Below are 113,168 nucleotides of genomic sequence, written 5' to 3'. Positions count from 1 at the left end.
CAGGATTTCCTCGCGCTTGTCGAATCCTACGGCATCTCGTGGCACGAGAAGACGCTCGGCCAACTCTTCTGCGACGGCTCCGCAAAGCAGATCGTCGAAATGCTGCTCGACGAATGCGACAAGGGCCGCGTCGACCTGTCGCCCGGCCGCGCGGTCACCGGAGTCGACCATGCGGACGGTCGCTACCGCGTGTCGCTGGACGGCCGCACCGTCACCGCCCCTGCGCTCGTCATCGCGACCGGCGGCCCATCGATCCCGAAAATGGGCGCGACCGGGTTCGCCTATGATCTCGCGCGGCAGTTCGGCCTGAAGGTCGTCGAGCCACGCCCCGCACTCGTCCCGCTGACGCTCGGCGGCGACGAGACGCTGTTCCGCGAACTCTCCGGTGTCGCTGCCGAAGTCGTCGCCACCGCCGGCAAGACCGCGTTTCGCGAAGCCGCACTGTTCACGCACCGTGGCCTGTCCGGCCCCGCGATCCTCCAGGCATCGTCCTATTGGCGCAACGGTCAGCCCGTCGGGATCGATTTCCTCCCCGATCGCGAGTCCGGCTGGCTTCCCGCCGCCAAGCGTACCACGCCGCGTGCGACTCTGCGGAAACTGCTCGGCAGCACGCTTCCGGACCGACTCGCGGAGACTTTGAGCGAGCGATTGGGGATGACGAGCGAGATTTCCACGCTCACCGACCGCAAGCTCCAGGACGCCGAGCGGGCGCTAAGCCATTGGCAATTCACGCCAAACGGCTCCGAAGGCTATGCGAAGGCCGAGGTCACCGCGGGCGGAATCAGCACCGCGGAACTGTCATCGCAAACAATGCAAGCCAAACGCGTACCAATGCTGTATGCAGTCGGCGAAGCGGTCGATGTCACAGGGTGGCTCGGCGGCTACAACTTCCAATGGGCATGGGCGAGCGGGTGGGCCGCGGGTCAAGTCCTGTAGGGACCACCACGCCAGTGCCTTGCCGTTGCGTAAGCCGGCCACCAATTAGGACGTACATGCCTTTTACAAATATTCCGTCGCTTCTTTCCGAGGCGCTCGAAGCGCGCGGCTATACCGCGCTTACCCCCGTCCAGGCTCATGTGATCGAGGACAATGCGATCGGTCGCGATCTCGTCGTGTCGGCGCAGACCGGCTCGGGCAAGACCGTGGCGTTCGGCCTGGCGATGGCCGGCGAGCTGCTCGGTGAAGCCGGCGAGGACGGCGTCCAGCGCCTGCCCGCGCCGCACAAGCCGCTCGTCCTCTGCATCGCGCCGACTCGCGAGCTCGCACTCCAGGTCAGCCGCGAGCTGATGTGGCTCTATGCCAAGGCCGGTGCGCGCATTTCGACCTGCGTCGGCGGCATGGACGCCTCGAAGGAGCGTCGTTCGCTCGCACACGGCGCGCATATCGTCGTCGGTACGCCGGGCCGTCTGCGCGATCACCTCGAGCGTGGCGCGCTCGACCTGTCGGCCCTGAAGGTCGCGGTGCTCGACGAGGCCGACGAGATGCTCGACATGGGTTTCCGCGAAGATCTCGAGCAGATCCTCGATGCGTCGCCCGAGCAGCGCCGCACTTTGCTGTTCTCGGCGACGATGCCGCGGCCGATCGTCGCGCTCGCCAAGCGTTACCAGAAGGATGCGCTGCGGATCTCGACCGTCGGCGAGGATCGCGGCCATGGCGACATCTCGTACCAGGCCGTCACGGTCTCGCCGTCCGAGATCGAGCATGCGGTGATCAACCTGCTGCGCTTCCACGAGGCGGAGACGGCGATGCTGTTCTGCGCGACGCGTGACAATGTGCGCCATCTGCATGCGAGCCTGGTCGAGCGTGGCTTTGCCGCCGTCGCGCTGTCCGGCGAGCATTCGCAGAACGAGCGTAACGCGGCGCTTCAGGCTCTGCGTGACCGTCGCGCACGCGTCTGCGTTGCGACCGACGTTGCAGCTCGCGGCATCGATCTGCCGACGCTGAGCCTTGTCGTGCACGTCGAGCTGCCGCGTGACGCCGAGACGCTCCAGCATCGCTCGGGTCGCACCGGTCGTGCGGGTAAGAAGGGCACTGCCGTCCTGATCGTGCCGTTCCCGCGTCGTCGTCGCGTCGAGATGATGCTCCGTGGTGCGAAGATCAACGCGGAGTGGGTCAACGCCCCGACCGCGGAGGACATCCGCAAGAACGATCATGAGCGCTTGATCGGCATGCTGTTGCAGCCGGTCGAGGTCGAGGAGGAGGATCGCGCACTCGCCGTCCGCCTGATGGCCGAGAAGACCCCGGAGGATATCGCCGCGGCGCTGGTGCACATGCACCGTGCGACGATGCCGCAGGCCGAGGATCTGATCGACCAGAGCAAGCAGCCGACGCAGGACGAGCGTTCGCAGGGGCCGCGCGCGGGGTTCGAGGACACGGTCTGGTTCCGCATGGACATCGGTCGTCGCCAGAACGCCGATCCGCGCTGGATCCTGCCGCTGATCTGCCGTCGCGGGCACATCACTAAGTCCGAGATCGGTGCGATCCGCATCGGCCCGAACGAAACGGCGTTCGAGATCCCCCGCGCGGTTGCGTCGCGGTTCTCGGCGGCGATCCAGCGTACGGCGCAGGCTGGCGAGGAAGAGAGCGGCGTCGCGATCGAGGCGATGCAAGGCGCGCCCGAGAGCGGCGCGCGGCATGATGGCGGCGGCGGTGGTCGCAGCAATGCGAGCGGTCCGCGCTCGACGCTGCACCGCGCGGCCCCGCGTGGCGGACCGGCTCCCGCGCGGAAGCCGCCGTACCGCGGCAACCGCGAGCGCAGCTGAGCTAACGCGATCCTCCCCCGCAAGGGGGAGGTGTCGCCGAAGGTGACGGAGGGGGGAGGATACGCGACAGATGTGGTGGATGCCTCCCCCTCCGTCAGGCTACGCCTGCCACCTCCCCCTGGCGGGGGAGGATTTGAATGACTGACGCCCCAATCCGAATTCTCGTCGACGCCGATGCGTGTCCGGTAAAGGACGAGATCTACAAGGTCGCGTGGCGCCACGAAGTCCCCGTGACGATCGTCGCCAACAGCCATTTCCGCATCCCCGTCCACCCGCTGATCTCGCGCATCGTGGTCAGCGACGGCTTCGACGCGGCCGACGACTGGATCGCCGAACAGGCCGATGCGAAGTCGGTCGTGATCACCGCCGACATCCTCCTCGCCGATCGCTGCGTGAAGGCCGGCGCGACCGTGCTCGCCAACACCGGCAAGCCCTTCACCACCAGCTCGATCGGCGGCGCCATCGCCACGCGTGCGATCATGGCCGACCTGCGGGCGGGCGGCGATATCATCGGCGGCCCCGCACCGTTCTCCAAGACCGACCGGTCGAGCTTCCTCTCCGCGCTCGATGCCGCGCTGGTCCGGCTCAAGCGCCGCTAGCCGGAGCGTAGACAGAGCGGCTGGCCCGTCGCTACACTCCCGGCACCGATCATGCGGCAGGGGAGCGAGCGATGCAGTGGAAGATGTTGGCGGCGGCGGCGGCGGTTGTGGTTTCGGCCGGGGCGCCTGTCCTCGCACAGGTGGCACCCGCCGGGATATCCGACCGGTACATAGCGTGCCAGGCGCGGGCTCGCGGCAACACGGTGCAGGGCGGTATCTGCGCGCAGACCGAAATGGCGTCGCAGGACGCGCGGCTGAACAAGGCCTATCAGCAGGTCATGCGGCAACTCGCGAGCCGACCGGCGCAACGTATCGCCCTGCGCGACGAACAGCGATCCTGGCTCAAGGCGCGCGACTATGAGTGCAAGATCGATGGAGAAACGATCGACACCGCCTGCCTCGTTACGAAAACCGCAACCCGCACCAACGAACTGGAACGCAAGATCCGCTTCTAACGGCATTCCGCGGGGGCAGGACGGCGAGCGGGCGTGGGTGGATCGAGCCCGGTCCGCTATCCTATCAGCCGTCGTTGCCAACAAGCGACCCGACCAAAAGGCTGGCCCACCGGAGCGGTAACATCAGGCCGAATGAAGATGATGGCCGGCCACACAAACCTGTGGGCTTCCGACAAACTGGCTAACCGGTCGCGTCAGTAGTGACGACCGGTAAGCGCGTAAGATGCTCAAACGCAAAGGATGCCAGCGGTAAGCTGAACTGATTGACCCGTTTTGGGGCCATTGTAAGATACCGAGTTTGCTAGAAAAAGTTTCGCCGCGTACAAGTGTCTTGGAAGCGGGGGAGCAATGACAGCAGCTGGCATGGGGCGCATCCCCTTCGACGGCTCGCGCCTTCATCGCTCAGGCCGGATCGAAACGCTTGATATGTTGCGCGGATTTGCCGCGTTGCTCGTTCTGTTTCAGCACCTTGCCGAGACCATCATAGCGACGCACGCGCTTCCCCTTCCGATCGAACAGGCCGGCGTGCTGCTGTTCGACGGTATCTTCCACTTCGGGCGGTTCGGCGTCGCGCTGTTCTTTCTGATCAGCGGGTTCGTCATCCCGTTCAGTTTTCGCACCGATCGTCCGGTCCGCGGATTCGCGATCAGCCGCGCATTTCGCCTGTATCCCGCCTATTGGCTGTCGCTGGGCCTTGCGCTGCTGGTGCTGCATATGACAGGCGCGCCCGCTCCTGCGCCGGTGACGATCGTAGCCAATGTGGCCATGGTCCAGCATTATGTCGGTCAGCCCGATATCGTTGTCGCCTATTGGACGCTCGCAACGGAGATGGCGTTTTACGTGCTGGCCGCCTGCCTCGTTGCCTGGGGGGGGCTGCGTGCGCCGTTCGTCTTGGCCGGAGGAATCGTCGCGCTGTTCGGTGCAGCGCTGTTGCTCGCACTGGCGTCGCATCTGGTCGACAAGCGGCTGCCCGCCGACCTGCCGCTGAATTTGGGACTGATGTTGCTGGGAACGATGCTGCGACTGGCGATGCTCGAGCGTAATGCGATCGCGGTGCGTCTGGCGGGGATTCTCTGCGGGCTTTTCCTGGCGATCGTGCCCGTCGTCCAGTTCATGACGGTCCCGCCGGTCGGCGCCCCAGGTTTCAACCTCGCGCCGACTTTAGGGTATATTGGTGCGCTGCTGCTGTTCGTGGGAGTCGTCGGCGCTGGCTCGGATACCGGCCGCGCGGTTGGCCGCCGTTCGGTATATCGGCGTGTAGCAAAGTGGTTCGGGACCATCTCGTATTCCGTCTACCTGTTCCACGGACCGGTGATCCTGGCGTGCGGCACGATCCTGATCGCGGGCGATCCGGGGTCGGCATTACGCTACGTCGCGGTCGTGCTGAGCGCGACGATACTCATCGCGGCAGTCGTCTATCATGCCGTCGAAGAGCCGATGGTGCGACTAGGCCACCGCATGATCCGACGGCCTGTGCCAGCGCAAGCGCCGGGCCTGGCGGAGCCGATCCTCGCGACCCCCACGGTCGGTCCGATCTTCGTCGAGACGGAGTTCCGCTAGCAGGTCTCGAAAAGCCGCTGCACGACGATTCATAGAAACCGGTTGTTTGAACCGAGAGATCATACGACCTAAAGCGAGGTTGCGCGGTACACCGCGCGGCAGTCGACCAGCGCACGCCTGCCGACATCGCAGCAACAGGGCTTTTGACAAATCTCGAAATAAACTTTGGTGCACCCGACTGGATTCGAACCAGTGGCCTCTGCCTTCGGAGGGCAGCGCTCTATCCAGCTGAGCTACGGGTGCCGGACGGTCCGCCTAGCAAAGCAAACCGGGGTGCGCCAGACGTTTTCGCGATCAGGCCTCGCCGGTTGCCGGATCGATGTCCGGCTCCGGTGCCGGACTCGCGAGCGATCTACCCTTAGGCGGCGGGGTCTTGGGTTTGTACGCGCACAGATCGCTGACGATGCAGCGCCAGCATTCGGGCGTCCGCGCCTTGCAGACGTAGCGGCCGTGCAGGATCAGCCAGTGATGCGCATGCAGGCGGAACGGTTGCGGGGTGGCCTTGTCGAGTTTCAGTTCGACCGCGAGCGGGGTCTTGCCGCGGGCCAGGCCGGTACGGTTGCCGACGCGGAAGATATGCGTGTCGACGGCGAACGTCTCCGCACCGAACGCGACGTTGAGGACGACATTGGCGGTCTTGCGGCCTACGCCCGGCAGGCGCTCGAGTGCGGCGCGGTCATTGGGCACCTCGCCGCCATAATCGTCGATCAGCATCTGCGAGAGCGCGATGACGTTCTTCGCCTTGGTGTTGTAGAGCCCGATCGTCTTGATGTGGCGCTTCAGGTCGTCGAGCCCGAGCGCGACCATCTTCTCGGGCGTGTCGACCTCGCGGAACAGCGCGCGCGTCGCCTTGTTCACGCCGACGTCGGTCGCCTGCGCCGACAAGGCGACCGCGACGACCAGCGTGTACGGATTGACGAATTCCAGCTCGGTCTCGGGGTGCGGATCGGCTTCGGCCAGACGCGCGTAGAACTCGATGACGTCGGCTTTCTTCACGCCCTTACAGCCCGAGCACGTCGCCCATCCGGTAGCGTCCGGCGGGCTGCCCGGCGAGCCAGATCGCCGCACGCACCGCACCGCGTGCGAAGATCGAGCGGTCGTCGCCGCGGTGGTTGAGTTCGATCCGCTCGCCTTCGCCGGCGAAGATCACGCTGTGGTCGCCGATCACCGATCCGCCGCGCAGTGACGCAAAGCCGATAGTGCCTTCGGTGCGCGCGCCGACGAGCCCCGCACGGCTGTCGACGCGGAGTTCGGCGAGCGTCGTGCCGCGGCCCTTCGCGGCGGCGTCGCCGAGCAGCAGCGCGGTCCCCGACGGCGCGTCGACCTTGTGCTTGTGGTGCATCTCGACGATCTCGACGTCCCAGTCGGGCCCGAGACGCGCGGCGGCCTCGCGGACGAGAATGCCGAGCAACGTGACGCCGAGCGAGGTGTTGCCGGTCTGCAGGATCGCGATGTCCTTCGCCGCGTCGTCGATCATCGACTGGTGCTGCGGCGACAGGCCGGTCGTACCGATGACGATAGCGGTACCAGCGGCACGCGCGGCGGCGAGGTGCGCTTCGACCGCGGAGGGCGTCGAGAAATCGACCAGCACGTCGGCGATTCGGGCGAGCGGGTTCGGGTCCTCGCGCGCATCGACGCCGCCGGCGAGCGATGCGCCGGCCGCCTCGATCGCCTCGACGATCGCGCGGCCCATGCGTCCTGCGCTACCATAGATGCCGATCGAGGTCGTCGTGATGGCGGATGAGGCGGGTTGGGGCGCGAGCGTTTGCATGCGCGGCGCTTTGCACCAACCCGGCCTTTGGGGACAGGGGCGAACGGCAGGCCGAGCTATTTCTTCGCGGAATTGGCGCAGGCGGTCGACGGCTCAAGCCTGTTCGACGAGCGTCCGGACCAAGTCGAGATCGGCGGGCTTGTCGACGTCGACCGCGGCCAGGCCGAACGGGCTGGCGATGGCGGCCGCGTCGAGGCCGGCGAGGCGACCGAGATGCGCGATCGCCGCGACCAGCGTCAGGCGGCCAGACAGATACCGAATCAACGTGCCGATCCCGAGCCGCCGAACGATCCGCCATGGTCGCTTGCGGTCCGCCTCGACCTGCGCCCAGAGATCGAGTGCGGCGACCGAGCGCGGCGTTGCGAAGTAGAACAGGTTGCACCCCGACCACGCCCCGTCGGCAAAGCGCAGATAAGTGCGGCGCGTGCCCGGCGCAGCGGCCTCGATGACGTCCTGGCGTGCTAGGAGCGCGCCGACATCGGCTTGTGCGGGGACGTCGGCGAGGAAGCGCGTCACCCATTCGGGCTGCAACAGCGCGTGGTCGGCGGTCGTGACCAGCAGGGGCGCGCCGAGCGCTTCGATTCCGTCGCGGACGCTGCGGCTGGGACCGGATGCCGCGTCGAGCACGATGAGGCCGAGCGCGGTTGCTGCTGATCGGACTGCGTCGTCGGAAACCGATACGGCGATCGATCGCGCGCCTGCTTCCCGCAACGCCTGCGCGACGCGGGCCAGCAACGTCTCGCCGTCGAGCACGATCAGCGCCTTGTGCGACACGCCCGCATAGGCCGCGACCGGATCGACGCCGCCGCGCGAGCCGGCGAGGATCAGCGCGTTGAAGCCTCGAACATCCGCGCTCATACCGTTTTCGGCCCGGTTTGCGCACGCGCCCGCCAGACCCGCCAGAACACGCCTGGTGCGGCAAGGATCGGATGCTTTTCGCGCCACGGCGTCAGCGGCACCGCGACGCCGGTATGCCGCTCGACCTTCCACACCCCATAGCGCGCGGCACCTTCGAAGGTGAACGCCGCCCGCACCAGCCGTGCGACGTTGAGGGGCTTGCCCGCCCGACGGCGACGGCCCCACGCACGCAGCAACGCGTTTCGACGCGCTGGCGACAGGTCGGGCTTCAACATGCCGGCTTCGTCGCGATAGGCGATCCCGTCGGCGGTCCAGGCAAGCGGCAGGAGTTCGGCGTAGCGACCCGGATCGAAACCGAGGATCTGGCCCTCGCGGCCCTTGCGCTCGACACGGAGTTCGGCGGCATAGGTCTGGCGGAACAGTGCCCGCCAATAATCGTCGGCGGTGCCCGTTTCCGGACCGAGCGCGGCGGCAAAGCGCGCGGCGGACTTCGCCGCATCGCCGATCGCCACGGCGACCTTCGTAGCGGTGGCGGGATCGCGGACCCAAACGAGCGCGGAAGGCTGGACGAAACGCGTCCAGATCGTCGTATCGAGTGTCTGCGCGGCGGCCGCCTTCGCGAACGTCGCCATCCGCATCGTCGCGATCTTCGCGCGCAACGTCTCGCCGTGGAGGTCGAACTCGCGGTAGCTCACGGTCGGCCACAGGCCACGCTCGGGCGGGCCGGCGGTCAGCACGTAGAAATCGAGCACGCCCTCGGTCTCGCCGGTGCGCAGGTTGGAACCGTAGAACAGTACCGCCGCGGTCTCGGGCGCATCCCCCGCAAGTATCGTCGCGACGTCCCGGACCGCGGCGATGGTGGGGACGTGCAACTGGCGGCGGACGACGTCGCCCAACGTGATCACGGGACGACGAAACGCAGCGCGCGTGCCTCGCGGATGGTCAGGTCGCCGCCCGGATAGACCTCGCCGTCGAGGATGAAGCCCGAGTCCATCGACAGGTCGAAGCTTGGCGAATCGATCCGGTGATACCCTGCGCGATCGAGCCACGCGGCCGGCGAACCGGCAACGATCAGCGGCGTCGCGGCGGCCAACCAGCGCGGCGGCGCATCGACCAGCAAGGTCTTCAGTCCAGCGCGGGGCACGCCGAACGGTCGTATCCCGATCGGCATCCGCTTCAGCGTCGAGGCGAGAAGGATGTAGCGGGCGCGATCGCTGTCCGTGTTCCTGCCCGCGGCATGAACGCCTTCGTCGCCGCGCGATTCGAATCGGATCCGCATCCGGTTGCCCGCGCGCCACGAACTGTTCGCGCCCCCGAACAGCGTCTGGAGGATCGCCCAGCACAGCGCGAGACCGACCGCGACGCCGTTGAAGGCGCCGGCGCGGTGGGTGCGCTGCGCCAGCGCGGTCGCGTCGACGAACGCGCCCGCACCCAGCAGGAAGCCGTGCAGACGCGCACCGGTATCCTTGCGGACGACCTCGATCGGGCTGCGGATCTTGACGTTGCCGGCGCGCGCGGCGGTCAGCGCCTGGTCGAGCGTCCAGCTATCGGGGATGCCGAGATCGAGCGCGAGCGCGTTGGTCTTGCCCGACGGCACGATCGCCACGCGCGGCGCGGCACCGGTCCAAACGCGCGCAGCAGCGGTCATCACGTCGCGGATCGTGCCGTCGCCGCCGTCGATCACCAGCAACTCGATGCCGTGGCGCGCGAAATCGGTCAGCACCTCAGCGAGTTCGGCCTGCGTGCGCGGGGTCACGGCCAGCACGGTGCCCGACAGGAACGGCTTGGTCGCCTCGACGCTGCTGCGGTTGCGGTGGCTTTTCGGGTTGCAGATGATGCCGGTACGGATCTTCGCCGCCGCGTCGCGCGGGCTCACGCCGTACCGCTCGGATGCCGACGGATCGAACATGCCTTCGGGCAGCCACGCCGGCGGCGCCGGTGGCGAAAGAGGGTGCCCGCCAAAGGCATGGAAGTTCGAAACAGCATCGGCCACGATATAAGATACCCGTCGCGGTACATAACCGCTACAAATTTGTGTCAGGAAGATTTCCGTTCCGCTGCAACCAGCGGATTTGGGATCACCGGCGATACCGCATTTTCATACGCACGACGGTCCCGGATGGGGCCAAGGCCGTGCGTGCCGCATCGAACGACGGCAGCCCGATCGAGGTCGGCGCATCGTTGGAAAAGCCGAATCCCTCTTTCGGCGCGAACAGCGTCCGGTTGAAATCATGGTCGCTATTCTCGTCGTGATATTGTGCGACTGCATAGTGGCCGGGCTTCAGCCAGAAGCACGCGCGCGGGCTGCTTGCCGCCACGCGCGCCCGCACCAGCTTGCCGCCCTTCGCCAAAAACCGTTTCTTGTCATCGGGATAGACGGTGAATGCGACCTCGCCGACGGCGTTGTGCATCGCCGTCGCCTCGACGATCAGCTTGGCGTTGCCGCCGCCGGGCGTGCCCTCACACGCCTCGGCAGCCTGCGCCGAGACGGGCATCAGCAGCGCCGCCGCGCCCAGGCTAAGGGAAACCACAGTCTTCATGACAGGACTTAAGCGCGGAAAAGATGGCCGGAGCGCGGCGCACAGATGACATTTGCGACGCGAACGGGGCGTTCGTCGTTCGCGCGCTACGCTCCGTCGATCGCCTGCGGCTCGGAGGGCGTACGCGTCATCCGCGCGGCGGCGAACCCGAGCAGGATCGCCACCGCGACCGAACCGACCGCGACCGCGGCTGCGACTCCGGTCGAATCATAGGTCGGCATCAGCGCGAAGGCGGTGACGAACAGCAACAGCACCCCGACCGCGCGAATCGCGAACACCGTGCCGGCGCGGTGCAGTGCGGTCATCACCGTGTCGAGGCTGACGGTGGCGAGGTCGAAGCACCCTGCGGCGGCGAGCCACAACAGCACCGGATACGCGCCGACGAACGACTTGCCGCCGACGACCTTCAGGATCGGTTCGCCGACCAGCGCGACGATGGCGAGGATGACGAGCGCGGCGGCGGTGCTCGCCAGCATCGTCCGGATCAGGATGCGGCGCAGGCGCGACGGCTCGGCGGTGCGCACCGCGCGGACGATCTCGGGGAAGGCAGCGCGCGACAGCATCTGCGACAGTTTCGCCAGCGCCTGCGCCAACTGAGTCGCCAGCCGGAACGCCCCCGCCGCCGCCGGGCCGATCGACGCACCGACCAGCAGCAGCGGGATCTGCTTGCTCGACAGGCCCAATGTCGCACTCGCGTTGGTGCTCAGCGAGAAGCGGACGATGCCGGGATTTTCATCGCGTACCTGCTGCCAGCTGCCCCGGCCGCTCGCGAGCAGGCGCAGGTCGCCACTTTTCGCGACCATGATCCAATAGGTCGCGGCGGTAACGATCTCGGCGACCGCCCAGGCGAGCATGAAGCCACGGATCGTCGGTTCGAAGATCATCGCCGCGCCCGCGCCGACGAAGCGCATGATCGGCGTCATGCTGTCCGCCACCGCCGACAACGAGAATTTGTCGCGTAGTCGCAGGATGCCCAGCGGGGTGGAGCGGATCGTGATCAGCTGCACTACCGCGAACATCAGCGTGTCGCGCATCAGGTCGGGCGGAATGCCGAACCCGTCGCTCCACGCGAACAGGATCGCCACGGTCAGCGCGGCGCCGACCAGCGCGCTGCACATGTCGAGGATCGCCGACAGCCGGAGCAGCCGCGCGAGCCTGGGCGTGTCGCCGTGCTGGATCAGCTCGACACCGTACTGGACGATGATCTGCCACGTCTGGAAGCCGACGAAGGTGGCCAGCGCCTGCGCGGCCCCCGAGATCAGCGCGAACCGGCCGAAATCGACCACGCCCAGCGTGCGCGTCGCGAACCCGAGATAGAACAGCGACAGGATCGCCAGCACGCTGCGACTGGCGAGCAGCCAGCCGAGGTTGCGCGCCGCCGCCCGGAAAATCCCGGTCGAGCCGGTGGTAACCGGAATGGGCGCGGGGTCCTGAACCATCTGCGACCGGCCCCTAGAGCGCGATGGCGAGGGCGGCAAGATGCCCGGCGGTACTAGGGTGGCCCGGAGGTGACAAAGCGGCGGTCGGCTCCTAGACCGCGCGATCGGGCGGCGGTGCTGCCGTCATGCGAGGGATCGTTCGTCATCTGCGGAATTGCCGGCCTTTACGCACGAGGTGGCGGTGTCGTCTCGCCCCGCCTCGTTACGGCGCAGTGCGACACGATCCTGCACCGCGGACCCGACGACCAGGGCGTGATGACCGATGGCGATTTCGGCTTCGGGATGCGCCGGCTCAGCATCATCGACATCGAGGGCGGCCACCAGCCGTTCCATTCGCCCGACCACCGCTATGCGCTCGTCTTTAACGGCGAGATCTACAATTTCCGCGAATTGCGGCGCGAGCTGCAGGCGCTCGGCCGCGTGTTCGAGAGCGCGGGCGATACCGAGGTGATCCTAGCCGGCTACGAACGCTGGGGCGACGACGTCTGGGCAAGGCTCGACGGCATGTTCGCGGTCGCGGTGTGGGATACGCACGCCCGCCGCCTCACGCTGGCGCGCGACCCGATCGGGATCAAGCCGCTTTACTACACCGACCAGGCCGCAGGGTTCGCGTTCGGCTCCGAGCTGAAGACGCTGACGTTGCTGCCGGGCATGGCGTTCGACGTCGATCGTCGCGCGCTCCACGATTATTTCAGCTTCGGCCATGTCCGCACCCCGCGCTCGATCTACGCGCAGGTCCGCACGCTGCCGCCGGGCCACGTGATGACCGTCGAGGCGAGCGGCACGCCGACGATGCGTGCCTATTGGACTCCCGCCTATCATCCCTCTGAACCCCGGCCCGAGGCTGCGTGGATCGAGCGCTTCCGCGACGAATGGCTCGACACGATCGGCAAGCAGATGGTCGCGGATGTCGATGTCGGCGCGTTCCTCTCAGGCGGTGTCGATTCGTCCGCGGTGGTTGCGGCGATGGCGCAGGTGTCGGATCGACCCGTGCGCACCTTCACGATCGGCTTCCCCGACCCGCGCTTCGACGAATCGCCGCATGCCGAGGCGATCGCGCGGCATCTCGGCTGCCACCACGTCACGCGCACGCTGGAGTTGGCGGATGCGCAGGCGATGCTGCCCGAGGTCCAGCCTTGCTACGACGAACCGTTCGCCGATCCGTCCGCGGTGCCGACCTGGTACGTCAGCCAGATCGCCGCGCAGGAGGTGAAGGTCGCGCTGTCGGGCGATGGCGGCGACGAGCTGTTCTTCGGCTACAAGCGCCACGCGACCGAACGCCGGATCGGGTTGTTGCCGGCGCCGCTGCGTCGCCTGGCGCGGGCGCTCGACGCGGTGCCGACCTTGCCCTCGCGGCATGCAAACGCCGTGTTGCAGCGCTGGCGGAAAACCACCGGCAGCGCTGCACTCCCGAACGGCATCGCACGGTTCTTCGCCAAGACGCAGATCACCAACGAAGCCTTCCGCCGCGAGATATTCTCCGCCGAGTTCATCGCCGAGGAAGAAGGCGGGATCGCCGCACTGGTCGCGGAATATTTCCCCGATCCCGACGCGATCTCGACCGACACGCTCGAGCAGTTCGGTCTCGCCGACCTCGCGCTCAACCTTCCCGGCGCGATGCTCACCAAGGTCGACCGCGCGAGCATGGCGCATTCCTTGGAGGTGCGCGTCCCGATGCTCGGGCAGGGGATGGTCGACCTCGCGCTGTCGATGCCCGCCGACGTGAAGCTGCACGGCAAAATCGGCAAATACGTCATCCGCCAGGCGATCGCGCCGTGGTTGCCGGAAGGGATCCTCGATCGACGTAAACAAGGCTTCCAGATGCCGCTTGCCGCGTGGTTCGCCGGCGATTTCGGTGCGTATGCGGAGCAGCTCTGGCGCGACAGCGGCGTCCGCGAGCAAGGCATCTGGCGCGCTGGCGCGGTCGACAAGGTGTTCGCCGATCACCGCGCGGGCAAGCGCGACCACAGCCGCTTCCTGTACGCGCTGGCGATCTTCTGCCTGTGGTGGATCGGGCGGCCTAAGCCTTTGCGCGCAGAATAACTTAATTCTCGCGCTGCCAAGCTGCCGTCCCCCCCCTTTTCCGTTCGTGCTGAGTAGCGACCGAGTAGCTTCGTAGAAGCGTATCGAGGGCGCGTATCGAAGCATGGGTTCCGCGCGCCAACCTGTCCTTCGATACGCCCTCTCGATACGCTGCAAGAGCAGCTACTCGATGGCTACTCAGGACGAACGGAAGGAAGGGAAGTTGGCGTTAGTAGGTATGCGACCCCGCGAAGCCCTCAAGCCAGCCAACTCACCAACACCTCACCCTTGGCCTTGCGCACCATCGCCTGCACCAGCCTTACCAGATGCACCACCAGCGAGATGGCGGTCCACGCGGCGACCCCAATGATCCCCCAGTCCGGCCGCGTCACCAGCAACCCCGCAAACAAAATCACCATGTTCGGATTGCGCCGCGCGGTAATCAGCCGGAACCAGCTGTCGAACCGCTCCCAAACATGGATGTGCATCCCGAACCGGACGATGAACGCGCCCTCGATCAGCCGCTGCGCGACATAGCCGAACAGCATCGTCCCGATCACCGCCCAGAACACGCCGTCCTCCAGCGGTCGCCCGTACGGCGCGCACCCCGCCGCCCAGGCCCACCACCAGAACGGCGGATGCACCAGGTCGACCCCGTGATCCCACGCATTGCCGAGCTTCGACGAGGTGATCGTGCATCGCGCCAGCTTCCCGTCGACGGTATCGAGCACCATGAACACGAGCCCGGTCGCGAGCCCGGTCCAGAACCAGCCATACCAGAACGCCACCGTCGCAACGATACACAGCACCGAGCCGAGCGCGGTCACCTGGTTGGGCGTAATCCCGGCGCGCGCGCAAACCCGCGTGATCGCCAGCGCCCATTCCGGCCACAGATACTTGGTCAGCAGATCGGTGACGCCCTTATACGCGCCGACATAGCTCGCGCGCTCGATCGCCGGCACCGCGGCGGGGGTCAGCAGTTCGGCGAACGGGCGTTCGCGCTTGCGCAACGCCTCGTTGAAGATGCCTTCCTCGGCCTCGGCGGCGATCACCGTCAGCCCGGTCACCAGCGGCGCCTCGCCGAGCATCGCCGCGATCATCCGCGCACGCTCGTCGGCATCCCGGACATGCGCGAGCACGGGCACGCCGGTACGCGTCACGACGGTGCCGGGCCGGGTCTTCAGATACGCGATCCACATCGGGTCGAACGCGTAGGCGAGGTTGGCGAGGATCACCGGGCCGGTGTCGCCATCGCCGTCGGTGGCCAGACCCTGCGCGACGCCGATCCGCCGGATCCGCTCGGCATTGGTCATGCCCCAGAGCAGCGTGTCGTTCGCCCGGACGGTCCGGAGCGCTGGCGTAGGGGCTGTCGAATCTACCATGCCGCACCCGTTACCCGATCTGGTCGTGAAAGCGAGGGGGGCTCACGGTTGTCGATCGTATCTAGTTCCCCCGCGAAGGCGGGGGCCCAGGATCAAGCAGCGCTGCGGTTGGTACCCTGGACCCCCGCCTCCGCGGGGGAACAGCTGCATACTAGAACGACGGGGCTTCCAGTAGCCGAAGGACTTCTTCCGCAGATCTCACCGCGCCACCCTCGACCGCCCCCAGCGACCTTGCGGCAAACTCCGCCTGAACCGTCACAAACCCCGCATGCCTCAACGCCGACCGATCCACCGCCGCCACCACATCCGCAACGTCGCCAACAACCTCCCCACAAGCCCACATCGCGTAATTCGGATCACCCTCCCACGCGACGCCCCCGGCATTGAGAAACACGCAAGGCCGCGGCCGCATGAGAAACTCGATCACCTGGCTCGACGTATCGCCCAGATACACGTCCGCCACGCCGGTATAGCTGCCATCGACCATCGCGAACCCGTCGATGTCGCAGTGCACATGCGCTAGGTCACCAATCTCGCGCATCAGATCGGCGACCTCGGGCGCGCGCTCGACCAGTCGCTGGTGCGGCGCGAAAATCAGATTGTAGCGCCCGTCCGCGACGATCCGCCGCACCACCTCCGCCCCCCAGCGCCACCACGACGAGCGATGCTGCTGCCAATGCGGCGTATACAGGACGACCGGCCGCGTATCCGCGAACGGCGGCGCGGCGTGCGTCCGGTGCGTGAAGTCGGCCTTCACATAGCCCGTCGCGACGAACTTCTCGGGCGCAAACCCGCGGTCGAGATAGGTCCGCCGCTCCAACTCGCTCGGCACCAGAGTCAACGCCGCCGCCCGCCGCCGCGGATCGTCGCGCGCGCTCATCGAACCGACGCCGTGCGAGGTCTTCACGAACTTGGCGCGCATCGGGAACAGCCGCGGCAGCCACAGGCTCGTCTGCTCGGCACACACGACGACCGCCGCGCCGCGCAGATACGGCAGCAGCCGCAGCAGCATCGGCATCTTCGCTGGCAGCACCGGATTACGGCCGGTCTCATCGTCGGCAACCGCGCGAAACCCAGGTGCTCGCCGGATCCGGACACTAGGAAAGGGTGCCGTCCACCGCGTCAGCAACGTCTCGTGCACCGACGTGCTCACCCAAAGCTCGATCGGCACGTCCGACTTCGCAGCGAGCGCCTCGACGATCGGATACAGATGCGGGATCAGCAGCGTCTCGCCGAGAAACAGGAACGCGACCTTCCGCGTCATGACCCCGAAGCGCCGTCCGTAGGCGCGTCATGGTCGTGCTGCCACAGCGCGATGTCCTCCGGGCGGTCGATCTCCTGCCAGCGGACATTCCCTGCGATCCGCACCGCGCGGACGCCGACGGTCTCCGCGACGCGGCGGACGACCGCGTGATGATAGGCGTGGATGCCGTCCTCCTCGCCGATCACCGCGCGCAACGCCTCGGCATAGGCATCGCCGCCGGTCGAGACGATCAGGCCGAGCGATCGATCGGTGGCCTGATGCCCGACCAGGTGCTTGCCGACCGCGACGACAGCGTCGCCGTCCGCCTCGACCAGCATGTCGTCGAGCCCCGGCGTCACCAGCGCCTCGATGACCAGCTTCACGCCGGATTCGTCATCGGCAAGCGCCGCGCGCAAGATAGCCGCATCGAACAGCGTGTCGCCGTTCATCAATGCAAACGGCTCGTCGAGAAATCCGCGCGATGCCCACACGCTACCGATGCTGTTGGCGATCGCCCAGAACGGGTTGAACACGAGTTCGGTGGGTACGCCGCCTTCGCGCGCCGCCAGATGCGCCGCGACCTGCTCGATCCGGTACCCGCCGACGATCACCGCGCCCTCGAACCCGGCCTCCGCCACCGCGTCGAGCTGATGATCCAGGATCGCGCGGCCACCGACCTGCACGAGGCATTTCGGCGTCGTCAGCGTCAACGGCAGCAGCCGTGACCCGTGGCCGGCAGCAAGGATGATGGCCTTCATGGGCGCGGACTTACGCACGAAGTGTGGCAGGAAAAAAGCTGCCATGTATCGCGCGATTATGCTGCACTGCAGCGGAACATCTGTCGCCGCGCACCGTTGCGCTTGGATGCGCATGTTCAGATCGCTCCACATACCCTCTGAATGGGTCTGGCTGGAGAGTGTCGCGGTCGTCTCGGCCGCCGTCCTCGTCGCGCTTATCGCGCATTGGCTGACGATGCGGATCGGCGGCCACGCCCAGCGCCGCTCGACTGCCAAGACCGACGGCCTCGTCCTAGCCCGCGTGCGCCGCCCGTTGCGCGCGGTGTTCGTCTCGGTCGCCGTCGCGTTCGTCTCGCGAATCCTGCCGATGGACAACGACATCGAGGATCTGTGGAAACAATTGCTCGGCTTCCTCGTCCCTGGGTTGCTCGGCTGGCTCGCGGTCGCCGCGCTCCGCGCATTCCAGGACGTCATCGAGATCCGCGCCGACATCTCGGTCGAGGACAATCTCCGCGCCCGCCGTAAGCGCACGCGCGCGGCGATCCTCGGGCGGATAGGCACGTTCTTCATCATCTTCGTCAGCGTCTGCCTGATGCTGCTGAGCGTCCCCGGCATTCGCTCGATCGGCGTCACGCTGATGGCGTCGGCAGGTATCGCCGGCCTCGTCGTCGGTGCGGCTGCTCAGCCTGCGCTGAAGAACCTGATCGCCGGCGTGCAGATGGCGTTCACCGAGCCGATCCGGATCGACGACGTGCTGATCGTCGACGGCGAATGGGGGCGGGTCGAGCAGATCAACCTGACGTTCGTGGTCATCAAGATCTGGGACGAGCGCCGCCTCGTCGTGCCGGTTTCGAAGTTCCTCGAACAGAGCTTCCAGAACTGGACGCGCGAGACGAGCCAGCTGATGGGGTCGGTGTTCTGGTATCTCGATCCGTCCGCAGACGTGCCGCGGCTGCGTGAGAAACTGGGCGAGATCGTCACGTCCAATCCGCGGTGGGACAAGCGGTTCTACAACCTTCAGGTGACCGACGTGAAGACCGACTGCATCGAACTGCGCGGCCTGATGACCGCCAAGGACGCCGCGATCGCGTTCGATCTGCGTTGTGACGTGCGGGAAGCGTTGCTGAAATACATCCGCGAGGAAATGCCATCTCGCCGATCCGCACGACATGGTCGAGCACGAAACGCTGTTCGGTGGTTGCTGGAGGGGGTGGGTCGGCTTCCGCATAGTCCAGGGCGCATTGACACAAACTGGCCAACCCACCCCCAACCCCTCCCTTCCAGGGAGGGGGGCAAGAAGGTCAGACCTCGACGTGCTCCGGCACCGCCTCGAGCGCCGTGATGAACAGCTCGCACCACCACATAACGTCCTCCTTGCGGACGTTGTCGATCAGCTTCTCCCACCGAGCCTTCCGCTCGGCCAGCGGCATCTTCAACGCCCGGTCGATCGCGTCCGACATCTCCTCGGGGCTGTACGGATTGACCAGCACCGCGTCCTTCAACTGCGTCGCCGCGCCCGCGAAGTGCGACAGCACCAGCACGCCCGGATCCTCAGGATCCTGCGCCGCGACATATTCCTTCGCGACCAGGTTCATCCCGTCCCGCAACGGCGTCACCAGCCCGACACGCGCCGCACGGTAGATCCCCGCCAGCACGTCACGCGGGAAGCCCTGGTTGACGTAGCGGATCGGCGTCCAGTCGATGTCCGAATATTCGCCGTTGATCCGCCCCGACATCGAATCGAGGTTCGCGCGGATCTCCTGATACGTATCGACCTTCTCGCGCGAAGGCGGCGCGATCTGGAGCATGTAGACCAGCCCGCGCCGATCCGGATGCGACCCGAGGAACCGCTCATACCCAGCGAACCGCTCGGCGAGCCCCTTCGAGTAATCGAGCCGGTCGACCCCGACGATCAGGCTCCGCCCGGTCGCGGACATGTACATCCGCTCCTTGGCATGGCGCGCCGCGTCGCTGTTCGCCGACTTCTCGAAGTCCGCGGTCTCGATCCCGATCGGCGTCGTGATCGCCTTGATCGTGCGGTCGCCGACCGTCACCCAGCCATCCTCGCCGACCACGCCGTCGAGCTGGCTCGTCACGTAATGCAGGAAGCTGTCGAGCCAGTCCTGCGTCTGGAAGCCGATTACATCATACGCGAACATCGATTCGACCAGCGCACGGTGGCTTGGCAGCGACAGCAGCATCGCCATCGGCGGCCACGGGATATGGAGGAAGAACCCGATCTTGTTCTCGACCCCGAGCTTGCGCAGTTCCTGGCCGAGCGGGACGTGGTGATAGTCGTGGACCCACACCAGATCCTCGGGCTCGATCAACGGCAGCACCGTCTCCGCGAACCGCTTGTTCACGCGAGCATAGCCGCTCGAGAAATCCCGCTCGAACTCGGTCAGGTCGATCCGGTAATGGAACAGCGGCCACAAGGTCCGGTTCGCATAGCCATTATAATATTCGTCGAAATCCTGCTCTTCGAGGTCGATGGTCGCGGTGGTGACGCCCTTGCCCTGCTGGAAATTGATGTGCCCGGTGAAGGTCTCGGTGGTCGAACCCGACCAGCCGAACCACACGCCGCCCTTTTCGCGGAGTGCTGCGAGAAGCGCGACCGCGAGGCCACCCTGGTTGCCCGAGGGCGCATCGACCGACTGGACGCGGTTCGAGATGACGACGAGGCGGCTCATCGGACGGCACTCCACGGCTTGCTGAGCAGGACCGCGCAGTTGATCAGCCCCACCAGCGAATAGGTTTGCGGATAATTGCCCCACAGCTCGCCAGTATTCGGGTCGATATCCTCCGACAGCAGCCCGGCAGGTGTCCGCCGCGCGACCATCTCGCAGAACAGCGCGCGGGCATCGGCGGTCCGGCCGGTCGCATGCAGCGCCTCGATCAGCCAGAAGGTGCAGACGTTGAACGCGGTGTGCGGCAGGCCGAAATCATCCTCGGTCGCGTAACGCAGCATGTGGCTGCCGCGCCGCAGACCCTCCTCGACCGCCTTGAGCGTCGACTGGAAGCGCGGATCGTCGGGCGCGAAGAAGCGCAGGTCGAGCAGCTGGATCAGGCTCGCATCGAGATCGTCGCCACCGAACGTCGCCGAGATACGCTGCGTATCCTCGCGCCACGCCGATTGCTCGATCGTCGTGCGGATCGTGTTCGCGCGTTCCTCCCAGAACGTCCGGCGATCCTCGAGCCCGAGAACCTCCGCAGCGTTCGCCAGCCGGTCGCACGCCGCCCAGCACATCGCAGCGGAATAGGTGTGGACGTGCGCCTTGGTCCGCAACTCCCACAGCCCTGCGTCGGGCTTGTCGTAGGTCTCCCACGCGCGGTCGCCGACCAGTTCGAGGCTCTTGAAGTCCTCCTCGCTCGACATCCGGAACAGCCGCTTGTCGAAGAACGCCTGGACGTCCGACAGGATGATCTGGCCGTACGCGTCGTGCTGGATCTGCTCGTACGCCTGGTTGCCGACGCGCACCGGACCCATCCCGCGATAGCCGGGCAGGTCACTCTCGATCCGCTCGATCAGCGTCGCCTCGCCGCCGACCCCGTAGAGCGGCTGGACATGGCCGCCCTTCGACGCATCGACGATGTTGCGCAGATATTCGAGATACCCTTCAAGCACGTCGAGCGCACCCAGGCGGTTCAGCGCCTGCACGGTATAATAGGCGTCGCGGATCCAGCAGTAGCGATAGTCCCAGTTGCGCTCCGACCCCTCATGCTCGGGGATCGAGGTGGTGAGCGCGGCGACGATCGCGCCGGTCTCCTCGTGCTGGCACAGCTTCAGCGTGATCGCGGCGCGAATGACGACGTCCTGCCACTCGACCGGCGTCGCCAGCCCGCGGACCCAGTGCCGCCACTCGTCCTTGGTCCGCGACAGCATCGCCTCGGCCGCCTCGTGCAGCACGCCCGCGAAACTCTCGTCGGGCCCGAGGAACAGGTGCATCTGGCGTTCGAGCCGGAACCAGTTCTCGCCGACGATATGCCCGACCGGCGCATCGGTGGTCAGCCGCAACGTCTGGTCGTCCATCAGGAAGCGGATGTGATTCGAACCCTGCGTGTGTTCGGTCGGCTTCCCCCAGTTCGTCGCGACCCGCATCCTAACGCGAATGCGCGGCGAGCCCGCGACCGGCTTGACGATCCGGACGAAGCTGGTCGGGCGATAGGTCCGGCCCTCGCGCACGAAGCGCGGGCAGAAATCGATCACCTCGACCGCGTTGCCGGCCTCGTCCTCATGCCGCGTCACCAGGATCGGCGTGTTGCGAATATAGGCCTGCGTGGTTTTCGCACCGCCCTCCAGTTCGATCGCCCAGAACCCGGTCTTGGGCGCATCGCCGCCAAGCAGCGCGCAGAACGCCGGGTCGCCGTCGACGCGGGGCACGCAGCCCCAGACGAACGTGCCGGTCTTGTCGATCAATGCGGAGACCTGGCAATTGCCGATCGGCCACAGGTTCATGTCGGCTTTTTGGGTAGGTGCGGTCATCGTGTTTCCAACTTGGGTGTTTCCAATATGGCAGCAATCCAGACGCGAAGTGCGGCAACGTCGTTCAGGCGGTAGGTGGCGGCGGTAGGCCGTTGCTCGCCGATCAGCACGCCCGCCCCGCCAAGCTCGCGCGCGGCCTCGAACCCGTCCTCGTCGGTGACGTCGTCGCCGAAGAAATACGGCACGCTCCCCGCCATCGCCGGCGCGACGATCAGTTTGCGAAGCGCCGCACCCTTGTCGCCGGGCGTGCGCAGTTCGACCATCATCTTGCCGCGCTGGAGCGTGAGGCCGTGCGTGACGGCGAGGTCTTCGGCGAGGCGGACCGCGGCGGGTTCGAAGTCGGGGGCCATCCGATAGTGCAGCCCGGCGCCAAGGCTCTTGGCTTCGTAGACGAGGCCGTTGGCGTCGGCGAAGTCGCGGAACGAGTCGGCGGCGGCTTCCAGCGAGGCAGGGCGTTCTGCGGCGACATGACCGTCGTCGGGCGTGCGCGTTTCGGCCCCGTGGCTGCCGGCGACCGCGAACAAATGCGCGTGCCGCCCGAGCATCGCGTCGAGCTGCGCGATCGACCGCCCGCTGATGATCGCGACCCGACCGGGGAAGCGCTCGGCGAGCGTATCGAGCGTATCGAGCAGCATCTGGCTCACCACGACCGCATCCGGCGTGGCGGCAAGGTCGACGAGCGTCCCGTCGAAATCGAAGAAAAGGCTCACGGCGTCGGGCACGGCAAGAGGCGGCGCGAGGACATCAGTCGCGGGCTGGCGTTCGGCTAGCATCATCCCTGAACCCCTAGCGCTACCGCTCCGTTCCGCTGCACTGCAAAATTGGAACGGGTGCGGTTCGATTTTTGGGGGTTGGGCAGGGGGCTGCGGCTGCGGAACGGCGCCTTCAAGTTCTCCCGCGAACGCGGGAGCCCAGGATCAAGCAGCGCAGCGCCCGTAACCCTGGCCCCCGCCTCCGCGGGGGAACAAGAAGGAGGCGGACCCTGATTTTCCCATCGCATCCTACCACCCCGGCGAAGGCCGGGGCCCAGTTGGGGGCCGATAATGACGCACGTTGCGCGCAATTATCTCAGACGTTCCAACTGGGCCCGGCCTCCGCCGGGGAGGTGCTAGAGCGGGGAGGTGCTAAAGGATGCACATCTCACTCCATTTCAGGCCTGCAAACCTTGTTTCCCCGCGAAGGCGGGGACCCAGACTGGGCTTCCGCCTTCGCGGGAGAACAAGCAGCGGGGGTGGCGCGCATTAAACGGCGCATACACGTCCCATCGGGATGGCTGCCAAGCAAGTTCGCGTAGACGGCGCTAGTTGAACCCCACACCCCTCCAATCCACCCCACCTGCGACACCTCGCGACACAAAACCGCTGGACTAGCCCCAGCCGCTTGGTCATGCCTGCCGCCCATGTCCCGCGTCCGCGCCCTCCTCATCGCACCCGTATCCGCGGCCGTCCTGCTAGCCGGCTGCACCGTCGGCCCGGACTACCACCCCAAGGCCGCGGCAGAGCTGGGCGTCCCCGACGCGTACTCGGTCACTCCCGAGACCAAGCCCGAAGACCTCACCCGCTGGTGGCAGAAGTTCGACGACCCCGTCCTCGGCCAGCTCGTCGAGCAGGCCGCCGCCGCCAACCTCGACATCGCACAGTCGGTAGCCCGCCTCCGCCAGGCCCGCGAAAGCCTGCTCCAGAACCGCGCGTCGCTGCTCCCGACGGTCAACGGCTCGGCCGGCTATCAACGCAACGAGAATGTCCGCGGCGGCGGGCGCTCGTTCACGCTGCCCGACGGCACCGTCATCGATACCGGCGGCGGCGGTGCCAACAGCTTCACGGTCGGCGCCAGCGCCAGCTACCAGGTCGGCGTCTTCGGCGAGATCCGCCGCACCGTCGAGGCGAGCCGCGCCGACTACGCTGCGTCCGGCTACGACTACGCCACCGTGCTCATTTCCGTCGAAAGCGAGGTCGCGCGCAACTATGTGCTGGCGCGCTCGTACCAGCAGCAGCTCGCCAACGCCCGCGCCTCGCTCGCGATCCAGGACGACAATCTCGAGATCGCCGGCTTCCGCGTCCAGGCCGGGCTCGTCTCCAGCGTCGACGCCGAACAGGCCCGCGCCCAGCGTGCGCAGACCGCCGCGACGATCCCGAGCCTCGACCAGCAATATGCCGCCGCCGTCGCGCGGATCGGCGTGCTGACCGGACAGGCCCCCGGCGCGCTCCGCCCACTAATGGCGCCCGCGGAGGCGATCCCGACCGGCCCCGCCGCGGTCGGCGTCGGCATTCCCGCCGATACGCTCCGCCAGCGCCCCGACATCCGCTCCGCCGAACGCGCGCTCGCCGCCGCCACCGCGCGGATCGGCGTCGCCAAGGCGCAGCTCTATCCCGCGCTCGCGATCACCGGCAATCTGAACACCAACGCGACCTCGATCGGCAACATCGGCGACGCGATCACCGGCAGCCTCTTCGCCGGGCTGACCCAGGCGATCTTCAACGGCGGCCGTCTGCGCAGCCAGGTCCGCACCAGCGAAGCCGCCGCCGACGGTGCGCTCGCGCTCTACAAATCGACCGTCCTCACCGCGCTGGAGGATGTCGAGAACGCCGTCGTCGCGCTCCAGACCGCGCAGGAACGCGAGCGACAGTTCGCGATCGCGCTCGACGCATCGAACAATTCCGCGATCCTCAGCCGCAGCCAGTACCGCACCGGCCTCACCGATTTCACCACGCTCAACCAGCAGGAAACCGCGCTCCTGTCCGCCCGCAACGGTGCCACGCAGGCGCGCGCCGATGCCGCGACCGCGTTGATCGCCCTCTACGCGGCGCTCGGCGGCGGCTGGGACTCCACCGTGATCCCGCAAGCGCCCATATCCAATCCAGAGGCACGCTGATGGCCGACGCATCGATCGACGACTTCCTCGGCGTAAAGCCGCAGGCCCCCTGGAAACGCTACGTAAAGTGGGTCTTGATCGCGGTCGGCGTGGTCCTGCTGTGCCTGCTGCTCGCCAAGTGCTTCGGCGCGAAGGAGCAGACGCAATATTCGACGCAGGCCGCCCAGCGCGGCAACCTGACCGTCAGCGTCTCGGCAACCGGCAAGCTTGCCCCGACCACGCAGGTCACGGTCGGCTCGCAGCTGTCGGGCCTCGTCACCAAGGTCGTCGTCGACGTCAACGACCGCGTCACCGCAGGCCAGCCGCTCGCGCTGATCGATCCCGAACAGCTCGACGACCAGATCCGCCAGACCAGCGCCCAGCTTGCGGCGAACCAGGCGCAAGTCGCGCAGGCACAGGCCACCGTCGCCGAATCGCGCGCACAGCTGAACCGTCTCGAAGAGGTCTCGCGCCTCTCGGGTGGTCGCGTGCCGTCGAAGACAGAGCTCCAGACCGGCCGCGCCGACTACGCGCGTGCCGTCGCGGCACAGAAGGTCGCGGAGGCCAACGTCGTCGCCAGCCGCGCGCTGCTCGCGCAGAACCAGACGCAGCGCGCGCGCGCGATCATCCGCTCGCCTGTGACGGGGGTAGTGCTCGCGCGCCAGATCGATCCCGGCCAGACTGTCGCGTCGTCGTTCAACACGCCGACGCTGTTCGTGATCGCCGAAGACCTCACCAAGATGAAGCTCGAGGTCGCGATCGACGAAGCCGACGTCGGCGAGGTCAAGATCGGCCAGAAGGCGAGCTTCACCGTCGACGCGTTCCCCGGCCAGACCTTCCCCGCGACGATCAGCCGGGTCGATCTCGGTTCGAACCTGACGGTCAGCTCGGCCACCTCGTCGACCTCGACCACCGCGACCTCGACCACCGGGCAGGTCGTCTCGTACGCGGCCGACCTGACGGTGGGTAATCAGTCGCTGACGCTGCGCCCCGGCATGACCGCGACCGCGGACATCGTCACGTCGGACAAGCGCAACGTCCTGCTCGTCCCCAACGCCGCGTTGCGTTTCAAGCCGACCGCGGCGTCCGGCGATGCAGGCGGCGGTATCGCCGGCTCGTTGACCTTCCGTCCGCGCCGTGGCGGCGGGGCGGAGCGCACCGCGACGGTCGCTCGCGGGGCGCAGCAGACGATCTACGTCAAGGGCGCGGACGGCACGCCGCAGCCCGTGCAGATCACCACCGGTGACACCAACGGCACGATGACCGAAGTCCTGTCGGGCAATCTCCAGCCCGGCGCGCAGGTCATCACCGGGCAGTTGGCGAGCGGCGGCGACGATGCCAAGCGCAGTGGCGGCCCCCGCCGCTCGGGTGGAGCCAGCAAGGGTGGGGGCGGTGGCCAGTAACGCGCCGCTCACCGCCGAACCGCTCATCTCCCTGCGCGGCGTCACCAAGACGTACGGGCAGGGCGCGACGATGTTTCAGGCGCTCAAGGGCGTCGACCTCGACATCGCGGCGGGCGATTTCGTCGCGGTGATGGGGCCGTCGGGGTCGGGCAAGTCGACGACGATGAACATCCTAGGCTGCCTCGACGTGCCGAGCGACGGCACCTTCCTGTTCCGCGGCCACCACGTCGAGACGCTCGACCGCGACCAGCGCGCGCTGCTCCGGCGGAAATATCTCGGCTTCGTGTTCCAGGGGTTCAACCTGCTCTCGCGCACGTCCGCGCTGGAGAATGTCGAACTGCCGCTGCTCTACCGCGGCGACGAAAAGCGCGCGCGTCGGGATGCGGCGATGGCGAGCCTCGACACCGTCGGCCTCGCGGACTGGTGGGACCACACCCCGGCCGAACTCTCCGGTGGCCAGCAACAGCGCGTCGCGATCGCCCGCGCGTTGGTCACGAGTCCCGACGTGCTGCTCGCCGACGAACCGACCGGCAATCTCGACAGCGAACGCTCGGTGGAGATCATGCAACTCCTGACGCGGCTGAATTCGGAGAAGAACATCACGGTCCTGATGGTCACGCACGAACCCGACATGGCCGCCTTCGCCAGGACGGTGGTCCATTTCAAGGACGGCCTGGTAGAACGCATCGAAAGCCAGCACCGCCAAGGCGAAAGCGTGGAATCGTGAGCGCCTCCCAAAAGACATTCCCCTCCCGCTTGCGGGAGGGGTCAGGGGAGGGCGCGACGTACGTACTGGCGTCCGCTCTGTTTGATCAGCCCCTCCCCCAGCCCCTCCCGCAAGCGGAAGGGGAGCAGCAAGACTGCGCTCTCGATACCGGAGCGACGCGATAATGTTCGGCACAACCCTCGTCCTCGCGCTCCGCTCGATCCGCCGCCACCTCCTGCGATCGTTCCTCACCATCCTCGGCATCGTCATCGGCGTCGGCGCGGTCGTGACGATGGTCACGCTAGGCAAGGCGACCACCGCCGCGGTCCAACAGTCGATCTCCGCGCTCGGCACCAACATCCTCCAGGTCCGCCCCGGCCAGGGCTTCGGTCGCGGCGGTGGCGGCCCGCGTCCGCCCGACTTCAAGCCCGAGGACGTCGCCGCGATCGCCAACCAGATCGCCGGCGTCACCGCGGTCGCGCCGCAGGCCAGCGCCACCGCCACCGCGATCTACGAAGGCGCCAACTGGTCGACCACGATCAACGGCACCACCGACGCCATCTTCCAGGTCCAGCCGTGGCCGCTCGCCTCGGGCCGCCGCTGGACGCCGGTCGAGGAAAGCGCCGGTGCCGCGGTCTGCATCATCGGCAATACCGTCTCGAAAAACCTGTTCCCCGGCGGCGATCCGGTCGGCCACCGCTTCCGTATCGGACCGATCAGCTGCGACGTGATCGGCGTGCTGACCACGCGCGGCCAGGCCGGGTTCGGCGGCGATCAGGACGACACCGTGGTCATGCCGATCAAGGCGGTCCAGCGGCGGTTCACCGGCAACCGCGATATCCGCCTGATGCTGGTCGGCGTCGACGAGCGCTTCTCGACCAGCACCGTGCAGGCCGGGATCACCGACCTGCTCCGCGAACGCCGCACCATCACCGGCGACAAGCCCGACGACTTCAACATCTTCGATACCAAGCAGATTTCGGACACGCTGACCGGCACCACGACGTTGCTCACCGGTATCGTCGCCGCGGTCGCCGGGATCAGCCTGGTGGTCGGCGGGATCGGCATCATGAACATCATGCTGGTGTCCGTCACCGAGCGCACCCGCGAGATCGGCATACGGTTGGCGATCGGCGCAGTCGCGCGCGAGGTGCTGTTGCAGTTCCTCGTCGAGGCGATCGCTTTGTCATGCCTCGGCGGCGTCATCGGGCTGATCGTCGCGCAGGCGGCGATCGCGATCATCGCGCCGCTGATCAAGGTTCAGTGGCTGTTCGTGCCCGAGATCAACATTTTCGCGTTCGCGATCTCCGCGGTGATCGGCGTCGTCTTCGGCTATTTCCCGGCCCGCCGCGCCGCCGCGATGAATCCTATCGACGCGTTAAGGCACGAGTGATCGCCGCCTTGGGATCGTGGACCAGCGCCTGAAGCCGGTCCAGATCCTCGGGCGTGTCGATATCGATCAGCTCGGCCGGCGCGGTCACGACGTGCCGCCCCGCCTTCACCAGGTCGCGCGCACCCGCATCGCCGTCTAGCGTCAGCAGGAAATCGAACCGATCGCGGCCGAACAGGGCAGGGGGGCTCGGCTTCTCGCCGTCGCTCGACGCGACCACCGCGTCCGCGCTGTCGGCGGCGTCGAGCATCCGGTAGATATGCGCCGCGGTCACGCGCGGCATGTCCGCCAGCGCGATCAGCACTGCCTCCGCGCCCTCGTCCTTCGCGCACTGCACGCCGAGCTTCACCGACTGCGACATGCCCGACGACGGATCGTCGTTATGCACCACCTCGAAATGATGGCTGACGAAGTCGAGCTTGCAGCCGTCGGTGACGACCAGCCGGCGCTTGAACGGAATGTTCTCGAACGCGGTGACGACGTGCATCCCCAGCGGCTTGTTGAGGAACGGCACCTCGAGCTTGTTCGGAATGCCGAACCGCTCCGAGCGCCCGGCCGCGAGCAGGATGAGGAAGACGTTTTCAGCGGCGATCATTGAACGCTCCTATCATCGCCGCCGCGACCGACAGCGCGATTTCCGACGGTCCGATCGCGCCAATGTCGAGCCCGACCGGTGCATCGATCCGATCGATGTTCTCCGCCGTAACGCCTTCCGAGGCAAGCCGCTCGCGCCGCGCCGCGTGGCTCTTGCGGCTGCCAAGCGCACCGACATACGCGGCATCGGACGCGAGCGCCGCGATCAGCGCAGGGTCGTCGATCTTGATGTCGTGGCTCAGCGTCACGATCGCGGTTGACGGCCCCGGGCGGAGCGCGGCGATCGCCTCGTCGGGCCAGCGATCGTCGAGCGTCACGCCCGGAAACCGCTCTTCGGTCAGGAAGCGCGCGCGGGGATCGATCACCACCGTCTCGATCCCGAGTTCGCGTGCCAGCCCCGTCAGAGCCTGCGCGATCTGCACCGCGCCGACGATCAGCAGCCGGCGCGGCGGATCGTAGCGATTGACGAACACCTCGCCCGTCTCCAGCGGCCGCGCGTCGCTGTGCCCGGTCGCGAGGTCGGTCGTCACCGTCAGCGCATCGCCCTGGTCGCGCGCATCGGCGATCCGGTCGAACAGCTCGGGATCGAACCCCTCAGCGGACACCGGCTGCACCATTACCGCGATCTCGCCGCCGCACGGCAGCCCGACTTCCCACGCCGCCGCATCCGCGACGCCGTAGTTGCGCACCTGGAACGGCGCCCCTGCGATCACCTCGGCTGCGGTGGCGAGGATGTCGCTCTCGACGCACCCGCCCGAGACGGATCCCTCGAACCGCCCATCGGCATGGACGAGCATATGGCTCCCCTTGGGCCGCGGCGCGGATCCCCAGGTCGAGACGACCGTGGCGATCGCCATCTTCTCGCCTTTCCAGGTCTTCGCAGCAGCGAGCACGCTATCGTTTTCGGCCATGTCTCGTTCTCTTTTCTAATTTTCCCCGCACGCGGGGAGGGGGACCAGCGCAGCTGGTGGAGGGGGCCAGCCGCAGACGTTACGCTTGGGGTCGCCCCCTCCACCACGCCAAGGGGCGTGATCCCCCTCCCCGTGGCGGGGAGGATCAGACGGCCGGCAACCCTTCGAGCAACTTGTCGAGCGTCACCGGAAAGTCCCGAACCCGAACCCCCGTCGCATTGTAGATCGCGTTCGCCACCGCAGCCCCCGCGCCAGAGATGCCAAGCTCACCAACGCCCTTCGCCCCCACCGGGTTCGCGGAGTGGTCGATCTCCTCGATGAAATGCACTTCGAGCTGAGGAATGTCGGCATTCACCGCGACATGATATTCGCCGAAATCGGGGTTCACGAACGCCCCGGTCCGCGTGTCCACCACTCCCTCTTCGCTCAGCGCATAGGCGATCCCCCACGCCATCCCGCCCGTAATCTGGCTCGTCGCGGTCTTGCGATTGAGCACCCGCCCGACATCGAACACGCCCAGCATCCGGCGCACGCGCGTCTCGCCCGTCACTGCGTTCACCGCGACCTCGACGAAGTGCGCGCCGTGGCTCGCCTGGCTGGTGCGCTTGCTCTCGGCACCCGGCCCGGTCTTGCCCATCGCCACGATCGGTTCACCTCGGACCAGATCGGCGAGCTTCACCGATCGCCCACCAGCACTCACGCAGCCGTCGTGCAAGCTCAGATCCTCGGGCGCGGCGTTCATCCTTAGACCCAGTTCGCCAAGGATATCCTCGCACGCCAGCACCACCGCCGAACACGCGCTGCCCGCGCCGAACGACCCGCCCGACCCCGCGCTCGGCGGGAAATCGGTATCGCCCAACCGCACGTTCACCTCGGCGACCGGCAGCCCGAGCATCTCGCCCGCGGTCTGCGCGAGGATGGTGTACGTCCCCGTGCCGATATCCGTCATGTCGCACTCGACCGTCGCGCGGCCATCCGCCTCCAGCCGCACGCGCGCCTGCGCCTCGACCGTGAAGTTGCCGCGCAGGCTCGCCGCCATGCCGATCCCGACCAGCCACTCGCCATCGCGTACCGACCCCGGCACGGGCACGCTCGCAGGCCAGCCAAATCGCTCGGCGCCCTGCGTATAGCAATCGAGCATCCGCCGCGTGGAGAACGGCTTGCCGCTCACCGGATCGGTCTCGGGCTCGTTGCGCCGCCGCAGCTCGATCGGATCGATCCCGAGCTGCTCGGCCAGTTCGTCCATCGCGCACTCGACGCCGAACGTCCCGACTGCCTCGCCCGGCGCGCGCACCGCGCCGCTCGCGGGGAGGTCGACGCGCACGAGGTCGGTCTTGAACCGCCGCGTGTCGCCCCGGTACAGCGGCAGAGTCCCGAACGGCACCGGCTCGAGAAATTCGCCATCGTCGTTCTGCGCGACGACGCTCTCATGCCCCATGCCGAGGATCACGCCGTTTGCGTCAGCGGCGATCCGGATCCGCTGCGTCGTGTGCGAGCGGTGATGCACCATATATGCGGTCTGGCGGCGGGGGAGAGCGACCTTCACCGGCCGCCCGACGACCTCCGCCGCGATCGCCGCAAGGATCGCCTCGGGCCCGACACCGGTCTTGCCCCCGAACCCACCGCCGACATACGGCGCCAGCACGCGTACCTTGTCCGCATCGATCTTCAGCGCCTTCGCGATCGTCCTCCGCGCGCCGCCGATCACCTGGTTGCTCGACCGCACGGTGAGCTTGCCGCCCTCCCACCACGCGGTGGTGGCATGCGGCTCCAGCGCGGCGGGGAAATGCACGGGCGTCGTGTAGGTCCGGTCGAACGTCACCGCCGCGTCCGCCATCACCGCGTCGAGATCGCCATTGTCGATCGGCGGCAAGAAGCCGATCTTGGGCGCGGTATCGACCGGTTGCGCCTCGACGTCGAACCGATCCTCGCCCGCTTCGGTGCGAACCACGACCAGCGCCGCGGCGTCGCGTGCGATCGCCTGATCCTCGGCAACGACGATCGCGACCGGCTGGCCGAGGTGGAGAATGACATCGGTATCGAACAGCGGCATCGCGCGGGAATTGGACTCGCCAGCCGGCATGCGCGCGTCGCCATGAATGACGGCGATGACACCGGGCAAAGCTTCGGCGGCGCTTACATCGATGCCGAGAATGCGCCCGCTGCCAACAGGCGTACCGACGATCGCGGCGTAGGCGATGCGATCGGGCGTGCCCTCATACGCATAGTCCGCCACGCCGGTGACCTTAGCCGGCCCCTCGATCCGATCGAGCCCGAGCCCGAGAACGCCTTGCTTCGCGCGGTCGAGACCACCCGGCCGAAACGCCGCATCCATCACGTGTTCGTTCATTCTGCGGTCCTCGGGTGGAGCGAAGGATATGGGTAGGGCGGGGGCGTTTGACGAGGGTTAGAGCTTGGCTCACCTCAACCCTTGCCGCCACCCCGGCGAAGGCCGGGGCCCAGTTGGAATGGTCTTGATAACGGAGGACGATCCTTCGTTATCTTCGTCCCCCAACTGGGCCCCGGCCTTTGCCGGGGTGGTACCTGTCTATGGTATCGTCAGCCCTCAAACAGCCGGCAACTGATCCAGCAGCTTGTCCAAGGTAATCGGGAACTCCCGCACCCGAATCCCCGTCGCATTATACACCGCGTTCGCCACCGCGGCCCCTGCACCCGAAATCCCCAGCTCGCCGATCCCCTTGGCATGGATCGGGTTCGCATGGATGTCGCGCTCGTCGACGAAGTGGACGTCCATCTGCGGAATGTCGGCGTTCACCGGCACGTGATATTCCGCGAGATCGTGGTTCACCAGCTTGCCGGTACGCAGATCGTGGATCAGGTCCTCGGTCAGCGCCGCGCCGATCCCAAAGGTCATCCCGCCAAGGCACTGCGACCGCGCAGTCTTCGCGTTGAGCACGCGCCCAGCCGCGAACGACCCGAGCATCCGCCGCACCCGTACTTCACCCGTTACGGCGTTCACTGCGACCTCGGCGAAATGCGCGCCGAACGACGCCTGGGTCGTCTCCTTCTCCTGCTTGCCCGGCTTGATATGTCCGGTCGCCTCGAGACCCTTGCCGACCAGCTCGCCGATCGGTGTTGAGCGATTGTCACCGATCGCCTTGCCGTCCTTAAGCGTCAGGTCGCCCTCGTCGACGTCCATCGCCTTGGCCAGCTTCCCGCGCAGCATCTCGCATGCGAGATACACCGCCGTCCCCGACGACGTCGCGCCCCACGAACCGCCCGAACCGGCGGCAGGAGGATCGTTGGTATCGCCCAGGGACATGGTGATGTTCTCGACCGGAATGCCCAGGATCTCCGACGCGATCTGCGCCAGGATCGTGTAGCTGCCCGTACCGATGTCGGTCATCGCCGACGACACCGTCGCCGAGCCATCGGGATGAATCTCCACCTTGGCGGACGATTCCTGCATCATGTTGCCGCGCACCGCCGCTGCGACGCCCGTCCCGATCAGCCATTCTCCCTCGCGCCGCGTCCCGGCCTTCTGGCGCTTGTCCCAGCCGAACTTGGCCGCGCCCTCGTCGAGCGCACGCGTCAGATTGCGCGACGAATACGGTACGTCCTTCTCGGGATCGACCGCCGGGTCGTTGATCCGGCGCAGTTCGATCGGATCCATGTCGAGCTTCTCGGCCAGCTCGTCCATCGCGCCTTCCAGCGCCATCATGCCGACCGCCTCACCCGGCGCGCGCATCGAGCCCGACACGACGAAATTCACATCGACGATGTCGTGCGTGATGATCCGGTTCTCGCCACCGTACAGCATGTGCGTGCCGATACCCGCTGGCTCGAAATAATCCTCGGTCGACTGGTTGGAGGTGAGCGTCTCGTGACCGATCGCGCTCAGCTTGCCGGTGGCATCGGCCGCAAGCCGGATGCGCTGCTCGGTATTCGAGCGGCGGACGGTTGCCTCGAACACCTGCTGGCGTGCCATCACCGCCTTGACCGGACGGCCAAGCTGTTTCGCCGCGATCGCTGCTGCAACGCTCTCAGGCGCGATGCCGAGTTTCGATCCGAACCCGCCGCCGATATAGCGCGCGATGATCCGCACCTTCTTCTCGGACACGCCGAGCGACTTCGCCAGTTGCTGGGCATCCGACGTCGGCATCTGATACGCGCCGTACAGCGCCAGCGAGCCATCCTCTTCCCACACCGCGATCGAGGCATGCGGCTCCATCGCCGCGGAATTCTGACTCGGCGTGACGTAGGTAACGTCGATCGTCACCGGCGCGTCGTCCATCGCCTTGTCGACATCGCCCTGCGCAAAATGCGCCTGCGTGGCATCGTCCGCCGGCTTGCGAGTCTCGTCACGATGCGCGGCGAAGTCGTACTGCCCCTCGCTCGCCTGATACTCGATCGGCAACCGAGCCGCCGCATCGCGCGCGACCTCGAAACTCTCCGCGAGTACGATCGCGACGATCTGGCCGAAGAACGCGATGTCCTTCACGCCCTGCGTCGGTGCGTCGGTCGCTCCGCCCTGCGCCGAGACGCGGATGAACTGGTCGAAATCGGTGACGACGTCGATCACGCCGGGGATCGCCTTGACCGCGTCGACGTCGATCGAGACGACCTTGCCCGCCGAGATCTTCGTGCCGACCAGCACGCCATACGCCATGTTCGCGAACTGGTATTCCGCGGCATAGGTCGCCGTGCCGGTGACCTTCAGCGGGCCGTCGATCCGGTCGAGCGGCTTGCCGATGACGCCCTGGACGCCCGTATCCAGAAGACTGTCCGGATGCGGCTTGTCCATCGTCAGGCTATTCGTAGTGCCAAGACCAAACATGCTTATGCTCCCGTGACGTTGCGCAGCGTCGCGATCAGCGTGCGACGGGCGAGGGGGATCTTGAAGTCGTTCGAGCCATAGCCCTTGGCGTCGGCCAGCAGCGCGGTCGCCGCAGCCTCGAACACGGCATCGGACGGCGCCTTGCCGACCAGCGCCGCCTCGACCGCGGGGTTGCGCCAAGGCATCGGCCCAAGCCCGCCGAACGCGAGCGAGGCCGACGCGATCACGCCGTCCTGCACATCGACGATCGCCGCCACTGAGACGAGTGCGAATGCGTACGACGCACGGTCACGCACCTTGCGGTATTCCTGCTTGCCCTTGACCGGTGCGGGCAGCTCGATGTGCGTGATCAGTTCACCCGCTTCGAGTGCGTTCTCGATCTGCGGCGTATTACCCGGCAGGCGGTAGAAGTCGTGGATCGAGATCCGCCGACGATCGCCGTCCGCCTTCAGCGTCACGATCGTCGCGTCGAGCGCACGCATCGCCACCGCCATGTCGCTCGGGTGCGTCGCGATGCAATGCTCGCTCGTCCCCAGCACGGCGAGGATGCGGTTGAAGCCACCGATCGCCGAACAGCCGCTGCCCGGCTCACGCTTGTTGCACGCCGCGGCCGTGTCATAGAAATAATAGCACCGCGTCCGCTGAAGCAGATTGCCCCCGGTCGACGCCTTGTTGCGCAACTGCCCCGACGCACCGGCGAGTAAGGCGCGGCTCAGCACCTCGTACTTGGCGACGACGCGGCGGTCGGCGGCGAGATCGCTGTTCGGCACCAGCGCACCGATCGTGAGCCCGCCATCCTCACGCTCCTCGATCTTCGCGAGATCGAGCCGCGAGATGTCGACCAGCTTGTCCGGCGTCTCGACCTGCAACTTCATCAGGTCGAGCAGATTGGTGCCGCCCGCGATGAACTTCGCACCAACGGTATCGATATCCTTGACCGCAGCCTCGGGCGTCGCGGGCTTCTCGTACGTGAAGGTCTTCATGCCACCAGCTCCCCACGCGCGTTGGCTTCCATCGCGGCATCCTTCTCGTCTGCGGTCCGGCCTGCGGGCTCGGCACCACCGACTTCGCGGATCGCATCGACGATGTTCGGATACGCGGCGCACCGGCACAGATTGCCGCTCATCCGCTCGGAAATCTCGGCATCGTCGAACTTCGGATCGGTCAGGTCGCCGGACGCATGGCTGGCCCAGCCCTTCTTGACCTCGTCGAGCATGCCGACCGCCGAACAGATCTGCCCCGGCGTGCAATAGCCGCACTGATACCCGTCATGCCGCACGAACGCGTCCTGCAACGCGTGGAGATTGCCCGGCTGGCCGATACCTTCGATCGTCGTGATCTCATCGTCCTGGTGCATCACCGCGAGCGTCAGGCAGGAATTGACGCGACGCCCGTTGATCAGCACCGTGCACGCGCCGCACTGGCCATGATCGCAACCCTTCTTCGAGCCAGTCAGCCCGAGATGCTCGCGGCACAAGTCGAGCACCGACGTGCGAATATCGGGCTCGGCGTCATATGATTGACCATTGATCGTGAAATGCATGGGGATGCCCCTGGTTGAATGTGCCGGGAATGTGCGGATTTCGAGGACTCAACGCCGATGCGACCGATCGTTTCCTATTGCGACAAGCTCTCACACATCGGTGCGCTGGCGCTCGTCGCGGCGAGCGGGCAAGCTGCTGCGATGACGCCAGCTTCTCCCCGATTATCGCCCCTTATCGTGATCGCCCACCGTGGCGCGAGCGGGCTCCGGCCCGAGCATACGCTAGCGGCCTATTCGCTCGCGATCGACCAGGGCGCGGACTTCATCGAGCCCGATCTGGTGCCGACCAAGGACGACGTCCTCGTCGCGCGCCACGAGAACAATATCGCCGAGACGACCAACGTCGCCGACCATCCCGAGTTCGCCAGCCGGAAAACCACCAAGACGATCGACGGCCAGGCGATGACCGGCTGGTTCGTCGAGGACTTCACGCTCGCCGAACTGAAGACGCTGCGCGCGAAGGAGCGCCTGCCCAAGCTCCGCCCCGCGAACACCGCCTATGACGGCCAGTTCCAGATCCCGACGCTCGCCGAGATCATCGCGCTCGCCAAACGCCGCACGACCGAGACGGGCCGGACGATCGGCATCTATCCCGAGACCAAGCATCCGACCTATTTCGCGAAGATCGGCCATCCGACCGACGCGAAACTGGTCGCCGAACTGCGCGAGGCCGGCTGGGATTCGGCCAGAGCGCCGGTCTTCATCCAGTCCTTCGAGGTCGCCAACCTTCAGCGCCTTCACACAATGACCAAGGTCCGCCTGATCCAGCTCATGGACGGGGAGGGCGGTCCCGCCGATGGCGCGCAGCCGAGCTACAAGGCGATGATCACGCCCGAAGGCCTGAAAGCCGTCGCGACCTACGCCTACGGCATCGGCCCGAACAAGAGCATGCTCTGGACCGACGCTATACCCACCACGCTGGTCGCCGACGCACACGCGGCTGGCCTGCGAGTCCACCCCTGGACCTACCGCGCGGAGAACTATTTCGAACCGACCCGCTTCCGCCGCGGCACCGACCCCGCCGCCCATGGCGACATCGCCGCGGAGATCGACGCGTGCCTTGCACAAGGTATCGACGGTTTCTTCACCGACTTTCCGCTATACGGAGCCCAAGCGCGCGACCGAGCCCAGGGAACCGCGCGTGCAGGAGTAAAGTAAATGCGTAAGGTTCTTCCCGTACTCGCGGTGCTGCCGTTCCTCGTCAGTGGCTGCATCAGCACCGCAACCTCGATCGTGAAAGCGCCGTTCCAGGTCGCCGGCAAGGCGGTCGACTGGACCACCACCAGCCAGGAAGAATCGGACCGCAACTACGGCAAGAAGATGCGCAAGCAGGAGGCCGAAGAAGGCAAGCAGCGCAAGGAACTCACCAAGCGCTGCAAGCGCGACCCGCAGCGCTCGGAATGCGGCCAGTACCAGGACTACCGCACCGGGAACTGAGCGGCTCCCCCATACCACCAACCTACTTCCACCCCGGCGAAGGCCGGGGCCCAGTTGGGCGAACCGAAGTAACGTCGCGCTGTCCTCAGTCATCAACGTCCCCCAACTGGACCCCGGCCTCCGCCGGGGTGGTGCCCCACGCCAATGTTCCCTGACTCCCTTGTTCTCCCGCGAAGGCGGGAGCCCAGTCTGGACTCCCGCCTTCGCGGGAGAACAAGGAAGCGCGAGAACAAGCTGTCAGGTTCGCGACAGCCCCTAAAACCACCCCATCACCGTAACCGGAAACGGCGTCCACCACCCAACCCGAACCCCCGCAAACCGCAGCGCATCCCCCGTCCACGCATTACACGTCCGCACCGCGCTATACCGCCCGTTAGCCTCATAAAACGCATCATACCCGGCATACCCCCGATACCGCGCACCCCCATCGCGAAAGCTCGCCCGGATATATGCCGCCAACCGCCGATACTGCGCCGGCGTCACCACGACCTCCCGAGGCCCATCCCCGGCACGCGGCCTCGGCAGATGATCGACATGCATCAACGTCCGATCACTCCCGACCGCCGAAGCAACCACGGTTCGCAGCTTCACGTCAGCCCAGGTCGGCGTCTCCAGATAAAACGTCTTCTCCCCCCACCCGAACGACACATGATCGAATGCGCCAAACCGCGGATCACGCAGATCCTCCGCCCGAGCCACCCCGCGCCAGTCCACCCCGGCCGCGACCTTCGGCACGATGATCCCGGTATGCACGCCGTTGCTCTCGACGAAGATATGCACGCCCTCGGCCGGCGCCCGCCAGTCGCGATTGCTGGGGATCGACCCGCCGACCAGCCCCGCCACCGCATAGCTCGCGACCACCCCGAACACCGCCGCGACCACCCATAAAATCGACTTAACCCAACGCGTTTCCGTCTTCATTCCGTCATGCTAGACCAGCCGCATGGCCAATGACACACATGTGCTGAGCACCCCGCCCGAAGGCGCGCCCGACTGGACGATCCCGCAGAACTGGGCGGATTACACCGCGGAGGATCACGCGACCTGGGACACGCTGTTCGCGCGCCAGTCGAAGCTGCTCCCTGGCCGCGCCTCGAACGCCTGGCTGCGCGGACTCGATGTATTGAAGCTATCGAAGCCCGGCATCCCCGATTTCGAAGAGCTGTCCGAGCGCCTGACCAAGCTCACCGGCTGGTCGGTGGTCGCGGTGCCCGGCCTCGTTCCCGACGACGTGTTCTTCGACCACATGGCCAACCGCCGGTTCGTCGCGGGCAACTTCATCCGCCGTCCCGACCAACTCGACTATCTCCAGGAACCCGACGTCTTCCACGACGTGTTCGGCCACGTCCCGATGCTCGCCGACCCGGTCTTCGCCGACTACCTCGCCGCCTACGGCCGCGGCGGCCAGCGCGCGCTCGGCCTCGACGCGCTGAAATATCTCGGCCGGCTTTACTGGTACACGGTCGAGTTCGGCCTGATCGCCGAACCCGAAGGCCTGCGCATCTACGGCTCCGGCATCGTCTCCAGCTACGCGGAAACGCGGTTTGCCTTGGACGACCCAAGCCCCAATCGCATCGCGCTCGATCTTGCCCGCGTAATGCGCACCGAATACCGGATCGACGATTTCCAACAGAACTACTTCGTCATTCCGAGCTTCGAGGAGTTGTTGCGGCTGACGGTAGAGACGGATTTCGCGCCGCTGTACGAAGAGCTGAAGGCGCTCCCGGATATCCCGGTGGCACGGATCGAGCCGGGGGATGTGGTGATCACCGAGGGCACGCAGGATTACGCGACGTCGAAGGCGTCAACCAAGACCGCATAAGCTTCGCTCACAAAGGCCACCACCCAGGGGAGGCCACCACCCCGGCGAAGGCCGGGGCCCAGTTGGGATAGCGGTGCGGTTCTATCGCAAGGGTTCACCCAACTGGGCCCCGGCCTCCGCCGGGGTGGTGCCGGAAGTGAGGTGAGGGTCGCCCTCCCCAAAGGTTGTTCCCCCGCGAAGGCGGGGGCCCAGACTGGACCCCCGCCTTCGCAGGGGAACAACCTTCTACCGCGGGCTCAGATATCCAACGCCCACCCATCACGACCCTTCGGATCGAACGGCCCCTCCGCCACGAACCTAACCGCCCCGGCGCGCAACCGAAGCACGGACCAATCCCCCCGCCGGTCGACCGCCTCGAGCGAACACCCACAAGCCTCATACGCAGCCACGACCCCGGCCCGCTGCGTCTCCAGCAACCCGGCCAGCACGATCGTCGCCCCCACATCCGAAATCGAAGCGATCTCCGGCGCCATCGACACCAGCGGCCCCGCCAGAATATTCGCGATCACCAGATCATACGGCGCGCGAGCCACGATCGCATCGTCCAGCGTACCATCCGCCACAACGAGATCGATCCCCTCGACCCCGTTGAGCGCCGCGTTCTCAGCGGTCACATCGATCGAAACCGGATCGATATCCGTCCCCATCACCCTGGCTTCAGGCCAAAGATGCGCCGCCGCGAACGCCAGCAACCCCGTGCCCGTCCCGATATCGATCACGTTCGCAAACTTCGCATCCGCCAACCCGTCGAGCATCGCCAGACACCCGCTGGTCGTCTCATGATGCCCCGTCCCGAACGCCCGACTAGCCTCGATCAGGAACGCCCGCTTGTCCGCCGGCACCGCGCCCGCATGCGCACCCGTGTGCACGAAGAACCGCCCGACCGACAAAGGCTCGAGCCCAGCCTGACTCATCGTCACCCAGTCCGCATCACCCAACCGCTCGACTGCGATCGCGGCCCCCGCCGCACTCGGCACCAGCGCGCGCACCGCCGCGACGGTTTCGGCCGCCGGCTCATGCTCGAAATACGCATCGAGCCGCCACGACTCGACGTCGTCCTCGATCTCCTCGGTCGTCATCAACACGCCGTCGATCGTCAGATCGTCGCTCGCATCGATCGCCTCCGCCTCCGCCCGCGTGCAGGGCAGGGTGAGCTTCCAGCTATCGGACATAGCTCGCCCCATTCACGTCGATCACCGACCCCGTCATCGAAGCCGGCGCCTCCAACGCCAAAAACTTCGCCGCCGCCGCGATCTCGTCAGGCGCCGCAACCCGCCCGAGCGGGATGTCCGCCAGCAACGCATCGCCGCCACGGCTCGACAGATAGTCCTCCGCCATCCCGGTCATCGTGAACCCCGGGCACACCGCAAACGCCAGAATGCCCTCCCGAGCATAGCCCCGAGCAATCGTCTTGGTCATCGCCACCATCCCCGCCTTCGATGCGGCATAATGCCAGTGCGCCGGCGAATCCCCGCGATACGCCGCCCGGCTGGCTATATTGACGATCCGCCCACCGAACCCGCGCGCCTGCCAATGCAGCACAGCCAACCGGCAAAGCTCGGCCGACGCGGTCAGGTTGATCCGCATCGTCCGCTCCCACTGCGCGGTCCAGTCGTCGTCGGCGAGCGATGCCGCCTCGAACACCCCCGCATTGTTGATCAATACGTCGATCGCGCCGCCCGCCTGCTCCAGCGCGGCGTTCCACAATGCAGTCGGCCCCGCAGGATCGCTGAAGTCGGCCGGGATACCGCTAGCGGTCCCATGCCCGATGACGGTCGCGCCGGCCTCGGTCAGCGCCGCATGAATAGCCGCGCCGATACCGCGGCTGGAGCCTGTAAGGAGAATGGTCATGCCGCACCTCTAGCGCGCGCCACGCCGCTCCGTCACGCCAATCCCGCACCCACGGACGATACCCCGCGGCTAGGCCGCAACCTTCGCGACGAAATCGCCCGCGCTGTTCTTCAGGTTGCTGAGCCGCCCGTCGAGCACGTCGAACCCGCGACCCACCCCGTCGATCTCGGTGGCGACCGTCTCGGTATCCTCGCGGATCGCGGCGATCGTGTTGGACATCGAATCCGCCGCCAGCGCGGTCTCGTCCACTGCCGCGGTGATCGCAGTCACCGTCTGCGCCTGCGCCTCCATCGCGTAACGAATGCGGTCGGCGCTTTCCTGCACCTCGGCCACCGTCGACTTGATCGACGCATTCGTCTCCACGGTCGAGCGCGTCGCCGACTGGATCGCGGCGATCTTCGCGGCGATGTCGTCGGTTGCCCGCGCGGTCTGGTTTGCGAGGCTCTTCACCTCCTGCGCCACCACGGCGAAGCCGCGCCCGGCATCGCCCGCGCGCGCCGCCTCGATCGTCGCGTTCAGCGCGAGCAGGTTGGTCTGCCCGGCAATGTCGCGGATCAGCCCCAGGATCGACTCGATCGACTTCGCATGATCGCTCAGCGTTTCCGACATGCCGACCGCCTGGCCAGCCTGCGCCGATGCCCGATTGGCGATCTCTGCGGCCGCCTCCACCTCGGTCCGCGCATCCTCGATCGCGCGGATCAGGCCGGCGGCGGTCTGCGCCGCCTCGCGCATCGCCACTGCGGACTGCTCTGCCGCGGCGGCGACTTCGCTCGCCTTGCCAAGCACCGCACGGGTCGACGCCGAGCTGCGCAACGCCTGCTCGCGCAGCATATGCCCCTCGTCGGTCGCGGTCTCGACCATCGCCGCGATGCCGTCGCGGAATTCCGCCGCCAGCGTATCGCGCGCGACCTGCGCGGTATGCATCTGGTAGCGGTTATAGATCGCGACGGTGATCTCGCCCTCCAGCGCCGACAGCCGCATCAGCGTGTCAATGAACACCGGCAGCTTCGGGTCCGACCGATCGACCCGCCGCATCAACACGTCGAGCGCGGCACGATCGCTCGCGCTGATCATCGACAGCAGCGCCATTGGCGATACGTCGGCGACATAGGCCGTTGCGACCGACCGCTCGATCGATTCGATCCAGGCGCGTCCACTCGTGTCCAGGAAGCGATTGCGGAGGAACGTGCAACCGATCTCGATCATCTGGTCGGTTTCGTGCGGCGCCCATATCCGTTCGTCGGAAAAACACTGCAGCCATTGTTCCCAGAACGCCCTGGACACATGCGTGATCTCGGGCGCCAGCGCGGCCCAAACTTCGCGGCTCGCGCCGGTCAGCGATCCGTCGAAATCGAACACCCGCAGCCGCGCCATCAGGTTGACGGAGGCCGCGATCGAGCCGGGGGCCGGCAGGTCGTTGGTGGTCAAGACGGTGAACTCCGGATCGAATGTACGACGCCATCGCTACACGCCATGTCTTAAGGGCTGGTTAGGGATCGACGTCACGTCACGTGCATGGCCATCGTGTCCCGCACGGCATCACGCGCGCGGTGTCATGGGTTATCGGACCGGCCCCAATGGGTTGCATCGCAGCACGCGGTGGCTAATAGGTCGCCCAATCTATATATTCTGGACCAAGCTGTTCTTGGTTCGTCATCTTCTGGTTCGAGGACTCCGCCCTTGGCATCGCGCAACCCGGCACGCCCGCTTTCTCCCCATCTGCAGGTCTATAAATGGGGCCCGCACATGCTGGTCTCGATCCTGCACCGCGTGACCGGCAGCGGGATGGCGACCGTCGGCAGCATTCTGCTCGTTTGGTGGCTCGCCGCGATCGCGTCGGGCGATCAAGCCTATGCGACCTTTGTCGACGTGTTCACCACCGACACCGGCCGGCTCAACATCCTCGGCTATATCATCGCGGTCGGGCTGACGCTTTCGCTGTTCCAGCACATGATGACCGGGATCCGCCACATGGTGCTCGATATCGGCGCCGGCTACGAACTGAAGCGCAACAAGATGGGCGCGATCGCGACGATGGTCGCGAGCGTAGCGCTGACGATCGTGTTCTGGCTCTACATGGGGATCAAGTAATGGGTTCGGGTACGGCAATCGGTCGCGTCCGCGGCCTGGGCAGCGCCAAGCATGGCGCGCATCACTGGTGGCAGCAGCGCCTGACGGCGGGCTCGAACCTGTTCCTCATGGCGTGGCTGATGATCTCGGTCGCGCGGATGCCCGGCTATGATTACGCCGCGGTCCATCTGTGGCTGCAATCGGCCTGGGTCGCGGTGCCGATGGCGCTGTTGATCCTGTCGGTCTTCTATCACTTCCGTCTCGGTCTTCAGGTCGTGATCGAGGATTACCAACATGGCGAGAGCCGTGTCGTGACGATGATCCTCCTCAACCTGTTCACCTTCACGCTGGGCGGCATCGCCCTGTTCGCTATCCTGAAGGTCGCCTTCTCCGGAGCCCCCGCGTAATGTCTGCAGCCTACAAGATCATCGATCATACCTATGATGCGGTCGTCGTCGGTGCCGGCGGGTCCGGCCTGCGTGCTACGATGGGCATCGCCGAGAGCGGCCTGAAAACTGCGTGCATCACCAAGGTCTTCCCGACCCGCTCGCATACCGTCGCAGCCCAAGGCGGCATCGCCGCCAGCCTTGGCAACAACTCGCCGGATCACTGGACCTGGCACATGTTCGACACCGTCAAGGGTTCCGACTGGCTCGGCGACCAGGACGCGATCGAGTATCTGTGCCGCGAGGCCCCGCAGGCGGTCTACGAGCTGGAACATGCCGGGATGCCGTTCAGCCGTAACGAGAACGGCACGATCTATCAGCGTCCGTTCGGCGGCCACATGCAGAACATGGGTGAGGGGCCTCCGGTCCAGCGCACCGCCGCCGCCGCCGATCGCACCGGCCACGCGATGCTCCACGCGCTGTACCAGCAGAGCCTGAAGTACAACACGGACTTCTTCGTCGAGTATTTCGCGCTCGACCTGATCATGGAGAACGGCGTCTGCCGCGGCGTCATCGCGCTGTGCATGGAAGACGGCTCGATCCACCGCTTCCGCAGCCACCAGACCGTGCTCGCCACCGGCGGTTACGGCCGCGTCTATTTCTCGGCGACCTCGGCGCATACCTGCACCGGCGACGGCAACGCGATGGTGCTCCGCGCCGGCCTGCCGCTGCAGGACATGGAGTTCGTCCAGTTCCACCCGACCGGCATCTACGGCGCGGGCGTGCTCATCACCGAGGGCGCACGCGGTGAGGGCGGTTACCTGACCAACTCCGAGGGCGAGCGCTTCATGGAGCGCTACGCCCCGTCGGCGAAGGACCTCGCCTCGCGCGACGTCGTCAGCCGCTCGATGGCGCTCGAAATGCGCGAAGGGCGCGGCGTCGGCAAGAACGGCGACCACATCTTCCTGCATCTCGATCATATCGATCCCAAGGTGCTCGCCGAGCGCCTGCCGGGCATCACCGAGACCGGCAAGGTCTTCGCCGGCGTCGACCTCACGCGCCAGCCGCTGCCCGTCACGCCGACCGTGCACTACAACATGGGCGGCATCCCGACCAACTTCCACGGCGAGGTCGTCAACCTCGTCGACGGCAACCCCGACGCGGTTGTCCCCGGCCTGTTCGCGGTTGGGGAGGCCGCGTGCGTCTCGGTCCACGGCGCCAACCGTCTCGGTTCGAACAGCCTGATCGATCTCGTGGTGTTCGGCCGCGCGACCGGCCTGCGGATCAAGGACACGCTGAAGCCCGGTACGGCGCACGCGCCGTTGCCCAAGGGGTCGGAAGACCTCGCGCTGACGCGTCTCGACCATTTCCGCAATGCAAGCGGCGGCTCGCCGACCGCGCAGATCCGTCTCGACATGCAGCAGACCATGCAGAAGCATTGCGCCGTGTTCCGCGACACCGAACTGCTGAACCAGGGCGTCGAGAAGATGGCCGGGATCTACAGCCGGATGACCGACGTCGCGGTGAAGGATCGCAGCATGATCTGGAACACCGATCTGGTTGAGACGATGGAGCTCGACAATCTGGTCGGCCAGGCGGTCGTGACGATGAATTCGGCGGCCAACCGCACCGAGTCGCGCGGCGCGCACATGCACGAGGATTTCCCCGAGCGCGACGACGCGAACTGGATGAAGCACACCATCACCACCTTCAATGGCTGGGGCGGCAAGGGCGGCGAGACCAAGATCGATTTCCGCCCGGTCCACGACTACACGCTCACCGACGACATCGACTACATCAAGCCCAAGAAGCGGGTATACTAATGACCTGGGCCATCATCGCGATCGGGTTCCTCGTGCCCGTCGCGGTGGGGCTCCTCACGCGCTTCCAACCGATGATCGCGGGCTTCCTATGGCCGGTGGTCGTCGCGCTACTGACCGCGATCTACGTCTTCGCCATCGAACCCCGCGGTCTCGGCGAAGAACCCCAAAAGATAGCGATCACCTTCTACGCACTCTTCTCGCTAGTAGGCGGCGTCCCCGGTGGCCTCGTAGGCTGGATCCTCCAGTACAAGCGCGCGGCCGGAAAGGCCTGACCCTCTTCCTTGTTCTCCCGCGAAGGCGGGAGCCCAGTCTGGATCCCCGCCTTCGCGGGGAAACAAGCTTCAGGCGTGACGCCGACGACTAATCGAGCCGCCCCGCCGCGATCTTGTACACCAGATTACGATCCCGCCGCCCGACTGCCACGACGATCACCGTCACCAAGCCGTCATCGACCCGGTACACAAGCCGATACCCCGCAGCCCGAAGCTTGATCTTGTAGCACCCGGTCATCCCGCTCAGCCGCGCACTCGCAATATGCGGCTCGCCCAACCGCTCGGTCAGCTTCGCCTTGAACTGCTCGCGAACATTGGCGCCAAGCTTCTCCCATTCCCGCAGCGCACTCGGCAGGAACGCTAGACTATAGGTCGCCAAGCGACACCGCGACCGGCACCTCGTCGGCACGTGCGCGCACCAGTTCCGCCAGTTCGACGTCTTCCAGCCGATCCATCAACTCTTCCCAAGCCGCAGCCGGCACCAGATACGCAGCTGGCGTATTCCGATTGAGCACGGCGACTGGAAATCCACCCGCAGCCTCGATCACTCCAGACGGGTTCTTCTTCAGGTCGCTGATGCTCACCGTCGCGCCGGCATGGATGGTCTCGATCATGACCGCTTCATAGCACGTCGAACAGGTCTTACCAAATCACCGTGCTGATATGCGGCAACCCATCCGGAACCCGCCGCCCCCGTAAAAGTTTGCCGCGGCATGACCGACACATCCCCCGCTTCGAACGCCCGCAACTATCCTCTGCTGGCCGCCCCCCACATCCACCTCCACGGACCCGTCGACGATGCGATGTACGACAATTTCAAGTCGCAACTCGTCGCCGCCCCCACCGAGGGCCCGCTGGTCGTCTCGATCACCACGCTCGGTGGCGACCCCGAAGTCGCCCGCGCGATGGGCGACAACATCCGCCTGCTCCGCGAATACACCGGCCGCGAGACGCTCTTCCTCGGCAAGGTCGCGGTCTATTCCGCCGGCGCGACGTTCATGTCCGCCTTCCCGGTCGACAGCCGTTTCCTCACCCGCAACAGCCGCATCATGATCCACGAGCGCCAGATGCAGAGCACGATCGAACTCAACGGCCCGCTCAACACGCTGTCCTACACGCTCAAGGCGAAGCTCCACGAGATCGAGGACTCGATCAACATCCAGGAGGAAGGCTTCCGCGCGATCGTCGAAGGCTCGAAGGTATCGCTCGAGGAGTTGAAGAAGAAGGCCCCCTCCAACTGGTACATCGAAGCCGAGGAAGCCCGCGACCTGGGGCTCGTCCTCGACATCATCTGACCCGGCGCGAGCAGGCGACGCGACAGCGGGTGTGACGCATGTTGCACCCGCGAAGCTAAGGATTTGCGGGGAGGGCCCCTGTCATGTATCGGCTCTGACAACCTATAATCACACCACGGACGGACCGCTCGCAATGGCCGAATTCTCGCTCCCGAAAAACAGCGTCGTCAAGAAGGGCGTCAAGCACGCCTCGACCAGCCAGGGTTCGGGGGACAGCAAGCGTCTGAAATCGTTCAAGGTCTACCGCTACGATCCGGACAGCGGCGAGAACCCGCGCTACGACACGTTCGCGCTCGATCTCGACGATACCGGCCCGATGGTGCTCGACGCGCTGATCAAGATGAAGAGCGAGCAGGATTCCTCGCTCACCTTCCGCCGGTCGTGCCGCGAGGGTATCTGCGGCTCGTGCTCGATGAACATCAACGGCAAGAACGGCCTTGCCTGCACCACCGCGATCGAGGATTGCAAGGGCGAGGTCCAGATCACCCCGCTGCCGCACATGGACGTGATCAAGGACCTGGTCCCCGACTTCACGCATTTCTATGCGCAGTACTCGTCGATCAAGCCGTGGCTGCAGACCGTCACCCCGCCGCCCTCGGGCAAGGAGCGTCTCCAGTCGCCGGAAGATCGCTCGAAGCTCGACGGCCTGTACGAGTGCATCCTGTGCGCGTGCTGCTCGACCTCGTGCCCGAGCTATTGGTGGAACGCCGACAAGTTCCTCGGCCCCGCGATCCTGTTGCAGGCCTATCGCTGGCTCGCCGACAGCCGCGACGAGATGACCGGCGAGCGTCTCGACGAGCTGGAAGATCCGTTCCGCCTGTACCGCTGCCACACCATCATGAACTGCGCGAACGCCTGCCCCAAGGGTCTCAACCCCGCCAAGGCGATCGCCGAGATCAAGAAGATGGAAGCCGAACGGATCGTCTGATCCGGTTGGTCGGGAGGAGCCTATCTTCCCCGATTTTTTTTGGGGTGGGGGTAAGACCTGCCTTCCCCCCACCCCGTTCGTGCCGAGTAGAGATCGAGCGTAGTCGAGAGCTCGTATCGAGGTACATGTCCTTCGATACGCCATCTCAACAAGCTCGATGCCTACTGGGGACGAACGGAATATATGACTGACAAACCCCATTTCGTCGAAGCCGAAGACCCCGCCAACCCAGGCTGGCGGAGTTGGTCGCTCTCCGACCCAACCCGCTTCAACACCCTGCTCGGCCCCATGCTCTACCGCGTCGACGGCCACACCGTCCGCGTCCGCATCACCCCCGAGCACCGCCACTCGAACCTCCAGAACAACGTCCACGGCGGCGCGCTCCTCGCGTTCATCGACGTCGCCTTGTTCGCAGCCGCAAGAGGCTTCGGCCTCATCACCGCCGGCACCGCAGTCACGCTCGATCTCAACACCCAATTCATCGGCGGCGGCCGCATCGGCGAGCCGATCGAGGCGCAGGTCGAAGTGCTCAAGGAAACCGGCCGCCTCTTGTTCCTCCGGGGCCTCGTGGTGCAAGGGGACGACGAAACCAAGATCGCCGCCTTCTCGGCCACGATCCGCAAGCCGTCCGGCAAGCCTCCAAGGGCTGACACCGCCGCGTAACACCACCCCGGCGAAGGCCGGGGCCCAGTTGGGACACGATCATTGATCAAGCGCAGCGCTCCATTACGGCGACCTTTCCAATTGGGCCCCGGCCTCCGCCGGGGTGGTGTGAGGGCGGAGGCGTGACCGTCCTCAAGGCCTATGAGGCGCTGGTCGCATCCGGCGAACTCCGACCCGACCCCGAACAGGCCGCCGCCGCCGCGCGCCTCAACACCCTCGCGACCGAACTCGCCACCCCCAAGTCCACCGGCTTCTTCGCCCGCTTCTCCAAGAAAGCCGCCCCCCGCGGCGTCTACCTCTGGGGCGGCGTCGGCCGGGGCAAATCCATGCTGATGGACCTGTTCTTTGCCAACGCCCCCGTCGAGAAGAAGCGCCGCGTGCATTTCGGCGAGTTCATGCTCGAGGTCCACGCGCGCATCGCCGCCGAACGGCGCAAGGAAGTCGGCGACCCGATCGTCCCCGTCGCCACCGCGATCGCCGACGAGACGCGGCTGCTCGCGTTCGACGAGATGATGGTCACCAACAGTCCCGACGCGATGATCCTGTCGCGGCTGGTGACGTCGCTGCTCGATTCCGGAGTGACGATCGTGACCACCTCGAACCGCCCGCCCGCCGATCTCTACAAGAACGGCCTCAACCGCGAGCATTTCCTGCCCTTCATCGCGACCATCGAGCACCGCCTCGACGTGCTCCCGCTCAACGGCCCGGTCGATTATCGCCGCGACCGGCTCGGCAGCCAGGACACATGGCTCGTCCCCAACGGCCCCGAGGCGACCGCGCAACTCTCCGCCGCATTCTTCCGCCTCACCGACTTCTCGACCGACGACAGCGAGCACGTCCCCGCCGAAGACCTCGTGGTGCAGGGCCGCACGCTCCGAGTGCCCAAGTCGCTCAAGGGCGTCGCGGTGTTCAGCTTCAAGAAGCTGTGCGGAGAAGCCCGCGGCGTGGCCGACTACCTCGCCATCGCGCGCAAATTCCACACCATCATCCTCGTCGGCATCCCCAAGCTCGGCCCCGAGAACCGCAACGAGGCCGCGCGCTTCGTGGCGCTGATCGACGCGCTGTACGAGCACAAGGTCAAGCTGCTCGCCGCCGCCGATGCGCAACCCGGTGACCTCTACGAAAGCGGCGATGGCAGGTTCGAGTTCGACCGCACGATCAGCCGCCTCGAAGAGATGCGCTCCGAGGACTATCTCGCCGAAGGCCACCTCTAAGCTTATTGCACATGCGAACCACTCGCAATAACAACCCCCTTTTGTCCTTTTAGCGGTTGCCGTAGCGGGATAATGCGCGTAACCGGCGTCACCAATCACCCCGCACATCAGACGGAGACGGATTGGAATGGCTCGCAAGAAGATCGCGCTGATCGGCGCCGGTAACATCGGCGGTACGCTCGCGCACCTCGCAGCACTCAAGGGCCTTGGCGATATCGTCCTGTTCGACGTCGCCGAGGGCATCCCCCAGGGCAAGGCGCTCGACCTGTCGCAGTGCGGCCCGGTCGAAGGCTTCGACTCGCAGATTACCGGCTCGAACGACTATGCCGACATCGCCGGCGCGGACGTCATCATCGTCACCGCCGGTGTCGCACGCAAGCCCGGCATGAGCCGCGACGACCTGCTCGGCATCAACCTGAAGGTCATGAAGGCGGTCGGCGAGGGCATCAAGGCCAACGCCCCGAACGCGTTCGTGATCTGCATCACCAACCCGCTCGACGCGATGGTGTGGGCACTCCGCGAGTTCTCGGGTCTGCCGCACCACATGGTCGTCGGCATGGCCGGCGTGCTCGACTCGGCACGCTTCAGCCACTTCCTCGCCGACGAGTTCAAGGTCTCGGTCAAGGACGTCACCAGCTTCGTGCTCGGCGGCCACGGCGACACGATGGTCCCGGTCATCAGCTACTCGACCGTGTCGGGCATCCCGGTCCCCGATCTCATCGCGATGGGCATGTCGAGCCAGGAAAAGATCGACGCGATCGTCAAGCGCACGCGCGGCGGCGGCGGCGAGATCGTCGCACTGTTGAAGACGGGCTCGGCATACTACGCGCCGGCGACCAGCGGCATCGCGATGGCCGAGGCGTATCTGTACGACCAGAAGCGCGTTCTTCCGGCCGCGGCGTATGTTTCGGGCGAGTATGGCCTTACCGATCTGTACGTCGGCGTGCCGGTGGTGATCGGTGCTGGCGGCGTCGAGAAGATCGTCGAGATCAAGCTTGATGATGAAGCGAAGCAGAATCTCACCGTGTCGGTCGATGCGGTCAAGGAGCTGATCGTGGCCTGCAAGGGTATCGATGGTTCGCTGAACTGATTTGAGGTGAGGTGACGAACCAAAAGGAGTAACCACCACCCCGGCGAAGGCCGGGGTCCAGTTGGGAAAGCCGAAATGATGGAAGAACAAGCGTTCGTCTACATCATGACCAACTTCCCCAACGGTGCGATCTACCTCGGTTCGACCGTAAACCTGCCAAAGCGTGTGTGGGAGCACCGCAACGGTTTCGGCGGTTTCACCAAGCGTTACGGCTGCAAGATCCTCGTCTGGTACGAGGCCTGCGGTGAATGGGAAGCGGCACGGCAGCGCGAGCTGCAAATGAAGGAGTGGAAGCGGGCCTGGAAAGTGCGTGAGATCGAAGGGTTCAATCCTGCTTGGGATGACCTGTACGATCGTATCGCGTTACCATGACCGCCTTCCCAACTGGACCCCGGCCTTCGCCGGGGCGGACCGGACTGGAGATAGAATGAGCATCCTCGTCGACAAGAACACCAAGGTCATCACCCAGGGCATGACCGGCGAAACCGGCAGCTTCCACACCAAGATGGCGCTGGAGTACGGCACGCAGATGGTCGGCGGCGTCACGCCCGGCAAGGGCGGCACGACCCACCTCGACCTCCCGGTCTACAACACCGTCGCTGAAGCCAAGGCGATGACCGGCGCGACCGCGTCGGTCATCTACGTGCCGCCCCCCTTCGCCGCCGATTCGATCCTCGAGGCGATCGACGCCGAGATCGAGCTGATCGTCGCGATCACCGAGGGCATTCCCGTGCTCGACATGGTCAAGGTCAAGCGCGCGCTGTCGGGCTCCAAGTCGCGCCTGATCGGCCCGAACTGCCCCGGCGTGCTGACCCCCGGCGAGTGCAAGATCGGCATCATGCCGGGCTCGATCTTCAAGAAGGGTTCGGTCGGCGTTGTCAGCCGTTCAGGCACGCTCACCTATGAGGCGGTGTTCCAGACGTCGAACGCAGGCCTTGGTCAGACGACAGCGGTCGGCATCGGTGGCGATCCCGTCAACGGCACGAACTTCATCGACGTGCTCGAGCTGTTCCTCGCCGACGACGAGACCCAGTCGATCATCATGATCGGCGAAATCGGCGGCGACGCAGAAGAGCAGGCGGCACAGTTCCTTCGCGACGAAGCCAAGCGCGGTCGGTCGAAGCCGATGGCAGGCTTCATCGCCGGTCGTACGGCGCCTCCGGGCCGTCGCATGGGCCATGCCGGCGCGATCGTGTCGGGCGGCAAGGGCGACGCGGAGAGCAAGATCGCGGCGATGGAAGCTGCCGGGATCAAGGTCTCGGAAAGCCCCAGCCTGCTCGGCGAGACGCTGCTGAGCGTGTTGAAGGGTTGAGCTGACTACCCCTCTCCCCCCGGGGAGAGGGAAGGAGCTGCCACTTGGCAGCGGAAGGGTGAGGGCACGTGACCGCCCGTGCCCTCACCCTCCCACCCGCAAGTGCGGGCGGGCCCCTCCCTCTCCCCCGCGGGGAGAGGGACACTGAGGACGAGAACGATGGGCTACGAAGGCCAGGATTTCAGCGATATCGCAGCCGGCGTCAGCCCGGCGTTCGTGGAGACACTCTACGCCAAGTTCAACGCGGACCCGGCCTCGGTCGAATCCGGTTGGCGCGCGTTCTTCGAGGGTCTCGAAGGCTCCGCGCAGGGCCCGAGCTGGGAGAGCGCCCGCTGGCCGCTCACCACCACGGACGACCTGACCGCAGCGCTCGATCCCACCCAGATGGAGCCCGCGCCCAAGCCCGCAAAGGGGAAACCAGCCCCCGCCGCAGCGGCACCCGCGCCCGTCTCTAAGGAAGAGATCGCCAAGGCCGCGGCCGACGCGATCCGCGCGCAGTTGCTCGTCCGCACCTATCGCGTCCGTGGTCACCTCGCCGCCAACCTCGATCCGCTCGGCCTCTCGAAGCGCGAGATGCCCGAGGATCTGAAGACCGAATATCACGGCTTCTCGGACGGCGACATCGATCGGAAGGTCTATCTCGGGGGCACGATGGGCTTCGAATGGGTCTCGATCCGCGAGCTCGTTGACACGCTGCGCAAGAACTATTGCGGCAATGTCGGCCTCGAATACATGCACATCTCCGACGTCGAGGAGCGCCGCTTCCTCCAGGAGCGCATGGAGGGCCAGGACAAGGCGATCGAATTCTCCACCGACGGCAAGAAGGCGATCCTTACCAAGGTGATCCAGGCCGAGCAGTGGGAGAAATTCCTCGGCAAGAAGTATGTCGGCACGAAGCGCTTCGGGCTCGACGGCGGCGAATCGATGATTCCCGCGCTTGAGAGCGTGATCAAGTATGGCGGCCAGATGGGCGTGCGCGAGCTCGTCATCGGCATGGCGCATCGCGGTCGCCTCAACGTGCTGGCGAACGTGATGGCCAAGCCGTTGCGCGTGATCTTCCACGAATTCGCCGGTGGTTCGGCCAATCCCGACGACATCGGCGGCTCGGGCGACGTGAAGTATCATCTCGGTACCAGCACCGATCGCGAGTTCGACGGCCACAAGGTTCACATGAGCCTGGTCGCCAACCCGTCGCATCTCGAAGCCGCCGACCCCGTCGTGCTCGGCAAGACGCGCGCGATCCAGACGCTCAACAACGATCTCAAGGATCATGTGGCGAGCCTGCCCGTGCTGATCCACGGCGATGCGGCGTTCGCAGGGCAGGGGATCGTCTGGGAGTGCCTCGGCTTCTCGGGCATCCGCGGCTACAATACCGGCGGCTGCGTCCACTTCATCATCAACAACCAGGTCGGCTTCACGACCTCGCCGCAGTTCGCGCGCTCGTCGCCTTACCCGTCGGACGTCGCCAAGGGCGTCCAGGCGCCGGTCTTCCACGTCAACGGCGACGATCCCGAAGCGGTCACCTTCGCGACCAAGATGGCGATGGAATTCCGCCAGAAGTTCCACCGCGACATCGTCATCGACATGTGGTGCTATCGCCGCTTCGGCCACAACGAGGGCGACGAGCCGTCCTTCACGCAGCCGCTGATGTACGACATCATCCGCAAGCACCCCGGCGTCAGCTCGGTGTACGGCGATCGCCTGATCAAGGAAGGCGTGATCGACCAGCCTTGGATCGACGAGAACGTGAAGCAGTTCACGCTCCGTCTCGAGGGTGAGTTCGAAGCCGGGTCGTCGTACAAGCCCAACAAGGCCGACTGGTTCGGCGGTCGCTGGACCGGCCTCAGCGCGCCGACCGATGGCGCGTCGGCACGCCGCAACGTCGAGACCGGCCTCAGCACGAAGCTGTTCGATTCGCTTGGCCGCACGCTGACGACGATCCCGGACAGCGTGAAGATCCACAAGACGCTCAACCGCGTGATCGATGCCAAGCGCGAGATGTTCAAGTCGGGCAAGGGCTTCGACTGGGCGACCGGCGAAGCGCTAGCGTTCGGCGGCCTGCTCTCGGAAGGCTACGGCGTCCGTCTGTCCGGCCAGGATTCGGGCCGCGGCACTTTCTCGCAGCGCCACGCCGTCTGGGTCGACCAGACGGACGAGCACAAATACGTGCCGTTGCAGGAGATCGAACACGGTCGCTTCGAAGTGCTCGACAGCCCGCTTTCCGAATACGGCGTGCTCGGGTTCGAATATGGCTATGCGCTCGCCGACCCGAAGACTTTGGTCCTCTGGGAGGCGCAGTTCGGCGATTTTGTCAACGGCGCGCAGATCATGATCGATCAGTTCATCACGTCCGGCGAGTCGAAGTGGCTCCGCGCCAACGGCCTCGTGATGCTGCTCCCGCACGGCTATGAGGGGCAGGGGCCGGAGCACAGCTCGGCACGTCCCGAGCGCTTCCTGCAATCGTGCGCGGACGACAATATCCAGGTCGCGAACTGCACCAGCCCGGCGAACTATTTCCACCTGCTCCGCCGGCAGATGCATCGCAACTTCCGCAAGCCGCTGATCGTGATGACGCCGAAGTCGTTGCTGCGGCACAAGCTGGCGGTGTCGAACGCGGAGGATTTCCAGGGTGACAGCCACTTCCGCCGTCTGTTGTCGGATACCAATCCGGCCGCCGACGTCGACACGAAGCGTCTGGTCCTGTGCACCGGCAAGGTCGCGTACGACCTGATCGAGGCACGCGACGCGGCGGGCGACACCGACACGCAGATCGTCCGCGTCGAACAGCTCTATCCCTTCCCCGGCAACCCGATCGCCGAGCGCGTCGCACGGATGCCGAACCTGGAAGAGATCGTCTGGGCGCAGGAAGAGCCGAAGAACAACGGCTACTGGTTCTTCGTCGAGCCGCTGATCGAGGAGGCGCTGGCAACGGTCGACTCACCGGTGAAGCGCGCGCGTTACGCCGGGCGCAACGCCTCGGCATCGCCCGCGACCGGCCTGATGAAGCGTCACCAGGCCGAACAGGGCGCGCTCGTCGCCGACGCGCTCGGCCACTCCGTCCGCGACGAAATCCGCCGCACCCGCGCAAACTGATTGAACCCGCTCCCTGTTTTCCTGCGAAAGCAGGAAGCCAGGGTCCGGCAGAGTAACCCTAGGCCCCTGCGTCCGCGGGAGCACAAAAGGTAGAAGCAAACATGGCAACCGAAGTCACCGTCCCCGTCCTGGGTGAATCGATCACCGAAGCCACCCTCGGCGAGTGGCTGAAGCAGCCCGGCGATCCCGTCGCGGTCGACGAGCCGATCGCCAGCCTCGAGACCGACAAGGTCTCGGTCGAGGTCCCGTCACCGGTCGCCGGCGTCATGGGCCAGCACGCGGTCGCCGTCGGCGACACCGTGCAGGTCGGCGCGATGCTCGCCACGATCGACTCCGGTGACGGCGCCGCTGCGTCGGCTCCTGCGCCTGCACCCGCCGCAGCCCTTTCCGCACCCGCCAAGGACGAGTCCGGCGCAGGGTACGGCGACCAGCCCGGCGCCGGCACCAGCGACTCCCCCGCCGCGCTCTCCCCGTCGGTCCGCCGCGCGGTGCTCGAGCACGGCGTCGACCCCGGCACCGTCAAGGGCACCGGCCGCGACGGTCGCATCACCAAGGAAGACGTGACTGCCGCCGCATCGAGCAAGCCAGCGCCTGCGCCCGCCGCAGCACCCGCACCGGCAGCAGCTCCTGCTGCCGCATCGGGTCGCGGCGAAGAGCGCGTGCGCATGACGCGCCTCCGCCAGACGATCGCCAAGCGCCTCAAGGAAGCGCAGAACACCGCCGCGATGCTGACGACGTTCAACGACGTCGACATGACCGCGGTGATCGAGGCGCGCGCCAAGTACAAGGACCTGTTCGAGAAGAAGCACGGCGTCCGGTTGGGCTTCATGGGCTTCTTCGTGAAGGCCGCGACGATGGCGCTGCGCGACATCCCGTCGGTCAACGCGTCGATCGACGGCGACGACATCGTCTATCACGATTACGCCGATATCTCGGTCGCGGTCTCGTCGCCGGGCGGCCTCGTCGTCCCCGTGATCCGCGATGCCGACCAGATGTCGGTCGCGACGATCGAGAAGACGATCGGCGACTTCGGCAAGCGCGCCAAGGAAGGCGCGCTCAAGATGGACGAGATGAAGGGCGGCACCTTCACGATCTCGAACGGCGGCGTGTTCGGCTCGCTGATGTCGACCCCGATCATCAACCCGCCGCAGTCGGCGGTGCTCGGCCTCCACCGCATCGAGGAGCGTCCGGTCGTCGTCAACGGCCAGATCGTCATCCGCCCGATGATGTACTTGGCGCTCAGCTACGACCACCGCCTGATCGACGGCCGCGAAGCCGTGACGTTCCTGGTGGCACTGAAAAATGCTATCGAGGATCCGACCCGTATCCTGATCGACCTGTGAGGTAGCGATGAACTGGCGCGACCATATCCATTCGGACCCGGAAATCCTGGGCGGCAAGCCCGTGGTGAAGGGTACGCGGATATCGGTCGAGCTGATCCTCGAATATTTCGCGGAAGGGGCATCCTTCGAGCAGATCCTCGAAGCCTACGACCACATCACGGAAGCCGATATTCGAGCCGCGGTCGCTTTTACACACGACTTGCTTGTAAAGGAATCTTCCGCGGCTCGTCGGGAAGCAGCCTGATCGGTGCGGTTTCTCGCCGACGAGAATATGCATAAGGGCGTCGTCATGCGCCTTCGGGCTGCTGGTCTGGACGTAGAATGGATCAGTCACTCGACTCCCGGAGTGAGCGACCGGCACATTCTTCTGAGACCGGACATCGGACGACACGTGTTGATCACGGGCGACAGCGATTTTGGCGACCTGATCTTCAATGGCGGGATGCCGTCACCGAACGCCATTCTCTACGTCAGGCTGGCTCATCTGCTGGTCGAACTCACCGCCGATCGTCTCCTCGCGTTGGTTGAACGCGGCGGCTTCGAAGGGCACATCACAACGATAACCAAGGACGGCGAACGCTCAAAGCCGTTCCCCGCTGGAGCATACCATGTCTGACTACGACTATGACGTCCTCGTGATCGGTGCGGGCCCCGGCGGTTACGTCGCGGCGATCCGTGCCGCGCAGCTCGGCCTGCGCACCGCCTGTGCCGAATCGCGCGAGACGCTCGGCGGCACTTGCCTCAACGTCGGCTGCATCCCGTCGAAGGCGCTGCTCCACGCGTCCGAGATCTACGAGGAGGCCAAGGGCGGCCACCTCACCAAGTTCGGCATCGACTTCCAGGGCGTCACGCTCAACCTCGACCAGATGCACGCCGAGAAGGCCAAGGCCGTCAAGGAACTGACCGGCGGCGTCGAGTTCCTGTTCAAGAAGAACAAGGTGACCTGGCTCAAGGGCAAGGCCGCGTTCCAGGACGCGCACACCGTCGACGTAAACGGGCAGAAGGTCACCGCGAAGAACATCGTCATCGCCACTGGCTCGAGCGTGATGCCGCTCCCCGGTGTCGAGGTCGACCAGACGACGGTCGTTGATAGCACCGGCGCGCTCGCCCTTCCGAAGGTCCCCGAGCACATGGTCGTCATCGGCGGCGGCGTGATCGGTCTCGAACTCGGGTCGGTCTGGCGTCGTCTCGGCGCGAAGGTCACGGTCGTGGAGTTCGTCGACCAAATCCTCCCCGGCTTCGACGGCGAAGTCCGCCGCGAGACCGCCAAGCTCTTCAAGAAGCAGGGCATGGAGCTGAAGCTTTCGACCAAGGTCACCGGCGTGACGGTCGCCGACGGCGTCGCGACCGTCACCGTCGAGCCAGCCGCGGGTGGCGCATCCGAGACGCTGACTGCCGACGCAGTGCTTGTCTCGATCGGGCGCAAGGCCAACGTCGACGGCCTCAACCTCGAGGCGATCGGCCTCGAACTCAACAAGCGCGGCCAGATCGAAACGGACCACTCGTTCCGCACCAAGGTCGAGGGCGTCTGGGCGATCGGCGACTGCATCCCCGGCCTGATGCTCGCGCACAAGGCCGAGGACGAGGGCGTCGCGGTCGCGGAAAACATCGCCGGCCAGACCGGCATCGTCAACGAGGACGTCATCCCGAGCGTCGTCTACACGATGCCCGAGATCGCCGGTGTCGGCCTCACCGAAGAGGCGGCGCGCGACAAGACCGCCGAATCTGGTGGCATCAAGGTCGGCAAGTTCCCGTTCGCCGCGAACAGCCGCGCCAAGACCAACCGCGACACCGACGGCTTCGTGAAGATCATCGCCGACGCCAAGACCGATCGCGTCCTCGGCGTCTGGATCGTGTCGTCGCTGGCGGGCACGCTGATCGCCGAAGCCGCCATCGCGATGGAATTCGGCGCGACGAGCGAGGACATCGCCTACACGTGTCATGCGCATCCGACGCATGCCGAGGCGATCAAGGAAGCGGCGATGGCGGTTCAGGGCAAGCCCATTCACATCTGACCGCGCAAGGCCGTAGCGCAAGCTACGGCCGAGCCCTAAGCGGTCGGATCGGCCGGCGCGGCCAAAAGCTGCGTCCGACGACAGGGGCTTTGCCCCTGTCCGGCCAAGCAAGGTTTCGCATCTGAAGTAAGTTTGAGAGGGCGTCGGTGGCAATCCACCGGCGCCCCCTCTGTGTTGCAGCGCGAGAGTTGAAGATGCAGGCGAGGCGGAGAAGGTGGAGGAGGGGGCGACGGTTGATTTCGATCGGGGGATGGATGTTGCCGCAGTTCGCCAGTTCGCCCCACACCCCATCCATCCGCAAAGCCCAACCCACCCCATCCGTCATCCCGGCGAACGCCGGGACCCACGGTTACGGTGGACCTAATGATATCCCCCCATCACTATCCAGTCCGCGACCATGGGTCCCGGCGTCCGCCGGGATGACGGGGGGTAGGAGGGGTAGGGGAGGGGGTTAGGGGGCAGGGGCGCAATCAACCGGCAGCGCGAACCGTCGCAAGCTCACGATCTGCAAGGTCTTTGACGGCGTCACCCATTCCAAAGCCCCAAGCTCCGCACCCCTCTCAAACTCACCAACCCACACCTCTCCCGTCATCCCGGCGGACGCCGGGACCCACGGTTGCGGCGGCTCCAGTGATATCCCCGATCATTACCCGGTCCGCGACCATGGGTCCCGGCGTCCGCCGGGATGACAGGTGAGATTGATATTGGGAGAATGCGATAACGGGGCGGCGTTAACTGCAGAAGGGCATGATCTAGCCGCTAGCCGCTAGCCGCTAGCCGCCACCCCTAGCCGCTAGCCGCTAGCCCCTAGCCCCTAGCCCCTAGCCCCTAGCCCCTAGCCCCTAGCCCCTAGCCTCTAGCCGCCCCATGCTGCCGGAGTGCACGGGCCCACGGGCAACGCGGGCATTGAGTACTCACCGCCGCATTCCCGCCCAACCCACCCCCCTTCCGTCATCCCGGCGAACGCCGGGACCCACGGTTACGGCGGACCCGGCGATATCGCGCCATCATCGCCCGGTCCGCGACCATAGGTCCCGGCGTTCGCGGGAATGACGGGGAAGGGGGAACGCAATAATAGAGCGCGATCAGAGTGGCGCGCACACCGCGTGGCGAGGCGCTTCAAGGCAAACCCAAACCAAAACCCGCAAACTTCCACCCCTGCCCCCAACCGGAACCAATCCTTAGCAAAGCCAACCTATTAGTCCGCGCACGAACGAACAAGCAGGTCTCCGTGGCGCTCGATCTCTCAACTCTTTACGTCGTCGCAGGCCTCGGCATGCTGGTCGCCGGGTTCATCCACCTCATCCCGCTGGCAACCGGTCGGTTCGGATCGTGGGCAGGTTTATGGGGCGCCGGCCACTTGATCGCCGGGTGCGGTGCACTGATGGCGGTGCTCAACGATCGGATCGGTCTCCCCTGGGCGCCCAGCATCGGCAACCCCGCGGTGGTGATGGGCTATGCGCTGATCGCCGGCGCGGTCGTGAAGTTCAGCCGTCCCGACGCGCGCCTGACGTCGATGCTGGCGACCGCCGCGGTCCTTGGCCTACCCCTCTGGTTCACGCACGACCCGGCGCATTTCCACCTCCGCGTCGCCTATCTCAGCGTCATCCGCGCCGGGTTCGACCTCGTCGTGGTGATCGTCGCCATCCGTCTCGCGCGCCGTGACTCGCTACAGACCGGGTGGATCGTCGCTGCGCTGTTCGCCGTCACCATACCGATGTTCCTCGGCCGCGCCTGGCTGGCGTACGGCGACCGCATCGGCACGCAGTTGACCGGCCGTCACGACGATCTCGGCGCCTGGCTCGCGGCGGGGCAGATCGCCTTCATCATCTTCCGCGCCTTCTCGCTGCTGATCCTCCAGGCCGAGCGCGGCCAGAACCTGCTGCTCGATCAGATGGAGCGCGACTGGCTCACCGGTGCGTTCAACCGCGCCGGCCTGGACCGCATCGCGCAGACCTTCGCCGGTCGCCATGCGCCGCGCACGTTGACGGTGATGATGCTCGATCTCGATCGCTTCAAGACGCTCAACGACACGCTCGGCCACGCCGCCGGCGACGCCGCACTCCGCAGCTTTGCAGAGATCGCCCACGACGCCGTCGGCCGACAAGGCCATCTGATCCGTTGGGGCGGTGACGAGTTCGTCTGCGTGCTGCCCGACACCCCGACGGCGCAGGCGACCATGATCGGCAACCGTATCGCCACCCGGTTCGCGCAGGCCATGGCACCGCGCATGGCCACGCATGGCACGCTAGGGGTCAGCATCGGCGTCGTCGAAGGCGACCCCGACACGCCGATCGTCGACCTCATCGCCGGCGCCGACCGCGCGATATACCTCGCAAAGGGCGACCGCCGCCAACCGGCCATCTACATAAAGGCAGCCTGAGCCGCGCGTATTGGATCGTCCCGAAAGGGCCGCAACGCCACGCGCGGCGTCGCGGCCCTGCACACTCAGGCGGAAGGCGGGTCCTTCTTCGCGGTCGGCTTGCCGAACCCGACGAACAGCCGCTCGAGCCCCACCGTCACCGAGTCGAGCACCTTGGCGAACTCCGGCGGCAGCGCGTTCGTCTCGCTCCGTGGCGGCTCCCGCGTCTCCCCGGCAAACGGACCATTGCCCTGCGGCTTGGTCGACTCCGTCGCCACGTCCGGCTCGACCTTCGACGCTGCAGGCTCAGCCTGTGCCGAGGACGAGGCAGGGGAAGGCGGGGCAGGGGGCGTCGGCGGCGTCGGCGGACTCGGCCGAGCACTCGACTTCGCGTCATGCTTCGAGATCGCCGTCGCCGCGGCCATCAGCCCCGCCGCGATCATCTGGCGTCCGACCGGCGTCCCCATCTGCCGCGCGATGGTAGCAGCGATCCCCGCCAATGGCGCGCCGCCTTCATGCTTGCGACCCTCATGCTTCCGGCCCTCATGCCTGTGCGCGTCATGCTTGTGCGCGTCATGCGCATGGCCCTCATGCCGATCACCCGACTGACCCTGCGCTGCCATCTCGGCCTCGCGCTCGCGCCGCTTTCGCTCGTCCTTCTTCTTGCCCATGTCGTCCTCTGTGCCATTCCGCGTCTGTGTGTACGAACAAGATAATACACCGATACTGGAGTGCAACCCCGGCGCCTTCGGGCCGTCCAGCCGCGACGGTCGCTCAGTTGCCGGACCAGGCGCCCGGCAATCGCCATGTCACCTTTTGCGTTGCATGGCTGACCATCGCCTTGCCGTCGAAGCCAAGCGCGGGCGTATAGCGCGCATGCCGCATGATCGCGCTGCAGGCCGCCTTGTCGAGTTCGACCTCGCCGCTCGTCACCACGGGCCGGCAATCGGCAACCCGCCCGTCGAGGCCGATCGTCCACAGGACCGTCGACGTCCCTTGCGCACCCTTGCCGACGATCGTCCTCGGGTAATCGTCGGGCCCGATCCAGTATTCGGGCCGCGTCGTCGCCTTGGCAGGCTGGGCGATCCGCGCGCGCTCGGTCGAGTCGATGCCCCACTGCTTGGCCGTCGAATCATTGCATTTGGCCAGGGCCTCGAACGCCGCCTTCGCATTCGGCATCGCGAACGCCCAGCCCGACATCTTGTCCGGGGCGATGCGCAGGACGGCATCGGCGGGCAGCGTTTCGAACAGCGTGGCATCGACCTGCATGCGCGTCATCCGCTTGCCCGAAGCCTGGGTCGGATAACTCTCGTACCGGCTGTCATCCGATCCCCCACCGACTATGCCGATCTTCGTCTGGCCCAGCCGCATCGTTAGGCTACGATCGTTCGTGTAGACCATCAGCTCGAGCGTGGACGCCAGCGGCAGCCGACGCAGTGCGAGAATCGTCTCCGCCTTGCCGGTGCCATAGGTGCGGCCGAGCATGCAGGCGGTCGCGCCATAATCGACGTTCCACTTGCTCACCGGCGTCAACGGCGCGGCCGCGGTGGGCTCGGCCAGCGCCGCGGCGGCGGCGGCCAGCACCAGCATCAGCGGCATCCGGAAATATTCGTCATTGCATCATCCCCTTGCACCCCGTCCCGTTCGCCGGTTCTCTGAAATCCGCCGCCCGGTTGCAAGCCGTGTCGGCGCCTCGATCGCCCGTCGCGCAATCGACCATCACCGATGAACTGGCGCCCGGCCTCATGCATTCCTATCTCTCCCACTAGTCTCCCGATCAGAACAGAAGTAGAACCAGCCTCATGCTGACAAAGATTTCCGTACGCGGCGCGCGCGAGCACAACCTCAAGGACGTCGACATCGACATCCCCCGCGACACGCTCACGGTGATCACCGGCCTCTCCGGCTCGGGCAAGTCGAGCCTCGCGTTCGACACGATCTACGCCGAAGGCCAGCGCCGCTACGTCGAGAGCCTCTCCGCCTATGCCCGCCAGTTCCTCGAACTGATGCAGAAGCCCGACGTCGACCACATCGAGGGCCTTTCGCCCGCGATCTCGATCGAGCAGAAGACGACGTCGCGCAACCCGCGCTCGACCGTCGCCACCGTCACCGAAATCTACGACTATATGCGCCTGCTCTGGGCGCGCGTCGGCATCCCGTACTCGCCCGCCACCGGCGAACCCATTGCGGCGCAGACGGTGTCGCAGATGGTCGACCGCGTCATGGCCCTCCCCGAAGGCACGCGCCTGTACCTGCTCGCCCCCGTCGTCCGCGGCCGCAAGGGTGAGTACCGCAAGGAACTCGCGGAGTGGCAGAAGGCCGGCTTCGCGCGCGTCCGCATCGACGGCACGATCCACGACATCGACGAAGCCCCCGCGCTCGACAAGAAGTACAAGCACGACATCGAGGTCGTCGTCGACCGCCTCGTCGTCGGCGGCGAGATCGCCACGCGCTTGGCCGAAAGCTTCGAAACCGCGCTGAAACTTGCCGACGGCCTCGCCTATGTCGACCCCGCCGACCCGGTAGAGCCACACACGCCCAAGTCCGAGATCCTCGGCAACAACGCGCCCGACGGCCGTATCGTCTTCTCCGAGAAATTCGCCTGCCCGGTCAGCGGCTTCACCATCTCCGAGATCGAGCCGCGCCTGTTCTCGTTCAACGCCCCCCAGGGCGCGTGCCCGGCCTGCGACGGCCTCGGCGAGAAGCTGCTGTTCGACGAAGACCTCGTCGTCCCCAACCACATGCTCAGCATCAAGAAGGGCGCGGTCGTCCCCTGGGCGAAATCCAACCCGCCGAGCCCGTATTACATGCAGGTCCTCGGCAGCCTCGCGCGCGAGTTCAAGTTCGACATCGAGACGCCCTGGTCCGACCTCCCGCCGGAGGTCCAGAGCACCATCCTGCACGGCTCGAAGGGCAAGCCCGTCACGCTCACCTTCATCGACGGCAAGAAGAAATACGACGTCTCCAAGCCGTTCGAGGGCGTTATCGGCAACCTCAACCGCCGCATGCTCCAGACCGACTCCGCCTGGATGCGCGAGGAACTCAGCAAGTACCAGTCCGCCGCCCCCTGCGAAGTCTGCGGCGGCGCGCGCCTGAAACCCGAAGCGCTCGCGGTCAAGATCGCGATGAAGGACATCTCCTACGCCACGCATCTCTCGGTGGTCGACGCGCTCGCATTCTTCACCGACATGCCGCAGCATCTCGGCGATCAGCAGAACGCGATCGCCGAACGCATCCTCAAGGAGATCGTCGAGCGCCTGGGCTTCCTCAACAACGTCGGCCTCGACTACCTCAACCTCGACCGCACCAGCGGCACGCTTAGCGGCGGCGAAAGCCAGCGCATCCGCCTCGCGTCGCAGATCGGCAGCGGCCTGTCCGGCGTGCTCTACGTCCTCGACGAGCCCTCGATCGGCCTGCACCAGCGCGACAACGACATGCTCCTCAAGACGCTCCGCCGTCTGCGCGATCTCGGCAACACCGTCCTCGTCGTCGAGCATGACGAGGACGCGATCCGCACCGCCGACTACATCATCGACATGGGCCCCGGCGCCGGCGTCCGCGGCGGCCAGGTCGTCGCGCAGGGCACGCTGAAGCAGATCCTCAAGTCGAAGGGCAGCATCACCGCCGACTATCTCAACGGCACGCGCGAAGTCCCCGTGCCGGCCACGCGGCGCAAGGGCAACGGCAAGAAGCTCACCGTCCACAACGCGGTCGCCAACAACCTGCGCGGCGTCACCGCCAGCCTGCCGCTCGGCACCTTCACCTGCATCACCGGCGTCTCCGGCTCGGGCAAGTCGAGCTTCACGATCGACACGCTCTACGCCGCCGCCGCACGCGAGCTGAACGGCGCGCGCATCGTCCAGGGCAAGCACGACAAGATCACCGGCCTCCAGTATCTCGACAAGGTCATCGACATCGACCAGTCGCCGATCGGCCGCACCCCGCGCAGCAACCCCGCCACCTACACCGGCAGCTTCACGCAGATCCGCGACTGGTTCGCCGGCCTGCCGGAATCGCAGGCGCGCGGCTACAAGCCCGGCCGCTTCAGCTTCAACGTCAAGGGCGGCCGCTGCGAGGCGTGCCAGGGCGACGGCGTGCTCAAGATCGAGATGCACTTCCTCCCCGACGTCTACGTCACCTGCGACGTCTGCCACGGCGCGCGCTACAATCGCGAGACGCTCGAGGTGAAGTTCAAGGGCCATTCGATCGCCGACGTGCTCGACATGACGGTCGAGGACGCCGCCGAGTTCTTCAAGGCGGTCCCCCCGATCCGCGACAAGATGGCGATGCTGGTCGAGGTCGGCCTCGGCTACGTCAAGGTCGGCCAGCAGGCGACGACGCTCTCGGGCGGCGAAGCGCAACGCGTCAAGCTCGCCAAGGAACTCTCGCGCAGGGCCACCGGCAACACGCTCTACATCCTCGACGAACCCACCACCGGGCTCCACTTCGAGGACGTGCGGAAGCTGTTGGAAGTCCTCCACGCGCTGGTCGAGCAAGGCAACACGGTCGTCGTGATCGAACACAATCTAGACGTCATCAAGACCGCCGACTGGGTCCTCGACCTGGGCCCCGAAGGCGGCGTCAAGGGCGGCGAGATCGTCGCCGAAGGCACGCCGGAGAAGGTCGCCAAGGCCAAGGGTAGCTTTACCGGGAAATATCTTGCACCATTGCTGGAGAAGCGGGTTCTAAATACGGAGGACTAATCGTGCCCAGGCAAACGACAACAATAGGTTTGTTTCTTGCTAGTCCTTCCGACGTAGAGCGCGAGCGCGAAATTGTTACCCGCGCAATAGATGCATGGAATCAGATATCCGGCCGGCGCTCTGGCGTTTATGTCGAGCTGCTAAAATGGGAAACCAGTGTTGCTGCGGGATTTTCTGACGATGGGCAGTCGGTAGTTAATGAAGAAATAGGCGAAGCCTATGACGCGTTATTGTGTGTTTTTTGGGGTAGGTTGGGCACGAAAACAGCCAGATCTGATTCAGGTACTGTCGAAGAGTACGAAAGAGCTTCGAGGCGACGAACTTCTGAAAATAAAGTTGAGCTAGCATTTCTGTTCAAAGATTCGCCTATCGCGATGAGAAATATAGATCCTGAACAGATGGGGGGCGCTAAATGGATTTAAGGCTCGTCTGGAATCTGATGGGGCATTTTATAAATCGTTCTCAAGCGATGAAGCTCTTATATTTGAAGTGAATCTGATTTTAGATAAGTTGTCCAGAGTGTTTGTTCCTGTGGAAACTACGGAAATAACCGAAAATAGAGTCATAGCTATCGCTACTCTGCCGGTTGTCGAAGCGATATCCGACAAAGACGACGACGGAATAATCGATGTTTTGGAACGGATAGAGCAAAACAGTAAACTTGCTGGCGAATTTTTAGATAATATGTCGGGGGTTCTAAACGAAGTTAGCAGGGAGACCAATGTCAGCGCTGAGAAACTTAAAGAGTTAAAGTCGCTGGGGCTGGTTCAGATTATAGAAACGAAGCCAATAATACATCATGTTTCTGATATGATGGATAATCTATCTATCTTTCTAGAAAACAGATCAGCGGCTTATGCAAGCAATATATTTGATATGGCAAATGATGCTCGAAAACTTATAAATCTTGCAGCAGATTTCAATGATAATGAGGAAGACATAGCCTCTCTTAAAGAGACATTGTCCGGCGTTGTTCTGCGAATGGAAGAAAATATTCTCAGTATTGATGGTATGAAGAATGAGGCGCTTGGTCTTCAAAGAATGACAAAGCAATTTAATGGCGCTAAGCGCAGGCTTGGTCTCAATGTAGATGCGTATATCGCGGACACAAAGTCTGCAATTTCTATGTTTAAAAATATAATCGAAGAGTGAAGTTAAATTAATCGGTGGCTGGTACGTTCAATATTATTATTTAAGTAAACCAGTATAGATTAACTCAAAACGATCGTACTCAGATTTGGCTTCATACCTGCTGCTCGAAGATGTCGGCAGATTTTTGTGACGTTTGTGTTGGCATCTGCTATTATTTGTTCATGTCCAAACTAACGCCCATCGAGTCGGAGTTCGCTACCAGCGAAGAAGCCGCCGCGTATGACGCATGGTTCCGCGCCAAGGTCGAGCGTGCAATGACATCGAACACACCCAGCATTCCACACGCTGAAGTGATGGCAATGGCGCAGGCTATCCTCGACAAACACAAGCCGCGTTGACGCTTCCGCTCGTCTGGACGGACGATGCGACGGGCGACCTACTGAACATTCTCGATTCTATCGGCGCGCGGAATTTTGCGGCCGCAGAGCGGTTGAACGCCGCGATTGTTCATGCGGCGGAGAACCTGCCCGATCATCCTTACCTCTATCGCTCCGGAAGGCTGGCCGGAACCCGCGAGGCGGTGGTCCATCCAAACTACCTCCTGGTCTACCGCGTCACCGAGGCGATCGAGATCCTCGCCGTCCTCCACGCTCGCCAGCAATATCCTTGAAGCCCGCCCGCCGGCATTGTCTCCCGGACGCATGCCGGTCGCGAGCGCAAAGCGGAACCCCTGCCACGGACCATCCGTTTCCGAGGCTGCATCAAAGGACATTCCCATGACCAAGCCTCACCCGCACAAGCCCACCCCCAGCAACAAGCCAAACACCAAGAGGTTCGGCATCAACGCGCTGTCGATCGGGGCCGCGGCGATCGGTCTCGGGGGTGCGTTGCTGGCGGTGTTCCTGCGCTCGAAGGCCAACCCCGCCGAGCATGCCGCGCCCGATCTCGCGCTCGACAAGCCCCGCCCGGGTGCGACCGATCGTGCGCCGGACGCCTTCCGCCCCGATCCCACCGCCGTCCCCACCAAGGCCGAGCGCGAGTCGCTCCGCCCCGCCACCGGCCCGGCCCCGTCGTTCGCCGCGGATCGCGGTTCGACGCTCGGCTGAGCCGCCTTCCTGATCCTCCCCCGCAAGGGGGAGGTGGCTGGCGCTTGCCAGACGGAGGGGGAGGGGGCGACTACGCAGGTTCCGTGTCCTCCCCCTCCGTCACCTGCGGTGCCACCTCCCCCTTGCGGGGGAGGATGAGAACCGCCTGACGGTCGAAGCCTATCCTGACGCTACCGCCCGTGCTTCGTCACCGCTGGCCGGATCGTCGGGTACTTCGAGCAGGTAAGCCTGTTTCCCCGCGAAGGCGGGGATCCAGACTGGGCTCCCGCCTTCGCGGGAGAACAAGGAGGGCGTCGTATCGCGCGCTAACGCGTGTTCAAGATCGATGAGCACTGGTTTCATCACCCACGCCACGCCCTCATCCCCCACTCCGTCATCCTGACGAAAGTCAGGACCCAGAGCCAAAAGCGCCATGCCCCGTAACCCTGGGTCCTGACTTTCGTTAGGATGACGAGGGGGTGTTATGACGAGCCCCCCCCCCCGAAACCGCTGTCCTACACACCCCGATCCGGCATACCTGATCGGTCCTCTCTCAGGCGAGGATCGACCATGGCAAACGCACCCACCCCGGAAGATCCGCGACCCTGCCACTTGGCCAGGCGCGCCGTGCCCGCCCCCAGGCCGCGCTGCGAGCCCCCGATCCCCGACCACCTCCCAGACGCGGTCCGCCACGTCATCGCCTGGCAAGCGCATGTCGACGCCGGCCGGATCGGCACCCGCATCCCCGTATCGCCGGAGATCGCCGCCAACCGCGACCGCTGGACCGCGCTCGCCCGGACCATGCGCAAGTGACCGCCGCTCTCCAGGACCAGGGTGTCGACGCACCGCCCATCGACTCCTTCGCGCGGCAAAATCGCCAGCGCATCGACGGCTGGTCCCCCGACCGCCAGCGCGGCTTTCTCGAACGCATCGCCGAGGGCGCCACCGTCGACGAGGCGACCGCCAGCGTCGGCCTGTCGCCACGCGCCGCGTACAGCCTGCGCCGCCGTGCAGCGGGCGCGGCGTTCGCGCTCGGCTGGGACGCCGCCAAGCTCGTCGCGCGGCCGATCGTCGCCGAGGCGCTGTTCTGTCGCGCGATGGTCGGCCAGATCGAGCGCCTCACGAAGCCCGACGGCGACGTGATCGAACGCCACCGCTTCGACAACCGCCTCGCCATGTCGCTGCTCGCCCGGCTCGATCGCCATGCCGAGGAGAGCGAGACCACCAATGCCGCCGCACGCCTGATCGCGACCGAGTTCGACGCGTTCCTCGACCTCGTCGAGCGCGACGCCGGCCCGGCCCGCGCCGGCCTGTTCCTCGGCGAGCGTGTCCGGTCGTCCGACGCAGGGGAGGGGATGGCGCCGATCGTGGCGCTGGCCCGCGCGGACCGCTGGCTTCGCAGCAACGCCGGCCTCGCGTCGGAGATCGACGTCGCCGATCTCGATCCCGCCGCCCGCGCCGGCTGGACCGCCGAGCAATGGGCGCGCGCCGAGGCCGCCGGGCTGCTCAGTCTCGCACCCGAACCTGTCGTCAAACCTGTGCCCCCGAAACCTGCGCCCCCGACACCTGCGCCAGCGTCTGCACTTTCTGCACTTCCGGACGTCGAACCGGGCGGACCCGACGGCGAATGTCCGGTCTGGTGGGACGAGTTCACCAGTGCCTGGCGCACCCGCTTCCCGCCGCTGAGCGACTTCGACGAAGGCAATGGCGGCACTTTCGGCGACGACGGGTACAGCCGCGAATGTTCCCGGGAGGAGGCGATCATCCTCGATGCGCCGTACGACCGAGAGACCGCCGAGCGCGTCGTCGTCGAGGGCGCCGACCGCGACAGCTGGTTCATCGGCTATGCGGTGGGCTGCGGGCTGATCGAGGATGACGAGGTCGATGCGGTCGCCGCGACCGATATCGCGCGCGTCGCTGCGCTGGCCCGTGATTTCGATCCGGATCGCCCGAGAAAGCCTGACCCCGAACCCGGTAACGCCGCTTCGTCCGGCGCCGGTCCCGGCCAGTCGCCTGGCCAGTCGTCCGGCCAGTCGCACACCGCACCCAATCTGGCGCCGACGCCTGCGGACGCTGCACCCAAATCCGCCACCGGGCGTTCTCCCGCCATACGCATAGTCAACGGAGTACCCCCATGAGCATCTTCAGCAAGATCAAGTCCGCCATCTTCGGTGAGCACGGCCCGCTCGGCAGCGGCCACTTCGGCACGCCCAAGGCCGCGCCCGCATCGGCACCCGCACCCGCGCCGCAGACCACGGCCGCCCAGCCTGCACCGACGCCCGCCGCCCCGACTCCGCAGGCTGCGCCTGCCGCGCCAGCCCAGGCGGTCGACGTCGAGGCCGTCCTCTCGGGCATCGCCTCGAAGAGGGGTTCGGATCTCAACTGGCGCACGTCGATCGTCGACCTGATGAAGCTGCTCGACCTCGATTCGAGCCTCGACAATCGCAAGGAGCTCGCCACCGAGCTCGGCTATACCGGTGCGAAGGACGGCAGCGCGGAGATGAACATGTGGCTGATCAAGGCCGTGATGCGCGAGCTGGAGAAGAACGGCGGCACCGTGCCCGCCAACCTCAAGGATTGATCCAGGATAGGCGCCGGCAACCAAATGCCAGCGCCGATCATTACGCCTTCAGTATCAACCCACTGAAAGGACACGAAATGCGCGTTGCGATGCTGGGCCTGTTGGCCGCCTCCACCATGGTCGCCGGTTGCGTTGGCGACGGGGGCAGCCGCTACGGCGTCGACCCGCGCTATCGCTCCTACGACTATAACCGGGTCGATCCCGCATACGGTGGCTACGATGCCGGTCGCTATTACCGCGACGATGCACGCTATCGCGAGCGCCGCCTGTCGCGCAACGACCGCGTCTATCGTGGCAATGACGGCCGGTATTATTGCCGCCGCAACGACGGCACCACTGGCCTGATCGTCGGCGGAGTCGCGGGCGGCGTGCTCGGCAACGTCATCGCCCCCGGCGGCTCGGGCCTGCTCGGCACCGTCCTCGGTGCGGCCGGCGGCGCCCTCGCCGGGCGCGCGGTGGATCGCTCCAGCAACGACACCCGCTGCCGTTAAATCCCTCGGCCGGCGTCGAAATATCGGCGCCGGTCGTTTTAAATTATCGTGGTCGATGGCGGCGCACGCGAAAATATTATCTGCGTAAATCGACGCAGTTCTTGACCCATTTTACCGGCAAGATTTGCAATTCCGGCGGTCTTGGCCCATATAGCGCTCAGCTACAGTCGCATATCGACGGTTCTTGGCGCTTTGCGGCACCTTTCTCCTTCTTTCCCTGCTCCGCGGCACGGGTCGCCCGAACGTCGGGTTACTCTCTACTAAGAAGGAGCCACTTCATGGCTATCACCGGAACCGTCAAGTTTTTCAACGCCGACAAGGGCTATGGCTTCATCGCGCCGGATGGCGGCGGCAACGATGCATTCGTGCACATCACCGCGGTTGAGCGCGCCGGCATGCCGACGCTGAACCAGAACCAGCGCGTCACCTACGAGCTCGAGCCCGACAAGCGCGGCAAGCAGTCGGCCGTGAACCTCCAGCCAGCCGATTGATCTCGCTGGCGGATTACGGTCCGCCAACCTGATCTCGGTTGCGATGCGGCGGCCATCATGGTCGCCGCATCACCCCTTTGAAATTTCCCGCAGGAGCGCACCAGCATGGCCGATAATCCAGAATTTTACCGGGCCCGCGCTGATGAAGAGCGTCGCAACGGCGATGCCGCCCTCCTCGACAACGTCCGCGATCGCTGCCGCCGAGCCGAAAAGGCCTGGGACGACATGGCCTCACGCGCCGAACGTACCCAGATCCTCCGCGCCGCGCGTGAAGCCGCCCCCCCCGGTGGCGAACGCATGATGATCGGCATCCCGTCGATGGTCCCCGCCGAATAGGCCGGATCTCCGAGGTTCGATTTATTTGAGGAAAAACCCGGGTGCAGCGATGCAGCCGGGTTTTTCTTTATGCCTCTGCGCAAACAACTTCTGAGGAACGTCAACTCCGAGGCCGCTTACGCAGCACCGTGGAAGGTTGCCGCAACTTACTTCAGCGGCTTACCCGAATCCTTCCACCGGTCGAGGATCTGCGACTCTGGCGGTAGCATGTCGGAAGCAGCCGGTATTGCCGGTGCCTGAGTAGCGGGCTTGGCCTGCGCAACGGTCGCCACCACCGTAGCCGGCACCGGGACGGAGACAGCTCCGGCTGTCGCAGCTGCGATCATCTGAGGCGTCGGCGGCGCAATCGGTTGCAGGGAAATATGCGGCCCCGGCACAGGTTCGCCGCCAGCGTAGCGCTGACTAAACGCAGCCGAAGTACCCCAATACCCCTTCCACCGGTGGAAGAAATGCGCGCCGACGACATCGGTCATCACCATGCTCCGGTTCCACGTAGGCGTCACGGCATAGGTATGATAGTGCGTCGCCAACCCGACCGGTGCGTAGACATAGCCGGCCAGGGCCATGCCCGCCGCGCGCGCGGCGCGAACCCATGCGGCGCGCGCGGGCACCCGCGTCATCGCGCCGTCGCATGCGAAGCTGAACTGGCAGCCGGCATGTTCCGAGCCCTGGTACACCACGCCGCATACCGTTCCCGGGAAGGCAGGATGCCGTGCGCGGTTGAGGATGACCTGCGCGACCGCCTGCTGGCCGGCATCGGGCTCGGATGCGGCTTCGTAATAGATCGCCGCGGTGAGGCATTGCAGCGCGCGGTCGCGGTTCAGCGCCGATGCGCTCGCCATCGAGAATGGCCGTGCGGGAACAATGCCCGCGTCGAGCGTCGCACCGGCTGGGATTGGCAAATTCGGGAGATCGATGGTCCCCGTAACACCCGCCGCAGGAGCTGCGATCTCCTGCTCAGCCAGCGTAGGGGCAGGGGCTGAAACCTTTACCGAAGACGCGGCACGCGCGCGGTCGTTCGCCGCTTCACGCGCCGACATCGCCCGGAGTGCGGCGTGGGCAGAGATTCCGGCACCTATGATCAACAACGTGACGACCATCGCCGCCCAGATGCGTTTCATCAACCGAACCGTCTGCAACCTAACGCGCAATCGCTTTCCTCGTACCTGCCTGTCGAGCCGGGCATAGCCGATTTGGCCGGACCGATCGCGCACGGATTCAGTCCGTCCCACCGCGGGACGGACTGAATCCGTAGCAGCAATCGCTTACCGTAAGGTTGCGGTGTCGAGCTTCAGCGAGGCTTCGGGGATGACCTCGACGTTCGGATAGGCTTTGCGCAGCGGCTCGATGAACTGCTTGGCGTCACCGACCACGACGATGCTGGCTGCCTTGGGGTCGAGCAGCGCGACGGCCGCCGCCTGCACGGCCGCCGGATCGACGGCACCCACCGCGTCGGTATAGCGCTGGAGTTCACCGAGCGGCACGCCATTCTGAACATAGGCGCCCAGGATTCCTGCAACGCCCGACGTCGTCTCGATCCCGCGCCCGAAATTGCCGACCAGCACGGCCTTGCGCGTGTCGAGTTCTGCGGCGGACACGGGTGACGCCCCCATCCGCGTCATCTCGGCAGCGATCAGCGTCACCACCGCGGCAGCGGTCGGGTTCTTGGTTTGCGTCCGCGCCGCGACCGTGCCCTGCGTCTTCCCCGCGTCGAGCCCGCTGCTCGCGCCATAGGCCAGCCCGCGCTTGATCCGGATTTCCTGGTTCAACCGTGATGAGAAGCCGCCGCCAAGGACCGTATTGCCGACCGCGAGCGGATAATAGCGTGCATCCGAACGCGCGATCGCAGGACGCGCAACCACGACGCCCGCCTGACCCGCTTCCGGCATGTCGACGACGATGACACGAGGTTTTGGGTACGTGACCTGCGGCGCGCTCGCGGTTGCCGTGCTGGTCGATTTCCAAGAACCGAACTGCGCCTCCGCCAAAGCCTTGGCGCGCGCGGCAGTGACGTCGCCGACCATGATCAGCGTCGCCTGGCCCGGCTGGAAACTCCGCGCATACGCCGCCGTGATGTCGGCCCGCGTGATCGCCTTCAGCGACAGCGGCGTGCCCCCGTTAGGCGCGCCATAGGGCGATGCCCCAAGCACCGCGCGATCCGCAACCAGACCTGCGACTTGGGCCGGATCCTTCAACGCGAGCGTCACCGCATCGACCTGCTGCGTCCGCGCGCGCTCGATCTCCTCGGGCGCAAAGGCCGGGTTGATCGAGACGTCGGCGAGGATCGCCATCGCCGGCGCAAGCTGGTCCGACTTCACCGTCACGTCGACCGCGGCGCCATCGCTGCCAGCCGAACTGCCGATCGCGCCGCCAAGCCCTTCGACCGCACGCGCGATCTGCGTGGCCGAGCGCGTCTTGGTGCCCTTGGTGAGCAGTTCCGCCGACAAGCTGCTGACGCCGGCGCGGTTCGCCGGATCGGTCGCCGCACCGCCCGCGGTCACCAGATACGCGGTAACGATCGGCAGGTCGTGCCGCTCCACCGTGACCAGCCGCATACCGTTCGCGAGCCGCGTCTCCACAGGCTGCGGGATCGTCGGCGATACCGGTGTGCTTGGCGCAGGCGGCTGGACCCGCTGCCCTTCCGGCGCAGGCGTCACGATCTCGATATTCGCCGGCGCCTTCAGGTCGGCAACCTGCACCGTCGGTGCAACCGTGATCGCATCCGCGACACCGCCCGCAGGCTTGGCCGCGAGTGGCATGTACCGGATCGTCGCCGACTGGTTGTCACCAAGATATTTCCGCGCAACCCGCTGGATATCCACCGCCGTCACCCGCGCAATGGCCGCCAATTGCTTGTCAGCTGCCTGCGGGTCGCCGTCGACCAGCACGTCAGACGCCAGCGTGCTCGCCTTGCCCTCGGCGGTCTCGCGAGACTGGATCGACTGGGTGAGGATTTCGTTCTTCGCCTCCGCCAGTTCGGCAGCGGTCACCGGCGCATCGCGGAACCGCGCGATCTCGCGCTTCAACGCTGCTTCACCCGCCTCGACCGTCTTGCCGCCCGCCAGGATCGCGTAAACGACCATGTTGCCGGTCGCCTGCTTGGTATCGAGGAACGCCTCGGCCGACTGCGCAAGCTGGTCGCGGTACACGACGCTCTCGTACAGCCGCGAACTCTCGCCGGTCGCCAGCACCGCCTTCAGCACCGTTAACGCCGCGATATCCGCATCGCGATCCGCCGGTACATGATAGCTTACCAGCACCGCAGGCAGTGGCGTGTTGGGCTCGTACACGGTCCGCGTCACCGCCTTGGTCCGCGCGGGCTCGGCCACTGTCACCCGCGGGATAGCCGCGCTCGGCTTCTTTATCCCCGCGAAATACTGGTCGACCCAGCCGTTCAACTGCGCCGGATCGAAATTGCCCGACACCACAAGGATTGCGTTATCCGGCCGATAATAGGTCGCATGGAACGCCCGGACGTCGTCGATCCCGGCGGCTTCCAGATTCTCCAGGCTGCCGATTGTCCCGCGTGCATAAGGGTGCGCGGTATACGCAAGCGCCGGATAATAGAGAGAGAACAGCTTTCCGTACGGCCGCGAGAGCGTACTCTGGCGAAGCTCCTCCTTCACCACATCGCGCTCCGAGCCGAAGCTCTTTGGCTCGACGACGAGGCTCGCCATCCGATCGGCTTCCGCAAACAGCAGACGCTGGAGGTGGTTGGCCGGGATCACCTCGTAATAATTGGTATAGTCGTCGTTGGTCGACGCATTGTTGTAGCCGCCGACATCCTCGGTCAGCCGGTCCATCTGCTCCGACACCAGGTTACGCGTCGACTTGAACATGAGGTGCTCGAACATGTGCGCGAACCCGGACTTGCCCTTGGGGTCGTCCTTCGAGCCGACGTCGTACCAGACCTGCACCGACACGTTCGGCGTGCCGGTGTCGCGGATCGCATACACGCGCAGGCCATTCGGCAAGGTGCGTTCGGTATAGGCGATCGGCTTCACCGAAACCTGCGTCGGGGTAGGTGCGGTCTGCGCCCCCACCGCTACCGGGAAAGACGCTGCGGTCAGCAGCAAAGCGGAGCGGAGGAGGCGCATGGAAGTCCTTACTTGTTGCGGTTCGCGAACAGCACCGCGCCTGCGATCGCCGCCGAGCCGATGCCGACGCCCAGCCCGATCTTCGCGAGCGGCCAGCTCTTGGCCTTCTCCGCGGCGTTGTGCGCGGCGGCCTCGGCCTGCAGCTTCGCCTCCTTGGCGGCGGCAAGGATTTCGTTCGGGGTATCGCTGTCGATCTTGATGGTCACTTGGGCTCTCCTTCACTCTTCCGGGCATACACGCCACGGAAATCATTCGCGAACTGCGTCAGCGTGCCCGAGGCGATAGCCGCCCGCAGATCCGCCATCAGCGTTTCGTAGAACCAGATGTTATGCTCCGTCATGAGCATTGCGCCAAGCATTTCGCCCGACCGGACGAGGTGATGCAGATACGCCCGGCCCCAGGTCGCGCAGACCGGGCAGGGGCAGGTGGGATCGAGCGGCCCCATATCCTCGGCGAACTTCGCGTTGCGGATGTTGATTGGCCCGGTGCGCGTAAAGGCCTGGCCGGTGCGACCCGACCTGGTCGGCATCACGCAATCGAACATGTCGATCCCGCGCTCGACCGCACCGACGATGTCGTCGGGCTTGCCGACCCCCATCAGATAGCGCGGCTTGTCGACCGGCAACTGGTCCGGCGCGAAGTCAAGACACCCGAACATCGCCTCCTGGCCCTCGCCGACCGCGAGTCCGCCAACCGCATAGCCATCGAAGCCGATATCGATCAGCGCATCCGCAGACGACTTGCGGAAGCCCTCGTTCAGCGCACCCTGCTGGATGCCGAAGATCGCGTTGTTCTCGGCATGATCTTCACCCGCATCGAACGCCGCGCGCGACCGCTTGGCCCAGCGCATCGATCGCTCCATCGCCGCCGCCTGCACTTCACGCGTCGACGTCGTCGGCACGAGTTCGTCGAACGCCATGACGATGTTCGAGCCGAGCAGCCGCTGGATCTCTATCGACCGCTCCGGGCTCAGCAGATGCCGTGTGCCGTCGAGGTGCGACTTGAACGAGACGCCTTCCTCTGACCGCTTGGTCAGGTCGGCAAGGCTCATCACCTGATAGCCGCCGGAATCGGTGAGGATCGGCTTCGACCAGCCCGAGAACGCGTGCAGACCACCCAGCCGCGCGACCCGCTCGGCGCCCGGCCGCAACATCAAATGATAGGTGTTGCCGAGGATGATGTCCGCGCCTGCACCGACGACGTCGGCGGGCTTCATCCCCTTGACGGTGGCGGCGGTGCCGACCGGCATGAACGCTGGCGTGCGGATGTCGCCGCGCTGCATCGCGATGACGCCGGTGCGCGCCTTGCCGTCGGTGGCAGAGATGGTGAAGTCGAAGCGGGGACGAGTCATATCAACGTTTCTTGCGGATGCCGTAGCGATCGCCGGCCGGCGCGCCGCGGATGGTGATGAGTTCGGCGCGGGTCAGCACGCCATCCTTGTCGCGGTCGAACCGCGTGAAGAACTGCGCGAACCGCGCTTGGAGTTCGGCCAGCGTGATCCGGTTGTCGCCGTCACGATCGACCTCGAACGGGCTCGGCAACGCATTGCGATCGCCGAGCCACGCCTGCGCCCAGTCGGCAAAGGCGATGTACCCGATCGATCCGGTCGCTGCACCCTCGGCGGTGGCATAGCTCCGCGCGACGCCCGCGGTCAGCTCGGCTTGCGTCACGCGGCCATCACCGTTCGTATCGCACGCGGCGATGAACAGCGCGGCGGGCTCGGCGAAGATCGTCGCGGGTGGTTGCGGCGTACCCGCGGGCGGCGGCGCAGCGACAATGGCTTGAAGCAGAGCGAGAGCGAGCAGCATGCCGCCCGTCATGGCAGCAGAAGCGAGGCGTCGCCATAGCTGTAAAAGCGATACTTCCCGGCGATCGCATGCGCATACGCCGCCTGCATCCGCTCGCGCCCCATCAGCGCCGACACGAGCATGAACAAGGTCGAGCGCGGCAGGTGGAAATTGGTCATCAACCCGTCGATGCCGCGGAACCGGTATCCCGGCGTGATGAAGATCGCGGTGTCGCCGTCGAATGGGCGGATCACGTCGTCCTCGCCGGTCGCGCTCTCGATCAGCCGCAGCGACGTTGTCCCGACCGCGATGACGCGACCACCGTTCGCGCGGACCGCGTTGAGTCGATCTGCGGTGGCGGCGTCGATCCGGCCCCACTCGGCGTGCATCTTGTGCTCGGTCGTGTCGGTCGCCTTCACGGGCAGGAACGTCCCCGCGCCGACATGCAGCGTCAGCGTCGCATGCTCGATCCCCGCCGCCTCGAGCGCCGCCATCAGCTTCGGCGTGAAGTGCAACGCCGCCGTCGGCGCTGCGACCGCTCCCGGCTCGGACGCGAACATCGTCTGGTAATCGTCCGCATCGCGTTCATCGGTCGGGCGCTTGCCGGCGATATACGGGGGCAGGGGCATGTGGCCCGCGCGTTCGAGCAGCAGTTCGACCGGCTCGTCGCCCGCGAACACCAGCGCGTAGCTCCCATCGTCCTCGCGATCGACCGCCGCTGCGCTGACGCCGTTGCCGAACTCGATCACGTCACCATCGCGCAACCGCCGCGCGTTGCGAATGAACGCGCGCCACCGTCGCGGCCCCTCGCGCTTGTGCAGCGTCGCGCCGATCTTGGCATCGCCGCGCCGCCCGTCGAGCTGCGCCGGGATCACGCGCGTATCGTTGAACACGAGCATGTCGCCACGCCGCAGCAGCGACGGCAGGTCGGATACGCCTGCATCCGTGGTGCGATCACCTTCGAGCACCAGCATCCGCGCAGCATCGCGCGGCGCCGCGGGGCGAAGCGCGATATTGTCGGTCGGCAGGTCGAAGTCGAAAAGGTCGACGTTCAACGTGAAGTCACTTCTTTGCAGGAGCCTTCTTTACCGGCGCCTTGCGAGCGGCCGGCGCGAGCTTCGGCTTGGCAGCGTCAGGCCCCGAAGCCGTGCCCGGCAACGTCACCGGTGCACCGAGCGCCGGGGCGGGCGGCCCAGCCATGTACGCCGGAGGGTTGTCCGCTGCGATATAGGCGTGGACGATCCGCGACGGGTTCGCCGGCGGCTCGCCACGCTCGATCGCGTCGACATACTGCATTCCGTCGAGCACGCGACCGAACACGGTGTATTTCTTGTCGAGGCTCAGGCGCGGCTGGAAGACGATGAAGAACTGGCTGTTCGCGCTGTCCTCCTTGTCGGACCGCGCCGCCGAGACGGCGCCGCGGACGTGCGGCAGGTAGTTGAACTCCGCCTTCACGTCGGGGAGCGTCGAGCCACCGGTGCCGTCGCCCTTGGGATCGCCACCCTGCGCCATGAAGCCATCGATCACGCGGTGGAACGCGAGCCCGTCATAGAAATGCTGGCGGGTCAGCGTCTTGATCCGCTCGACCATCAGCGGTGCGACGTCGGGCCGAAGCCAGATCGTGACGCGCCCACCGGTCGACAGATCGAGCAGCAGCAGGTTCTGCGTATCCGTGGTCAGGGGCGGGGTCGCGCGAACGGCAGGCGCCACGACTTCCTTCTTCTGCGCTGCACCAGCCGGCACCGTGACCAGGCACCCGAGCAACGCGAACATTCCGACGAAAAAGCGCATCAAATTCCCACTCGAAAGAGGCCCGGCGCAACCAGGCTGCCGCCACTTAGAGCAAATCCCCGCTTGCGCCAATCTGAACGTGATGGGGATCGCTGCTCCCCTCCCTGAAAGGGAGGGGCCAGGGGTGGTAGGCTCGCTTGAGCCTCAAACGTTCGACCAAGCGGAACCCGACCCACCCCCAACCCCTCCCTTCCAGGGAGGGGCGAAGAAGGTCAGCTCCCCTTGCGGCCGATCTTCTCGACCCGAGCGACCACTTCTTCGCGCACCGATTCCGGCACGAACTTGGCAATATTCCCGCCGTACAGTGCGATCTCCTTCACCAGCCGGCTCGCGATGGGCTGCAACGCTACGTCGGCCATCAGGAACACCGTCTCGACGCGCGGATTAATCTGCTGGTTCATCCCCGCCATCTGATATTCATATTCGAAATCGGCGACCGCGCGCAGGCCGCGGACGATCACTTTCGCGCCCTGCCGCTCGGCGAAATCCATCAGCAGCGAATCGAACGCCACCACCTCGATATCGCCGTCGACGTCCGCGACCTCGCGGCGCACCGTCGCCATCCGCTCCTCGATCGTGAACATCGGCGACTTTGACGGGTTGGTCGTCACCCCGATCACCAGCCGGTCGACCAGCTTCGCGCCGCGCCGGATGATGTCCATATGACCGAGTGTCACGGGATCGAAGGTCCCGGGGTAAACGCCAATCCGTGCGGTCATGTTGAACTCCCCGGTGATAGACTTAGCGGTCGCGTTCGAGCACGAAACGGGCGATGTCCCGCAACAGATCGGCTTCCTTGCCATAGCTGTGCAGATGCGCGACCGCCTGGTCGACGAGCATCCGCGCCTGTTCGCGCGCACGCTCGGGCCCGAGCAGCGACAGGAACGTCTCCTTGCCAGCGACCTCGTCCTTGCGCAGCGACTTGCCCACGACCGCCTCGTCACCCTCGGCATCGAGCAGGTCGTCGGCGATCTGGAACGCGAGCCCCAGGTCATGCGCATACCCGCGAAGCCCCACGCGACCTTCCGGTGGCAGCCGCCCGAGAATCGCGCCAGCCTCGACCGAAGCCGAGATCAGCGCGCCCGTCTTCATCTGCTGCAACCGCGTGACAGTGTTGAGGTCGAAGCGAGTATTCTCGGCCTCAATGTCCATCTTCTGGCCACCAGCCATGCCGTTCGGCCCGGACGCCCGCGCGAGGTCCATGACCAGTTCGATCCGAACGAACGGATCGGGATGCGTCGCCGGATCGGCGAGGATCTCGAACGCCATCGCGTGCAGGCAATCGCCCGCCAGGATCGCAGTCGCCTCGTCGAACACCTTGTGCACGGTCGGCTTGCCGCGGCGCATGTCGTCGTCGTCCATCGACGGCAGGTCGTCGTGGATCAAAGAATAGACGTGGATCGCCTCGATCGCGGTCGCGGCCCGCGCCGAACAGTCCCGCGCCACGTCGAACAGATTGGCGGTCGCGAACACGAGCAAGGGACGCAGCCGCTTGCCGCCGCCGATCGCCGCATGCCGCATCGCGCGGTACAGGTCGCCGCGCGGATCGTCCGGAATGGTCAGCAGCTGGTCGAATTGCCGGTCGATCTCCGCGGAGACCTCGGCAAGCGCGGCATCAAGCGTGACGGGCATCCCGCTCACCGCGTCAGCCCGCCGCGAACGGGCGGACGCCCGCGGGCTTGCCGTCGCCGTCGAGCCGGATCGCCTCGATCCGCGCCTGCGCCGCATCGAGCCGATCGGCGCAACGCTGGCGCAGCTTGTTGCCGCGCTCGTACAGCTCGATCGCCTGCTGGAGCGGCGTGTCGCCACTTTCTAGTTTCCCGACGATAAGCTCGAGTTCCTTCAGTGCATCCTCGAACGCGAGGTCTTCGATCGGCGTGTCCATGCCGGCCGCTATGGCGCAGGCACGCGACGAGGGTCAAGGACGCGCGAGAGGGCGCCGGATATGCGGCACGCACTTACCGCAAGCGGTAGACGGTCCAGGTGTACAACACCGAGACACCGACCAGTCCGAAATCGACGACGGCCTGCATCCGGTGCGGCGAAGGGTCGCTCTTGTCGTGCGTGATCAACCGGAAGTCTGCGGTCGGATGGCGCACGGCGAGCGTCACAAGGGCAAGCCCCGCCACCGCCAACACAAGTTTCCGGTTACGCATCGTCGATCTCCCAGGCGTGCAATCATGGCTCACGCGTTGCCGTTTCGCAAGCGAACCGGCTTCAAGCGGCAATCGGCAGTATGCCTGCGTCGCGCGACCGATCGCGCCCGGCGCCCTTGGCCGCGAACAAGGCACGATCGGCGCTGCGATACAGCGCCTTCCAGTCGGATTCGCGCTGCAGCGGCCCCGTACAGCAGCCAATGCTGGCGGTTATCGCCATGTCGAACGGCATGCGCTGGCTGCGCAAACGTTCGAGGATCGTGTCGGGCAGGACCGGCGTCGTCGCGTCGATGAGGATGGCGAACTCCTCCCCGCCGATCCTCGCGACCAGAGCGTCGGGCGGCACCGCGTTGCGTAATACCCGCGCCACGACCCGCAGGACTTCGTCGCCGCCATCGTGGCCGATGGTTTCGTTGACGTGCTTGAAGTGATCGACGTCCGCGATCAGCAGCATCTGATCGCCCGACCGTCCGATCGCGCGATCCAGGAATGCACGGCGATTGAGCAGCCCGGTGAGCGGCTCGGTATCCGCCAGTAACCGCGCCGCGATCTCCTGTTCACGCGCGTCGTCGCGTTCGACGCTGAGCAGGCGAATCCGGTACGCGATCGCCAAACTGGAGAGCAGCGCCTCCAGCATCATGGAGATCATCGTCGAATTATCGATCCAGAAACTCCACGACATCAGCCCCAGCGCACCGGCGATCCGCAGGCTGGCAAAGACGATGGGCGCGCCCCAGGCGAGCGTGAACATCCAGAGATAGCTGCTGCGAACCCGCCAGGCTCGGTACAGCACCGGCGGCACCAGCGCGATCAGCGGGATGTAACTGAGCGTCAGCAACCGATCGAGCCAGTAGATCTGCCACGGCGCCAGGATCGCAAACGCAATTCCGGCCGTGGCGAGCGTCGCGAGCGCCACGTTGCTGGCGGGGCGCGGCCAACCATCGAACACCGCACGCTCGAAAAAAGCGCGTGCGAAGACCAGGACCATGCCCGCACAGATCGCCAGCAAACATACGTTGAGTTTCAAGCGGTCGTTGTTGTCAAGCGACGGCACAAGCTGGCCCAGCGCGGCCGACGACGAAAAGGCGTACCCGAGCAAGCATAGCACCAGGAGGCAGTAGACCGGCTGGAACGACTGTCGAAGCGCACCCCACAACGCGAGATTGTAGACGATCAACGCGATCGCCATCCCGCCGAAGCTTGCATACAGCGCCGACAGGATGATCTCGCTCTCTGCGGCTTCCGCGGCCGTTGCGAGTGTCGGCCCGAGTACGACGCCCCGCAAATTCGCCGAACCCTCGACGTGCCAAAGCAGGCGGACGGGGGGCGCAACGTGCGGCGGCAGCGTCAGAGACAGGGTTGCGCCGATCATGAGATGGCGGCCGGACGTGCGACTGGTGAACCCGGTACGGCGGATTGCGCCGTCTGCATAAAGAACGAAGAGCGTGACGCGATCCTGCCAGACGCTCGCGGTCAGGGCACGCAGATCAGGGATGTGCGTCAGGTTCGTCGGCAAAGCCTGCGACAAAATCCAGAAATCGCCGGACCCATAGGCCGACTGGGGCGTGGTGCAGTCAAACCGTGAAGGCGTTCGAAACAAGGCAGGTACGGAAAGCCCTGGGGTAGCCCGCGTAATACAGACATCGAGCAGTTGCCCGGTCCGTGCCTCGGCCGGCGCAGCACCGAGCATCGCCAACGCCGTCGCAACGATGCCGATGAGCCAAGTGATACGAAACCCGAACGTCATGCAGACACCGTCTAAGCCGCCTTAGCCAATTAATGGTAAAGAGGCGCCCGTACGACGGCGTAATCAATCGGATTTCGACCATACTGGATCGATTTATGCCAATTTGGCTCGCAATTCGAACCACGCTATCGGCTTCGCGAGGTCGCTTCATCCTCACCGCCGATCGTGTCTCAAGGACAGAACCGGGCGCGAGCCGAAAGAAAATTGGTAGAATTTGGAGTGCTGTTCATCCAGCCACCTCAAATCAAACCTGGTCCAGCTCTCGCTGAACCAGGTTGATAATCGTTAGCTGGCGTCGACCGTCTCGGTCTTGCCCTTCTTCTTCGGCTTCTTCGGTGCCGCCGGTTCGATTGCGAACGACAGCGCGCCGTCCTTCATCTTCACCGTCACCTCGCCGCCGTGGACCAGCTTGCCGAACAGAAGTTCCTCGGCGAGCGGCTGCTTGATCTTCTCTTGGATCAGGCGACCCATCGGCCGTGCGCCGTACAGCTTGTCATAGCCCTTGGTCGTGAGCCACGCCTTCGACTCGTCGTCGAGGACGATATGCACGCCGCGGTCCGCCAACTGGAGTTCGAGCTGGAGGATGAACTTGTCCACTACGCGTGCCACGACTTCGGTTGGGAGGTACCCAAACGGCACCACCGCATCAAGACGGTTGCGGAACTCGGGCGTGAACATCTTCGTTACGGCCACCTCGTCCTCGCCCTCGCGCGACAGGTTGCCGAAGCCGACCGTCTCGCGCGCCATGTCGCTGGCACCCGCATTGGTCGTCATGATCAGGATGACGTTGCGGAAATCAACCGACTTGCCATGCTGATCGGTCAGTCGTCCGTTATCCATCACCTGCAACAGGATGTTGAACAGATCCGGATGCGCCTTCTCGATCTCATCAAGCAACAGGACGCAGTGTGGATTCTGATCGATCGCATCGGTCAGCAAACCACCCTGATCGAACCCGACATAACCCGGAGGCGCACCGATCAGACGGCTGACCGAATGCCGCTCCATATATTCCGACATGTCGAACCGCTGGAGCGGAATGCCGAGGATGGTCGAGAGCTGCTTGGCGACTTCGGTCTTACCGACACCGGTAGGGCCAGTGAACAGGTAGTTGCCGATCGGCTTCTCAGGCTCGCGAAGGCCCGCCCGCGCCAGCTTGATCGCCGACGACAGCTTCTCGATAGCGGCATTCTGCCCGAACACCACGCGCTTCAGATCCGTCTCGAGCGTGGCAAGCGCCAGCTTGTCGTCGGTTGAGACCGACTTCGGCGGGATGCGTGCCATCGTCGCGATGACCTGCTCGATCTCCTTCGGCGTGATCGTCTTCTTGCGCTTGTTCGGTGGCACCAGCATCTGCATCGCACCGACCTCGTCGATCACGTCGATCGCCTTGTCCGGCAGCTTGCGATCGTTGATGTACCGCGCCGACAGCTCGACCGCCGACTTGATCGCATCGGGCGTGTACTTGACGTTGTGGTGATCCTCGAACGCGCTCCGCAGGCCGGCAAGGATCTTGATGGTATCCTCGATCGTCGGCTCGTTCACGTCGATCTTCTGGAAGCGCCGCAGCAGAGCGCGGTCCTTCTCGAAGTGATTGCGGAACTCCTTGTACGTCGTCGAGCCGATGCACCGGATCGTACCACCCGACAAAGCCGGCTTAAGCAGGTTCGAGGCATCCATAGCACCGCCACTCGTCGCACCCGCACCGATCACGGTGTGGATCTCGTCGATGAACAGCACCGCGTCAGGCAGCTTCTCGAGCTCGTTGACGACCGCCTTCAAGCGCTCCTCGAAGTCACCACGATACCGCGTCCCCGCCAGCAACGCGCCCATGTCGAGCGAGTAGATTACGGCCGGCAACAACACGTCGGGAACGTCGCCCTCGACGATCTTCCGCGCCAGGCCTTCCGCGATCGCGGTCTTGCCCACGCCCGGATCACCGACATAGAGCGGGTTGTTCTTCGACCGGCGGCACAGGATCTGGATCGTGCGATCCACCTCCGGCCCGCGCCCGATCAGGGGATCGACCTTGCCGTTCTTGGCCTTCTCGTTGAGGTCGACCGTGAATTGCTTGAGCGCGCTTTCCGTCTTGCCCTTCTCCTGTCCCTTGGCCGGCTTCTCGTCGTCCGCACCCTTTGGCGTGGATGCTTCGGTCGCCTGCTGTCCGCCCTTGCCGACACCGTGGCTGATGAAGCTGACCGCATCGAGGCGGCTCATGTCCTGCTGTTGCAGGAAATAGACGGCATAGCTCTCGCGCTCGCTGAACAAGGCGACGAGCACGTTGGCGCCGGTCACTTCGTCGCGGCCCGAGGACTGGACGTGCAGGATCGCGCGCTGGACGACGCGCTGGAACCCGCTGGTGGGGGAGGGATCGGTCGCCGCATCGACCTTCAGCGCATCGAGTTCGCTGTCGAGGTAATGCGAGACGGTGTTCTTCAGATCGCCGATCTCGACGTTGCACGCGGTCATGACCTTCGACGCATGTTCGTCGTCGATCAGCGCGAGCAGCAGATGCTCCAGCGTCGCATATTCGTGACGCCGGGACGATGCCGCCTCGAGCGCCTTGTGCAGCGTGGTCTCGAGGGCGGGTGCAAATGATGGCATTTACAATACTCCTGTCGGGCCGCGAGAACGCGAGCCCTTTGCCACTATGTCGGAACTGATATCGGTCGCATCAAGCACTTGAACCCGGCCCCGTCCGTTCCTGCGCTGCCTAAATGCAACGCTTGTGGAGGCGGGCAGCGCGATCACCGCCTGAACAGGTCGTCGGCGCTGGCGCGGTGACTGACCGCGCGGTCCTTCTTCAGCTGGCAGCGCGCGATCTCGCCCTGCAGCACGGTGATCCGCGCATCGAGCTCGGCGACCGACAACGGATCGAGGTCCTGTCGCACGAGCGCGTCGAGCAGATCGTCGGGACGGGAGGGGGTGTCGTCCGGTTCCATAGTTTCTGTAACGTTGACCCGCACCAGAGTGATGTCAATAAGGCGCGGAAATCTAAAGGGACGTGACGAGCAATGACCGCGATACCCGAAAACCAATCCAGTAACTTAGGTGTACCCGACGTCATGAAGGCGATCGATCCGGAACAGCCCGGCGGTCCCGAAGTGCTGGTCCTCGTCGACCGTCCCGTGCCGCGGCCGGGGCAGGGCGAGGTGCTGGTCAAGGTGGCGGCCGCCGGGGTCAATCGTCCCGAGGTCATGCAGCGCCAGGGCAAGTATCCGCCCCCGCCGGGTGCGCCGTCGATCCTCGGCATGGAGATCTCCGGCACGATCGTCGCGGTCGGCGAAGGAGTCGGTGACGAACAGATCGGCCAGCTCGTCTGCGCGCTGATCTCGGGCGGTGCGTATGCGGAATATGCGGTCGCGCCATTCGGCCAGTGCCTCCCCGTGCCAGAGGCGCTGACGATGGTCGAGGCGGCGGCGATGCCCGAGACGCTCTTCACCGTCTGGACCAACCTCTTCGAGCGCGCCTACGCGATGGAAGGCGACACCGTCCTCGTCCACGGCGGCACCAGCGGCATCGGCACGATGGCGATCGCCCTGTGCAACGTCTTTGGCATCGACATCATCGTCACCGCCGGCTCGAAGGCGAAGTGCGAAGCCGCGCTCAGTCTCGGGGCGACGCACGCGATCGACTACAAATCAGAGGATTTCGTCGAACGCGTGAAGCAGATCACCGGCGGCAAGGGCGTCGCCGCGGTGCTCGACATGGTCGGCGGCGACTACGTCTCGCGCAACCTGCAATGCCTTGCCGAAGACGGCAGGCATGTGTCGATCGCGGTCATGGGCGGCGCGACGGCTACCGTCCCCCTGTTCGAGATCATGCGCCGCCGCCTGACGCTGACCGGCTCGACCCTCCGCCCGCGCGATACCGCGTTCAAGTCGCTGGTCGCGGACGAACTCGCCCGGACGGTATGGCCGCATGTGGAGGCCGGCAAGCTGAAGCCCGTGATCGATCGCACCTTCGCGTTTGCGGACGCGCCCGCCGCGCATACGCGGATGGAAGCAGGCGATCACGTCGGAAAGATCGTGCTGACGATGGAGTGAGAGGGAGGGGCAAACGGCCACCACCCCCACTACCCCACCCCTGCGAAGGCCGGGGCCCAGTTGGGGGTGCTCAGTAAGGACGCGGTGCGCTCCATCACTGCAACCTCTCCAACTGGGCCCCGGCCTCCGCCGGGGTGGGGGCCTCGGAGTGCTACCTGACCCAAAACTTGTTCTCCCGCGAAGGCGGGAGCCCAGTCGGGACTCCCGCCTTCGCGAGAAAACAAGCTATCCTCGCCCATGACTTGGAACAGTCACCGGACTGCGACCACCGTGTAACAATACTCGGCTAATACTCGCGACAAGGATAGTTTTGCGGGGGCAGGCTCATGAACGCCATCACGACGTTTTCGCCATCTAGCTTCGTTGGCGCCGACATCACCGATATCGCCGACTTCATCCATTCCCGGCCTGCCGTACCCGAGCCGGTCGTCGAGCGCCGCCAATACCGCACGATCTGGATCTCCGACGTCCATCTCGGCACGCGTGGGTGCAACGCCGGGATGCTCAACGACTTCCTCGACCACGTCGACAGCGAGACGATGTACCTCGTCGGCGACATGATCGACGGCTGGCGGCTCAAGAAGAAATTCTACTGGCCCGCCGCGCACAACGACGTGATCTGGCGCCTGCTCAAGCGCGCCAAGCGCGGCACCCGCGTCGTCTACATCCCCGGCAACCACGACGAAGTGTTCCGCCAATACTCGGGGCTCGACCTGGGCGGCATCTCGATCCGCCGCAACGCGATCCACGAGACTGCGGACGGTCGCCGCCTGCTGGTCCTCCACGGCGACGAGTTCGATGCGATCACGCTCGCACACCGCTGGGTCGCGCACATCGGGGACGCCGCCTACACGATGCTGATGGGGCTCAACCGCTGGGTCAACGGCGCGCGCCGCCACATGGGCATGCCCTATTGGTCGCTGTCGAAGCATGCCAAAGCCAAGGTCAAGAACGCCGTCGCCTTCATCTCGCACTTCGAGGAAGTCGTCGCGCACGCGGCCGGCGTCCGCGGCGTCGAAGGCGTCGTCTGCGGCCACATCCACACCGCCGAGATGCGCGAGATCGCCGGGATCGCCTATTACAACGACGGCGACTGGGTCGAAGGCTGCACCGCCTTGGTCGAGCATTTCGACGGCCGCATGGAACTGCTCCACTGGGGCGACGAAATCGCCGCCCGCGAACGCGACAAGGTCATAAGCCTAGCTGCCTAACTTAAACCCTCTCCCCGTCGGGGAGAGGGCAAGCCGCGTCAGCGGCGCGGGTGAGGGCAAGTCCACAACGCGAGTGAAAGCGTGCCCTCACCCTCCCACCCGGCTGCGCCGGCCGGGCCCCTCCCTCTCCCCATGGGAGAGGGGCAAAACGGAGAAGACACGATGCGTATCGCGATCGTCACGGACGCCTGGAGCCCGCAAGTCAACGGCGTCGTCCGCACCCTCCAGTCGGTCCAGCGCGAGCTCGAATCCGTCGGCCACGAGGTCCTGGTAGTCTCCCCCGAACGCTTCGCCTCGATGCCATGCCCGACCTACCCCGAGATCCGCCTCGCCTTCGCGCGCTCGGGCGCCGTCGGCCGCATGCTTGCCGCGTTCGGCGCCGACGCGATCCATCTCGCCACCGAAGGGCCGGTCTGTCTCGCCGCCCGCAACTGGTGTCTGGCCCGCGCGCTCCCGTTCACCAGCGCCTACCACACGCAGTTCCCCGACTATATCGCTGCCCGCACCGGCGCGAACCCGGACTGGATCTGGCGCTACATCCGCTGGTTCCACCGCCCAGCCCAGTCGATCTTGGTCTCCACGCCGTCGGTCGCGGCAACGCTCGCAACCCAAGGCCTGCATCAGGTCCGAGAATGGGGCAGGGGCGTCGACTTCGCGCAGTTCGGCCTCGACGGCGCGCGCGATCCCGAGATCGCAGCGCTGCCCGGCCCGATCCTCCTCTATGTCGGGCGCGTCGCGGTCGAGAAGAACATCGAGGCGTTCCTGTCCTCCGCGCATCCCGGCACCAAGGTCGTCGTCGGCGACGGTCCGGCTCGCGCGACTCTAGCCCGCCGCTTCCCACAAGCGTCTTCCTCGGCCAGCGTTCCGGCCTCGACCTAGCCGCCGCGTACCGCACCGCCGACGTCCTCGTCTTCCCGAGCCGCACCGACACGTTCGGCCTCGTCATGATCGAAGCGCTCGCCTGCGGTACTCCCGTCGCGGCGTACCCGGTCACCGGGCCGATCGACGTGCTCGACGACCGTGTCGGCGCGATGCACGAGGACCTCGACACCGCGATCGCCACCGCGCTCACCCGCGACAGCGTCACCTGCGCCGCCTATGCCGCGCGCTACAGCTGGCCCGCCAGCGCCCGCCAGTTCCTCCACGCGCTCGTCCCCCTCGAAGGAAAGCTCATGGCCGCCTGAGCTTGTTCGCTTGCCTGTTGCCCCCGCGCGCACTAAGTCTCTCTCATGTCAGGCCGCTCCGAAAGGGGCGGCCCTTTCTATTTTTACGGAGTTTCCGCCGTGGCCCAGCCGCTCATGCCCCACGCGACCGCCGCCTGGATGGTCGACAATACCGCGCTCAGCTTCGAGCAGATCGCGGACTTCTGCGGTCTGCACATCCTCGAGATCCAGGCGATCGCCGACGACACCACCTCGACCAAGCTGACCGGCCGCGATCCCGTGCGCGCGCATGAGGTTACGCAGGAAGAGATCGACAAGGGTGCCGCCGATCCCGATTACCAGCTCAAGATGATCAAGGGCCCCGAGCAGGTCCGCCGCACCAAGGGCCCGCGCTACACGCCGGTCTCGAAGCGCCAGGACAAGCCCGACGGCATCTCGTGGATCATCCGCAACCACCCGGAGATCACCGACGGCGCGATCTCGCTGCTGATCGGCACGACGCGCACGACGATCGCCGCGATCCGCGACCGCAGCCACTGGAACATCGCTAACATCACCCCGAAGGACCCCGTCACGCTCGGCCTGACGTCGCAGCGCGAGCTCGATGCGGCAGTGGCGAAGGCGGCGAAGGCAGCGGGCATGGAAGCCCCGACCGACACGCGCCTCGAAGGCGACCGCGAGGTATTGCTCCAGCAGCTCCGCGCCGAGCGCACCCAGGCGGCCGCGGACGCCCAGTTCGTGGCAGACGGTGGCGTGTTGCCCGTCAAGCCGCTGTTCGACGACCCCTTCAAGCGCTGACCGCACTTCCCCTCCCGCAAGCGGGAGGGGGCAGGGGGGCGGCCCCGTGTTCTCCGCATACGTACGGCTAGCGAGATTAGCCGACGCACAAGGCGGCGGCAGTGATGTCGAACAGTCCGCGCCTCCATGTTCTCCCGCGAAGGCGGGAGCCCAGTCTGGGTCCCCGCCTTCGCGGGGAAACAAGCTTCCTTCGTCTGAATTTGAGACGTGCCGTCCCCGGCCGGATGACGGAGAGCGTGCGAATCCGTTAATCCAACACAATCCTCCCCCGCCAGGGGGAGGGGGCTGGCACTCGCCAGACGGAGGGGGAGGCAAGCGCCAACCCTTGTTCCGTGTCCTCCCCCTCCGTCACCTACGGTGCCACCTCCCCCTGGCGGGGGAGGATCGAGAGAGGCGTCAGCTGCCAAGCAGCACTATCTCCCGCCACACCCAGTTGCTAACCGCAACGGATGGCAACCGCACCCGACACCGATTTCGCGCCGACCAGCCACAAAGGGCTGACCTACCCGTTTGGTGGCGCAGAACCTGAAGTAGGCGGCACGATGCAGGTCGCCCCCGGCATAGACTGGGTCCGCCTCCACATCCCCGGCCCCTTGCGCCACGTAAATTGCTGGCTCCTCGCGGACACCGACGGCGAAGCGCTGATCGACACCGGCATGAACACCGTCGAGGCTCGCAACGCTTGGAAAGCCATCTTCAGCGGCCCCAAAGTCAACACCCGCATCACCAAGATGATCGGCACCCACTTCCACCCAGACCATATCGGCCTGGCAGGCTGGATGTGCGACCACCACGCCGCCCCCCTGATCATGACCCGAGCCGAATGGCTGACCGCGCGCATGCTCGCCGCCGACGCCCGGGACTCCGTTCCGCACGAAATGCTCGCCTTCTGGCGCGGCGCAGGCTGGGCCCTAGAACAGATCGACCACGCGACCGCCAAGGGCTGGGCCGGCTTCCGGAAGATCATCACGCCGCTTCCGCTCAGCTACACCCGCATCGAAGACGGCGACACGCTCACCATCGGCACGCGCGACTGGCGGATCGTCACCGGCTCCGGCCACTCCCCCGAACACGCGTGCCTGTACGACGAAGCCGGCGGCATCCTCATCGCCGGCGATCAGGTCCTTCCCCGCATCAGCCCCAACGTCTCGCTCGGCGTCACCGAACCGGGCGCCGATCCGCTGGGCGAATGGTTCGCCTCGATCGCCAAGCTCAAGACGCTGCCCGCCGACCTGCTCGTCCTCCCAGGCCACGGCGACCCGTTCACCGGCCTTCACACCCGCCTCGACGCGATGGACCGCGAACACCGCGAACGACTCGACGAACTCGCCGTCTTCCTCGCCGAACCCCGCCGCGCCGTCGACTGTTTCGGCCGCCTGTTCCGCCGCGCGATCGGCCCCGACGTGCTCGGCATGGCGACCGGCGAAGCCCTGGCGCATCTCCGCCGCCTCGAAGTCGAGGGCCGCGCGACCCGCGACACGCAAGATGGCGTATGGTGGTGGCGCGCGGCCTGAGTTAGCATGCAGCCAAATTCAAGAGGATAGGCCCATGTGCGACGAGCATACCGCAGACGATAACGAAGCCTATCTGGCCGGCGTCTCGCGTCGCCGGTTCGGCGTGATGACCGGCGCGATGGGGCTGACGATGTTGCTCCCCGCGCCCGCGAATGCCGCCGTCATCAAGGGCCGCGACGTCTCGATCACCACGCCCGACGGCAAGGCCGACGCCTATTTCGTCGCGCCCGCGACCGGCAAGCATCCCGGCGTGCTGGTCTGGCCCGACATCATGGGCCTACGCCCCGCCTTCCGCCAGATGGCCGACCGCCTCGCGCAATCGGGCTATGCGGTGCTCGTCGTCAACCAGTTCTACCGCTCGACCAAGGCGCCATTCCTGAAGCCCGGCGAATCCTACGACCAACCCGAAGTCAAAAGCCGCATCGCCCCATTCCGGGAAGCCCTCACGTCCGAAGGGACGGTTCGCGACGCGAAAGCCTTTACCGCCTTCCTCGACGCGCAACCGCAGGTCGATCGCAAGCGTGGCATGGCCACCACCGGCTATTGCATGGGCGGCCCGATGGTCATGCGCACCGCTGCAGCCGTGGCGAACCGCATCCGCGCAGGCGCGACCTTCCACGGCGGCGGCTTCGTCACCGACAAGCCCGACAGCCCACACCTCCTGATCCCGCAGATGAAGGCGCAATACCTCATCGCGATCGCCGCCAATGACGACGCGCGGTCGCCGACCGAGAAGGACACGCTCCGCACCGCGTTTGCCGCGGCGAAACTCCCAGCCGAGATCGAGGTGTACGCTGGCACCATGCACGGCTGGTGCCCGCCCGACTCGAAGGTCTACAATCCTGTCCAGGCGGATAAGGCCTGGGCCCGCATGTTGGCGTTGTTCGACAAAGCGCTGGTGTAAGGGCGCGGGGGCATAATTGTAGGCCCCGCTCTCTTGTTCTCCCGCGAAGGCGGGAGCCCAGTCTGGATCACCGCTTTCGCGGGGAAACATTCTGCACGGCCTTGACCGCCCCCCTGCTCCATGAGACCATCGTTCACGATCCGTTCTCAAGGAGAGTCGCGTGGCCCTGACCTTATACACCAACCCGATGTCGCGCGGTCGCATCGCGCGCTGGATGCTCCAAGAGGTCGGCGCCGAGTACGAGACCGTCGTCCTCGACTACGACAAATCGATGAAGGCCGAGGCGTATCGCGCGATCAACCCGATGGCCAAGGTCCCCGCGCTCGTCCACAACGGCAAGACCATCACTGAATGCGCCGCGATCTGCGCCTATCTCGCCGAAGCATTCCCCGAAGCCAGCCTCGCGCCACGCGATGACGAACGCGCCGACTATTATCGCTGGCTGTTCTACGCAGCCGGCCCCGTCGAAGCGGCCGTCGGTAATCGCGCACTCGGTGTAGTGCCGGATGCCGCGCAACAGCGGATGATCGGCTATGGCAGCCTCGACCGCGTCATCGACGTACTCGAACAGGCAGTTGCCGCGCACCCGTACATCGCCGGCGACCGCGTCACCGCCGCCGACGTCTATGTCGGATCCCAAGTGATCTGGGGCATGCAGTTCGGGTGGCTGCCCAAGCGACCGACGTTCACCGACTATGCCGCCCGTTTGATCGAGCGTCCAGCGTATAAGCGGGCTGGAGATCTGGACGACGCCCTGATCGCTGCCGCAGCCTAGGGTCGACCGACGGCGTGCGACCAGCCACTCAACCCGTCATCCTGACGAAAGTCAGGATCCAGAGCCACAGGCGCTAACTTTTGGTATCCTGGGTCCTGACTTTCGTCAGGATGACACTGCTATTGGCCCGCCCGGGGCGTGTTGCAATTGGATTCCCGACAGAACCGATTGCGTATTGCGTATTGCGTATTGCGTATTGCGAGTTCGAAGGTTGCAAACTCGTTCCACCACCGGGATTAGCCCGGCCATGATCCGACAGGCCCCGTACCTGCGGACCAACAGCATCGCTACCGCCCCCTTGTTCTCCCGCAAGGCGGGAGCCCAGACTGGGTCCCCGCCTTCGCGGGGAAACACGCTTGCAGCCCAGGCCGCGTGACCGCCGTCGTGCCGAAAAGGCTATCGGCCAGCTAATACCGTCTATCGACTCCGGTTCTGGCAGGCAGGAACCACTCCCGACGACGTGGCACCGATCGTCGATCGAAACCCAATCGAGCCGGCCTCGGCCAGGCAACGCCCACCACGACCCAGATCAGCCAAAGATCTCGGCGTCAGTCGCCAAGCGTCAATCAGCGCACGCCGACTCTCGAATTCCGATCAGGCCGCCCACTTCGCCAGCCAGTCGGCCAAGGCCTGAGGCCCCATCGACCGAGCATCAGCCAGTTCGGTCTCATGCCCGGCATTCAACAGCTTGTTGGTCCGCGGATCGACAATCAGAACCGCCGGTACGCCCTTCAGGCGGCCCTTGATCCCGTAGCCCGCCGCAATCTGCCCGTTCTTGTCGAAGCGGCCGACGTCGACCGTCACCACCACGAACTTGCTGTCCACGAACCGCTTCATCTCCGGCAGGTCGATCGTCCCCGCGAGCAGACGGCAGTCGAGGCACCAGTTGCCGCCGAGATCGATCAACAACCGCTTGTGCGTCTTCAGCGCGCGCGCCCTCGCCGCCGCAACCTGTGCATTGGCGTTCGCCGACTCGTTATACGGCAGCGGCAACGGCTGTGGCAATTTGTCGAAGCTCGTCGTGTTGACGTGCGGTGCCACGACTTTCGCGCGTGGCGCGGCGGGGGCGGCCACTGCGGTTGCGAGCAAGGCAAGCGCGGCGATACGGCGCATCGACATCATTCATATCCTCCGATCACGGCATTCAGGAAACTCGGGAATGGCCCGTTCCAGCCATCCGCCGGCGTATCGGCGACCGGTTGGCGGCGACCACCGGTTGGATCCGCAGGAATGCGCTCCGTCCGTGGGGGTTCGACCTTTGCCACTTCCGAACGAACAGCTTGCGAGCCAACCGGTTCCGACCGCACCGGCTCCGCCTGCACCGGCTCAGACCGAACAGGCGCTGTGCGAACCGGTTCGACATACGCGGGTTCGACATACACGGGTTCGACCCGGGTGGGCTCCGCAACGCGCGGCTTGACCGCAGGCACGGGCTCGTCGATCGGCGTCCGCTCCCAGCGCGGCCGCTTCGCCACCACTGGCTCGACCGCAGCCAACACCTCGGCGATGACCGCTGGCGCAACCGTGTCCTCGCGCGGAACGCGACGCGTCCGCGACCGCTCGCGGCCAGTGTCCACCGCAGCAGCATCCGGCGCGACATCCTCCGAACGCCCGCTACGACGGTTCCGCGACCGATCACGACGCGGCGCGACCTCGTCGTCCTCCGCCACGGCAGCGACCGGTGCGGTCTTCGGCTCGGCAACCTTCAACCGCTCGATCGTCTGCCCGGTAAGCTTTTCGATATTGGCGATATTCTCGGCATCATCCGGCGCGACGAACGTGTACGCCGTCCCCGTCGCCCCGGCGCGACCGGTGCGGCCGATCCGGTGGACATAGTCGTCCGGATGCCAAGGCGCGTCATAGTTGAACACCGTCGACACGCCCTTGATGTCGAGCCCGCGCGCCGCCACGTCGGACGCCACGAGGATCGTCACGGCGCCGGTCTTGAACAGCTCGAGCTCGGCCAGACGCTGCGGCTGTTCCATGTCGCCGTGGATCTCGCCCGACTTGTAGCCCGCCTGCTTCAGCACCTTGTTGAGGTCGCGGACCGTCGTCTTGCGGTTGCAGAAGATGATCGCGTTGGTCACCTCCTCCTGCGCGAGGATGCGGCGCAGCGTATCGCGCTTGGCGGTCTGGCTCGGTACCGGCACCAGATACTGCTTGATGTTGAGGTTGGTCGACGCCGGGCGCGATACCTCGATCGTCTTGGGATTGGTCAGGAACTTGTCCGCCAGCTTCTTGATCGGCGGCGGCATCGTCGCCGAGAACAGCAAAGTCTGGCGCTGTTTCGGCAGCTTGGTGCAGATTTCCTCGATGTCGGGGATGAAGCCCATGTCGAGCATCCGGTCCGCCTCGTCGATCACCAGCAGCGAACAGCCGTTTAGCATGATCTTGCCGCGCCCGAACAGGTCCATGAGCCGGCCCGGCGTCGCGATCAGGACGTCGACGCCCTTTTCGAGCGCGGCGAGCTGGTCGCCCATCGATACGCCGCCGATCAGCAGCGCCATCGAAAGGTTCGAATTGACGCCGTATTTCTCGAAATTCTCCGCCACCTGCGCCGCGAGTTCGCGCGTCGGCTCGAGGATTAGCGAGCGCGGCATCCGCGCGCGGCTGCGGCCATGCGCGAGGATGTCGATCATCGGCAGCACGAACGACGCGGTCTTGCCGGTCCCCGTCTGGGCGATGCCGATGATGTCGCGCATCATCAGCACGGACGGGATCGCACCGGCCTGGATCGGGGTCGGCTCGGTGTAGCCGGAGTCGGTGACTGCCTTGAGCAGTTCGTCGGAGAGGCCGAGATCGGCAAAACTCATGCAAATGTCCGGTAAATGGAGGGTGAAATGCACTGCCCTCAAGCGTTCCGGCGCTCGCCGATTTGGCGACAAATGTCAAGGAAACGCGGTGAATGGAGGGTGGGGAGGGGGTCTTGGCGGAAAAATACCAATTACCCGTAGCGTCCGCATACTCTGAACGATGTGCTGGTGCATCTATTCACCAGATGCACCACCCCGGCGGAGGCCGGGGCCCAGTTGGAAAGGTCGCGGCAACGAACGGCAACGCAGAGTTGGCAACGTCACCCAACTGGACCCCGGCCTTCGCCGGGGAGGTGCTTATCGGATTGGGGGGCTCAGGGAGTCTGGATAGAATTAGGCGAACAGGCAGTCGACGCGCGCCGAAGCAACCGGCCTATTTCTTCTTCGCCCGCAAACTCTTGAACCCTTCGATCTCGCAGCGTGCACCGGATCGCATCCGGATCGCATCGCGGTCCTTGCAGATCATCCCGTCCAGGCCCGGCCTCAAATAAAACCCCGAATAATAATCGAGCGGCTTGCAGTCGCCGTCCAGCCGGGCGCGCAGCCGCGTGGTGTCATCCATCACCAGGTCGACCGCGCCGTCCTTGTTGAGCATCGCGCCGGCGATCTCGTCGACGGCGATGCATTTGGGGCCCTTATGCTCCTTCCACTCGGTCGGCGGCGCGTAGGTACGAACGGGGGCTCGGCTCATCCGCGGCACACGGATGATGATGCGTTCGTGGATCGAGACCTGCGCGATCTGCATGCCATAAAGCTCGAATCCCGAAGACTGCCCGGACGACGGTACATCGCGCAATGCCACAGCAAAGGGGCTCGCGAGCGCGAGCAGGGTGGCGGGTATCGCGGGGTGAATCATGGTGTCTGGATCATGCTGACGTAATCGTTAGCGCCTATCGTTGAACGCGCGATGAATTTTGTCTAGCGCCTCGTGGATGGCCGAAATTCAGTCAGCAATCCTGACGCCTTCGCAGGCGGCAATGCTCGAATCGCTCTCCTCGTGGCTCGACGCGAAGGCGATCGTTACCGACCCCGCCGATATCGATCCCTGGCTGCACGATTGGCGCGGCCGCTTCCACGGCGTCGCGCCCGCGTTGCTCGCACCGGCCTCGACCACCGAAGTCGCGCTGATCGTCGCGGCGGCTGCCGAGCACCGCGTGCCGCTGGTCGCGCAAGGCGGCAACACCTCGATGGTCGGCGGCGCGACCGCCCCCACCGACGGCAGCGCGCTGATCCTGTCGCTGCGTCGCCTGAACCGCATCCGCAGCCTCGACACCGACGCCGGGCTCGCGATCGCCGAGGCCGGCGTGATCCTCGCCGACCTCGACGGCGCCGCGCAAGGGCAGGGGTGGCGCTTCCCGCTGACGCTCGGCGCGCGCGGCACGGCGACGATCGGCGGGCTCGTCTCGACCAACGCCGGTGGCACGCAGGTGCTCAAGTTCGGCACGATGCGCGGCCTCGTCGCAGGCGTCGAGGCGGTGCTCGCTGACGGGACGATCTACGACGGCCTGTCCGCGCTCAAGAAGGACAATCGCGGCTACGACCTTGACCAGCTCTTCATCGGCGCGGAAGGCACGCTGGCGATCGTCACCGCCGCCACATTGCGTCTCGCCCCGGCGATCGCAGCGCGCGGCACCGCTTGGGTCGGCATCGGCTCGCCCCAGGCGGCACTCAAACTCCTGCGCACGATGCAGGCGAAGACCGACGCGATCGAGAGCTTCGAGATCCTTCCCGCAGAATCGCTCGACGCCGCCATCGCGCACCTCCCGAACGCCCGCTCGCCGCTCGCCGGCCGCCACCCCTGGCACCTCCTGATCGAGGCGACATCGGCCACCACCGAAGGCGAATCTCCGACCGCGCTCCTCGAACGCCTGCTCGGCAAAGCGCTCGAAGACGGCGCGCTCGAAGACGCGACGATCGCCACCAGCGAAGCCCAGTCAGAAGCGTTCTGGCTACTCCGCGACTCGCTCTCCGCCGCCGAACGCGCGCTCGGCCCCGCAACGCAGCACGACATTTCGATCCCGGTCGAGACGATGCCGCGCTTCATGATCGAGGCGGCGGCGGCGTGCGACGCGCGCTTCCCCGGCACGCACGCCAGCGGCTTCGGCCATCTCGGCGACGGCAACGTCCATTTCCACGTCCGCGCCGCGCCCGGCACCGACCCTTCGCACTGGTATGCCGAGGACGCGCCGGTCGTCACCCGCTTCGTCGGCGACCTCGTCGTTGCGGCCGGCGGCTCGATTTCGGCGGAGCACGGCATCGGCCAGATGAAGCGCGACGAACTCGAACGCCTCTCGTCGCCCGCGCGCATGACTGCACTGAGGGCGATCAAGTCCGCGCTCGATCCGCTCGGCATCCTGAACCCCGGCAAGCTCGTCACACTTGCACGCCCGCCCGGCGCACCATAGAGCCTCGCCCCAATCGGTGGCATGAGCCACCGGCATTTCGACCGACCGATCCGGAGAGTAACATGGCCAGCACCGCCCAGCTTCCGCTTTTCTATAATGGCCTTGAGCCACTCTCGAGCGACACGCACGCCAACTACAAGGTCCGCCCGCAGGACAGCGCGCCGTTCCTGGTCGGCCAGCACGCGATCCCGATCACCGTCGACGAGTTTCCGCTGGTTCAGCGCCACATGCCGATCGTCTTCTCGGTCGGTGACGACGCGATCCCGCTCGCGCTGATGGGCCTGAACGAGGGCGTCAACGTGTTCGTCGGCGAAGACGGCAAGCTGACCGAGAACACGTTCTACGTGCCCGCCTATGTCCGCCGCTACCCGTACATGCTCGCCCGCCTGCACCCCGATGCGCAGGAGCTGTCGCTCTGCTTCGACCCGACTTCGCAGGCGATCGGTGATTTCGAGGACGGCGATGCGCTGTTCGAGAATGGCCAGCCGACCGAGCTGACCAAGAACATCCTCGGCTTCAACGAGTCGTTCGAACAGGCCGGCGCGCGCACGCAGAACTTCATGAACGAGCTGCGCGAGCTCGATCTGCTGATGGACGGCGAAGTCACGATCCAGCCCGACGGCGCCGACCAGCCGTTCGTCTATCGCGGCTTCCAGATGATCAACGAGGAAAAGCTGATCGACCTGCGCGGCGATGCGCTGCGCAAGATGAGCAAGTCGGGCATGCTCCCGCTGCTCTACGCACACCTGTTCTCGCTGTCGCTAATGCGCGACATCTTCGCGCGCCAGGCGCAGCTCGGCATGACCCCGCAGCAGCAGATGCCCGCCCCGGCGCAGTTCAACGTCTGATAGCGAAGCCGGGAGGCCGCGAAAATTATTTGGGGTGCGGTGCAGCAGGGGTTGAACCAAAACGGCGCTCACCCATTTAGGTCCTGTACGGCATCGTGTCCCCCCCTTTCGCGGCGCCGTACGGGACGCTTCTAGCGTCCCTCCTCCCTGAACCTAGGCCACTCCGTGCGATACGCACGGGGTGGTTTTTTTTGGCCTCCGCGATGCGCCGGGCCCGTCCGCTCCTCCCACCCGTTGCGTGCCCGTGGAATTATTCGAAAGCCTCGACGTCATCCTGCTCGCCGCGCTGGTCCTGCTGGTCCTCGCGCGCAAGCTGAACGTGCCGTATCCTACTTTGCTGGCGGTGGCCGGGATCGCCTTTGCGGCGTTGCCATTCGCGCCGAAAATCACGGTCGAGCCGCACCTGGCGCTGGCCTTGTTCATCGCACCCGCGCTGCTCCACGCCGCATATCACACGAGCCCGCGCGCCTTGCGGCGACACTGGTTCCCACTGCTGAGCCTCGCCGTGTTCGCGGTACTCGTCACCGCCGCGGCGGTTGCATTGGTCGGCGTGACGCTCGGCGGACTGCCGCTTGCCGCCGCGTTCGCGCTGGGCGCGATCGTCGCACCGCCCGATGCCGCCGCTTCGGAAGCGGTGCTGGGCGAAGTCGGCATCCCGCGCCGCGGCCTGTTGCTGCTGCAGGGCGAGAGCCTTCTCAACGACGCGACGGCGCTGTTGTTGTTCGGGCTCGCGGTGGCCTTCGCGACGCATTCCGACACGCCGGTGACGCCACTCGCGCTCGCCGCGGCGGTGCCGGGCGGGATCGTCCTCGGCGTCATCGCCTCGTGGCTGTATCTCCGCGTGACGCCGCTGTTCGCGCGGACGCTCGGTGCTAGCCTAGCTGATTTCGCGGTGACGTTCGGGATCTGGCTGCTCGCCGAGCGGCTGCATATCTCGCCGGTACTCGCGGTCGTCACGTTCGGAATGATCGTGTCGCAGCGCCGCCCGATCGGCCAGCCTGCGCGCGACCGGTTGCAGGGGGCGGCAGTGTGGTCGGCGGCGGTGCTTGTCCTCAACATCATCGCGTTCGCGCTGATGGGGCTGCAATCGCGCGACGTGCTGGTCGGTCTTCCCGCCGCCGAGCGCTGGCCCGCGATCGGGTTCGCCGCCGCGGTGCTGGCGACCGTGCTCGTTACGCGTATCGCGTGGGTGTTCTTCGTGCGGTTCGTCGAGGGCGTGATCGCCAACCGCTACGCACCGTCGTGGCTGCCCAAGCCGCCCCCCTGGAATGCGTCGATCATCCTGTCTTGGTCGGGCATGCGGGGTTTGCTGACGCTCGCGACCGCGTTCGCGCTGCCACGATCCGTGCCGGGCCGCGACCTGATAGTTCTCGCGGCGTTCGCCGTCGTGATCGGCACGCTCGTGCTGCAAGGGCTCACGCTGGGCCCATTGATCCGCCGTCTAGATCTCGGCGAGGATACCGGGCTGGCCGACGAGATCGCCCCAGCGCGCAAGCGGTTGATCGATGCAGGGCTCGCGGTGCTGCCGGCGCGCGAAGGAAAGGCGGCGGACGCGTTGCGCTTTCGCTATGGCGCGGCAGGCAAGGTCACCGCAGAGGCGGACGATCCGCAGGCGACCTCGGAATTCGACGAACTCCACCTCGAGATGATCGCCTGCCAGCGCGTCGTGCTCCACGAAATGCGCGACAAGGGCGAGGTGGCCGAGGACGTCTATCGCCGCCTTCAGGAGGAACTCGACTGGGCGGAGGTCGACGCGCGTGCGTTCGGGGACAACATCCTCACGGCGACCTGAGGGCGTGCGGGGAACATCGGCACACGCTATGCGGTTTGAAGGAACCACCGCAGAAAGGGTCGATGCATGTCCGAGGCGAATTCGTGAGCAAGTCCGTGAAGCCCGCACCGCCGACGACGCTCGTGATCTTCGGTGCCTTCGGTGACCTGACCCGCCGTCTGCTGATGCCGGCACTGATCAACATGACTCGACTGGGGCTTGTCGGTAACGATTTCCACGTGCTCGGTGTCGGTATCGACGAAGGAAACGACCAGTCGTTGCGCGAGGCGCTTGGCACTTTCGATGCGAAGGGCGGCGAGGGCAATGGCGAGAAGGGCGACGCCTGGGCGCGGCTCAAGGACCGGGTTGGTTATCTCCAGGGCGATTTCACCAAGGACGACGTCTTCGAGCAACTCAAGGCCCGGGTGAACGGCAACGTGGCGTTCTACTTCGCGGTGCCCGCCAAGTTCTTCGGCACGATCGTCGACAAGCTCGCCGACCACGGCCTGATGGCGGAGACGCCGCATGGCTTTCGCCGGATCGCGATCGAAAAGCCGTTCGGCCACGACCTCGCCTCCGCCCGCGATCTCAACGCACGCATCCTCGCCCGCGTGTCCGAGGCGCAAATCTACCGGATCGATCATTTCCTCGGCAAGGAAACCGTCCAGAACATCATGACCGCGCGGTTCGCGAACATGATGATCGAGCGCGTCTGGAATTCGGACTGCATTGCGCACGTCCAGATCACCGCCGCCGAGACGGTCGACGTCGGCACCCGCGGCAAGTTCTACGACGGCACCGGCGCGCTGCGCGATATGGTCCCCAACCACCTGTTCCAGCTGCTCGCGATGGTCGCGATGGAGCCCCCCGCGAGCTTCGATGCCGAGGCGATCCGCAACGAAAAGGGCAAGGTGCTCAAAGCCGTCCGCGTCTATTCGCCCGGCAAGGCGAAGCGCAACGGCGTCCGTGGGCAGTATACCGCTGGCAAGGTGAAGGGGGTGGATGTCCCCGCTTACGCCGCCTCGCCCGACGTCGCGCCGGACAGCAAGACGGAAACCTATGTCGCGCTGAAGCTGATGGTCGACACGTGGCGCTGGGCGGGCGTGCCGTTCTACCTGCGCACCGGCAAGGCGATGACGTGCCGCGATACCGAGATCGCGATCACCTTCAAGCCGGTCCCGTTCGCGTCGTTCCCCGGTGCCGCCGCCGACATGCTGCCGTCCAACCGGCTCATCATCCAGATCCAGCCCGACGAAGGGCTGAGCATGGACATCAACATCAAGCGCCCCGGCCTCGAAGTGGCGACCGCGCCGATTGCGCTCGATTTCCGGTATGCCGACGAATTCGATATCGGTCACCTGACCGGGTATGAGTCGCTGATCTATGACCTGTTCGTCGGCGACCAGACGCTGTTCCAACGGGCGGACGCGATCGAGGCGGGCTGGGCTGCGGTGCAACCGTTCCTCGACCTCTGGGCGCATGACGCCGGCATGCCCGAACCCTACGAGGCAGGTACGCTGGGCCCTGCCGCAGCGGATGCCCTCCTCGCGCACGACGACCACAGCTGGCACGAACTCGCCCCCGCGGGCCAAACCGTGCCCTAACTTTCACCCCTCCCTGAAAGGGAGGGGCAGGGGGGTGGGTAGGCCGCTTGGGACGGACGACGTCCGCCAACGGGCCGACCCACCCCCAACCCCTCCCTTTCAGGGAGGGGAGCAGGGTCAAACCCGCTCGGTCAGCTCGATCTCGCCCTCGACCTCCATCTCGTCTTCGTCGCCCATTTCGTCCATGTCAGGCATCGTGAAGTCCGCCTTCCAGTCATACACTTTCTCGACCCCGCCCTGCACCCAGACGCGGACCGCGCCCGACGTGATCTCGCCGCCCATCGCGCCGACGAAATCCGCCACCAGCGAATCCGCCGCATCCTCGTGATCGGTCGCGCCGGGAATCGTCGCGGCGGTCATTTCCTCATCGAGTTCGATGATCTGCGCCCAATATTGCTTCGCCATGTGTCGCTCCTGCGTAGATGAAAGGCCGTCAGTCGGCGGTAATGATGGGATGATCCTCGCGCAGCCGGTCCGCCAGCCGCTCGACCGCGTCGACCTCGCTCGCGCTGCCCGACGGGGTCACCGCCCAGTTGCAATGCGCGTGCGTCGCGAGGCTGTAGACCTTCACGTCGCCGACGATCAGCCGCCACCGCCGCCGATCGCCGCTATTGTACCGGACGAGGTTGGTGACGAACAGGCTCTGGAGATCCGATGCGGTCATCCGCGCCCCATAGCGACAATCGCCCGCCCGCCGCCACCGCAAACGGGCCAGCGATGGTCACGACTAGTCTAGCAACAAACGGCGAACGCTACGAACCGATCGCGATCGACGCCGTCACGCCCGGATCGTCTCGCAGCCGCAGGAACAGCGTCCCGCCGACCGGCTTCGGCACCGCGAGCGAAGCCCCGGTGAACCCGTCCGGCACGCGAACCGCGTCGGCAAACCCAGCATTCGCCGCGATCGACTCGATCAGGAACAGGTCGGTCCCGGTCAGCGTACAAGTCTCCTTGCACGCGACCCCCGCCAATGCCGGCGTCCGCACCAGCGTCGTGAGCGGGACCCAATCCCCCGCAACGCCGCCTTGCACCAGTCGCCATTTGAGCGGCCCATGCGTGGAAACCCCGAGTGCCTTGCCCGGCTCCACCGACACTACAGCGATCCGGTCGTCCTGCACCGTCAGCCCGCGCCCCGACGTGACACTGGTCGTCATCGCGCCGTCCGCCGTCGTGATCTCGACACTGTCGCTCGCAGAAAACCGCGTTCCTTCCGCGCGCAGCGAGAAGGTCAGGCGGGCATCCTGCGCCATCGCGGTATCCCCGGCCAGCACGACCGGCAGGCCAGGGGAGGGGGGCGCCACGACACTCTTGGCGATCAGCGTCCCCTTCGGCCGCGCCGCCGCGACGACGAACTTCACCGACCGCTTCCGGCCATCGGTCAGCGTCACGAGCGCCGTCTTCGCCTGGCCAGCAGCGAACGTCGGCACCGTACCCGCCGCCAGTGCCAGCCGATCCGCCTTGTCCGCCCGCACGACGTCACCCGGCTTGAACGCGACCCCGTCGATCGTCATCGACGCCACCAGATCTAGCCGCGTCCCACTCAGCGTCCCCGACGCATCGCCGGCATACAGCGTCAGACCGTCGATCCGCCCTGCTTCGGCGAGCGCGGTCAGCGCGATCTTGTCCGGCGCCTCGACCCCGTATTGCTTCACGAGGAGCGACAATTTTCCCGGCGCGGCTTTGGCCAACGGCAAGGTCAGCCCGATGCGCTCGCCGGTCGACGTCCACGCGAGCGGCACGTCGCCCGCCGCACCAACCAATGTCACCGACTCCACGCAACTTGGCGTCGGCCCCGCCAGCGAGACCGCATTGTCACGCCCGACCACGAGACTCTCGGGGTCGGTATCGACCATCTGCCACCCACCGGCGCGCGGCACCTGCAACCGAAACCGCGGTCCATCGAACGGCGTGAAGCCCCAGCGGCCGTGCAACGTCGCATCGGTCACGCTGCTCAACCCCGCGGTCCGCATCCCGACCTGATCGAGCACATAGCCGCCACGCTCCGCATCCGCCTGCACGGGAAGCTCGACCACGCCACCCTGCGGCGTCGTCACCCGCAAGCTCATGTCGTGCGCGAACTTGGTCGCGTAGATCAGCGGTGCGCCCTCGACCGGCAGCACCAGATCGGGCTTGGCCGCACAGACCAGCCGGTCCGCTTCCGCGCGTCGCATCGTCGGCGTCTGCGGCGGACCCGTCTCGATCACCGGCATCGCCACGACCATCACCGACTTGGGGCTGGCAAACGACGGCGCCGCGTTCAGCAGCAGTGCCAGCTGATCGTCATGCGCCCGCGCCAGTGCCGGAATATACCGGAACTGCGTCGTCTGGAACGCGCCGAAGATCTTCGCCAGATCGCGGACCACGCCGATATACGGGCTGTAATAGCCAAGCCCGCCCTCCGGCGTCGCGCTCAGTTGCAGCGCCAGATCGGTCGGCGCACCCACCAGAGTATCCGCCAGCGTCGAACTCTGCCCATCCGCCAGCACCAGCGAATCGCGGCTCTGCGTCAGGCAGGACGCTTGCAGGTCCGCCGCGAGATCGAGGCACTCCGCCTTCAGCTTGATCGCGAGACTTCGCGACAACAGCGGCGACACCGCCTCGATCCGCTCCGGCCGCGTCCGCTCCAGCGCGTGAATCCCGTCGAGAAACGCATCGAGCCGCGCGCGATCCAGCGACGCCTGGTCGAGATCCTGCACCGCGCGCACGAACGCCCCCGGCTGCTTGCGCACTGCCGACACGACAGCATCGAACCCGCCGCTCTCCGGCACCAGGAACACCACCAGTTGCCGCGCGACCTCCGGTACCGTCAACGCCAGCGTGTTCTTCTTCGCCTTCCACGTCTCGGCCTTGAAGAACCACGACTTCGGTGGCGGCTCGGTCGCACCGCGCAGGAACGCCGCGACCAGCAGATAGCGCGCGCCGTCGTCCTTCTTGCCGACGACCAGGTCCGCCGCGATCGACACGCGGTCCCCGGTCGCGAGTCTCGGCACCTGCGCGATCGGCAACGTCGTCGTCCCATGCGTCACCCCGACGCGCAGGCTGGGCCCGGTCAGGTCGAACGGCGCCGGATCGGCGCGCGCAGCGAGGGGCACCAGCGCAGCAGCCAGCGCGCAGAACGGAAGAAATCGAAGCATCATCACGGGCGATCTCGTCGTCGGAAGCATCACAGATGGCCTGTACCGGTGTCGACAATAGGGCAAGATGCGGCACTTGCCCGATCGCCCGCCGTACCGCACACAGCGCGTAACACGGGGAAGGGGACATACATGATCGCGCGCATTCTCATCGCGACGCTACTCGCGACGACCGCCGCCAATGGCGATGCGAAGACCGTCGTCGTCACCGCAGCGCACATGATCGACGTCCTTGCCGGCAAGCGCGTCGACAATCCGCAGGTGACGATCGTCGACGGCCGTATCACCGCGGTCGGACGCAAAGGCGATGCCGTGCCCGCCGGGGCCGAACGCGTCGATCTGGGCGAGCGGACGCTGCTCCCCGGCCTGATCGACATGCACGTCCATCTGACCAGCGACCCGACGCTCAGCGGCTATCGTCAGCTCGAATTCACCGACAATTTCTGGACCGTCGTCGGCGTCGCCAATGCCCGGAAGACGCTCGATGCGGGCTTCACCACCGTCCGCAATGTCGGCTCGGCCAATTACGACGACGTCGCGCTGAAGCAGGGCATCGAGCGCGGCTATGTTCCCGGCCCCCGCATCGTCCCCGCCACCTACGCGCTCGGCGCCACCGGCGGCCACTGCGACGCGACCGAGTTCCCGCCCTCGATCCAGGTGCCGCACCCGCAGATCGCCAACACGCCCGACGAGTTTCGCGGTGCCGTCCGCACGATCCGCAAATACGGCGCCGAGGTGGTCAAGGTCTGCATGACCGGAGGCGTCCTCTCGAAGACCGACAGCGTCGGCGCGCAACAGATCAGCCTCGCCGAGATCAAGGCGATCGTCGAGGAAGCGCACATGCTCGGCATGAAGGTCGCGGTCCACGCGCACGGCGCGGAGGGCATCAACGACGCACTGCGCGCAGGCGTCGACACGATCGAGCACGCCAGCCTAGCCGACGCCGAATCGTTCAAGCTGGCCAAGGCGAGCGGGGCGTGGTTCGACATGGATATCTACGACGACGACTATATCCTCGCCGAAGGTGCAAAGAATGGCGTCTTCCCCGAAAGCCTGGAGAAGGAACGCCAGGTCGGCCTCAAGCAGCGCCAGACCTTCCGCGCGGCGCACGCCGCCGGGGTGAAGATGCTGTTCGGCACCGACGGCGGGGTCTATCCCAACGGCAACAACGCGCTCCAGTTCGCCAAGATGGTCGAATGGGGCATGACGCCGCTGGAGGCGATCCAGGCCGCCACCTCCAGCGCCGCGATCGCGTTGGCCAGAACCGCGGACGTCGGCGCGATCCAGCCCGGCCGTTTCGGCGATCTCGTCGCGGTCGATGGCGATCCGCTCGCCGATGTCCGCCAGTTGGAACACCCCGCCTTCGTGATGAAGGGCGGCGCAGTAATCGTCGCACCACGATAAGATCGACTGTCTCGATCCTCCCCCGCAAGGGGGAGGTGGCTGGCCCTTGCCAGACGGAGGGGGAGGTAAGGGGAGCACCCTGATCTGTGTTCTCGGCCGCCGACACCTGCAGCGACGCCCACCGCGGGCAAGGGCGGAGTGCAGTCAACCGACGCCCAGTGGCTCAAACGCCGTCAACGTTTCACCGCTACCCAGAAGCAACTCGTCGCATCACGGGTTGCCGTCGGGTCACGTTCAGCCTCCCCCGCCCACAACGCCGCGACGACCGCGCGCAGGGGATTTCGACGATGACGACCGACCGCGGAGCGCTGGCCGCCCTGCTCGCCACCATGACCGTCCTGGCCGCCGCCGCGACCCCGGCGGCTGCGCAAACCGAGCCGGCCGCACCCGTGCGCGGTCTGGAGCGCCTCCAGACCCCCGGCACGCAGGCGAACCCCGACGCGACCACGATACCGGTGCCCGCCGCGCCGACGATCGTCCTGCCGAATACCACGCCCGCTCCCCGCCGTACTCCCCGCTCGACCGCTGCGGCAAAGCCAGCCACGGATCGTGCGGCCACGCAACGTGCAGGCGTCGAGCGCACGACGACCGATGCACCCACGCGAGGACGGGCAGCCACCGGGACGACGCCGGAATCCACGACCCGACCACGCGCTTCGGACGACGAGCCAACACGTCCGCCGACATCGGTCGAACCGGCGCCCGTCGCCACGCCCACGCCCGAGCCCGCTCTCCAATCGTCGCCACCGCAGACCCCGACCACCGAAGTGGTGCCGCAGCCCACCGCGTCGGTGCCGACAACGACGCCAGCCCCAACCCCGGAATCCACGCTCTCGACGCCGGAAAAGGGCAGCGCGATGCCGTTGTGGCTTTCGCTGACGGCGATTGTCGTGGTTCTCGGCGCGCTGTGGGCGCTCCGCCGCAAGCCGCGCAGCCACCGGTACGAGAGCGTCGAACCCGAAGCCTATGTCGAGCCGACTCCGCCGCCCGTTGCGGCGAAGCCGGTCGTCGCCCAGTCTATTGCCCCCCAGCCAGTCGCCCCCAGGCCGGTCGTCTCCGAACCGGCCGAAACCCCGGCGGTTGTCACCGCTGCCACGGCATCTGCGGTCGCACCCGTGGCTGCCGTGCCAATGGCCGCACCCAAGTTCCTCGAGCCGAGGGGCAAGGTGCCGCCTACGCCGCCAGTCGCAGCGCGTGCCCGGCTCACCTGCGAACTGCGCCCGCTGCGCGCCGGTCTCAATCTGCTGAGCGCAACCGTCGAGTGCGAACTCGTCGTGACCAACACGGGCACCGCATCGGCCGAAGCGATCCGCACCGGCGTCGCGTTGCTCACCGCGCACGCCGATCAGGATCAGGACCTTGCGCAGTTCAACGCCGCGCCCGTTATGCGGCCCGTCGCCCCGCCGTTCGCGCTGGCGCCAGGCGAAACGCGAACGATCCGTACCGTAACGGCGATCGCGCGAGAGGCGATCCGGACAATGACCGCGGCCAACCGGCCGATGTTCGTGCCCGTCGTCGCGACCAACATCCTGTACGTGACGGCTGGCGACGAGGCACAGACGGCGCGGGCGTGGGTGGTCGGCGTAGAACGCGTCGACTCCGCCAAGCTCGCGCCGTTCTGGCTCGACGCCCCCGCCCGCATGTACAGCACGGTCGCGGCCCGGCCGCATGCAGCGACCTTCGAACGCTGACCTGCTGCCGTCACGACCCGAGCAAGGGCCGACGCACCACGATTGACGTTTATCGATAAACGATACATATTGTTTATCGATAAACGGAGGTCGGCATGCAGGATCGTGTTCTCGTCGTCGCGAGCGGACTGGTACGGTTCGCGAACTGGCTGAACTGGATTGTCGCGTTTGGGTTCGTGATCGCGATCATCGCTTCGTTCGTCTTCGGTGACGCGCTAACCGCCGAGATCGCCACCAATTATCACGGCCACTACGTCAGCGAGACGATCGCGTTGCTGCGTCTCGCCGGCGCCCTAAGCCTCGTCGCCTGCATTGCGGTGTATCACCTGTTCAGCCGCTTGCTGGCAATCCTGACGACCGTCCGCGCCGGCGACCCGTTCGTCGTCGCCAACGCCGATCGTCTCCAACGGATCGGCTGGGCTTTGTTCGCGATCCAACTGCTCGATCTCGCTTTCGGCGGGATCGTGCTCGCGCTCGACCGGCTCGGTGTCGATCACGCAACATGGGTGCCCGGCTTTACTGGCTGGATCGGGGTCGTGATGCTGTTCGTGCTCGCCCGGGTGTTCCGCGTCGGCGCCCGCATGCGCGACGATCTGGCGATGACCGTCTGATGCCCGTCATCGTCACGCTCGACGGCATGCTCGCAGCACGCGGCATGACGCTGACCGAATTGTCGCAGGCAGTCGACATTACGATGGCCAACCTGTCGATCCTGAAGACCGGCAAGGCCAAGGCTATCCGCTTCTCGACGCTGGAGGCGATCTGCACGGCGCTCAACTGCCAGCCGGGTGACATCCTGAGGTTCACGTCAGAGGGGGAAACGGCATGAATGGTCGTATGGAAAGACGCGGACTGGGAATGCGGATCATCGACGCTGTCCCCGGCATGACGCGCCCCGTCGTTGAGACGTATAGGCTCGGCGGACGCGCGGTGAGGGCGGTACCGCTCGTCCTGGCGATCGCGGTTGTGCCGGAATTCCTGCAGCATATCATGGAGATCCACCTCGGCATGTTCGTATCGATCGAACAGTTTCGTGCACTCGGCAACGATCCGCTGCGCTGGGGCTTCGGCTATGTGAAGGTAGCGGGGTTCGTCATCGCAATTCTCGCGGTCGCGCGGTTCTGGTCGGTCGGGTCCGTCCGCCGCACGCTGCTGGTTCCGCCGATGACCGTTGTTCGCGTCGTGGCAGGCATGATCGTGGGATTGGCGGCTGCATGGCCGTTCATGTGGCTCGGCAAACAAGGGCTATCGCCGGCGATCAACGTGCCGCTGCAGATCGTCTCCACGGTCATCCAAGGCGGGTTCTGGATTTACGTCGTCGGCGCGTTGATCGAGGATCCTCGGGTGACGCCGAGGCGGGCGATGACGTCGCTTTTACCTGCTGGAATTTTCCTTAGCGTATTGGCGGCGACAGCGTTCGGTCCGGCTCAGGCGTTGCACATGGCCAACCACAAGCTCGCTATGGGGCAGCCATCGGCAATCGTGTGGGCTTTGATGGCGTTCGATGCGCTGTGGGTCGGGCTGTTCGCGGCGCTGGTCGGATCGGCGGTATTCGTCGGGGTGAAGACCGGGCTGACGTGGAAGGGGTGGACCGTGCATCCGCGCGATCTGGACGCGGCGGTGGCGCGGGCGGAGTGGGCTGACGAAGCACGACGCTTCAAAATCCAAGCTGCCTGACCGCCGATTCTCCCCACCCCGGCGGAGGCCGGGGCCCAAGTGAAACGTCCGTCGTGAGGGGCGCCGTTCCCAGCGTAGCTCTGGCCTTCCCGGGGATGTGGAACCTTCGCGGTGCACAACGGAAAAGGGCGACCCCATTGCTGGGGCCGCCCTTTTTCTTAGCTGCGGCCAGCAGGGGCAAAGCCCCTGCTTCGTCGGTCGGTGCAGGCACCGCCGGCCGGCCTTGCGGGAGTGCGGACCAGAATGGTCCGTCTCTCCCGCTGCGGCTTACTTGACCTCGACGGTCGCGCCAGCTGCTTCGAGCTGAGCCTTGATCTTGGCTGCCTCGTCCTTCGACACGCCTTCCTTGACGGCCTTGGGAGCCGACTCGACCAGCGTCTTGGCTTCGGTCAGGCCGAGCGCGGTGATCGCACGGACTTCCTTGATGACGTTGATCTTCTTGCCACCGTCGCCGGTCAGGATGACGTCGAATTCGGTCTGCTCTTCTGCTGCAGGAGCAGCGGCGCCGCCGCCTGCTGCCGGTGCTGCAACCGCTGCTGCGGCCGAAACGCCCCACTTCTCTTCGAGCAGCTTCGAAAGCTCAGCTGCTTCGAGAACGGTCAGTTCGCTCAGGCTCTCAACGAGTGCGTTCAGGTCTGCCATGATAAATCTCCATCTCGGGGCTCGTGCCCCATCAGTTCAAAAAGGTAACGAAAGGCCTGCAAGATCAGGCGGCTTCCTTCTCCGCGTAGGCGGAAAGCACGCGCGCGAGCTGCGCTGCCGGAGCCTGCGTGATCGTTGCCAGCTTCGTGGCAGGTGCCACGATGAGGCCAACGATCTTGGCACGCAGTTCGTCCAACGAGGGCAGCGTTGCGAGCGCCTTCACACCGTCGACGTCGAGGGTCGTCGCGCCCATCGCCCCACCCACGATTTCGAACTTGTCGTTCGTCTTCGCGAATTCCACGACCACCTTGGCGGCCGCGACGGGATCGATGGAGCTGGCCAGACCGACCGGACCCGTGAGCATGTCGCCCAGCGAGCTGTAGTCGGTGCCGTCCATTGCGATCTTGGCAAGCTTGTTCTTCGAGACCTTGTAGGTCGCACCGGCGTCGCGCATCTTGTTCCGCAGCACAGTGGACTGTGCGACGGTCAGGCCGAGGTTGCGCGTGACAACGACGACGCCGACCTCGGAAAAGGTGCGGTTCAGCTCGGCTACGGCCGCGGTCTTTTGATCACGATCCATGCCATTCTCCACGTTTTACGAGTTCACCGCTTGCGCAGTGGACCCGGTTACTAACCGGAGGCGCAGACAAGCCCGCGCTCCGGGTGTCTCGTCGATGGGGCATGGGAGAGGGCAGGCACGCAGATGGGCCGACAAAATCTCATTCCCCGTCTAGGTGGGAGATTAAGCACCGGCAAACCCGCTGCACCCACTGTCTCGGACGGAGTTCGACGAGCAAGCCCGCCGAACGAAGGTGCCGCTTAGCGGAATTGGCGGGGGAGTCAATCGCGGAGAGGGTCAGGCGTCGAGGTATAGCCCGGTATCCTCGCTATCGAGCCGGCGTATGCGGGTTGTTGCCAGAATGTCGGGCGCCATCAGGCGGGCGTTGATGCCGATCCTGTCGATCGCGGGGTCGACCTTCGTCCAATGCGTTACGCATCCGCATTCGCTACAGCGATGGAAGCGCAATGTCTTGGCACCCCAACTGTAGACGTCGATCGGAACGGATGCCGCCACGCGTACTTCGCTGGCCCGGTAATAAGCCCACAGGACTCCGTAGCTGCGACAGATTGAGCAGTTGCAGTCGGCGACCCATTCGGGCGGGTCCCCAACGGACAGCGTTACCGCGCCACAGTGGCAGGAGGCTTCGATCATGCGTCATGACGTGGACGATAATGGCGCGCCGTTCACGTATTTTCCCACGACTCCGTCATGCTGACGAAAGTCAGGATCTGAGGTGGCCCCCTAAATGACCTGACAGGGCCCCGCTCTTAGATAAGAGTGAGGCATATGACTGACGGTACGACCAGGCGTTACAACGATGGCGAGG

The 113,168-nt window shown here is 65.8% G+C and carries 108 protein-coding genes, 1 tRNA gene and 1 pseudogene (1 of these 110 running past the window's edge); 59 read left to right on the top strand and 51 right to left on the bottom strand.

Annotation, left to right across the window (positions count from 1 at the left end):
- From ASE69_RS06745 to ASE69_RS06725, 5 genes are all read left to right on the top strand, one after another.
- Positions 1 to 936, top strand: the 3' portion of a protein-coding gene (locus ASE69_RS06745) for an NAD(P)/FAD-dependent oxidoreductase (RefSeq protein ID WP_268795483.1). The gene continues 237 nt to the left of window position 1, outside the view; the window shows 936 of its 1,173 coding nt (coding positions 238-1,173); its start codon lies off the left edge, out of view; it ends in the stop codon at positions 934 to 936.
- A 56-nt stretch (positions 937 to 992) separates the two neighbouring features.
- Positions 993 to 2,762 carry a DEAD/DEAH box helicase gene (locus tag ASE69_RS06740; RefSeq protein WP_056484622.1) on the top strand — a complete coding sequence of 590 codons (1,770 nt, stop codon included), beginning with the start codon at positions 993 to 995 and terminating at the stop codon, positions 2,760 to 2,762.
- Between the two features lie 137 nt (positions 2,763 to 2,899).
- On the top strand, positions 2,900 to 3,361 hold the full coding sequence (locus ASE69_RS06735; protein ID WP_056484620.1) for a YaiI/YqxD family protein: 462 nt from the start codon (positions 2,900 to 2,902) through the stop codon (positions 3,359 to 3,361).
- 71 nt (positions 3,362 to 3,432) lie between these two features.
- Positions 3,433 to 3,816, top strand: coding sequence for a lysozyme inhibitor LprI family protein (locus tag ASE69_RS06730; protein WP_056484618.1), 384 nt, complete (start codon positions 3,433 to 3,435; stop codon positions 3,814 to 3,816).
- A gap of 426 nt (positions 3,817 to 4,242) precedes the next feature.
- Positions 4,243 to 5,376: an acyltransferase family protein gene (locus ASE69_RS06725; protein ID WP_162236858.1), complete on the top strand. Its 1,134-nt coding sequence runs from the start codon at positions 4,243 to 4,245 to the stop codon at positions 5,374 to 5,376.
- 166 nt (positions 5,377 to 5,542) lie between these two features.
- On the opposite strand, the gene ASE69_RS06720 is transcribed toward ASE69_RS06725, so the two are convergent.
- From ASE69_RS06720 to ASE69_RS06685, 8 genes are all read right to left on the bottom strand, one after another.
- Positions 5,543 to 5,619 (bottom strand) — tRNA-Arg (locus tag ASE69_RS06720).
- Between the two features lie 51 nt (positions 5,620 to 5,670).
- The gene (gene nth, locus ASE69_RS06715) at positions 5,671 to 6,372 is read right to left on the bottom strand and encodes an endonuclease III (RefSeq protein ID WP_056484614.1); all 702 of its coding nucleotides are present in this window, start codon (positions 6,370 to 6,372) and stop codon (positions 5,671 to 5,673) included.
- A gap of 4 nt (positions 6,373 to 6,376) precedes the next feature.
- Positions 6,377 to 7,147 (bottom strand): 4-hydroxy-tetrahydrodipicolinate reductase, encoded by a 771-nt coding sequence (gene dapB / locus ASE69_RS06710; RefSeq protein WP_056484613.1) that lies wholly within the window; start codon positions 7,145 to 7,147, stop codon positions 6,377 to 6,379.
- A 93-nt stretch (positions 7,148 to 7,240) separates the two neighbouring features.
- The gene (locus ASE69_RS06705) at positions 7,241 to 8,005 is read right to left on the bottom strand and encodes a nucleotidyltransferase family protein (RefSeq protein WP_056484611.1); all 765 of its coding nucleotides are present in this window, start codon (positions 8,003 to 8,005) and stop codon (positions 7,241 to 7,243) included.
- Positions 8,002 to 8,910, bottom strand: coding sequence for a hypothetical protein (locus ASE69_RS06700; RefSeq protein ID WP_056484610.1), 909 nt, complete (start codon positions 8,908 to 8,910; stop codon positions 8,002 to 8,004). The genes ASE69_RS06705 and ASE69_RS06700 overlap by 4 nt, the downstream gene beginning before the upstream one ends.
- Positions 8,907 to 9,998, bottom strand: coding sequence for a diacylglycerol/lipid kinase family protein (locus tag ASE69_RS06695; RefSeq protein WP_156362213.1), 1,092 nt, complete (start codon positions 9,996 to 9,998; stop codon positions 8,907 to 8,909). The genes ASE69_RS06700 and ASE69_RS06695 overlap by 4 nt, the downstream gene beginning before the upstream one ends.
- Before the next feature lie 85 nt (positions 9,999 to 10,083).
- Positions 10,084 to 10,545: a DUF2141 domain-containing protein gene (locus ASE69_RS06690; RefSeq protein WP_056484607.1), complete on the bottom strand. Its 462-nt coding sequence runs from the start codon at positions 10,543 to 10,545 to the stop codon at positions 10,084 to 10,086.
- Positions 10,546 to 10,631: 86 nt separating this feature from the next.
- Positions 10,632 to 11,984, bottom strand: coding sequence for a lipopolysaccharide biosynthesis protein (locus tag ASE69_RS06685; RefSeq protein ID WP_056484605.1), 1,353 nt, complete (start codon positions 11,982 to 11,984; stop codon positions 10,632 to 10,634).
- A 114-nt stretch (positions 11,985 to 12,098) separates the two neighbouring features.
- On the opposite strand from ASE69_RS06685, the gene asnB reads away from it, so the two are divergent.
- On the top strand, positions 12,099 to 14,027 hold the full coding sequence (asnB, locus tag ASE69_RS06680; protein WP_235518240.1) for an asparagine synthase (glutamine-hydrolyzing): 1,929 nt from the start codon (positions 12,099 to 12,101) through the stop codon (positions 14,025 to 14,027).
- 236 nt (positions 14,028 to 14,263) lie between these two features.
- On the opposite strand, the gene ASE69_RS06675 is transcribed toward asnB, so the two are convergent.
- The 3 genes from ASE69_RS06675 to ASE69_RS06665 form a co-directional block, all read right to left on the bottom strand.
- The gene (locus ASE69_RS06675; RefSeq protein WP_056484604.1) at positions 14,264 to 15,388 is read right to left on the bottom strand and encodes a CDP-alcohol phosphatidyltransferase family protein; all 1,125 of its coding nucleotides are present in this window, start codon (positions 15,386 to 15,388) and stop codon (positions 14,264 to 14,266) included.
- Between the two features lie 151 nt (positions 15,389 to 15,539).
- Positions 15,540 to 16,652, bottom strand: coding sequence for a hypothetical protein (locus ASE69_RS06670; protein ID WP_056484602.1), 1,113 nt, complete (start codon positions 16,650 to 16,652; stop codon positions 15,540 to 15,542).
- On the bottom strand, positions 16,649 to 17,389 hold the full coding sequence (locus tag ASE69_RS06665) for a sugar phosphate nucleotidyltransferase (RefSeq protein WP_056484600.1): 741 nt from the start codon (positions 17,387 to 17,389) through the stop codon (positions 16,649 to 16,651). The genes ASE69_RS06670 and ASE69_RS06665 overlap by 4 nt, the downstream gene beginning before the upstream one ends.
- Positions 17,390 to 17,501: 112 nt before the next feature.
- On the opposite strand from ASE69_RS06665, the gene ASE69_RS06660 reads away from it, so the two are divergent.
- Entirely contained in the window at positions 17,502 to 18,710 is a 1,209-nt protein-coding gene (locus ASE69_RS06660; RefSeq protein ID WP_235518237.1) for a mechanosensitive ion channel family protein, read from the top strand.
- Here ASE69_RS06660 and ASE69_RS06655 read toward each other — a convergent pair.
- From ASE69_RS06655 to otsB, 3 genes are read right to left on the bottom strand one after another with little or no spacing between them, the layout of a single operon-like run.
- Positions 18,670 to 20,058 carry an alpha,alpha-trehalose-phosphate synthase (UDP-forming) gene (locus tag ASE69_RS06655; protein WP_056484598.1) on the bottom strand — a complete coding sequence of 463 codons (1,389 nt, stop codon included), beginning with the start codon at positions 20,056 to 20,058 and terminating at the stop codon, positions 18,670 to 18,672. The two genes, ASE69_RS06660 and ASE69_RS06655, sit on opposite strands and share 41 nt — an antisense overlap.
- On the bottom strand, positions 20,055 to 21,851 hold the full coding sequence (locus ASE69_RS06650) for a glycoside hydrolase family 15 protein (protein ID WP_056060739.1): 1,797 nt from the start codon (positions 21,849 to 21,851) through the stop codon (positions 20,055 to 20,057). The genes ASE69_RS06655 and ASE69_RS06650 overlap by 4 nt, the downstream gene beginning before the upstream one ends.
- A complete protein-coding gene (otsB, locus tag ASE69_RS06645; RefSeq protein ID WP_082452953.1) occupies positions 21,848 to 22,627 on the bottom strand; it encodes a trehalose-phosphatase in 780 nt (259 codons plus the stop codon). The genes ASE69_RS06650 and otsB overlap by 4 nt, the downstream gene beginning before the upstream one ends.
- A gap of 623 nt (positions 22,628 to 23,250) precedes the next feature.
- On the opposite strand from otsB, the gene ASE69_RS06640 reads away from it, so the two are divergent.
- The 4 genes from ASE69_RS06640 to ASE69_RS06625 all read left to right on the top strand — a co-directional run bounded on the left by ASE69_RS06640 (position 23,251) and on the right by ASE69_RS06625 (position 28,204).
- Positions 23,251 to 24,723, top strand: coding sequence for an efflux transporter outer membrane subunit (locus tag ASE69_RS06640; protein ID WP_056484596.1), 1,473 nt, complete (start codon positions 23,251 to 23,253; stop codon positions 24,721 to 24,723).
- Complete coding sequence (locus ASE69_RS06635) at positions 24,723 to 26,105, top strand: efflux RND transporter periplasmic adaptor subunit (protein ID WP_056484594.1); 1,383 nt, start codon at positions 24,723 to 24,725, stop codon at positions 26,103 to 26,105. Before ASE69_RS06640 ends, ASE69_RS06635 begins: the two co-directional genes overlap by 1 nt.
- Positions 26,038 to 26,832, top strand: coding sequence for an ABC transporter ATP-binding protein (locus ASE69_RS06630; RefSeq protein ID WP_082452952.1), 795 nt, complete (start codon positions 26,038 to 26,040; stop codon positions 26,830 to 26,832). The genes ASE69_RS06635 and ASE69_RS06630 overlap by 68 nt, the downstream gene beginning before the upstream one ends.
- A gap of 163 nt (positions 26,833 to 26,995) precedes the next feature.
- Positions 26,996 to 28,204 (top strand): ABC transporter permease, encoded by a 1,209-nt coding sequence (locus ASE69_RS06625; protein ID WP_056060727.1) that lies wholly within the window; start codon positions 26,996 to 26,998, stop codon positions 28,202 to 28,204.
- Here the strand turns inward: ASE69_RS06625 and ASE69_RS06620 are convergent.
- The 6 genes from ASE69_RS06620 to ASE69_RS06595 form a co-directional block, all read right to left on the bottom strand.
- Positions 28,179 to 28,796: a nucleotidyltransferase family protein gene (locus tag ASE69_RS06620; protein WP_056484590.1), complete on the bottom strand. Its 618-nt coding sequence runs from the start codon at positions 28,794 to 28,796 to the stop codon at positions 28,179 to 28,181. The two genes, ASE69_RS06625 and ASE69_RS06620, sit on opposite strands and share 26 nt — an antisense overlap.
- Positions 28,783 to 29,706 carry an XdhC family protein gene (locus ASE69_RS06615; protein WP_056484588.1) on the bottom strand — a complete coding sequence of 308 codons (924 nt, stop codon included), beginning with the start codon at positions 29,704 to 29,706 and terminating at the stop codon, positions 28,783 to 28,785. The genes ASE69_RS06620 and ASE69_RS06615 overlap by 14 nt, the downstream gene beginning before the upstream one ends.
- 145 nt (positions 29,707 to 29,851) lie before the next feature.
- Entirely contained in the window at positions 29,852 to 32,056 is a 2,205-nt protein-coding gene (locus ASE69_RS06610; RefSeq protein WP_056484586.1) for a xanthine dehydrogenase family protein molybdopterin-binding subunit, read from the bottom strand.
- 216 nt (positions 32,057 to 32,272) lie between these two features.
- A complete protein-coding gene (locus tag ASE69_RS06605; RefSeq protein ID WP_056484585.1) occupies positions 32,273 to 34,504 on the bottom strand; it encodes a xanthine dehydrogenase family protein molybdopterin-binding subunit in 2,232 nt (743 codons plus the stop codon).
- A 2-nt stretch (positions 34,505 to 34,506) separates the two neighbouring features.
- Positions 34,507 to 35,487 (bottom strand): FAD binding domain-containing protein, encoded by a 981-nt coding sequence (locus ASE69_RS06600; protein ID WP_056484584.1) that lies wholly within the window; start codon positions 35,485 to 35,487, stop codon positions 34,507 to 34,509.
- On the bottom strand, positions 35,484 to 36,047 hold the full coding sequence (locus ASE69_RS06595) for a 2Fe-2S iron-sulfur cluster-binding protein (protein ID WP_082441359.1): 564 nt from the start codon (positions 36,045 to 36,047) through the stop codon (positions 35,484 to 35,486). The genes ASE69_RS06600 and ASE69_RS06595 overlap by 4 nt, the downstream gene beginning before the upstream one ends.
- A gap of 141 nt (positions 36,048 to 36,188) precedes the next feature.
- Here ASE69_RS06595 and ASE69_RS06590 point away from each other — a divergent pair, with 141 nt between their 5' ends.
- Both ASE69_RS06590 and ASE69_RS06585 read left to right on the top strand, forming a co-directional pair.
- Complete coding sequence (locus tag ASE69_RS06590; protein WP_056485226.1) at positions 36,189 to 37,205, top strand: glycerophosphodiester phosphodiesterase; 1,017 nt, start codon at positions 36,189 to 36,191, stop codon at positions 37,203 to 37,205.
- Positions 37,206 to 37,484 (top strand): hypothetical protein, encoded by a 279-nt coding sequence (locus ASE69_RS06585; RefSeq protein ID WP_056484582.1) that lies wholly within the window; start codon positions 37,206 to 37,208, stop codon positions 37,482 to 37,484.
- Between the two features lie 255 nt (positions 37,485 to 37,739).
- On the opposite strand, the gene ASE69_RS06580 is transcribed toward ASE69_RS06585, so the two are convergent.
- Complete coding sequence (locus ASE69_RS06580) at positions 37,740 to 38,405, bottom strand: TIGR02117 family protein (RefSeq protein ID WP_056484581.1); 666 nt, start codon at positions 38,403 to 38,405, stop codon at positions 37,740 to 37,742.
- Between the two features lie 22 nt (positions 38,406 to 38,427).
- On the opposite strand from ASE69_RS06580, the gene phhA reads away from it, so the two are divergent.
- On the top strand, positions 38,428 to 39,306 hold the full coding sequence (gene phhA, locus ASE69_RS06575; RefSeq protein WP_056484579.1) for a phenylalanine 4-monooxygenase: 879 nt from the start codon (positions 38,428 to 38,430) through the stop codon (positions 39,304 to 39,306).
- Between the two features lie 236 nt (positions 39,307 to 39,542).
- Here phhA and ASE69_RS06570 read toward each other — a convergent pair whose 3' ends face one another.
- The 3 genes from ASE69_RS06570 to ASE69_RS06560 form a co-directional block, all read right to left on the bottom strand.
- A complete protein-coding gene (locus ASE69_RS06570) occupies positions 39,543 to 40,478 on the bottom strand; it encodes a 50S ribosomal protein L11 methyltransferase (RefSeq protein ID WP_056484577.1) in 936 nt (311 codons plus the stop codon).
- Positions 40,468 to 41,157 carry an SDR family NAD(P)-dependent oxidoreductase gene (locus ASE69_RS06565; protein ID WP_056484575.1) on the bottom strand — a complete coding sequence of 230 codons (690 nt, stop codon included), beginning with the start codon at positions 41,155 to 41,157 and terminating at the stop codon, positions 40,468 to 40,470. The genes ASE69_RS06570 and ASE69_RS06565 overlap by 11 nt, the downstream gene beginning before the upstream one ends.
- Before the next feature lie 69 nt (positions 41,158 to 41,226).
- The gene (locus ASE69_RS06560; RefSeq protein ID WP_056485224.1) at positions 41,227 to 42,570 is read right to left on the bottom strand and encodes a methyl-accepting chemotaxis protein; all 1,344 of its coding nucleotides are present in this window, start codon (positions 42,568 to 42,570) and stop codon (positions 41,227 to 41,229) included.
- A gap of 267 nt (positions 42,571 to 42,837) precedes the next feature.
- On the opposite strand from ASE69_RS06560, the gene sdhC reads away from it, so the two are divergent.
- Genes sdhC through ASE69_RS06540 form a run of 4 tightly spaced genes read left to right on the top strand, consistent with a single transcriptional unit; the run spans position 42,838 to position 45,708 of the window.
- The gene (gene sdhC, locus ASE69_RS22870) at positions 42,838 to 43,248 is read left to right on the top strand and encodes a succinate dehydrogenase, cytochrome b556 subunit (protein ID WP_056484573.1); all 411 of its coding nucleotides are present in this window, start codon (positions 42,838 to 42,840) and stop codon (positions 43,246 to 43,248) included.
- The gene (sdhD, locus tag ASE69_RS06550) at positions 43,248 to 43,634 is read left to right on the top strand and encodes a succinate dehydrogenase, hydrophobic membrane anchor protein (RefSeq protein ID WP_056484571.1); all 387 of its coding nucleotides are present in this window, start codon (positions 43,248 to 43,250) and stop codon (positions 43,632 to 43,634) included. The genes sdhC and sdhD overlap by 1 nt, the downstream gene beginning before the upstream one ends.
- A complete protein-coding gene (gene sdhA / locus ASE69_RS06545; RefSeq protein WP_056484569.1) occupies positions 43,634 to 45,436 on the top strand; it encodes a succinate dehydrogenase flavoprotein subunit in 1,803 nt (600 codons plus the stop codon). Before sdhD ends, sdhA begins: the two co-directional genes overlap by 1 nt.
- Positions 45,436 to 45,708 (top strand): hypothetical protein, encoded by a 273-nt coding sequence (locus ASE69_RS06540; RefSeq protein ID WP_056484567.1) that lies wholly within the window; start codon positions 45,436 to 45,438, stop codon positions 45,706 to 45,708. Before sdhA ends, ASE69_RS06540 begins: the two co-directional genes overlap by 1 nt.
- 88 nt (positions 45,709 to 45,796) lie before the next feature.
- Here the strand turns inward: ASE69_RS06540 and ASE69_RS06535 are convergent, their stop codons facing one another.
- Positions 45,797 to 46,087, bottom strand: a complete 291-nt coding sequence (locus ASE69_RS06535; protein WP_056484566.1) for a type II toxin-antitoxin system RelE family toxin — start codon at positions 46,085 to 46,087, stop codon at positions 45,797 to 45,799.
- Positions 46,074 to 46,322: a type II toxin-antitoxin system Phd/YefM family antitoxin gene (locus ASE69_RS06530; RefSeq protein ID WP_128454289.1), complete on the bottom strand. Its 249-nt coding sequence runs from the start codon at positions 46,320 to 46,322 to the stop codon at positions 46,074 to 46,076. Before ASE69_RS06530 ends, ASE69_RS06535 begins: the two co-directional genes overlap by 14 nt.
- Before the next feature lie 99 nt (positions 46,323 to 46,421).
- Here ASE69_RS06530 and ASE69_RS06525 point away from each other — a divergent pair, with 99 nt between their 5' ends.
- The 13 genes from ASE69_RS06525 to ASE69_RS06465 all read left to right on the top strand — a co-directional run bounded on the left by ASE69_RS06525 (position 46,422) and on the right by ASE69_RS06465 (position 61,044).
- Complete coding sequence (locus tag ASE69_RS06525) at positions 46,422 to 47,003, top strand: ClpP family protease (protein WP_056484564.1); 582 nt, start codon at positions 46,422 to 46,424, stop codon at positions 47,001 to 47,003.
- Between the two features lie 133 nt (positions 47,004 to 47,136).
- The gene (locus ASE69_RS06520; RefSeq protein WP_056484561.1) at positions 47,137 to 47,931 is read left to right on the top strand and encodes a succinate dehydrogenase iron-sulfur subunit; all 795 of its coding nucleotides are present in this window, start codon (positions 47,137 to 47,139) and stop codon (positions 47,929 to 47,931) included.
- A 183-nt stretch (positions 47,932 to 48,114) separates the two neighbouring features.
- The gene (locus tag ASE69_RS06515; protein WP_056484559.1) at positions 48,115 to 48,594 is read left to right on the top strand and encodes a PaaI family thioesterase; all 480 of its coding nucleotides are present in this window, start codon (positions 48,115 to 48,117) and stop codon (positions 48,592 to 48,594) included.
- A gap of 122 nt (positions 48,595 to 48,716) precedes the next feature.
- A complete protein-coding gene (gene zapE / locus ASE69_RS06510) occupies positions 48,717 to 49,808 on the top strand; it encodes a cell division protein ZapE (RefSeq protein WP_056484557.1) in 1,092 nt (363 codons plus the stop codon).
- Between the two features lie 127 nt (positions 49,809 to 49,935).
- The gene (gene mdh, locus ASE69_RS06505; RefSeq protein ID WP_056047455.1) at positions 49,936 to 50,898 is read left to right on the top strand and encodes a malate dehydrogenase; all 963 of its coding nucleotides are present in this window, start codon (positions 49,936 to 49,938) and stop codon (positions 50,896 to 50,898) included.
- 75 nt (positions 50,899 to 50,973) lie between these two features.
- Entirely contained in the window at positions 50,974 to 51,270 is a 297-nt protein-coding gene (locus ASE69_RS06500) for a GIY-YIG nuclease family protein (RefSeq protein WP_321163568.1), read from the top strand.
- A gap of 55 nt (positions 51,271 to 51,325) precedes the next feature.
- Positions 51,326 to 52,210, top strand: coding sequence for a succinate--CoA ligase subunit alpha (gene sucD / locus ASE69_RS06495; protein ID WP_056047458.1), 885 nt, complete (start codon positions 51,326 to 51,328; stop codon positions 52,208 to 52,210).
- A 159-nt stretch (positions 52,211 to 52,369) separates the two neighbouring features.
- Positions 52,370 to 55,303 carry a 2-oxoglutarate dehydrogenase E1 component gene (locus ASE69_RS06490; RefSeq protein ID WP_056484555.1) on the top strand — a complete coding sequence of 978 codons (2,934 nt, stop codon included), beginning with the start codon at positions 52,370 to 52,372 and terminating at the stop codon, positions 55,301 to 55,303.
- A gap of 101 nt (positions 55,304 to 55,404) precedes the next feature.
- Positions 55,405 to 56,646 (top strand): 2-oxoglutarate dehydrogenase complex dihydrolipoyllysine-residue succinyltransferase, encoded by a 1,242-nt coding sequence (odhB, locus tag ASE69_RS06485; protein WP_056484553.1) that lies wholly within the window; start codon positions 55,405 to 55,407, stop codon positions 56,644 to 56,646.
- A 7-nt stretch (positions 56,647 to 56,653) separates the two neighbouring features.
- Positions 56,654 to 56,890: a DUF433 domain-containing protein gene (locus ASE69_RS06480; RefSeq protein ID WP_056484551.1), complete on the top strand. Its 237-nt coding sequence runs from the start codon at positions 56,654 to 56,656 to the stop codon at positions 56,888 to 56,890.
- 3 nt (positions 56,891 to 56,893) lie between these two features.
- Positions 56,894 to 57,262: a DUF5615 family PIN-like protein gene (locus ASE69_RS21935; RefSeq protein WP_156362212.1), complete on the top strand. Its 369-nt coding sequence runs from the start codon at positions 56,894 to 56,896 to the stop codon at positions 57,260 to 57,262.
- Positions 57,255 to 58,661 carry a dihydrolipoyl dehydrogenase gene (gene lpdA / locus ASE69_RS06470; protein ID WP_056484545.1) on the top strand — a complete coding sequence of 469 codons (1,407 nt, stop codon included), beginning with the start codon at positions 57,255 to 57,257 and terminating at the stop codon, positions 58,659 to 58,661. Before ASE69_RS21935 ends, lpdA begins: the two co-directional genes overlap by 8 nt.
- Before the next feature lie 1,231 nt (positions 58,662 to 59,892).
- On the top strand, positions 59,893 to 61,044 hold the full coding sequence (locus tag ASE69_RS06465) for a GGDEF domain-containing protein (RefSeq protein WP_056484542.1): 1,152 nt from the start codon (positions 59,893 to 59,895) through the stop codon (positions 61,042 to 61,044).
- Between the two features lie 65 nt (positions 61,045 to 61,109).
- Here ASE69_RS06465 and ASE69_RS06460 read toward each other — a convergent pair whose 3' ends face one another.
- The gene (locus ASE69_RS06460; RefSeq protein ID WP_056484539.1) at positions 61,110 to 61,694 is read right to left on the bottom strand and encodes a hypothetical protein; all 585 of its coding nucleotides are present in this window, start codon (positions 61,692 to 61,694) and stop codon (positions 61,110 to 61,112) included.
- A gap of 103 nt (positions 61,695 to 61,797) precedes the next feature.
- Positions 61,798 to 62,622, bottom strand: a complete 825-nt coding sequence (locus ASE69_RS06455; protein WP_056484537.1) for an energy transducer TonB — start codon at positions 62,620 to 62,622, stop codon at positions 61,798 to 61,800.
- Positions 62,623 to 62,825: 203 nt separating this feature from the next.
- Between ASE69_RS06455 and uvrA the strand changes: the two genes are divergently transcribed.
- The 12 genes from uvrA to ASE69_RS06395 all read left to right on the top strand — a co-directional run bounded on the left by uvrA (position 62,826) and on the right by ASE69_RS06395 (position 71,802).
- Entirely contained in the window at positions 62,826 to 65,726 is a 2,901-nt protein-coding gene (gene uvrA, locus ASE69_RS06450; protein ID WP_056484535.1) for an excinuclease ABC subunit UvrA, read from the top strand.
- A 2-nt stretch (positions 65,727 to 65,728) separates the two neighbouring features.
- Positions 65,729 to 66,148, top strand: coding sequence for a hypothetical protein (locus ASE69_RS21930; RefSeq protein ID WP_156362211.1), 420 nt, complete (start codon positions 65,729 to 65,731; stop codon positions 66,146 to 66,148).
- 67 nt (positions 66,149 to 66,215) lie between these two features.
- On the top strand, positions 66,216 to 66,878 hold the full coding sequence (locus ASE69_RS06445) for a hypothetical protein (RefSeq protein ID WP_056484533.1): 663 nt from the start codon (positions 66,216 to 66,218) through the stop codon (positions 66,876 to 66,878).
- 161 nt (positions 66,879 to 67,039) lie between these two features.
- On the top strand, positions 67,040 to 67,216 hold the full coding sequence (locus tag ASE69_RS06440; protein WP_056485218.1) for a hypothetical protein: 177 nt from the start codon (positions 67,040 to 67,042) through the stop codon (positions 67,214 to 67,216).
- The gene (locus ASE69_RS06435; protein ID WP_056484530.1) at positions 67,213 to 67,488 is read left to right on the top strand and encodes a type II toxin-antitoxin system RelE/ParE family toxin; all 276 of its coding nucleotides are present in this window, start codon (positions 67,213 to 67,215) and stop codon (positions 67,486 to 67,488) included. The genes ASE69_RS06440 and ASE69_RS06435 overlap by 4 nt, the downstream gene beginning before the upstream one ends.
- A gap of 106 nt (positions 67,489 to 67,594) precedes the next feature.
- The gene (locus tag ASE69_RS06430) at positions 67,595 to 67,924 is read left to right on the top strand and encodes a hypothetical protein (protein WP_056484527.1); all 330 of its coding nucleotides are present in this window, start codon (positions 67,595 to 67,597) and stop codon (positions 67,922 to 67,924) included.
- A gap of 549 nt (positions 67,925 to 68,473) precedes the next feature.
- Positions 68,474 to 68,716 (top strand): hypothetical protein, encoded by a 243-nt coding sequence (locus ASE69_RS06420; protein ID WP_156362210.1) that lies wholly within the window; start codon positions 68,474 to 68,476, stop codon positions 68,714 to 68,716.
- Entirely contained in the window at positions 68,713 to 70,041 is a 1,329-nt protein-coding gene (locus ASE69_RS06415) for a hypothetical protein (RefSeq protein ID WP_056484518.1), read from the top strand. The genes ASE69_RS06420 and ASE69_RS06415 overlap by 4 nt, the downstream gene beginning before the upstream one ends.
- Positions 70,038 to 70,484: a DUF3597 domain-containing protein gene (locus ASE69_RS06410; RefSeq protein WP_056484515.1), complete on the top strand. Its 447-nt coding sequence runs from the start codon at positions 70,038 to 70,040 to the stop codon at positions 70,482 to 70,484. Before ASE69_RS06415 ends, ASE69_RS06410 begins: the two co-directional genes overlap by 4 nt.
- 77 nt (positions 70,485 to 70,561) lie before the next feature.
- A complete protein-coding gene (locus tag ASE69_RS06405; RefSeq protein WP_156362209.1) occupies positions 70,562 to 70,975 on the top strand; it encodes a glycine zipper 2TM domain-containing protein in 414 nt (137 codons plus the stop codon).
- Between the two features lie 278 nt (positions 70,976 to 71,253).
- Positions 71,254 to 71,466 carry a cold-shock protein gene (locus tag ASE69_RS06400; protein WP_031394996.1) on the top strand — a complete coding sequence of 71 codons (213 nt, stop codon included), beginning with the start codon at positions 71,254 to 71,256 and terminating at the stop codon, positions 71,464 to 71,466.
- 105 nt (positions 71,467 to 71,571) lie between these two features.
- Positions 71,572 to 71,802, top strand: a complete 231-nt coding sequence (locus tag ASE69_RS06395) for a hypothetical protein (protein ID WP_056484512.1) — start codon at positions 71,572 to 71,574, stop codon at positions 71,800 to 71,802.
- A 146-nt stretch (positions 71,803 to 71,948) separates the two neighbouring features.
- Here ASE69_RS06395 and ASE69_RS06390 read toward each other — a convergent pair whose 3' ends face one another.
- The 14 genes from ASE69_RS06390 to ASE69_RS06325 all read right to left on the bottom strand — a co-directional run bounded on the left by ASE69_RS06390 (position 71,949) and on the right by ASE69_RS06325 (position 86,322).
- Positions 71,949 to 72,923, bottom strand: coding sequence for a cell wall hydrolase (locus ASE69_RS06390; RefSeq protein ID WP_056484510.1), 975 nt, complete (start codon positions 72,921 to 72,923; stop codon positions 71,949 to 71,951).
- Between the two features lie 144 nt (positions 72,924 to 73,067).
- Positions 73,068 to 75,899, bottom strand: a complete 2,832-nt coding sequence (locus ASE69_RS06385; protein ID WP_056484508.1) for a M16 family metallopeptidase — start codon at positions 75,897 to 75,899, stop codon at positions 73,068 to 73,070.
- An 8-nt stretch (positions 75,900 to 75,907) separates the two neighbouring features.
- Positions 75,908 to 76,105, bottom strand: a complete 198-nt coding sequence (locus tag ASE69_RS06380) for a hypothetical protein (RefSeq protein ID WP_197978314.1) — start codon at positions 76,103 to 76,105, stop codon at positions 75,908 to 75,910.
- Entirely contained in the window at positions 76,102 to 77,250 is a 1,149-nt protein-coding gene (tgt, locus tag ASE69_RS06375) for a tRNA guanosine(34) transglycosylase Tgt (RefSeq protein ID WP_056484505.1), read from the bottom strand. Before tgt ends, ASE69_RS06380 begins: the two co-directional genes overlap by 4 nt.
- Position 77,251: 1 nt before the next feature.
- Positions 77,252 to 77,707 carry a calcium-binding protein gene (locus ASE69_RS06370; protein ID WP_056485216.1) on the bottom strand — a complete coding sequence of 152 codons (456 nt, stop codon included), beginning with the start codon at positions 77,705 to 77,707 and terminating at the stop codon, positions 77,252 to 77,254.
- An 8-nt stretch (positions 77,708 to 77,715) separates the two neighbouring features.
- The gene (gene queA / locus ASE69_RS06365; protein ID WP_056484502.1) at positions 77,716 to 78,741 is read right to left on the bottom strand and encodes a tRNA preQ1(34) S-adenosylmethionine ribosyltransferase-isomerase QueA; all 1,026 of its coding nucleotides are present in this window, start codon (positions 78,739 to 78,741) and stop codon (positions 77,716 to 77,718) included.
- 7 nt (positions 78,742 to 78,748) lie between these two features.
- The gene (locus ASE69_RS06360) at positions 78,749 to 79,477 is read right to left on the bottom strand and encodes a peptidylprolyl isomerase (protein ID WP_056060592.1); all 729 of its coding nucleotides are present in this window, start codon (positions 79,475 to 79,477) and stop codon (positions 78,749 to 78,751) included.
- A gap of 212 nt (positions 79,478 to 79,689) precedes the next feature.
- Positions 79,690 to 80,196 (bottom strand): pantetheine-phosphate adenylyltransferase, encoded by a 507-nt coding sequence (gene coaD / locus ASE69_RS06355; RefSeq protein WP_056060588.1) that lies wholly within the window; start codon positions 80,194 to 80,196, stop codon positions 79,690 to 79,692.
- Positions 80,197 to 80,218: 22 nt separating this feature from the next.
- Positions 80,219 to 81,109 carry a polyprenyl synthetase family protein gene (locus ASE69_RS06350; protein ID WP_056484498.1) on the bottom strand — a complete coding sequence of 297 codons (891 nt, stop codon included), beginning with the start codon at positions 81,107 to 81,109 and terminating at the stop codon, positions 80,219 to 80,221.
- Between the two features lie 13 nt (positions 81,110 to 81,122).
- Positions 81,123 to 81,362, bottom strand: coding sequence for an exodeoxyribonuclease VII small subunit (locus ASE69_RS06345; RefSeq protein WP_056060585.1), 240 nt, complete (start codon positions 81,360 to 81,362; stop codon positions 81,123 to 81,125).
- Positions 81,363 to 81,435: 73 nt separating this feature from the next.
- Positions 81,436 to 81,633, bottom strand: coding sequence for a hypothetical protein (locus tag ASE69_RS06340; RefSeq protein WP_056484495.1), 198 nt, complete (start codon positions 81,631 to 81,633; stop codon positions 81,436 to 81,438).
- Between the two features lie 61 nt (positions 81,634 to 81,694).
- Complete coding sequence (locus ASE69_RS06335) at positions 81,695 to 83,380, bottom strand: sensor domain-containing diguanylate cyclase (protein WP_056484491.1); 1,686 nt, start codon at positions 83,378 to 83,380, stop codon at positions 81,695 to 81,697.
- Positions 83,381 to 83,665: 285 nt separating this feature from the next.
- Positions 83,666 to 85,984, bottom strand: a complete 2,319-nt coding sequence (gene clpA / locus ASE69_RS06330; RefSeq protein WP_056060577.1) for an ATP-dependent Clp protease ATP-binding subunit ClpA — start codon at positions 85,982 to 85,984, stop codon at positions 83,666 to 83,668.
- A gap of 143 nt (positions 85,985 to 86,127) precedes the next feature.
- Positions 86,128 to 86,322, bottom strand: a complete 195-nt coding sequence (locus ASE69_RS06325; RefSeq protein WP_056060574.1) for a DUF1192 domain-containing protein — start codon at positions 86,320 to 86,322, stop codon at positions 86,128 to 86,130.
- 123 nt (positions 86,323 to 86,445) lie between these two features.
- Between ASE69_RS06325 and ASE69_RS06320 the strand changes: the two genes are divergently transcribed.
- The 7 genes and pseudogenes from ASE69_RS06320 (at position 86,446) to ASE69_RS06290 (ending at position 93,791) form a co-directional block, all read left to right on the top strand.
- Positions 86,446 to 87,426 (top strand): NAD(P)H-quinone oxidoreductase, encoded by a 981-nt coding sequence (locus ASE69_RS06320; protein WP_056484489.1) that lies wholly within the window; start codon positions 86,446 to 86,448, stop codon positions 87,424 to 87,426.
- 326 nt (positions 87,427 to 87,752) lie between these two features.
- Positions 87,753 to 88,637 carry a UDP-2,3-diacylglucosamine diphosphatase gene (locus ASE69_RS06315; protein ID WP_056484486.1) on the top strand — a complete coding sequence of 295 codons (885 nt, stop codon included), beginning with the start codon at positions 87,753 to 87,755 and terminating at the stop codon, positions 88,635 to 88,637.
- Between the two features lie 162 nt (positions 88,638 to 88,799).
- Positions 88,800 to 89,821: pseudogene (locus ASE69_RS06310) on the top strand (glycosyltransferase family 4 protein).
- Positions 89,822 to 89,920: 99 nt separating this feature from the next.
- The gene (locus tag ASE69_RS06305; protein ID WP_056484483.1) at positions 89,921 to 90,598 is read left to right on the top strand and encodes a DUF1013 domain-containing protein; all 678 of its coding nucleotides are present in this window, start codon (positions 89,921 to 89,923) and stop codon (positions 90,596 to 90,598) included.
- A 449-nt stretch (positions 90,599 to 91,047) separates the two neighbouring features.
- The gene (locus ASE69_RS06300) at positions 91,048 to 92,112 is read left to right on the top strand and encodes an MBL fold metallo-hydrolase (protein WP_056484481.1); all 1,065 of its coding nucleotides are present in this window, start codon (positions 91,048 to 91,050) and stop codon (positions 92,110 to 92,112) included.
- Positions 92,113 to 92,146: 34 nt separating this feature from the next.
- Positions 92,147 to 93,016 (top strand): dienelactone hydrolase family protein, encoded by an 870-nt coding sequence (locus ASE69_RS06295; RefSeq protein WP_056484478.1) that lies wholly within the window; start codon positions 92,147 to 92,149, stop codon positions 93,014 to 93,016.
- A 160-nt stretch (positions 93,017 to 93,176) separates the two neighbouring features.
- On the top strand, positions 93,177 to 93,791 hold the full coding sequence (locus ASE69_RS06290) for a glutathione S-transferase family protein (RefSeq protein WP_082452950.1): 615 nt from the start codon (positions 93,177 to 93,179) through the stop codon (positions 93,789 to 93,791).
- 594 nt (positions 93,792 to 94,385) lie between these two features.
- On the opposite strand, the gene ASE69_RS06285 is transcribed toward ASE69_RS06290, so the two are convergent.
- The 3 genes from ASE69_RS06285 to ASE69_RS06275 all read right to left on the bottom strand — a co-directional run bounded on the left by ASE69_RS06285 (position 94,386) and on the right by ASE69_RS06275 (position 97,460).
- Positions 94,386 to 94,904 carry a thioredoxin family protein gene (locus tag ASE69_RS06285; RefSeq protein ID WP_056485212.1) on the bottom strand — a complete coding sequence of 173 codons (519 nt, stop codon included), beginning with the start codon at positions 94,902 to 94,904 and terminating at the stop codon, positions 94,386 to 94,388.
- 5 nt (positions 94,905 to 94,909) lie between these two features.
- A complete protein-coding gene (locus ASE69_RS06280; RefSeq protein WP_082452949.1) occupies positions 94,910 to 96,604 on the bottom strand; it encodes a DEAD/DEAH box helicase in 1,695 nt (564 codons plus the stop codon).
- A gap of 373 nt (positions 96,605 to 96,977) precedes the next feature.
- Positions 96,978 to 97,460, bottom strand: a complete 483-nt coding sequence (locus ASE69_RS06275) for a hypothetical protein (protein ID WP_056484475.1) — start codon at positions 97,458 to 97,460, stop codon at positions 96,978 to 96,980.
- Between the two features lie 76 nt (positions 97,461 to 97,536).
- Between ASE69_RS06275 and ASE69_RS06270 the strand changes: the two genes are divergently transcribed.
- From ASE69_RS06270 to zwf, 4 genes are all read left to right on the top strand, one after another.
- Positions 97,537 to 99,009, top strand: coding sequence for an FAD-binding oxidoreductase (locus ASE69_RS06270; RefSeq protein WP_056484470.1), 1,473 nt, complete (start codon positions 97,537 to 97,539; stop codon positions 99,007 to 99,009).
- 62 nt (positions 99,010 to 99,071) lie between these two features.
- The gene (locus tag ASE69_RS06265) at positions 99,072 to 99,857 is read left to right on the top strand and encodes a SapC family protein (RefSeq protein ID WP_056484464.1); all 786 of its coding nucleotides are present in this window, start codon (positions 99,072 to 99,074) and stop codon (positions 99,855 to 99,857) included.
- A 244-nt stretch (positions 99,858 to 100,101) separates the two neighbouring features.
- Positions 100,102 to 101,649: a cation:proton antiporter gene (locus tag ASE69_RS06260; protein ID WP_056484461.1), complete on the top strand. Its 1,548-nt coding sequence runs from the start codon at positions 100,102 to 100,104 to the stop codon at positions 101,647 to 101,649.
- An 83-nt stretch (positions 101,650 to 101,732) separates the two neighbouring features.
- A complete protein-coding gene (zwf, locus tag ASE69_RS06255; protein WP_235518233.1) occupies positions 101,733 to 103,232 on the top strand; it encodes a glucose-6-phosphate dehydrogenase in 1,500 nt (499 codons plus the stop codon).
- 117 nt (positions 103,233 to 103,349) lie between these two features.
- Here the strand turns inward: zwf and ASE69_RS06250 are convergent, their stop codons facing one another.
- From ASE69_RS06250 to ASE69_RS06240, 3 genes are all read right to left on the bottom strand, one after another.
- The gene (locus ASE69_RS06250) at positions 103,350 to 103,637 is read right to left on the bottom strand and encodes a hypothetical protein (RefSeq protein WP_056047554.1); all 288 of its coding nucleotides are present in this window, start codon (positions 103,635 to 103,637) and stop codon (positions 103,350 to 103,352) included.
- Positions 103,638 to 103,665: 28 nt separating this feature from the next.
- Positions 103,666 to 103,896, bottom strand: coding sequence for a hypothetical protein (locus tag ASE69_RS06245; protein ID WP_056484455.1), 231 nt, complete (start codon positions 103,894 to 103,896; stop codon positions 103,666 to 103,668).
- 88 nt (positions 103,897 to 103,984) lie between these two features.
- Positions 103,985 to 106,369 (bottom strand): hypothetical protein, encoded by a 2,385-nt coding sequence (locus tag ASE69_RS06240; RefSeq protein WP_082452987.1) that lies wholly within the window; start codon positions 106,367 to 106,369, stop codon positions 103,985 to 103,987.
- A gap of 129 nt (positions 106,370 to 106,498) precedes the next feature.
- Between ASE69_RS06240 and ASE69_RS06235 the strand changes: the two genes are divergently transcribed.
- The 5 genes from ASE69_RS06235 to ASE69_RS06215 all read left to right on the top strand — a co-directional run bounded on the left by ASE69_RS06235 (position 106,499) and on the right by ASE69_RS06215 (position 111,138).
- Positions 106,499 to 107,770 (top strand): metal-dependent hydrolase family protein, encoded by a 1,272-nt coding sequence (locus tag ASE69_RS06235; RefSeq protein ID WP_056484449.1) that lies wholly within the window; start codon positions 106,499 to 106,501, stop codon positions 107,768 to 107,770.
- A 287-nt stretch (positions 107,771 to 108,057) separates the two neighbouring features.
- Positions 108,058 to 109,461 carry a hypothetical protein gene (locus ASE69_RS21925; RefSeq protein WP_156362207.1) on the top strand — a complete coding sequence of 468 codons (1,404 nt, stop codon included), beginning with the start codon at positions 108,058 to 108,060 and terminating at the stop codon, positions 109,459 to 109,461.
- A 95-nt stretch (positions 109,462 to 109,556) separates the two neighbouring features.
- Positions 109,557 to 110,072 carry a DUF2975 domain-containing protein gene (locus ASE69_RS06225; RefSeq protein ID WP_056484446.1) on the top strand — a complete coding sequence of 172 codons (516 nt, stop codon included), beginning with the start codon at positions 109,557 to 109,559 and terminating at the stop codon, positions 110,070 to 110,072.
- Positions 110,072 to 110,290 (top strand): helix-turn-helix domain-containing protein, encoded by a 219-nt coding sequence (locus ASE69_RS06220; RefSeq protein WP_056484444.1) that lies wholly within the window; start codon positions 110,072 to 110,074, stop codon positions 110,288 to 110,290. Before ASE69_RS06225 ends, ASE69_RS06220 begins: the two co-directional genes overlap by 1 nt.
- Positions 110,287 to 111,138, top strand: coding sequence for a hypothetical protein (locus ASE69_RS06215; RefSeq protein ID WP_156362206.1), 852 nt, complete (start codon positions 110,287 to 110,289; stop codon positions 111,136 to 111,138). Before ASE69_RS06220 ends, ASE69_RS06215 begins: the two co-directional genes overlap by 4 nt.
- A 267-nt stretch (positions 111,139 to 111,405) precedes the next feature.
- Here the strand turns inward: ASE69_RS06215 and rplL are convergent, their stop codons facing one another.
- From rplL to ASE69_RS21920, 3 genes are all read right to left on the bottom strand, one after another.
- The gene (rplL, locus tag ASE69_RS06210; protein ID WP_056047577.1) at positions 111,406 to 111,780 is read right to left on the bottom strand and encodes a 50S ribosomal protein L7/L12; all 375 of its coding nucleotides are present in this window, start codon (positions 111,778 to 111,780) and stop codon (positions 111,406 to 111,408) included.
- Positions 111,781 to 111,844: 64 nt separating this feature from the next.
- Positions 111,845 to 112,360 (bottom strand): 50S ribosomal protein L10, encoded by a 516-nt coding sequence (gene rplJ, locus ASE69_RS06205; RefSeq protein WP_055879768.1) that lies wholly within the window; start codon positions 112,358 to 112,360, stop codon positions 111,845 to 111,847.
- 276 nt (positions 112,361 to 112,636) lie between these two features.
- Positions 112,637 to 112,993 carry a GFA family protein gene (locus tag ASE69_RS21920; RefSeq protein ID WP_156362205.1) on the bottom strand — a complete coding sequence of 119 codons (357 nt, stop codon included), beginning with the start codon at positions 112,991 to 112,993 and terminating at the stop codon, positions 112,637 to 112,639.
- Positions 112,994 to 113,168: the final 175 nt, after the last annotated feature.

It is taken from the genome of Sphingomonas sp. Leaf208, from assembly GCF_001421415.1.
GTDB lineage: Bacteria > Pseudomonadota > Alphaproteobacteria > Sphingomonadales > Sphingomonadaceae > Sphingomonas.
The sequence above is the reverse complement of the archived record's forward strand: the minus strand, read 5'-3'. Positions and strand labels throughout refer to the sequence as shown.

Coding starts and splice junctions, on each gene's coding strand:
- ASE69_RS06740 (WP_056484622.1), top strand. CDS start 993: ATGCCTTTTACAAATATTCCGTCGCTTCTTTCCGAGGCGCTCGAAGCG.
- ASE69_RS06735 (WP_056484620.1), top strand. CDS start 2,900: ATGACTGACGCCCCAATCCGAATTCTCGTCGACGCCGATGCGTGTCCG.
- ASE69_RS06730 (WP_056484618.1), top strand. CDS start 3,433: ATGCAGTGGAAGATGTTGGCGGCGGCGGCGGCGGTTGTGGTTTCGGCC.
- ASE69_RS06725 (WP_162236858.1), top strand. CDS start 4,243: ATGTTGCGCGGATTTGCCGCGTTGCTCGTTCTGTTTCAGCACCTTGCC.
- dapB (WP_056484613.1), bottom strand. CDS start 7,147: ATGCAAACGCTCGCGCCCCAACCCGCCTCATCCGCCATCACGACGACC.
- ASE69_RS06705 (WP_056484611.1), bottom strand. CDS start 8,005: ATGAGCGCGGATGTTCGAGGCTTCAACGCGCTGATCCTCGCCGGCTCG.
- ASE69_RS06690 (WP_056484607.1), bottom strand. CDS start 10,545: ATGAAGACTGTGGTTTCCCTTAGCCTGGGCGCGGCGGCGCTGCTGATG.
- ASE69_RS06685 (WP_056484605.1), bottom strand. CDS start 11,984: ATGGTTCAGGACCCCGCGCCCATTCCGGTTACCACCGGCTCGACCGGG.
- ASE69_RS06675 (WP_056484604.1), bottom strand. CDS start 15,388: ATGGTAGATTCGACAGCCCCTACGCCAGCGCTCCGGACCGTCCGGGCG.
- ASE69_RS06670 (WP_056484602.1), bottom strand. CDS start 16,652: ATGACGCGGAAGGTCGCGTTCCTGTTTCTCGGCGAGACGCTGCTGATC.
- ASE69_RS06665 (WP_056484600.1), bottom strand. CDS start 17,389: ATGAAGGCCATCATCCTTGCTGCCGGCCACGGGTCACGGCTGCTGCCG.
- ASE69_RS06660 (WP_235518237.1), top strand. CDS start 17,502: ATGTTCAGATCGCTCCACATACCCTCTGAATGGGTCTGGCTGGAGAGT.
- ASE69_RS06655 (WP_056484598.1), bottom strand. CDS start 20,058: ATGAGCCGCCTCGTCGTCATCTCGAACCGCGTCCAGTCGGTCGATGCG.
- ASE69_RS06650 (WP_056060739.1), bottom strand. CDS start 21,851: ATGACCGCACCTACCCAAAAAGCCGACATGAACCTGTGGCCGATCGGC.
- otsB (WP_082452953.1), bottom strand. CDS start 22,627: ATGATGCTAGCCGAACGCCAGCCCGCGACTGATGTCCTCGCGCCGCCT.
- ASE69_RS06640 (WP_056484596.1), top strand. CDS start 23,251: ATGTCCCGCGTCCGCGCCCTCCTCATCGCACCCGTATCCGCGGCCGTC.
- ASE69_RS06635 (WP_056484594.1), top strand. CDS start 24,723: ATGGCCGACGCATCGATCGACGACTTCCTCGGCGTAAAGCCGCAGGCC.
- ASE69_RS06630 (WP_082452952.1), top strand. CDS start 26,038: ATGCCAAGCGCAGTGGCGGCCCCCGCCGCTCGGGTGGAGCCAGCAAGG.
- ASE69_RS06625 (WP_056060727.1), top strand. CDS start 26,996: ATGTTCGGCACAACCCTCGTCCTCGCGCTCCGCTCGATCCGCCGCCAC.
- ASE69_RS06620 (WP_056484590.1), bottom strand. CDS start 28,796: ATGATCGCCGCTGAAAACGTCTTCCTCATCCTGCTCGCGGCCGGGCGC.
- ASE69_RS06615 (WP_056484588.1), bottom strand. CDS start 29,706: ATGGCCGAAAACGATAGCGTGCTCGCTGCTGCGAAGACCTGGAAAGGC.
- ASE69_RS06610 (WP_056484586.1), bottom strand. CDS start 32,056: ATGAACGAACACGTGATGGATGCGGCGTTTCGGCCGGGTGGTCTCGAC.
- ASE69_RS06605 (WP_056484585.1), bottom strand. CDS start 34,504: ATGTTTGGTCTTGGCACTACGAATAGCCTGACGATGGACAAGCCGCAT.
- ASE69_RS06600 (WP_056484584.1), bottom strand. CDS start 35,487: ATGAAGACCTTCACGTACGAGAAGCCCGCGACGCCCGAGGCTGCGGTC.
- ASE69_RS06595 (WP_082441359.1), bottom strand. CDS start 36,047: ATGCATTTCACGATCAATGGTCAATCATATGACGCCGAGCCCGATATT.
- ASE69_RS06590 (WP_056485226.1), top strand. CDS start 36,189: ATGACGCCAGCTTCTCCCCGATTATCGCCCCTTATCGTGATCGCCCAC.
- ASE69_RS06585 (WP_056484582.1), top strand. CDS start 37,206: ATGCGTAAGGTTCTTCCCGTACTCGCGGTGCTGCCGTTCCTCGTCAGT.
- ASE69_RS06580 (WP_056484581.1), bottom strand. CDS start 38,405: ATGAAGACGGAAACGCGTTGGGTTAAGTCGATTTTATGGGTGGTCGCG.
- phhA (WP_056484579.1), top strand. CDS start 38,428: ATGGCCAATGACACACATGTGCTGAGCACCCCGCCCGAAGGCGCGCCC.
- ASE69_RS06570 (WP_056484577.1), bottom strand. CDS start 40,478: ATGTCCGATAGCTGGAAGCTCACCCTGCCCTGCACGCGGGCGGAGGCG.
- ASE69_RS06565 (WP_056484575.1), bottom strand. CDS start 41,157: ATGACCATTCTCCTTACAGGCTCCAGCCGCGGTATCGGCGCGGCTATT.
- sdhD (WP_056484571.1), top strand. CDS start 43,248: ATGGGTTCGGGTACGGCAATCGGTCGCGTCCGCGGCCTGGGCAGCGCC.
- sdhA (WP_056484569.1), top strand. CDS start 43,634: ATGTCTGCAGCCTACAAGATCATCGATCATACCTATGATGCGGTCGTC.
- ASE69_RS06540 (WP_056484567.1), top strand. CDS start 45,436: ATGACCTGGGCCATCATCGCGATCGGGTTCCTCGTGCCCGTCGCGGTG.
- ASE69_RS06530 (WP_128454289.1), bottom strand. CDS start 46,322: ATGATCGAGACCATCCATGCCGGCGCGACGGTGAGCATCAGCGACCTG.
- ASE69_RS06525 (WP_056484564.1), top strand. CDS start 46,422: ATGACCGACACATCCCCCGCTTCGAACGCCCGCAACTATCCTCTGCTG.
- ASE69_RS06520 (WP_056484561.1), top strand. CDS start 47,137: ATGGCCGAATTCTCGCTCCCGAAAAACAGCGTCGTCAAGAAGGGCGTC.
- ASE69_RS06515 (WP_056484559.1), top strand. CDS start 48,115: ATGACTGACAAACCCCATTTCGTCGAAGCCGAAGACCCCGCCAACCCA.
- mdh (WP_056047455.1), top strand. CDS start 49,936: ATGGCTCGCAAGAAGATCGCGCTGATCGGCGCCGGTAACATCGGCGGT.
- ASE69_RS06500 (WP_321163568.1), top strand. CDS start 50,974: ATGATGGAAGAACAAGCGTTCGTCTACATCATGACCAACTTCCCCAAC.
- sucD (WP_056047458.1), top strand. CDS start 51,326: ATGAGCATCCTCGTCGACAAGAACACCAAGGTCATCACCCAGGGCATG.
- ASE69_RS06490 (WP_056484555.1), top strand. CDS start 52,370: ATGGGCTACGAAGGCCAGGATTTCAGCGATATCGCAGCCGGCGTCAGC.
- odhB (WP_056484553.1), top strand. CDS start 55,405: ATGGCAACCGAAGTCACCGTCCCCGTCCTGGGTGAATCGATCACCGAA.
- ASE69_RS06480 (WP_056484551.1), top strand. CDS start 56,654: ATGAACTGGCGCGACCATATCCATTCGGACCCGGAAATCCTGGGCGGC.
- lpdA (WP_056484545.1), top strand. CDS start 57,255: ATGTCTGACTACGACTATGACGTCCTCGTGATCGGTGCGGGCCCCGGC.
- ASE69_RS06460 (WP_056484539.1), bottom strand. CDS start 61,694: ATGGGCAAGAAGAAGGACGAGCGAAAGCGGCGCGAGCGCGAGGCCGAG.
- ASE69_RS06455 (WP_056484537.1), bottom strand. CDS start 62,622: ATGCCGCTGATGCTGGTGCTGGCCGCCGCCGCCGCGGCGCTGGCCGAG.
- uvrA (WP_056484535.1), top strand. CDS start 62,826: ATGCTGACAAAGATTTCCGTACGCGGCGCGCGCGAGCACAACCTCAAG.
- ASE69_RS06440 (WP_056485218.1), top strand. CDS start 67,040: ATGTCCAAACTAACGCCCATCGAGTCGGAGTTCGCTACCAGCGAAGAA.
- ASE69_RS06430 (WP_056484527.1), top strand. CDS start 67,595: ATGACCAAGCCTCACCCGCACAAGCCCACCCCCAGCAACAAGCCAAAC.
- ASE69_RS06420 (WP_156362210.1), top strand. CDS start 68,474: ATGGCAAACGCACCCACCCCGGAAGATCCGCGACCCTGCCACTTGGCC.
- ASE69_RS06410 (WP_056484515.1), top strand. CDS start 70,038: ATGAGCATCTTCAGCAAGATCAAGTCCGCCATCTTCGGTGAGCACGGC.
- ASE69_RS06405 (WP_156362209.1), top strand. CDS start 70,562: ATGCGCGTTGCGATGCTGGGCCTGTTGGCCGCCTCCACCATGGTCGCC.
- ASE69_RS06400 (WP_031394996.1), top strand. CDS start 71,254: ATGGCTATCACCGGAACCGTCAAGTTTTTCAACGCCGACAAGGGCTAT.
- ASE69_RS06395 (WP_056484512.1), top strand. CDS start 71,572: ATGGCCGATAATCCAGAATTTTACCGGGCCCGCGCTGATGAAGAGCGT.
- ASE69_RS06390 (WP_056484510.1), bottom strand. CDS start 72,923: ATGAAACGCATCTGGGCGGCGATGGTCGTCACGTTGTTGATCATAGGT.
- ASE69_RS06385 (WP_056484508.1), bottom strand. CDS start 75,899: ATGCGCCTCCTCCGCTCCGCTTTGCTGCTGACCGCAGCGTCTTTCCCG.
- tgt (WP_056484505.1), bottom strand. CDS start 77,250: ATGACTCGTCCCCGCTTCGACTTCACCATCTCTGCCACCGACGGCAAG.
- ASE69_RS06370 (WP_056485216.1), bottom strand. CDS start 77,707: ATGCTGCTCGCTCTCGCTCTGCTTCAAGCCATTGTCGCTGCGCCGCCG.
- ASE69_RS06360 (WP_056060592.1), bottom strand. CDS start 79,477: ATGCGCTTTTTCGTCGGAATGTTCGCGTTGCTCGGGTGCCTGGTCACG.
- coaD (WP_056060588.1), bottom strand. CDS start 80,196: ATGACCGCACGGATTGGCGTTTACCCCGGGACCTTCGATCCCGTGACA.
- ASE69_RS06350 (WP_056484498.1), bottom strand. CDS start 81,109: ATGCCCGTCACGCTTGATGCCGCGCTTGCCGAGGTCTCCGCGGAGATC.
- ASE69_RS06345 (WP_056060585.1), bottom strand. CDS start 81,362: ATGGACACGCCGATCGAAGACCTCGCGTTCGAGGATGCACTGAAGGAA.
- ASE69_RS06340 (WP_056484495.1), bottom strand. CDS start 81,633: ATGCGTAACCGGAAACTTGTGTTGGCGGTGGCGGGGCTTGCCCTTGTG.
- ASE69_RS06335 (WP_056484491.1), bottom strand. CDS start 83,380: ATGACGTTCGGGTTTCGTATCACTTGGCTCATCGGCATCGTTGCGACG.
- clpA (WP_056060577.1), bottom strand. CDS start 85,984: ATGCCATCATTTGCACCCGCCCTCGAGACCACGCTGCACAAGGCGCTC.
- ASE69_RS06325 (WP_056060574.1), bottom strand. CDS start 86,322: ATGGAACCGGACGACACCCCCTCCCGTCCCGACGATCTGCTCGACGCG.
- ASE69_RS06320 (WP_056484489.1), top strand. CDS start 86,446: ATGAAGGCGATCGATCCGGAACAGCCCGGCGGTCCCGAAGTGCTGGTC.
- ASE69_RS06315 (WP_056484486.1), top strand. CDS start 87,753: ATGAACGCCATCACGACGTTTTCGCCATCTAGCTTCGTTGGCGCCGAC.
- ASE69_RS06300 (WP_056484481.1), top strand. CDS start 91,048: ATGGCAACCGCACCCGACACCGATTTCGCGCCGACCAGCCACAAAGGG.
- ASE69_RS06295 (WP_056484478.1), top strand. CDS start 92,147: ATGTGCGACGAGCATACCGCAGACGATAACGAAGCCTATCTGGCCGGC.
- ASE69_RS06285 (WP_056485212.1), bottom strand. CDS start 94,904: ATGCGCCGTATCGCCGCGCTTGCCTTGCTCGCAACCGCAGTGGCCGCC.
- ASE69_RS06280 (WP_082452949.1), bottom strand. CDS start 96,604: ATGAGTTTTGCCGATCTCGGCCTCTCCGACGAACTGCTCAAGGCAGTC.
- ASE69_RS06275 (WP_056484475.1), bottom strand. CDS start 97,460: ATGATTCACCCCGCGATACCCGCCACCCTGCTCGCGCTCGCGAGCCCC.
- ASE69_RS06270 (WP_056484470.1), top strand. CDS start 97,537: ATGGCCGAAATTCAGTCAGCAATCCTGACGCCTTCGCAGGCGGCAATG.
- ASE69_RS06265 (WP_056484464.1), top strand. CDS start 99,072: ATGGCCAGCACCGCCCAGCTTCCGCTTTTCTATAATGGCCTTGAGCCA.
- ASE69_RS06250 (WP_056047554.1), bottom strand. CDS start 103,637: ATGGCGAAGCAATATTGGGCGCAGATCATCGAACTCGATGAGGAAATG.
- ASE69_RS06245 (WP_056484455.1), bottom strand. CDS start 103,896: ATGACCGCATCGGATCTCCAGAGCCTGTTCGTCACCAACCTCGTCCGG.
- ASE69_RS06240 (WP_082452987.1), bottom strand. CDS start 106,369: ATGATGCTTCGATTTCTTCCGTTCTGCGCGCTGGCTGCTGCGCTGGTG.
- ASE69_RS06235 (WP_056484449.1), top strand. CDS start 106,499: ATGATCGCGCGCATTCTCATCGCGACGCTACTCGCGACGACCGCCGCC.
- ASE69_RS21925 (WP_156362207.1), top strand. CDS start 108,058: ATGACGACCGACCGCGGAGCGCTGGCCGCCCTGCTCGCCACCATGACC.
- ASE69_RS06225 (WP_056484446.1), top strand. CDS start 109,557: ATGCAGGATCGTGTTCTCGTCGTCGCGAGCGGACTGGTACGGTTCGCG.
- ASE69_RS06220 (WP_056484444.1), top strand. CDS start 110,072: ATGCCCGTCATCGTCACGCTCGACGGCATGCTCGCAGCACGCGGCATG.
- ASE69_RS06215 (WP_156362206.1), top strand. CDS start 110,287: ATGAATGGTCGTATGGAAAGACGCGGACTGGGAATGCGGATCATCGAC.
- rplL (WP_056047577.1), bottom strand. CDS start 111,780: ATGGCAGACCTGAACGCACTCGTTGAGAGCCTGAGCGAACTGACCGTT.
- rplJ (WP_055879768.1), bottom strand. CDS start 112,360: ATGGATCGTGATCAAAAGACCGCGGCCGTAGCCGAGCTGAACCGCACC.
- ASE69_RS21920 (WP_156362205.1), bottom strand. CDS start 112,993: ATGATCGAAGCCTCCTGCCACTGTGGCGCGGTAACGCTGTCCGTTGGG.